At 44.0% G+C, this 112,609-nt stretch carries 126 protein-coding genes and 2 pseudogenes (1 of these 128 cut by a window edge); 48 read left to right on the top strand and 80 right to left on the bottom strand.

What is annotated here, in order from left to right; translation table 11 throughout:
* The 4 genes from dnaG to HFELIS_RS00620 form a co-directional block, all read left to right on the top strand.
* A protein-coding gene (gene dnaG, locus HFELIS_RS00635; protein WP_013468601.1) for a DNA primase crosses the window boundary here: on the top strand, positions 1-560 show its 3' portion. 1,123 nt of this gene lie to the left of the window's left edge; only the last 560 of its 1,683 coding nucleotides appear in the window; the start codon falls outside the window, past its left edge; the stop codon is at positions 558-560.
* Positions 538-1,596: a 7-cyano-7-deazaguanine synthase gene (locus tag HFELIS_RS00630; protein ID WP_013468600.1), complete on the top strand. Its 1,059-nt coding sequence runs from the start codon at positions 538-540 to the stop codon at positions 1,594-1,596. Before dnaG ends, HFELIS_RS00630 begins: the two co-directional genes overlap by 23 nt.
* A gap of 33 nt (positions 1,597-1,629) precedes the next feature.
* Positions 1,630-2,478, top strand: coding sequence for a DUF5718 family protein (locus tag HFELIS_RS00625; protein ID WP_013468599.1), 849 nt, complete (start codon positions 1,630-1,632; stop codon positions 2,476-2,478).
* 118 nt (positions 2,479-2,596) lie between these two features.
* Positions 2,597-2,959 (top strand): hypothetical protein, encoded by a 363-nt coding sequence (locus HFELIS_RS00620; protein WP_013468598.1) that lies wholly within the window; start codon positions 2,597-2,599, stop codon positions 2,957-2,959.
* Here the strand turns inward: HFELIS_RS00620 and selD are convergent.
* From selD to HFELIS_RS00570, 10 genes are all read right to left on the bottom strand, one after another.
* Entirely contained in the window at positions 2,956-3,915 is a 960-nt protein-coding gene (gene selD, locus HFELIS_RS00615; protein ID WP_013468597.1) for a selenide, water dikinase SelD, read from the bottom strand. The two genes, HFELIS_RS00620 and selD, sit on opposite strands and share 4 nt — an antisense overlap.
* Before the next feature lie 54 nt (positions 3,916-3,969).
* Positions 3,970-4,482 (bottom strand): serine O-acetyltransferase EpsC, encoded by a 513-nt coding sequence (epsC, locus tag HFELIS_RS00610; protein WP_013468596.1) that lies wholly within the window; start codon positions 4,480-4,482, stop codon positions 3,970-3,972.
* Positions 4,463-5,386: a cysteine synthase A gene (gene cysK, locus HFELIS_RS00605; RefSeq protein ID WP_013468595.1), complete on the bottom strand. Its 924-nt coding sequence runs from the start codon at positions 5,384-5,386 to the stop codon at positions 4,463-4,465. Before cysK ends, epsC begins: the two co-directional genes overlap by 20 nt.
* Before the next feature lie 45 nt (positions 5,387-5,431).
* Positions 5,432-6,571, bottom strand: coding sequence for a sigma-54-dependent transcriptional regulator (locus HFELIS_RS00600; protein ID WP_013468594.1), 1,140 nt, complete (start codon positions 6,569-6,571; stop codon positions 5,432-5,434).
* Position 6,572: 1 nt separating this feature from the next.
* The gene (locus tag HFELIS_RS00595) at positions 6,573-7,004 is read right to left on the bottom strand and encodes a hypothetical protein (protein ID WP_013468593.1); all 432 of its coding nucleotides are present in this window, start codon (positions 7,002-7,004) and stop codon (positions 6,573-6,575) included.
* Positions 6,970-9,423, bottom strand: coding sequence for a DNA gyrase subunit A (gene gyrA / locus HFELIS_RS00590; RefSeq protein WP_041302672.1), 2,454 nt, complete (start codon positions 9,421-9,423; stop codon positions 6,970-6,972). The genes HFELIS_RS00595 and gyrA overlap by 35 nt, the downstream gene beginning before the upstream one ends.
* A complete protein-coding gene (locus HFELIS_RS00585; protein ID WP_013468591.1) occupies positions 9,399-9,737 on the bottom strand; it encodes a diacylglycerol kinase in 339 nt (112 codons plus the stop codon). Before HFELIS_RS00585 ends, gyrA begins: the two co-directional genes overlap by 25 nt.
* Positions 9,734-10,561, bottom strand: a complete 828-nt coding sequence (locus tag HFELIS_RS00580; RefSeq protein ID WP_013468590.1) for a hypothetical protein — start codon at positions 10,559-10,561, stop codon at positions 9,734-9,736. Before HFELIS_RS00580 ends, HFELIS_RS00585 begins: the two co-directional genes overlap by 4 nt.
* A 14-nt stretch (positions 10,562-10,575) precedes the next feature.
* Positions 10,576-11,559 carry a lipid A deacylase LpxR family protein gene (locus HFELIS_RS00575; protein ID WP_013468589.1) on the bottom strand — a complete coding sequence of 328 codons (984 nt, stop codon included), beginning with the start codon at positions 11,557-11,559 and terminating at the stop codon, positions 10,576-10,578.
* A gap of 157 nt (positions 11,560-11,716) precedes the next feature.
* Positions 11,717-12,724 carry an outer membrane protein gene (locus HFELIS_RS00570; RefSeq protein ID WP_013468588.1) on the bottom strand — a complete coding sequence of 336 codons (1,008 nt, stop codon included), beginning with the start codon at positions 12,722-12,724 and terminating at the stop codon, positions 11,717-11,719.
* 128 nt (positions 12,725-12,852) lie between these two features.
* Between HFELIS_RS00570 and HFELIS_RS00565 the strand changes: the two genes are divergently transcribed.
* Positions 12,853-14,010 (top strand): pyridoxal phosphate-dependent aminotransferase, encoded by a 1,158-nt coding sequence (locus HFELIS_RS00565; protein ID WP_197531886.1) that lies wholly within the window; start codon positions 12,853-12,855, stop codon positions 14,008-14,010.
* Positions 14,011-14,037: 27 nt separating this feature from the next.
* Here HFELIS_RS00565 and HFELIS_RS00560 read toward each other — a convergent pair whose 3' ends face one another.
* From HFELIS_RS00560 to HFELIS_RS00540, 5 genes are all read right to left on the bottom strand, one after another.
* Positions 14,038-14,754: a hypothetical protein gene (locus HFELIS_RS00560; protein ID WP_013468586.1), complete on the bottom strand. Its 717-nt coding sequence runs from the start codon at positions 14,752-14,754 to the stop codon at positions 14,038-14,040.
* Positions 14,755-14,795: 41 nt separating this feature from the next.
* Positions 14,796-15,932, bottom strand: a complete 1,137-nt coding sequence (locus tag HFELIS_RS00555; protein ID WP_013468585.1) for a methyl-accepting chemotaxis protein — start codon at positions 15,930-15,932, stop codon at positions 14,796-14,798.
* Positions 15,933-15,942: 10 nt separating this feature from the next.
* Positions 15,943-16,434 carry a PAS domain-containing protein gene (locus tag HFELIS_RS00550; protein ID WP_013468584.1) on the bottom strand — a complete coding sequence of 164 codons (492 nt, stop codon included), beginning with the start codon at positions 16,432-16,434 and terminating at the stop codon, positions 15,943-15,945.
* Positions 16,435-16,545: 111 nt separating this feature from the next.
* Positions 16,546-18,522 carry an ATP-dependent helicase gene (locus HFELIS_RS00545; RefSeq protein WP_013468583.1) on the bottom strand — a complete coding sequence of 659 codons (1,977 nt, stop codon included), beginning with the start codon at positions 18,520-18,522 and terminating at the stop codon, positions 16,546-16,548.
* A gap of 1 nt (position 18,523) precedes the next feature.
* Positions 18,524-19,087, bottom strand: a complete 564-nt coding sequence (locus tag HFELIS_RS00540; protein WP_013468582.1) for a YceI family protein — start codon at positions 19,085-19,087, stop codon at positions 18,524-18,526.
* A gap of 90 nt (positions 19,088-19,177) precedes the next feature.
* On the opposite strand from HFELIS_RS00540, the gene HFELIS_RS00535 reads away from it, so the two are divergent.
* Entirely contained in the window at positions 19,178-20,515 is a 1,338-nt protein-coding gene (locus HFELIS_RS00535) for an SEL1-like repeat protein (protein ID WP_013468581.1), read from the top strand.
* 5 nt (positions 20,516-20,520) lie between these two features.
* Here the strand turns inward: HFELIS_RS00535 and HFELIS_RS09280 are convergent, their stop codons facing one another.
* The 3 genes from HFELIS_RS09280 to HFELIS_RS00520 form a co-directional block, all read right to left on the bottom strand.
* Positions 20,521-21,285 (bottom strand): hypothetical protein, encoded by a 765-nt coding sequence (locus HFELIS_RS09280; RefSeq protein ID WP_013468580.1) that lies wholly within the window; start codon positions 21,283-21,285, stop codon positions 20,521-20,523.
* Between the two features lie 106 nt (positions 21,286-21,391).
* Positions 21,392-22,555, bottom strand: a complete 1,164-nt coding sequence (locus HFELIS_RS00525) for a cation:proton antiporter (RefSeq protein WP_013468579.1) — start codon at positions 22,553-22,555, stop codon at positions 21,392-21,394.
* Positions 22,552-23,163 carry a formyltransferase family protein gene (locus HFELIS_RS00520; protein WP_013468578.1) on the bottom strand — a complete coding sequence of 204 codons (612 nt, stop codon included), beginning with the start codon at positions 23,161-23,163 and terminating at the stop codon, positions 22,552-22,554. Before HFELIS_RS00520 ends, HFELIS_RS00525 begins: the two co-directional genes overlap by 4 nt.
* A 102-nt stretch (positions 23,164-23,265) precedes the next feature.
* On the opposite strand from HFELIS_RS00520, the gene htpG reads away from it, so the two are divergent.
* From htpG to HFELIS_RS00495, 5 genes are read left to right on the top strand one after another with little or no spacing between them, the layout of a single operon-like run.
* Positions 23,266-25,128, top strand: coding sequence for a molecular chaperone HtpG (gene htpG, locus HFELIS_RS00515; protein WP_013468577.1), 1,863 nt, complete (start codon positions 23,266-23,268; stop codon positions 25,126-25,128).
* Positions 25,128-25,733, top strand: coding sequence for a hypothetical protein (locus HFELIS_RS00510; RefSeq protein WP_013468576.1), 606 nt, complete (start codon positions 25,128-25,130; stop codon positions 25,731-25,733). Before htpG ends, HFELIS_RS00510 begins: the two co-directional genes overlap by 1 nt.
* Positions 25,734-25,741: 8 nt before the next feature.
* Positions 25,742-26,722: an SAM-dependent methyltransferase gene (locus HFELIS_RS00505; protein WP_013468575.1), complete on the top strand. Its 981-nt coding sequence runs from the start codon at positions 25,742-25,744 to the stop codon at positions 26,720-26,722.
* Positions 26,723-26,731: 9 nt separating this feature from the next.
* Positions 26,732-27,427 (top strand): 3-deoxy-manno-octulosonate cytidylyltransferase, encoded by a 696-nt coding sequence (kdsB, locus tag HFELIS_RS00500; RefSeq protein WP_013468574.1) that lies wholly within the window; start codon positions 26,732-26,734, stop codon positions 27,425-27,427.
* The gene (locus tag HFELIS_RS00495) at positions 27,421-28,320 is read left to right on the top strand and encodes a CpaF/VirB11 family protein (protein ID WP_013468573.1); all 900 of its coding nucleotides are present in this window, start codon (positions 27,421-27,423) and stop codon (positions 28,318-28,320) included. Before kdsB ends, HFELIS_RS00495 begins: the two co-directional genes overlap by 7 nt.
* Here HFELIS_RS00495 and HFELIS_RS00490 read toward each other — a convergent pair.
* Genes HFELIS_RS00490 through HFELIS_RS00450 form a run of 9 tightly spaced genes read right to left on the bottom strand, consistent with a single transcriptional unit; the run spans position 28,310 to position 36,883 of the window.
* A complete protein-coding gene (locus tag HFELIS_RS00490) occupies positions 28,310-28,840 on the bottom strand; it encodes a hypothetical protein (RefSeq protein WP_013468572.1) in 531 nt (176 codons plus the stop codon). The genes HFELIS_RS00495 and HFELIS_RS00490 overlap by 11 nt on opposite strands.
* Complete coding sequence (locus HFELIS_RS00485; protein WP_013468571.1) at positions 28,840-29,916, bottom strand: exo-alpha-sialidase; 1,077 nt, start codon at positions 29,914-29,916, stop codon at positions 28,840-28,842. The genes HFELIS_RS00490 and HFELIS_RS00485 overlap by 1 nt, the downstream gene beginning before the upstream one ends.
* Entirely contained in the window at positions 29,909-30,907 is a 999-nt protein-coding gene (gene pyrC, locus HFELIS_RS00480; RefSeq protein ID WP_013468570.1) for a dihydroorotase, read from the bottom strand. Before pyrC ends, HFELIS_RS00485 begins: the two co-directional genes overlap by 8 nt.
* Positions 30,904-31,980, bottom strand: a complete 1,077-nt coding sequence (locus HFELIS_RS00475; RefSeq protein ID WP_013468569.1) for a TonB family protein — start codon at positions 31,978-31,980, stop codon at positions 30,904-30,906. The genes pyrC and HFELIS_RS00475 overlap by 4 nt, the downstream gene beginning before the upstream one ends.
* A complete protein-coding gene (locus HFELIS_RS00470) occupies positions 31,973-32,761 on the bottom strand; it encodes a hypothetical protein (RefSeq protein WP_041302668.1) in 789 nt (262 codons plus the stop codon). Before HFELIS_RS00470 ends, HFELIS_RS00475 begins: the two co-directional genes overlap by 8 nt.
* Before the next feature lie 10 nt (positions 32,762-32,771).
* Positions 32,772-33,191 carry a flagellar motor switch protein FliN gene (gene fliN, locus HFELIS_RS00465; RefSeq protein WP_013468567.1) on the bottom strand — a complete coding sequence of 140 codons (420 nt, stop codon included), beginning with the start codon at positions 33,189-33,191 and terminating at the stop codon, positions 32,772-32,774.
* Between the two features lie 8 nt (positions 33,192-33,199).
* Positions 33,200-33,844 (bottom strand): endonuclease III, encoded by a 645-nt coding sequence (gene nth, locus HFELIS_RS00460; protein ID WP_013468566.1) that lies wholly within the window; start codon positions 33,842-33,844, stop codon positions 33,200-33,202.
* The gene (locus tag HFELIS_RS00455; RefSeq protein WP_013468565.1) at positions 33,841-34,068 is read right to left on the bottom strand and encodes a FeoA family protein; all 228 of its coding nucleotides are present in this window, start codon (positions 34,066-34,068) and stop codon (positions 33,841-33,843) included. The genes nth and HFELIS_RS00455 overlap by 4 nt, the downstream gene beginning before the upstream one ends.
* A complete protein-coding gene (locus tag HFELIS_RS00450) occupies positions 34,022-36,883 on the bottom strand; it encodes a YhdP family protein (RefSeq protein WP_013468564.1) in 2,862 nt (953 codons plus the stop codon). The genes HFELIS_RS00455 and HFELIS_RS00450 overlap by 47 nt, the downstream gene beginning before the upstream one ends.
* A gap of 13 nt (positions 36,884-36,896) precedes the next feature.
* Between HFELIS_RS00450 and mltG the strand changes: the two genes are divergently transcribed.
* The 5 genes from mltG (at position 36,897) to HFELIS_RS00425 (ending at position 42,469) form a co-directional block, all read left to right on the top strand.
* Positions 36,897-37,895, top strand: coding sequence for an endolytic transglycosylase MltG (mltG, locus tag HFELIS_RS00445; RefSeq protein WP_013468563.1), 999 nt, complete (start codon positions 36,897-36,899; stop codon positions 37,893-37,895).
* A gap of 227 nt (positions 37,896-38,122) precedes the next feature.
* Positions 38,123-39,814, top strand: coding sequence for a methyl-accepting chemotaxis protein (locus HFELIS_RS00440; RefSeq protein ID WP_331429262.1), 1,692 nt, complete (start codon positions 38,123-38,125; stop codon positions 39,812-39,814).
* A 176-nt stretch (positions 39,815-39,990) separates the two neighbouring features.
* Positions 39,991-40,140, top strand: coding sequence for a hypothetical protein (locus HFELIS_RS09010; RefSeq protein WP_013468561.1), 150 nt, complete (start codon positions 39,991-39,993; stop codon positions 40,138-40,140).
* Positions 40,141-40,152: 12 nt separating this feature from the next.
* Positions 40,153-41,304 (top strand): amidohydrolase, encoded by a 1,152-nt coding sequence (locus HFELIS_RS00435; protein WP_013468560.1) that lies wholly within the window; start codon positions 40,153-40,155, stop codon positions 41,302-41,304.
* Between the two features lie 346 nt (positions 41,305-41,650).
* Positions 41,651-42,469, top strand: a complete 819-nt coding sequence (locus tag HFELIS_RS00425; protein ID WP_013468559.1) for an outer membrane protein — start codon at positions 41,651-41,653, stop codon at positions 42,467-42,469.
* On the opposite strand, the gene HFELIS_RS00420 is transcribed toward HFELIS_RS00425, so the two are convergent.
* From HFELIS_RS00420 to rpmE, 9 genes are all read right to left on the bottom strand, one after another.
* Complete coding sequence (locus HFELIS_RS00420; RefSeq protein WP_013468558.1) at positions 42,447-42,827, bottom strand: hypothetical protein; 381 nt, start codon at positions 42,825-42,827, stop codon at positions 42,447-42,449. The genes HFELIS_RS00425 and HFELIS_RS00420 overlap by 23 nt on opposite strands.
* Complete coding sequence (locus HFELIS_RS00415; RefSeq protein WP_013468557.1) at positions 42,820-43,083, bottom strand: AtpZ/AtpI family protein; 264 nt, start codon at positions 43,081-43,083, stop codon at positions 42,820-42,822. The genes HFELIS_RS00420 and HFELIS_RS00415 overlap by 8 nt, the downstream gene beginning before the upstream one ends.
* The gene (gene hemL / locus HFELIS_RS00410) at positions 43,073-44,386 is read right to left on the bottom strand and encodes a glutamate-1-semialdehyde 2,1-aminomutase (RefSeq protein ID WP_013468556.1); all 1,314 of its coding nucleotides are present in this window, start codon (positions 44,384-44,386) and stop codon (positions 43,073-43,075) included. Before hemL ends, HFELIS_RS00415 begins: the two co-directional genes overlap by 11 nt.
* Position 44,387: 1 nt before the next feature.
* Positions 44,388-44,942 carry a YceI family protein gene (locus HFELIS_RS00405; RefSeq protein ID WP_013468555.1) on the bottom strand — a complete coding sequence of 185 codons (555 nt, stop codon included), beginning with the start codon at positions 44,940-44,942 and terminating at the stop codon, positions 44,388-44,390.
* Positions 44,943-45,003: 61 nt separating this feature from the next.
* On the bottom strand, positions 45,004-45,834 hold the full coding sequence (locus HFELIS_RS00400; RefSeq protein WP_013468554.1) for a hypothetical protein: 831 nt from the start codon (positions 45,832-45,834) through the stop codon (positions 45,004-45,006).
* A complete protein-coding gene (locus HFELIS_RS00395; RefSeq protein ID WP_013468553.1) occupies positions 45,834-46,793 on the bottom strand; it encodes a hypothetical protein in 960 nt (319 codons plus the stop codon). Before HFELIS_RS00395 ends, HFELIS_RS00400 begins: the two co-directional genes overlap by 1 nt.
* A complete protein-coding gene (locus HFELIS_RS00390; protein WP_013468552.1) occupies positions 46,793-47,476 on the bottom strand; it encodes a TrmH family RNA methyltransferase in 684 nt (227 codons plus the stop codon). The genes HFELIS_RS00395 and HFELIS_RS00390 overlap by 1 nt, the downstream gene beginning before the upstream one ends.
* Entirely contained in the window at positions 47,473-48,321 is an 849-nt protein-coding gene (gene rsmI / locus HFELIS_RS00385) for a 16S rRNA (cytidine(1402)-2'-O)-methyltransferase (RefSeq protein WP_013468551.1), read from the bottom strand. The genes HFELIS_RS00390 and rsmI overlap by 4 nt, the downstream gene beginning before the upstream one ends.
* Before the next feature lie 4 nt (positions 48,322-48,325).
* Positions 48,326-48,529 (bottom strand): 50S ribosomal protein L31, encoded by a 204-nt coding sequence (rpmE, locus tag HFELIS_RS00380; protein WP_013468550.1) that lies wholly within the window; start codon positions 48,527-48,529, stop codon positions 48,326-48,328.
* A 346-nt stretch (positions 48,530-48,875) separates the two neighbouring features.
* On the opposite strand from rpmE, the gene HFELIS_RS09005 reads away from it, so the two are divergent.
* Positions 48,876-49,040, top strand: a complete 165-nt coding sequence (locus HFELIS_RS09005) for a hypothetical protein (protein ID WP_158305092.1) — start codon at positions 48,876-48,878, stop codon at positions 49,038-49,040.
* Between the two features lie 373 nt (positions 49,041-49,413).
* Here HFELIS_RS09005 and HFELIS_RS00370 read toward each other — a convergent pair whose 3' ends face one another.
* Complete coding sequence (locus HFELIS_RS00370) at positions 49,414-50,529, bottom strand: YbfB/YjiJ family MFS transporter (protein ID WP_041302659.1); 1,116 nt, start codon at positions 50,527-50,529, stop codon at positions 49,414-49,416.
* 219 nt (positions 50,530-50,748) lie between these two features.
* Between HFELIS_RS00370 and HFELIS_RS00365 the strand changes: the two genes are divergently transcribed.
* From HFELIS_RS00365 to HFELIS_RS00340, 5 genes are all read left to right on the top strand, one after another.
* Entirely contained in the window at positions 50,749-51,021 is a 273-nt protein-coding gene (locus HFELIS_RS00365; protein WP_041302658.1) for a hypothetical protein, read from the top strand.
* Between the two features lie 525 nt (positions 51,022-51,546).
* Positions 51,547-52,113: a hypothetical protein gene (locus tag HFELIS_RS00355; protein WP_013468547.1), complete on the top strand. Its 567-nt coding sequence runs from the start codon at positions 51,547-51,549 to the stop codon at positions 52,111-52,113.
* A 6-nt stretch (positions 52,114-52,119) separates the two neighbouring features.
* A complete protein-coding gene (locus tag HFELIS_RS09275) occupies positions 52,120-52,794 on the top strand; it encodes a hypothetical protein (protein ID WP_231844178.1) in 675 nt (224 codons plus the stop codon).
* Entirely contained in the window at positions 52,791-54,017 is a 1,227-nt protein-coding gene (locus HFELIS_RS09150; RefSeq protein WP_013468545.1) for a PAS domain-containing protein, read from the top strand. The genes HFELIS_RS09275 and HFELIS_RS09150 overlap by 4 nt, the downstream gene beginning before the upstream one ends.
* A gap of 235 nt (positions 54,018-54,252) precedes the next feature.
* Positions 54,253-55,032, top strand: a complete 780-nt coding sequence (locus HFELIS_RS00340; protein ID WP_013468544.1) for a tetratricopeptide repeat protein — start codon at positions 54,253-54,255, stop codon at positions 55,030-55,032.
* A gap of 30 nt (positions 55,033-55,062) precedes the next feature.
* Here HFELIS_RS00340 and HFELIS_RS09270 read toward each other — a convergent pair whose 3' ends face one another.
* The 14 genes from HFELIS_RS09270 to HFELIS_RS09265 all read right to left on the bottom strand — a co-directional run bounded on the left by HFELIS_RS09270 (position 55,063) and on the right by HFELIS_RS09265 (position 63,286).
* Positions 55,063-55,443: a hypothetical protein gene (locus HFELIS_RS09270; RefSeq protein ID WP_013468543.1), complete on the bottom strand. Its 381-nt coding sequence runs from the start codon at positions 55,441-55,443 to the stop codon at positions 55,063-55,065.
* Between the two features lie 181 nt (positions 55,444-55,624).
* The gene (locus HFELIS_RS09140) at positions 55,625-56,191 is read right to left on the bottom strand and encodes a hypothetical protein (RefSeq protein ID WP_013468542.1); all 567 of its coding nucleotides are present in this window, start codon (positions 56,189-56,191) and stop codon (positions 55,625-55,627) included.
* Between the two features lie 127 nt (positions 56,192-56,318).
* On the bottom strand, positions 56,319-56,630 hold the full coding sequence (locus tag HFELIS_RS00325) for a hypothetical protein (RefSeq protein WP_013468541.1): 312 nt from the start codon (positions 56,628-56,630) through the stop codon (positions 56,319-56,321).
* 369 nt (positions 56,631-56,999) lie between these two features.
* Positions 57,000-57,314, bottom strand: a complete 315-nt coding sequence (locus HFELIS_RS00320) for a hypothetical protein (RefSeq protein WP_013468539.1) — start codon at positions 57,312-57,314, stop codon at positions 57,000-57,002.
* 55 nt (positions 57,315-57,369) lie between these two features.
* Positions 57,370-58,185 (bottom strand): hypothetical protein, encoded by an 816-nt coding sequence (locus HFELIS_RS00315; protein ID WP_013468538.1) that lies wholly within the window; start codon positions 58,183-58,185, stop codon positions 57,370-57,372.
* A 118-nt stretch (positions 58,186-58,303) separates the two neighbouring features.
* A complete protein-coding gene (locus tag HFELIS_RS00310; RefSeq protein ID WP_148229921.1) occupies positions 58,304-58,645 on the bottom strand; it encodes a hypothetical protein in 342 nt (113 codons plus the stop codon).
* Between the two features lie 108 nt (positions 58,646-58,753).
* On the bottom strand, positions 58,754-59,026 hold the full coding sequence (locus HFELIS_RS00305) for a hypothetical protein (RefSeq protein ID WP_013468536.1): 273 nt from the start codon (positions 59,024-59,026) through the stop codon (positions 58,754-58,756).
* A gap of 173 nt (positions 59,027-59,199) precedes the next feature.
* On the bottom strand, positions 59,200-59,334 hold the full coding sequence (locus tag HFELIS_RS09455; protein ID WP_267891029.1) for a hypothetical protein: 135 nt from the start codon (positions 59,332-59,334) through the stop codon (positions 59,200-59,202).
* 28 nt (positions 59,335-59,362) lie between these two features.
* Entirely contained in the window at positions 59,363-59,794 is a 432-nt protein-coding gene (locus tag HFELIS_RS00300; protein WP_013468535.1) for a hypothetical protein, read from the bottom strand.
* Between the two features lie 11 nt (positions 59,795-59,805).
* Positions 59,806-60,087, bottom strand: a complete 282-nt coding sequence (locus HFELIS_RS00295; protein WP_231844177.1) for an iron transporter — start codon at positions 60,085-60,087, stop codon at positions 59,806-59,808.
* A gap of 8 nt (positions 60,088-60,095) precedes the next feature.
* Complete coding sequence (locus HFELIS_RS00290) at positions 60,096-60,371, bottom strand: hypothetical protein (RefSeq protein ID WP_013468533.1); 276 nt, start codon at positions 60,369-60,371, stop codon at positions 60,096-60,098.
* Positions 60,372-60,392: 21 nt separating this feature from the next.
* Positions 60,393-60,698, bottom strand: coding sequence for a hypothetical protein (locus tag HFELIS_RS00285; protein WP_013468532.1), 306 nt, complete (start codon positions 60,696-60,698; stop codon positions 60,393-60,395).
* 27 nt (positions 60,699-60,725) lie between these two features.
* Positions 60,726-60,983: a hypothetical protein gene (locus HFELIS_RS00280; RefSeq protein ID WP_013468531.1), complete on the bottom strand. Its 258-nt coding sequence runs from the start codon at positions 60,981-60,983 to the stop codon at positions 60,726-60,728.
* A gap of 134 nt (positions 60,984-61,117) precedes the next feature.
* Entirely contained in the window at positions 61,118-63,286 is a 2,169-nt protein-coding gene (locus tag HFELIS_RS09265) for a hypothetical protein (protein ID WP_013468530.1), read from the bottom strand.
* Between the two features lie 159 nt (positions 63,287-63,445).
* On the opposite strand from HFELIS_RS09265, the gene HFELIS_RS00270 reads away from it, so the two are divergent.
* From HFELIS_RS00270 to HFELIS_RS00215, 11 genes are all read left to right on the top strand, one after another.
* Positions 63,446-65,386: a hypothetical protein gene (locus tag HFELIS_RS00270; RefSeq protein ID WP_013468529.1), complete on the top strand. Its 1,941-nt coding sequence runs from the start codon at positions 63,446-63,448 to the stop codon at positions 65,384-65,386.
* A gap of 39 nt (positions 65,387-65,425) precedes the next feature.
* Entirely contained in the window at positions 65,426-66,667 is a 1,242-nt protein-coding gene (locus tag HFELIS_RS00265) for a hypothetical protein (protein WP_013468528.1), read from the top strand.
* Positions 66,664-67,815: a hypothetical protein gene (locus tag HFELIS_RS09260; protein ID WP_013468527.1), complete on the top strand. Its 1,152-nt coding sequence runs from the start codon at positions 66,664-66,666 to the stop codon at positions 67,813-67,815. Before HFELIS_RS00265 ends, HFELIS_RS09260 begins: the two co-directional genes overlap by 4 nt.
* An 8-nt stretch (positions 67,816-67,823) precedes the next feature.
* Complete coding sequence (locus HFELIS_RS00255; protein ID WP_013468526.1) at positions 67,824-68,876, top strand: hypothetical protein; 1,053 nt, start codon at positions 67,824-67,826, stop codon at positions 68,874-68,876.
* Between the two features lie 192 nt (positions 68,877-69,068).
* On the top strand, positions 69,069-70,145 hold the full coding sequence (locus HFELIS_RS00250) for a hypothetical protein (RefSeq protein ID WP_148229920.1): 1,077 nt from the start codon (positions 69,069-69,071) through the stop codon (positions 70,143-70,145).
* Between the two features lie 65 nt (positions 70,146-70,210).
* Positions 70,211-71,269 carry a hypothetical protein gene (locus tag HFELIS_RS00245; protein WP_231844176.1) on the top strand — a complete coding sequence of 353 codons (1,059 nt, stop codon included), beginning with the start codon at positions 70,211-70,213 and terminating at the stop codon, positions 71,267-71,269.
* A gap of 82 nt (positions 71,270-71,351) precedes the next feature.
* Complete coding sequence (locus HFELIS_RS00240; RefSeq protein ID WP_013468523.1) at positions 71,352-73,229, top strand: hypothetical protein; 1,878 nt, start codon at positions 71,352-71,354, stop codon at positions 73,227-73,229.
* Positions 73,230-73,454: 225 nt separating this feature from the next.
* On the top strand, positions 73,455-74,489 hold the full coding sequence (locus HFELIS_RS00235; RefSeq protein ID WP_013468522.1) for an SEL1-like repeat protein: 1,035 nt from the start codon (positions 73,455-73,457) through the stop codon (positions 74,487-74,489).
* Positions 74,490-74,499: 10 nt separating this feature from the next.
* Positions 74,500-75,486, top strand: a complete 987-nt coding sequence (locus tag HFELIS_RS00230; RefSeq protein WP_231844175.1) for a tetratricopeptide repeat protein — start codon at positions 74,500-74,502, stop codon at positions 75,484-75,486.
* A 616-nt stretch (positions 75,487-76,102) separates the two neighbouring features.
* Positions 76,103-76,444 (top strand): hypothetical protein, encoded by a 342-nt coding sequence (locus HFELIS_RS00220; protein ID WP_148229919.1) that lies wholly within the window; start codon positions 76,103-76,105, stop codon positions 76,442-76,444.
* A gap of 714 nt (positions 76,445-77,158) precedes the next feature.
* The gene (locus HFELIS_RS00215; protein ID WP_041302652.1) at positions 77,159-77,767 is read left to right on the top strand and encodes a hypothetical protein; all 609 of its coding nucleotides are present in this window, start codon (positions 77,159-77,161) and stop codon (positions 77,765-77,767) included.
* A gap of 2 nt (positions 77,768-77,769) precedes the next feature.
* On the opposite strand, the gene HFELIS_RS00210 is transcribed toward HFELIS_RS00215, so the two are convergent.
* Both HFELIS_RS00210 and HFELIS_RS08855 read right to left on the bottom strand, forming a co-directional pair.
* Positions 77,770-78,477: an outer membrane beta-barrel protein gene (locus HFELIS_RS00210; RefSeq protein WP_041302651.1), complete on the bottom strand. Its 708-nt coding sequence runs from the start codon at positions 78,475-78,477 to the stop codon at positions 77,770-77,772.
* Between the two features lie 114 nt (positions 78,478-78,591).
* Entirely contained in the window at positions 78,592-78,789 is a 198-nt protein-coding gene (locus HFELIS_RS08855; protein ID WP_148229918.1) for a hypothetical protein, read from the bottom strand.
* Between the two features lie 63 nt (positions 78,790-78,852).
* On the opposite strand from HFELIS_RS08855, the gene HFELIS_RS00205 reads away from it, so the two are divergent.
* Positions 78,853-80,118, top strand: coding sequence for an RNA-guided endonuclease InsQ/TnpB family protein (locus HFELIS_RS00205; RefSeq protein WP_013468519.1), 1,266 nt, complete (start codon positions 78,853-78,855; stop codon positions 80,116-80,118).
* Between the two features lie 307 nt (positions 80,119-80,425).
* On the opposite strand, the gene HFELIS_RS00200 is transcribed toward HFELIS_RS00205, so the two are convergent.
* Entirely contained in the window at positions 80,426-81,301 is an 876-nt protein-coding gene (locus tag HFELIS_RS00200; RefSeq protein ID WP_013468518.1) for a Mu-like prophage major head subunit gpT family protein, read from the bottom strand.
* Between the two features lie 51 nt (positions 81,302-81,352).
* Positions 81,353-85,315, bottom strand: a complete 3,963-nt coding sequence (locus HFELIS_RS00195) for a phage tail tape measure protein (protein ID WP_013468517.1) — start codon at positions 85,313-85,315, stop codon at positions 81,353-81,355.
* A 72-nt stretch (positions 85,316-85,387) separates the two neighbouring features.
* On the opposite strand from HFELIS_RS00195, the gene HFELIS_RS08435 reads away from it, so the two are divergent.
* From HFELIS_RS08435 to HFELIS_RS00155, 8 genes are read left to right on the top strand one after another with little or no spacing between them, the layout of a single operon-like run.
* The gene (locus HFELIS_RS08435; protein ID WP_013468516.1) at positions 85,388-86,221 is read left to right on the top strand and encodes a phage protease; all 834 of its coding nucleotides are present in this window, start codon (positions 85,388-85,390) and stop codon (positions 86,219-86,221) included.
* Positions 86,221-87,003, top strand: coding sequence for a hypothetical protein (locus HFELIS_RS00185; RefSeq protein WP_013468515.1), 783 nt, complete (start codon positions 86,221-86,223; stop codon positions 87,001-87,003). Before HFELIS_RS08435 ends, HFELIS_RS00185 begins: the two co-directional genes overlap by 1 nt.
* Positions 87,004-87,025: 22 nt before the next feature.
* Positions 87,026-87,349, top strand: coding sequence for a hypothetical protein (locus HFELIS_RS00180; protein WP_049776917.1), 324 nt, complete (start codon positions 87,026-87,028; stop codon positions 87,347-87,349).
* Entirely contained in the window at positions 87,346-87,690 is a 345-nt protein-coding gene (locus tag HFELIS_RS00175) for a hypothetical protein (protein ID WP_013468513.1), read from the top strand. The genes HFELIS_RS00180 and HFELIS_RS00175 overlap by 4 nt, the downstream gene beginning before the upstream one ends.
* Before the next feature lies 1 nt (position 87,691).
* Positions 87,692-88,123, top strand: a complete 432-nt coding sequence (locus tag HFELIS_RS00170; protein WP_013468512.1) for an N-acetylmuramoyl-L-alanine amidase — start codon at positions 87,692-87,694, stop codon at positions 88,121-88,123.
* On the top strand, positions 88,123-88,356 hold the full coding sequence (locus HFELIS_RS00165) for a hypothetical protein (RefSeq protein ID WP_013468511.1): 234 nt from the start codon (positions 88,123-88,125) through the stop codon (positions 88,354-88,356). Before HFELIS_RS00170 ends, HFELIS_RS00165 begins: the two co-directional genes overlap by 1 nt.
* Entirely contained in the window at positions 88,349-88,717 is a 369-nt protein-coding gene (locus tag HFELIS_RS00160; protein WP_013468510.1) for a holin, read from the top strand. The genes HFELIS_RS00165 and HFELIS_RS00160 overlap by 8 nt, the downstream gene beginning before the upstream one ends.
* Complete coding sequence (locus tag HFELIS_RS00155) at positions 88,704-89,018, top strand: hypothetical protein (protein WP_013468509.1); 315 nt, start codon at positions 88,704-88,706, stop codon at positions 89,016-89,018. The genes HFELIS_RS00160 and HFELIS_RS00155 overlap by 14 nt, the downstream gene beginning before the upstream one ends.
* Positions 89,019-89,039: 21 nt before the next feature.
* Here HFELIS_RS00155 and HFELIS_RS09000 read toward each other — a convergent pair whose 3' ends face one another.
* The gene (locus HFELIS_RS09000) at positions 89,040-89,192 is read right to left on the bottom strand and encodes a hypothetical protein (RefSeq protein WP_158305091.1); all 153 of its coding nucleotides are present in this window, start codon (positions 89,190-89,192) and stop codon (positions 89,040-89,042) included.
* Here HFELIS_RS09000 and HFELIS_RS00150 point away from each other — a divergent pair.
* Positions 89,191-89,424 (top strand): hypothetical protein, encoded by a 234-nt coding sequence (locus HFELIS_RS00150; RefSeq protein WP_041302649.1) that lies wholly within the window; start codon positions 89,191-89,193, stop codon positions 89,422-89,424. The two genes, HFELIS_RS09000 and HFELIS_RS00150, sit on opposite strands and share 2 nt — an antisense overlap.
* On the opposite strand, the gene HFELIS_RS00145 is transcribed toward HFELIS_RS00150, so the two are convergent.
* The 4 genes from HFELIS_RS00145 to HFELIS_RS00130 form a co-directional block, all read right to left on the bottom strand.
* A complete protein-coding gene (locus HFELIS_RS00145) occupies positions 89,421-89,786 on the bottom strand; it encodes a hypothetical protein (protein ID WP_013468507.1) in 366 nt (121 codons plus the stop codon). The genes HFELIS_RS00150 and HFELIS_RS00145 overlap by 4 nt on opposite strands.
* Positions 89,779-90,462, bottom strand: a complete 684-nt coding sequence (locus HFELIS_RS00140; RefSeq protein WP_013468506.1) for a hypothetical protein — start codon at positions 90,460-90,462, stop codon at positions 89,779-89,781. The genes HFELIS_RS00145 and HFELIS_RS00140 overlap by 8 nt, the downstream gene beginning before the upstream one ends.
* A gap of 1 nt (position 90,463) precedes the next feature.
* Positions 90,464-91,243 (bottom strand): hypothetical protein, encoded by a 780-nt coding sequence (locus tag HFELIS_RS00135; RefSeq protein ID WP_013468505.1) that lies wholly within the window; start codon positions 91,241-91,243, stop codon positions 90,464-90,466.
* A gap of 62 nt (positions 91,244-91,305) precedes the next feature.
* Complete coding sequence (locus HFELIS_RS00130) at positions 91,306-91,818, bottom strand: DUF1804 family protein (protein ID WP_013468504.1); 513 nt, start codon at positions 91,816-91,818, stop codon at positions 91,306-91,308.
* A gap of 120 nt (positions 91,819-91,938) precedes the next feature.
* Between HFELIS_RS00130 and HFELIS_RS00125 the strand changes: the two genes are divergently transcribed.
* Positions 91,939-92,589, top strand: coding sequence for an IS607 family transposase (locus HFELIS_RS00125; RefSeq protein ID WP_013468786.1), 651 nt, complete (start codon positions 91,939-91,941; stop codon positions 92,587-92,589).
* Positions 92,564-93,848: pseudogene (locus HFELIS_RS00115) on the top strand (RNA-guided endonuclease InsQ/TnpB family protein). Before HFELIS_RS00125 ends, HFELIS_RS00115 begins: the two are co-directional and overlap by 26 nt.
* Here the strand turns inward: HFELIS_RS00115 and HFELIS_RS00110 are convergent.
* The gene (locus HFELIS_RS00110; protein WP_041302645.1) at positions 93,843-94,223 is read right to left on the bottom strand and encodes a hypothetical protein; all 381 of its coding nucleotides are present in this window, start codon (positions 94,221-94,223) and stop codon (positions 93,843-93,845) included. The pseudogene HFELIS_RS00115 and the gene HFELIS_RS00110 overlap by 6 nt on opposite strands.
* A gap of 142 nt (positions 94,224-94,365) precedes the next feature.
* Entirely contained in the window at positions 94,366-95,505 is a 1,140-nt protein-coding gene (locus HFELIS_RS00105) for a phage head morphogenesis protein (protein WP_013468502.1), read from the bottom strand.
* A gap of 50 nt (positions 95,506-95,555) precedes the next feature.
* Between HFELIS_RS00105 and HFELIS_RS00100 the strand changes: the two genes are divergently transcribed.
* The gene (locus HFELIS_RS00100) at positions 95,556-95,987 is read left to right on the top strand and encodes a phage virion morphogenesis protein (protein ID WP_013468501.1); all 432 of its coding nucleotides are present in this window, start codon (positions 95,556-95,558) and stop codon (positions 95,985-95,987) included.
* A 139-nt stretch (positions 95,988-96,126) separates the two neighbouring features.
* On the opposite strand, the gene HFELIS_RS00095 is transcribed toward HFELIS_RS00100, so the two are convergent.
* From HFELIS_RS00095 to HFELIS_RS00075, 5 genes are all read right to left on the bottom strand, one after another.
* A complete protein-coding gene (locus HFELIS_RS00095; RefSeq protein WP_013468519.1) occupies positions 96,127-97,392 on the bottom strand; it encodes an RNA-guided endonuclease InsQ/TnpB family protein in 1,266 nt (421 codons plus the stop codon).
* A 21-nt stretch (positions 97,393-97,413) separates the two neighbouring features.
* Positions 97,414-98,943 carry a phage terminase large subunit gene (terL, locus tag HFELIS_RS00090; RefSeq protein ID WP_013468500.1) on the bottom strand — a complete coding sequence of 510 codons (1,530 nt, stop codon included), beginning with the start codon at positions 98,941-98,943 and terminating at the stop codon, positions 97,414-97,416.
* Positions 98,936-99,166 (bottom strand): hypothetical protein, encoded by a 231-nt coding sequence (locus tag HFELIS_RS00085; RefSeq protein ID WP_013468499.1) that lies wholly within the window; start codon positions 99,164-99,166, stop codon positions 98,936-98,938. Before HFELIS_RS00085 ends, terL begins: the two co-directional genes overlap by 8 nt.
* A 32-nt stretch (positions 99,167-99,198) precedes the next feature.
* Positions 99,199-99,555, bottom strand: coding sequence for a hypothetical protein (locus HFELIS_RS00080; protein ID WP_013468498.1), 357 nt, complete (start codon positions 99,553-99,555; stop codon positions 99,199-99,201).
* A 378-nt stretch (positions 99,556-99,933) separates the two neighbouring features.
* The gene (locus HFELIS_RS00075) at positions 99,934-101,151 is read right to left on the bottom strand and encodes a phage portal protein family protein (RefSeq protein WP_013468496.1); all 1,218 of its coding nucleotides are present in this window, start codon (positions 101,149-101,151) and stop codon (positions 99,934-99,936) included.
* Between the two features lie 76 nt (positions 101,152-101,227).
* Between HFELIS_RS00075 and HFELIS_RS08430 the strand changes: the two genes are divergently transcribed.
* Positions 101,228-101,692, top strand: coding sequence for a hypothetical protein (locus HFELIS_RS08430; RefSeq protein ID WP_013468495.1), 465 nt, complete (start codon positions 101,228-101,230; stop codon positions 101,690-101,692).
* A gap of 75 nt (positions 101,693-101,767) precedes the next feature.
* On the opposite strand, the gene HFELIS_RS00065 is transcribed toward HFELIS_RS08430, so the two are convergent.
* The 11 genes and pseudogenes from HFELIS_RS00065 to HFELIS_RS00025 form a co-directional block, all read right to left on the bottom strand.
* Complete coding sequence (locus HFELIS_RS00065; RefSeq protein ID WP_013468494.1) at positions 101,768-102,208, bottom strand: hypothetical protein; 441 nt, start codon at positions 102,206-102,208, stop codon at positions 101,768-101,770.
* A 72-nt stretch (positions 102,209-102,280) separates the two neighbouring features.
* A complete protein-coding gene (locus HFELIS_RS00060; protein ID WP_013468493.1) occupies positions 102,281-103,408 on the bottom strand; it encodes a zinc ribbon domain-containing protein in 1,128 nt (375 codons plus the stop codon).
* Positions 103,408-103,500 (bottom strand): annotated as a pseudogene (locus HFELIS_RS09620) (IS607 family transposase); the annotation flags it as partial. The pseudogene HFELIS_RS09620 and the gene HFELIS_RS00060, both read right to left, overlap by 1 nt.
* 117 nt (positions 103,501-103,617) lie before the next feature.
* Complete coding sequence (locus HFELIS_RS00055) at positions 103,618-104,544, bottom strand: hypothetical protein (RefSeq protein WP_013468491.1); 927 nt, start codon at positions 104,542-104,544, stop codon at positions 103,618-103,620.
* Between the two features lie 96 nt (positions 104,545-104,640).
* Positions 104,641-104,913, bottom strand: a complete 273-nt coding sequence (locus HFELIS_RS00050) for a hypothetical protein (RefSeq protein ID WP_013468490.1) — start codon at positions 104,911-104,913, stop codon at positions 104,641-104,643.
* Positions 104,910-105,332 carry a host-nuclease inhibitor Gam family protein gene (locus HFELIS_RS00045; protein WP_013468489.1) on the bottom strand — a complete coding sequence of 141 codons (423 nt, stop codon included), beginning with the start codon at positions 105,330-105,332 and terminating at the stop codon, positions 104,910-104,912. The genes HFELIS_RS00050 and HFELIS_RS00045 overlap by 4 nt, the downstream gene beginning before the upstream one ends.
* Positions 105,325-105,576, bottom strand: coding sequence for a hypothetical protein (locus HFELIS_RS00040; protein ID WP_013468488.1), 252 nt, complete (start codon positions 105,574-105,576; stop codon positions 105,325-105,327). The genes HFELIS_RS00045 and HFELIS_RS00040 overlap by 8 nt, the downstream gene beginning before the upstream one ends.
* A 65-nt stretch (positions 105,577-105,641) precedes the next feature.
* Complete coding sequence (locus HFELIS_RS08995; RefSeq protein WP_013468487.1) at positions 105,642-105,818, bottom strand: hypothetical protein; 177 nt, start codon at positions 105,816-105,818, stop codon at positions 105,642-105,644.
* On the bottom strand, positions 105,815-106,135 hold the full coding sequence (locus HFELIS_RS00035) for a hypothetical protein (RefSeq protein WP_013468486.1): 321 nt from the start codon (positions 106,133-106,135) through the stop codon (positions 105,815-105,817). Before HFELIS_RS00035 ends, HFELIS_RS08995 begins: the two co-directional genes overlap by 4 nt.
* Positions 106,136-106,144: 9 nt before the next feature.
* Positions 106,145-107,014 carry an AAA family ATPase gene (locus HFELIS_RS00030; RefSeq protein WP_013468485.1) on the bottom strand — a complete coding sequence of 290 codons (870 nt, stop codon included), beginning with the start codon at positions 107,012-107,014 and terminating at the stop codon, positions 106,145-106,147.
* A 193-nt stretch (positions 107,015-107,207) separates the two neighbouring features.
* Positions 107,208-108,794, bottom strand: a complete 1,587-nt coding sequence (locus HFELIS_RS00025) for a DDE-type integrase/transposase/recombinase (RefSeq protein ID WP_041302643.1) — start codon at positions 108,792-108,794, stop codon at positions 107,208-107,210.
* A 359-nt stretch (positions 108,795-109,153) separates the two neighbouring features.
* Here HFELIS_RS00025 and HFELIS_RS00020 point away from each other — a divergent pair, with 359 nt between their 5' ends.
* Positions 109,154-109,984 (top strand): hypothetical protein, encoded by an 831-nt coding sequence (locus HFELIS_RS00020; protein WP_041302641.1) that lies wholly within the window; start codon positions 109,154-109,156, stop codon positions 109,982-109,984.
* On the opposite strand, the gene HFELIS_RS00015 is transcribed toward HFELIS_RS00020, so the two are convergent.
* Both HFELIS_RS00015 and HFELIS_RS00005 read right to left on the bottom strand, forming a co-directional pair.
* Positions 109,972-111,285, bottom strand: a complete 1,314-nt coding sequence (locus HFELIS_RS00015) for a tetratricopeptide repeat protein (RefSeq protein ID WP_041302639.1) — start codon at positions 111,283-111,285, stop codon at positions 109,972-109,974. The genes HFELIS_RS00020 and HFELIS_RS00015 overlap by 13 nt on opposite strands.
* An 817-nt stretch (positions 111,286-112,102) precedes the next feature.
* Positions 112,103-112,372, bottom strand: a complete 270-nt coding sequence (locus tag HFELIS_RS00005) for a hypothetical protein (RefSeq protein ID WP_041302637.1) — start codon at positions 112,370-112,372, stop codon at positions 112,103-112,105.
* Positions 112,373-112,609 lie beyond the last annotated feature (237 nt).

Here is a 112,609-nt window from a genome sequence, read left to right as displayed (position 1 = left end):
AAGCTTTGCAGGAAATGTTGGATTTTATCCAAACTCTCTCTCCACTACTGCAAGCAGATTATCGCGACACCATCGCACATCTTTTAGGCATCCCACCCACTCTTGTATCTGTGGCACGCCATAAAGAAGCCCAGCCTTCCAAATGGACAAATGCGCCAAAACTCCAACAAAACGAATCCAGATACGTTACAGAAGCTTTGATTCTCAAGTATTTAATAAGTGATCCAGCTTTATTGGAGCGCGTGCGCCCGTTCTTAGAAATGGCGTTCTTTAAGGTTTTAAACAATGAATTGCTGGCCTTATTAGCGGGCAAACACCAAGACCCTAGATTACTCCATATTCTTCTAGATTCAAGACTACCTATGCACGAACATGGATTTAAGGAGGAGTTTATCAAATTTTTACTCGTAAGTTATAAAGAGCAACGCCAACAGATCAATACGCTCTATTCGAATTTAGACGCTAAGGAGCGCATGCAAATGTTTATAGATTTGGGTATTAAAATAAAACAACTAAGGGATAGAAAAGGAGACTATTATGAAAGCCTTAGCCTTATTTAGTGGGGGATTAGATAGTTTATTATCCATGCACTTGGTGGCTTCTCAAGGGATTGAGGTGATCGCCCTGCATTTTAATATCGGGTTTGGGGGCAATAAGGACAAAAGAGAATACCTAGAAAAAGCTAGCGCGCAAGTGGGTGCGCAGTTGCTTTTGTGCGACATTCAAGAACAGTTTTTTGATGAGGTGCTTTTTAAGCCCAAATACGGCTATGGTAAATACTTTAACCCCTGCATTGACTGCCATGCCAACATGTTTAGGCAAGCCTTTTACAAACTCTTAGAATTACAAGCGGATTTTGTGATCAGTGGGGAGGTTTTAGGGCAAAGACCTAAGAGTCAGCGCAAGGAGGCGTTAGGGCAAGTCCAACAACTCGTGCGCAATTTTGGGGCTGAAGAGTGCTTTGATGGGATTTTGGATCGAGAGGGTAACAACCCTAATAAGCCCCAATTTTTAGATCAACTTTTACTCAGACCCATGAGCGCGCAACTACTAGAGCCTAGCTTTATGGAAAAACAAGGCTGGCTAGATCGTTCTAAACTTTGGGATGTGCAGGGGCGTAGTCGTGTGCGGCAACTAGCCAAGATCAAAGAACTTGGGCTAGAGCATTATGAAAACCCTAGCGGGGGGTGTCTGCTTACAGATTTGAGTGTGAGTCAAAAACTTAAAGACCTCCAAGCCCACCGCCAAAACACCCAACAAAAAATGGTCGTCCAAGATAATTTGCTTGTCAAAGTGGGGCGTTACATGGTGGTGGGGGGGGCGCGCTGCGTGGTGGCACGCAATGAGCTAGAAAATACCAAACTAGATATTCAACACCCCTTGATGGATCGCATCGAATTGCTAGATTGCAAGGGACCATTAGGACTGGTAGAAAAACACGCCAGCATAGAGGAAAAGAATTTGGCTGCGCGCATTGTGCTAGGGTATGGTAAAAGCCAAGCTGATACACTCTATCGTGTGCAAGTAGGGGATACAGTGTTACATTTAAATCCTCTGCATAGAGAAGAGGCACAAAAATATCTTTTCATGGGTTGAGAGTGGATATAATGGCGCGATGAGGAGCTAGAGATGGAAAAATTTATCGGTTTAGGGGTTGTGGGAAATTTTGCAAGGCATTTAGAACAAGCGGGTGAAATCCATACTTTCATCAATATGAAGCACATTGAAAAAGACGCACCTAAGGGGCTTTTTCCTTTTTATCTTCCTTATGATCAGGGGTATTTGGGGCGTTATTGCATGGATAATCACCGCATTATTTTGACTCCAGAAATGGCGCATTTGCATGTGCAAGCCGAGCCAGAAATCGCCCTAGAATGTGAAATCCTTTATGACAAAGAAGGGTTTGTAAAAAGCGTGGTGCCCAGCCATTTTATGGCTTTTAATGATACTTCGATTCGCAACTTGCAGGCAGACAAACTTTCTCAAAAGAAAAACTTTTCTAAAGGGTCTAAGGGTATGGGTGAGAAGTTGCTCATCGATCGCTTTGTTTATGGGGGAGTGTGCAATGATTATTCCATCGCTTCGTTCTTAACTAGAGAGGGCCAAACTCATGTCTATGGGGAAAATTCTAAATTGGTCAAATACGAGTATTTCTACGACAAACTTTTAAGCTGGATTGTGGAAATGTGCAACACTCAAAAAGAAGAGGGAAGTTTAGAAGATTTGCAAGAGGTGTTGCGATCCCAGCACTTAACCTCTAAATGCATCATCACTATTGGAGCAACCCCCTACATGCCCTTTGCGCAAGAAAACTTTTTACAACAGGGCGATGTAGTAACCATCATCGCTTATAACCACCGCCGTTATAGCTTTGAGCACATTTTTGAAGTGGTGTCTAACCAACAGCTGGGCGTGGCCCGTCTTAAAGCTGTGTCCTATATCCAACAGGAGGTCGTATTAGAAGACAATTCACTCTAACATCTTGCGACTTAAAGTCCTCGTAGCACCAAAAAGCTACTTGTGAACATTTTTTAAGGGTGTATAGACTAACGATAGGTTATTATTACATTCTCATCTTTATAAACAGGTAGTAAACATGAAAGTGAAAGAAGGCATAAATCCTCAACAAGAATTCAATAAACTCAAACAAGAATATTGGCAACAGGAAAGTGTTTATTCCCTCTACCTTAAAGAGAGTAAACGCAATCTCTATGGTTGTAGAGACATCGCCACTCGCCACCAATTCTTTATCGATCGCATGCGCGCTTATAAGCCATTGAGCGATATTTATTTGCGATTGCGGGAGTTTTCCAAACGCCACAAGATCGCTATGCACCAAATTAGAGAGTCTTTTGAAAAATTCCGCCGCACCCACAATAACACCTTAACTTCTGTCAGGCGTTATGAAGTCAAAATTCAAAAAATCAAAGAAGGCAGATCCCCCTCTGATTGGGATTAATACAAACCAATCTCAAAAGTGCTTTTGGGGACACACACCCCGATTAAACGCGCTTGGATGCTTCGATCGTGCAAAGCGTGTAGGCACTCTTGCGCCTCTTTAGCCCCTATGGCTACTAGCAACCCTCCAGAAGTCTGCGCATCATAAAAAAGTATATTAGGGAGTTTACTTTGGCTCTGCACACGCGCCTGCAGGGCTTTTTTGTTGGCAACACTTCCTCCCGGATACACACCTTGTTTAGCTAATTCCAAAGCCCCTTCTAAAAGGGGGATCGTGCCCGTGTTGATCTCTATGGAAATTGCGGGATTAAGCATTTCGCACAAATGTCCCACTAGCCCAAAACCGGTTACATCCGTGCAGGCATGCACGCCAAAATTTAACAAACACTCCATAGCACTAAGGTTCAATGCCGCCATGCTAGCGATCGCTTGGGGTGCTTCTTTTAAGATTTTGCGTTTTAGCGCGGTGGTGATGATCCCACTGCCCAAAGGTTTAGTCAAAATGATCGCATCTCCCACCTGCGCGCCATCATTGCGCCATAAAGATTTTTGCACAGCCCCGGTAATACTGAGCCCGTATTTCTGCTCCACATCAGCTAGACTATGCCCACCCAAGAGCGGGCAAGCGCACTCATTAAGTTTGTCTAAAGAGCCTTGCATGATCGCTTGCACACTCTCCAAGCTCACATGTTCTTGATCCCAAGCCAAAATACTTAGCGCGCTGATCGCACGCGCGCCCTTAGCAAAAACATCACTGAGCGCATTCGCCGTAGCGATCTGCCCATAAGTATAGGGATCATCGACTACAGGGGGGATCACATCCACGCTTTGCACGAGCAAGGAGCTTCCCACTTGTATCGCTCCACAATCATCTTTATCGCTGAAGTCTAATACAACGCCTTTTAAACGAGGTTGTGTGAGCTGGGCGGTAATTTGTTTGAGGTCTTCCAGACCCACCTTAGCCGCTCAACCCGCACAGCGTACAAATTGGGTTAATGCTTTTGCCAATATCTATTCCTTTGTGATGGTCTTAGCCTTTGTGCCCACTGCTGTCGCTCCGTTGGGCAAATCTGAAACTACCACCGCATTCGCGCCGATTTTGACATCATCCCCGATCGTGATAGCCCCTAAAACCTTTGCGCCCGCTCCCACCACCACGCGATCGCCCAAAGTGGGGTGGCGTTTGCCCTTGAGCTTGCCCGTGCCTCCCAAAGTTACCCCGTGATAAATGGTTACATCATCGCCTATTTGGGTGGTTTCCCCAATCACCACACCCATACCGTGATCGATGAATAAGCCCCGTCCAATCTGTGCGCCCGGGTGGATTTCTATCCCGGTGATAAAGCGCACCAACTGCGAGAGGGCACGGGCGATAAAAAAGAATCTACGCTTGTGCAAAGCGTGGGCTAGGCGGTGAGCCAACAGGGCATGGATTCCCGGATAGAGCAACAACACCTCCCATTTATTGCGCGCAGCGGGGTCTTGTTGCAAAGCGCGCTCTAGGCTATAATCCAAGTCCAGCATCATAAAGTCCAGTGGAGATGTATTTTTCTCCTCCATCAGGGGCAATGGCTAAGACGGATTTCCCCTTGCCTAATCTGCGTGCTACCTGCAACCCGGCAAAAATGGCTGCCCCTGAAGAAATACCCACTAAAATCCCCTCCTTTTCTCCAAAGAGTTTAGCGGTGTGCATCGCATCGCGCTCATCTACGGCAATCACCTCATCGACTACGCTTTTATCGTAATTACCCGGCACAAAGCCCACGCCGATCCCTTGAATCTTATGCGGGCTGTGCGTGCCTCCGCTTAAGATGGGCGATTGGGCGGGTTCTACCGCAATGATCTTAGCGTGGTGATTCTGCTCTTTAAATTTGCGCCCCACGCCTGCGATCGTGCCCCCCGTGCCCACACCCAACACCACCGCGTCTACATTGGGTAAATCTTTTAAAATTTCCTGTGCCGTGGTGTCGTAGTGTTTTTGGGGGTTAGCGGGGTTTTCAAATTGTTGAGGGATAAAATAGCCCTCTTGTTGTCCTAGCTCTAGGGCTTTATCAATCGCCCCCTTAGTGCCCTTTGCCCCCTCTGTTAAAATGAGTTCCGCCCCATAAGCCCTAATGAGTTCGCGCCTCTCAATGCTCATCGTCTCAGGCATCACAATCACCACTCTATAACCCTTGAGCAGTCCCATCAAAGCTAAAGCGATTCCCGTATTCCCACTGGTGGGCTCAATAATGGTCATTCCCTTAGTGAGTCGCCCGTCCTTTTCTGCTTGCTCAATCATTCCCAAAGCGGCACGATCCTTGACACTCCCACCCGGATTAAACTTTTCTAACTTGACAAAGAAATCCGCCGAGCCCTCTTCTAAAAGGTGGCTCGTTTTCAAAACGGGGGTGTGCCCGATGAGTTCCAAAGCATTCGTATAAACCATTTTCAATCCTTCCTATACAAGATGCCCATGAGTAACACAAAGAAGTTAACTTCTCTCTAAAAAGAGATCCTTTTCGCTAATTTGTACCCCTTCGCTCAAAATCGCCGCCCTCTCCACCACAGAGAGTAGTTCACGGATATTGCCATGCCATGTGTAATTGAGCATACATTCCTGCGCCCCCTCACTAAAACTTTTCTCTCCCAAATCATAGGCGCACAGCACTTCTTGTAGTTTCCATTCCGCTAAGGGTAAAATCTCTTCCTTGCGCTCCCTTAAAGGGGGGATTTTAAGCGGGATAGTGTGCAGGCGAAAAAACAAATCCTCCCTAAATTCTTTGGCATTGATCTTTTCTTGAATGTTAGTATTGGTCGCAGCGATGAAACGCACATCAATTTTAATGGGCTTATGACTGCCTAACCTCGTGATCTCCTTTTCTTGGATCGCCCTTAAAAGCTTGCTTTGCAATTTCAAAGGCATCTCGCTGATCTCATCTAAAAACACGCTCCCCTTATGCGCACTCTCAAAGAGCCCTGCTTTGGCAGTGGTGGCGTCCGTGAATGCCCCCTTTTCATAGCCAAAGAGTTCAGATTCCAAAAGATGTTCCGGGATTGCTGCCATGTTGATCGCCACAAAGGGCGCGCCCTTGCGCTTAGAGTTCTCGTGGATAAAGTGGGCAAACACTTCTTTGCCCACCCCACTAGGTCCTTGTAAAAACACGCTCGCATCTGTGGCTGCTGCCTTGAGGGCTTGTTTTTGCACCGCCTCTAAAGCCTGCGAAGTGGCGATAAAAAATTCCTTTTTACAAGCTTTGTTGACGGGGTGGACTTTGTGAAACTCTAGCACCTTTTTACTGCGATAAATAGACTCTAAAAGCAATTCGGGCTTAAAGGGCTTTTGAAAAAAGTCTTTCACCCCTAAGCGAATCGATTCAATGGCTTTGTTGAGTGTGGCATTTCCCGTGATCACAATGGCTTCATAACGCCCCTCTAGCTTGCGTAAAAATTCTAACCCATCCATTTGGGGCATGTTGATGTCTGTAATGATGAGCTCAAAACTCTCATCTAGGGCTTTGAGCGCGTCCTTAGGGCTTTTAAAGGCGACCACCTCTAAATCCTCCTGATCGCTAAAAAAAAGCTCTAAACTCTTGCGCATGTTGATGTCATCTTCCACAATGGCAATTTTCATGCTATCTCCTTGTATAAATTTCAAGCACCAATAACCCCCCCTCTAAGCGCACATTAGCAGGGGCGACCATGCGCAAGGTGGCGCGGTTTTGGTTTTGAGAATGTGTATTAAAGCCACTGCTTTCAATGCGCACTTCGCCTTGATACAGACAATCTACTACCTCATCTTGGTAACTTTTTAACAAAATATCTAGCAAAAAAGGCTCTTGTTTGGGGGGGAGTTTGGGCTCATTGACCGGGATTTCGCATGTATAAGACGCCTTGCTGGTGTGATCTCTTAGCGCGCGCGCGATCCCAAAAGCTTGACGCTGGGCGATTCCATTGTGCACCTGCATGGCATAGGAGATCACAAAATCCTGTGCGCGCAAAAGCCCCATCAGGCACACCAATAAAAAGACTTTACTCGACTTCTTCTTTAGGGCAGGTGCTCGCATAGACCACCTCATCGCTTTCCATCTGCACCAGCTTAACCCCACTAGCATTGCGCCCGGTTTCGCGGATGGTTTCCATAGGCATGCGAATCATCTTCCCGCTTTTGGTAAGCAACATCAAATCCTGCCCCTCATCCACGCTCACAATCCCCACAAGATGACCCGTTTTGGGCGTGATTTTGACCCCAATCACACCCAAACCGCCCCGCCCCTGTGCGCGGTAAGCCCCCGCTAGAGTCTGTTTGCCTATGCCCTTGGAACTCACACTGAGTAACTTTTGCTCATCTGAGCTAACCCCCCCCGCTCCGATCACAAAATCCCCCTCTCTTAGGCGCATGCCTCTAACCCCCCTAGCCACACGCCCCATCTCGCGCACACTCTCCACACTAAAGCGGATACACATCCCCTTAGAGCTGGCCATAAAGAGTTCCTGCACACTAGAGTCGATGATCTTAGCCGTAACTAGCGCGTCATCCTCTTCTAACACAATGGCGCGCACGCCCCCTCTAATGCGCCCAAAAGCGCTGAGTTCTGTGCGCTTGACGATGCCATTTTTGGTAAAAAACACAAGGGATTTATCCGCGTCAAAATCCTTAGTAGGAATGGTCGCCTTGATACTCTCCCCGGGTTGTAAGTCGATCAAATTGACCAAGGCGCGCCCAATCGCATTACGCCCCATCTCAGGGATTTTATACACCTTGAGCCAATGGAGTTGCCCGGTGTTGGTGATGAATAGAATCGTGTCATGCGTATTGGCGATGAAAAAAGACTCGATAAAATCGTCCTCGTGGGTGTTGCCAGAGTTTTTGCCCTTGCCTCCGCGCCTTTGCTGTTCATACACTTTTAAAGGCACACGCTTCACATAGCCCTTATGACTGATGGTTACCACCATGTCCTCATGGGCGATCAAATCCTCAATGCCAATCCCCTCATAATCCTCTTCAATCTGGGTTTTTCTTGGAGTGCTAAATTTCTCTTTGACCTCTAAAAGCTCCTCTTTGATCAAGGCGTTGAGCTTGTCTGCATTTTGTAAAATCTCTTCTAAGAGCGCGATTTTTTCTTGTAACTGGGTGTGCTCTTGCTGGATTTTTTCTTGTTCTAACCCGGTAAGGCGTTGCAAGCGCATATCTAAAATGGCTTTGCTTTGCTCCTCGCTCAAATGGTGGGTTTGCATCAATAAGTCCTTAGCCCCCTGCGCGTCCGCGCTTCCCTTAATCAGAGCAATCACCGCCTCGCTGTGTTGCATGGCAACTTTTAGCCCCTCTAGGATGTGCGCGCGTGCTTTGGCTTTTTCTAGTTCGTGGATGGTGCGCCGAATCACCACACTTTTGCGATGGACTAAGAAGAGTTTCAGCAACTCTAAGAGATTGAATACACGCGGTTCTTTATTATAAATAGCTAGCAAGATAATACTAAAGGTGATCTCCATATTGCTAGACTTGTAAAGATGGTTGAGCACAATTTCAGAATACGCGTCTTTTTTCAGCTCAATGACCACACGCACCCCTTCGCGATCGGATTCATCGCGCACCTCTGCAATGCCCTCTACAATCTTGTCTTTGGCTAGGGTGCTGATCTGCTCGACCAACTTGGCTTTATTGACCTGATAGGGGATTTCCTCAATAATAATTGTCTCGCGGTTATTGTGTTTTTCTACCCGACTCTTGGCGCGCACTTTAATGCGCCCTCGCCCCGTAGTATAAGCCTCTAAAATCCCTGCCTTGCCATAGACCACGCCCCCGGTGGGGAAATCTGGCCCCTGCACGATCTCTACAAGGTCGATCAATTCAGCTTGGGGGTTTTCTAGCACATAAATCAACGCATCGATGATTTCATCGGGGCGATGGGGTGGGATGGAGGTCGCCATCCCCACAGCGATCCCACTGGAGCCATTGATGAGCAAGTTAGGCAGACGGCTGGGCAGAATGTCGGGTTCTTTGAGAGTGCTGTCGTAGTTGGACACAAAGTCGATGGTGTCTTTGTCTAAGTCTCTTAGAAGCTCCTCGCTAGGAGCTGCCATGCGCGCTTCAGTGTAGCGCATCGCTGCAGCATTATCTCCATCGATCGAGCCAAAATTGCCCTGCCCGTCCACTAGGGGCAAGCGCATAGAAAAGTCTTGTGCCATGCGCACTAAGGCCTCATAAACCGCACTATCCCCATGGGGGTGGTATTTACCGATCACATCCCCCACAATGCGCGCGCTTTTTTTATAGGGCACTTTAGAACCCAAACCTAACTCGTGCATGGCGTATAAAATGCGGCGGTGCACGGGTTTTAGCCCATCTCTAGCGTCAGGCAGAGCGCGCCCCACAATCACGCTCATAGAGTAGTCTAAATAACTCTCTTTTAGGGATTCTTCAATGCGGATATCTTCAATCTTGGGTTGCAAAACTTCTCCTAGAATACAAAATAAGCCCCCCATACGAGCGCGAAAAACACCAGAGCGATCAGTTGGGCAGCACTGCCCATATCCTTAGCCTTCTTGGCTAGGGGGTGTTGGTGGGTACCGGTGAAATCTACGGCGTTTTCAATGGCGCTATTGAGCAATTCCACCACCACGCACAACACCCCGGGCAGAACTAAAAGGGCAAATTGGCTAAAGGTATGCGCTACAAAACACGCCCCCACAAAGCCCAAAAGTGCGAGCAACACCACTTGTTTAAACGCCGGCTCGTCATGAAAGGCTGCTTTTAAACCTGCCTTTGAATAAAGCCATGCCTGTAAAATGCGCTTCATGGGTGCACTTTTAGGCTCAAGTGGGGCAAAAACTCCCATGGGTTATCTAGAGAATCTAAAGATTTAAAATGGGGGTCTTTATTGTGCAAAGTAAAACCGAAATGATCTTTTTCATTTTTGGCAAAGGCGTTAAAGGCTTTAATCAAGTCTTGGGCGTGCGTAACCTCTTCTTGCAAGCCGGCTACCATCAAACCCACGATCACGATGCCCTGAAAGGATTTTTGAATATCTGCTAGGGCTTTTTGGTAGTCCTTAGGGTCTTTGAGATCGCCGGATTCTTGCAAGAGGGGCAATAAAATCGCTTTAAAATCCTTGCTTTTCAAGTCCACATCTAGGGTTTCTACATGCGCTTGCAATGCTTTAAGGTCGTTGGTCTGTAAGAGAGATTTAAGATTGAGGGGCTTTTGAGGGTCTTTAAGACGGGCTTTTAGTCCCAGCGCATAGCCTAACTCCCCGGGGGCTTGGCATTGGCTTTGTGTGTGGAGTGTCTGATCTTTGAGCTGGAGAGTGAGAGTGCAATGCGCGCTCTTGGGTGTCCATTTTTTGGCGCTTTGGATCTGTTTGATATCTAGCTCAAACTCCAAGCCATCGTTTTTGACTTGTGCTAATTGCACCACAATAGGGCCTAGATCAGGGTTTTTAACCCCTGCGCTCACGCACTCAATGTGCTTAAAGCCCGAGCACTCAAAGGGGGCAGCGTGGATATGCGCGCCCAAGTGATTCAAGCTATCCTGCAGGGTTTTTTTAATGTCATGGCTGAGTTTAAGCCCCACCCCCAACAATCCCACAACCAATAACGCGCCTGCGATGACAAGAATCCGCAAAAATTTCCTTTTTTTCAAAATGCAATGTCCAATTCTATACTCCCAATATTGTGGTTTCGGGGTTGGTCTTTAAAAGTCTTGCTCAAATCGATCGCGCTAAAGGAAAGCCTAGTGCCCTTGTAGGCAATCGCGATCCCAATCTCAGCATTATAGAGAAAATAGGGCAAAGCGGTGATCCCCCTTGTGGTGGGGCTATTGCCCTGCACAAAAACATCGATGGGTTGGAATTTGCCTGTGGCCCCGGCAAAGATATATAGTGAAAACTTATCGCTCACGGGCATCCCTCCGCTAAAACCCGTGTTGATTTTATTAGGTCCAAAATCTACACTCAGATTATACCCCAAGCGCAACATAGAACCTAACTTAAAATCTGTAATAGCGTTACCCAGATCCATCCCCGCGCCAGCCAGCATATCCACATCAAAAAAACGGCTTTTAAGAAGAGGGACTTTTTGTAGCCAAGAATAGTGAATCTCAAAAATAAATTCATTCTTAATTTGACTTCCCCAACCTAAAAACTTAGGATCGTGCCCCCAAGTGTGAATCAAATCTTGGGTTTTACCTGCTAAAGCCCCCGGCCCTGTCGTGCCCATAGAGATCGCCAAAGTCTCTAAGGTATGCTCACTTCTTTGCAAGATTCCTAATTGTGCGCGCAACCAACCCCCATAGAGATGATCGCCTCTTACTGGGGTGGTGAGTGTGCGGTGGGCTAAAGTTGGAGTGAACATGGTTTGGGTCAAATAGAGAGTAAAACGGCTGACTTTAGGCTTTTGAATCTGTAAACTCAAATAGTCTAGCCATGCCATTTTAGAGTGGCTAAAATCGTATTCCTTGCTCGCCCAGCCGATGCGTGTCCCAGCCGTGTAGTAGCGATCGATGTAGGGATCGATATAGGCATCGTTCTCACTAAGCAAATCGATATATTGCCTTTTATAGGGCACAAGAGAAACCGCGCTCAAGCCGGACAACAAAAAGAGCAAGGGGAGCAAGCAACGCATAGATTTTATTATAGCAAAAATTTATACTTTGACACTTTGATCTTTTTTGTCTAAAAATCAAAAACTAACCCAACCTCCCCCCAGAAATAAATTAAAAACATCTGCTTTTGTAGGCTTTGTCTGTATAGAAACTTTTAGGGGTTAACCCCCCAATATTTTAGAAATTATAGGCGTAGTTCCAATAGAGGGCAACATTGCGTCTAAAAATAACTTTTTCGCTTGAATCAATCCCTCCATCCAAGTATCCATTGCCCTCGCCTTTTGTGTTTTTGATGGTGAAGTAGGGATCGTCGATAGTGGGAATACGCACACCAAATTCAAAGCCCTGATGTTTGGTGAAGTTGGTGCGTAAACCCACATTAAAGATAAATTGGAAGGCGGTGGGGGAGAAAGTGGCTTTGCCTGTTTTTTCCTTAGGAGTGGCACCGGGTGGCGTGTAGGGGTTGTTAATACGATCAGCTTCATTTTTGAAACTTTCGTTCATAGTTGCACAGGCTGTTTTAACCTCTGTCGCTGTTTCTGTCGTTGTTGTCCATTGGCAGTTATCCGGAGAGGTGCTTTTACCCATCAGCCATGTGCTCCCTCCAATCATAAACCCTACAAACATCCCAAAGGTACGGTGATTGCGTTCATAGAAGTTAAAGAGGGCATCCATCCCCACACCATAAAAGAGGTTAGCAGAGGGTTGGTTTAAGATATTAGTACTCCTGAATATACTGGTGACAACCGAGCTAGCGCGCCCACCCTGTCCGCTAAACATACCATAATAGCGCAATCCAAAGTGCTTGCTCTTGCCAAAAAATTGCTTGTATCCAAGCTGGATATCTGCGCCGTATAAATTACCATTGTAGGGGTTTACGCCCACACGACCACCCCATCGGCATGTAGTTGTTGAGCCGGGTAAATAATCCGCACCATGATACTCATCACAAGAAGCACCACTTTCAGGGGCAAAGGTATAAGAGGTGAGATCTTGGGTGCGTTGCCCTGAAAAGTTAGAATACTGGAAACCACCCTGCACATACATGCCATTATCTTCTGCACTCAGAGGGCATAAAGAGAGAAGTGTGGCAACACTAAGGCTTAGAAGTGTGTGTTTGTTGTTTGTTGTTTGTTGTTTGTTGTTTGTTGTTTGTTGTTTGTTGTTTGTTGTGTTAAAAGACACAAGAACCCTTTCACAGCAAAATTAGATTAGAGAGCCTAGCAAACCAATTCTCTAAACTTGTAATTATAGCGAATTTTCATGTTTGCACTGCTAGTATGTAGGATTGTTTTATACTAAGCACAAGGATTATCATGTACTCTAAACAAATCACACAGATTCAAGAATCTAGCACCATAGCCATCACTACCTTAGCCCAAGAGCTCAAGGCACAGGGCAGAGATATTTTGAGTTTTAGCGCAGGTGAGCCGGACTTTGATACTCCAGAGAGTGTCAAACAAGCTGCTATCAAGGCAATTCAAGCAGGACATAGCAAATACACTCCCGTAAAAGGGATACCCGATCTGCTTAAAAGCGTGAGCGCAAAATTCCAGCAAGAAAACCAGCTTGATTATGCCCCCGATGAGGTGATGCTTTGCAATGGGGCCAAGCAATGCCTGTTTAATGTGTTTCAGGCCTTGCTCAATCCTGAAGATGAGGTGATTATCCCTACCCCTTGTTGGGTAACTTATCCAGAGCTTGTGCGCTATAGTGGAGCTAAAGCAGTCTTTGTGCCCACCAACGCAGAGAGCGGTTTTAAGATCACCCCCGCACAGCTCAAAAGCGCGCTCAATGCCCAAACCAAAATCATCGTGCTCACCACCCCCTCTAATCCCACAGGCATGGTTTATTCCAGAGAGGAATTAGAAGCCCTAGCCCAAGTAATCGCCACTTCTAACGCCTTTGTGTTGAGCGATGAAATTTATGAAAAATTAGTTTATGATGGGGCATTTTACGCCTTTGGAGCCTTGTCTGGCATGCTAGAGCGCACCATCACTATTAATGGACTCTCTAAAGCTTTCAGTATGACGGGTTGGCGTGTGGGCTTTTTGGGCACTAAGGATAAGACTTTACTCAAACACATGGTCGCTCTGCAAAGCCATAGCACTTCTAATATTAATTCCATCGCCCAATACGCCGCTGTGTACGCCCTCAGTGGAGCAGTGAATGCAGATGTGGAGCGCATGCGCTTGGCTTTTAAGGAGCGCCGCGATGTGGCTTATGCAGGGATCAATACCGTTGAAGGTCTGAGTTGCCTCAAGCCACAGGGGGCTTTTTATGTGTGGATTAAAATCCCTCATTCTAGTGTAGAGTTTTGCCAAGATTTGTTACAGAGTCAAGGCGTGGCGTTGGTGCCCGGCTCTGCCTTTGAGATGGAGGGTTTTGTGCGCATGTCCTATGCCTGTTCGCTCGAACAGATCAAAAAAGGACTAGCAAGATTAAAGGAATTTATGGAGCAAAGGGCATAAAATTTTTATGCCCGCAAAAAGGAGGGGTTACTGACAATGCACGCCCAATTTAGCCATCAACTTAAAAGTTTGAGGAGCAGGCTTTTCTAGTTCTTGCGCACTAAAACGCACGGGCCCGCGATCGGGGAAAAAGTTCAAGTGTTGCATGCGGCATTGTTTTTTGAGCTCTCGACTCAGTGTTGCAACCTTGTCTTGAGCTTTCTTCAATAACGCATTTTGTAGAGGAGTCCAATCCATATCTTGCATGCTAGGGTAAAGAGCAGGCGTGTTGAGGACAAAAAACCCATTTTGAGTCGCAATCTGCACGATTTTGTTCTTGAATTTCTCATAGCTATCAAGTTTAGAGGTGGATAGATTGCAGATCATCACGGCGTTTAAGCCATGCCCGCTCAATTCTTGTTTGCCATTGAGAAAACTATAGTTTGGGTGCAAATTATAGGAGGTCTGCTGGCAAAAACCACTATCTTTAGCCAACTTATTGATTTGATTAAAGCTCTCCTTGATCGCTTGTTTCTGAGTGGCTTCTAAACTTTTGGCCTCCAAAAGTGCATTGGTGCTGCTAAAAACCAAGTGTGCGCTATAGGCTTTTGGAGTGATTTGTTGGGCAACTTGGAGGGGCATGGTGATTTTGCTAACCTCTCTAAAAGAGGAGTGTTTGCCCAAAACAAAGCGTTCAAAGGCCAAGCCACCCATAAAAAGACCTAAGGTGAAAATCACCGCTATTGCAAGCTTTACATATTTCATTGCGACCCTTTTTATTGGAATTTTAACATGGATTGTCTAAATCAAGGCACTTCAACTGCATCTAAAGTGCGCAGGCGTTCGACCATCTCCTCTACTTCATTATGCCTATAATGCGCCTTGAGATGGTCCAAAACTTCATGCACCATCGTTAAGCTCTCCGTATTCACGGCCTTCTCTAGATCGATATTCTTTTTCTCATTAGTAATCACGCTTCTATGAAGATTCATTTTTAAGATAATCCACTCAATATGGCGCATGACATGTTTTAAACCTGTCTCTAACTCGCGGTTATTTTCTAAGCTCTCGTGACTGCTTTGCACATATTTTTTTAAAAGTTCGTGGAACGCTTCAAAATGTTGTTGGATGCTTGCACTAAGAGAACCCACTTCATCAAACTCCTTGCCTAATTTGACGATGTCCTCTTGAAAATGATTAAAACTCTCCTTGATGCTATTGACCTCTTTGGCCACCCTTTCGGCCAATTTGCGGATTTCATCAGCTACCACTGCAAAGCCTCGTCCATGTTCCCCACTTCTAGCTGCTTCAATGGCCGCATTTAAAGAGAGCAAATTTGTTTGATCGGCAATATCACTGATCACATTGGTTACCTGCATCACAAAATCCATCTTATTGCCCAAATCATCCATCACTGCGCCAATATGGGTACAATTTTCATTAAAAGAAGACAGATCCTTTTGAATACCTCGAACCTGCTCCTGACTGGCCACTGAATTGGCCTCAATGTATTCCATCAACTTTTTATTGGTAACGCATTGCTTGATTTTATCATCCAATTTGGCAATCACATCCCTAATCCCCTTTGCCCCTCCATCCATTGCGGCAAGCCGTAACACAATCTCACTATTGTTAATGGCGGTGATCCCAGCAACTTGTACCTCTCCATTTTGGGCATATTGTTTAAACACCCCCCGATAACCCTCTAAAAAGACGGTGCGGTAATCTTTGCCTTCATGAGCAGCTTGCACGCAGGCGTTGATCTCTCTAAACACAGACTCTATTTGATCTAGCAAGTCGTTAAGTCCATAGGCAATAGCGCTATAAAGGCTTTTTTCATTAATATTGGTGATGCGGTGTTCTAAATGACCATCCCGAACGGCGTTCACAAGGTCCTGAATCTTTTGTAGAGTGTCATCTCTACCTTTAAAAAAGCCTAACATTACTTATCCTTTATAATCTTTGGAGTCTATTGATCCACTCGTGATAGTCGCACCCCTCTTTATCAAGACTTTCTTGCAAGAGATTTGCGCTTGCTTGCACGCCTCCGCGTTTTTCTGCAGCCAATAGATTTTTATAAAGAGTGTTCACAATTCCTACCGCTTTTTTATTAGGCGCACGGCGCACAGAATAATAGCCCACGACCTCCCCCTTCGCATCAATAGACGCCGTTACATTGGCAAAAACCCAATAAAAATTTCCATCAAAAGTCTTGTTTTTCACATAAGCAAAAATTTCTTGCTTGTGCTTGATCGCATCCCACATCATTTTAAAGATCAGTTTTGGCATATCAGGATGACGCACCACATTGTGTGGTTTGCCCAATAAAGCCCTTTCCCCATCGCCCCCCACAATATCTATAAAAGGCTTATTAGCATAGGTGATCACACCCTTAATATTTGTCTTGGTAACCAAGAAATAATTGCGATCCACAAACTTTTCCAAACGCGCTCCTTGCTTTTTGGTATGTTTTTATAGCACGCCTTGGCTTACAGAGAACATGGCACACATTAACTAACTTAGCATATCTGCATTTGGGGGTTTTGAGGTAACATCTTAGGGAATGAGGCCCGCTTCTTTGAGAAAACATGAAGGCCGATATTCAATATCTTTAATCTTATCTTTCTTGGCATAGGACAAATAGAGGTGATCTTTAGCCCGTGTGGTGGCCACATAGAATAAGCGGCGTTCTTCTTCTAAACTTCCGCTCTGCTTGGCGAGTTTAGTGTTAGGAAAACGCCCCTCCATTAAGTCGATCACATACACTTCTTTAAATTCTAACCCCTTACTGGCATGGATACTTAGTAAATGCACCCCCTCTCCATTTAAATTTTCCTTCGCATCTAATGCCATCGCGCTTAAAAATTCTTTTAAACTCTTATAAGGTTTTGCCAAATCGCTTAAAAGTGTGATCTTGCGCAAGATTTTCTGTGCGGCGATTTCCTGCCTCCTGCTGTCTATACTTCCATCTTTATTTTTGGCGCGCTCTTTAGTCAAATTCTCCATTATGGCCCTAAACCACGCAGAGTTATAGATATGAGAAATATTTTCTTGGGGGCTTAAAGGGTGGGTTTGACAAAGAGTGAAAAAATCTCCTAAAAAGCTTGCTGTGGTGGCGGTGAGTTTGGGGTGCTTTAAAAGGGGGTGGGTGTTGAAAGTAGAGGGGACATGGTTTTTAAAACGCATGGCTGTTTCTGTAGAAAAAAATTCTTCAAATAACCCCCCTGTTTGCTTGTTTTGTGGGTAGGGGTCTTTATTATTGGGGTGCAATAAACCTTTTTTGCTATCTCCATCGCCTAAAATTTGCAACGCCATATACAGTTCTCTAGCTACAGCATTGCCAATCCCATGCCCATAACTCAAAATTTGCAAGCTCGCCATCATGTCCTTAGGATGGCTCAAAAACGCACACACATCAAGAATTAAGCGCACTTCTTTAGCATCAAAAAAGCTATATCCCCCGCCCCGCCGCTTAGAGGGCACGCCAAGTTCCCTCAAAGAAGCCTCGCAACCATCCGCGCTGCTATTATTTCTAAATAGCACCGCCACTTCTTCAAAATTCCCACGACTAGCGATATGTCTAGCAATCCCCCTATACTGCAAAAATAACTCCTCAAATTCTAAGAGTTGTGGAGTAGATAAACTGGTGGTTTTGGCAACTTCCAAGCTTTTTGGGTAGAGTCTAGGATTATGATTAATGACTTTATTGGCTAAGGCTAGGATTGCTGGTGAACTGCGGTAATTTTTTTTAAGCGTGAAGACGCGCGCGTTAGGGTGCTTAGTTGTGAAATTCCCAATGATGGAAATATCCGCTCCATTAAAGGCGTAGATACTTTGATCGTAATCCCCCACACAAAACAAACTAGGTGGGTTGATGGTATCTAAAATGCTATCTTGCAGAGGGTTGGTGTCTTGGTATTCATCACAGAGCACCTCCACAAAACCAACCCTTTCCTCTTGCATTCTTTGTCTAAAAAGCAATAACAAGTCGTTGTAATCCACATAGTGGTGTTCTTGCTTGAGTTCTTCAAACAAGCCTAAAGCGATCTCGTAATATTCAGCGTGTTCTTCTTGATCGGGATTACGCGCAATAATCCAATCACTAAAACTCTCTGGTCTTTGTGCGTTTAAATACAAAGAGTGCAGATCGTAGAGAAAATTCGCGCTATAAAAATCCTCTCCTGCGGGCATACCCTCTAGCACACTTTTTAACAAGACGCATAATTCTTTAGGTTGTTTGAGGCTCAAATGAGGGTAGAGTTCTTTGAGGTGGCGGTAAGCTGTGGCATGGAAAGTTCCCGCTTGGATGAATTGGGCATGCGGGGTGTGGATGGCTAGGCGTTCCTTCATCTCTAAGCTCGCCTTATTGGTGAAGGTGAGTAAGAGAATTTCATGGGGGCTAATCCCTTGCTTTAACAAGTGTATGATTCGCCCAACAATGGTAGAAGTTTTGCCCGTGCCCGCTGAGGCGATGATGAGATTGCGCCCCAAACGCGCTTGGGTCGCTTGGATTTGTTCGCTATTGAGTTGCACGCTATTTTTGAGTGGCTTCGATTTCGATGTCTAACATCACAACATCGCCAATAAGATGTGTGGATTTTTCTGGAGCTAATTTAAAGTCTAGGCGTTTGATTTTCCCACTTAAAGAAAAACCTAATTTATTCTGCCCTTGATGTTGGGTTGTCCCCACTTCCGTTTGCAACACCACCTTATGATCCACTCCTGCAATGTTGAGAGTGCCTACCATGCGCCCATGACTTGCGTTCACTTTTTCGTATTTTTGCATCACAAAGTGCAAATCGGGGTATTTTTCCACCTTAAAAAACTCATTTGAGCGCAAATGTGCGTCTCTCTTGGCATTATTTGTATCAATAGATACCACTTTAATGGTTGCGTCCAACTTTTTAAAGACATGGCTTTTTGGATCAAAGTCAATCACCGCGCTGTAGTTTTTAAAATCCCCATGCACAGAACTAAGCTTGAGATGCTTGACTTTAAAACCCACCCGGCTATGGGCGTTGTCAATCGCGTATTCTTCTGCTTTTAAACCCACACCCAAGGCACATAACGCCACCAAACATCGTAAAAAACGCTTCACAACCACCCTTTTCTAAACAAAGTGGGGCAATTATAGCATATGGTTTTTGTGCTAGAATACCCATGACCTTACTTTGTAAAGGATGGAATGATGAGATCGAGAATGTGTCAAGTAACGCTAGGTGTTTTTTTGGGCTTTTCTGTAGCATATGCTAACCCTAAGGTAGATGAATATTTATCTGTAGCCAAAGAAGCTTACAAATACAAAGACTACGCCAAAGCCTTAGAGAATTATCAAAAAGCCGCAGAGTTGGGGAGTGCGGACGCGTATCGGGCTTTGGCCAACATGTATATGATCGGGGCGGGTGTACCCAAAGATCACAAACAGGCTAGGATTTATTTCCAAAAAGCGATGGATGCGCGCCATACCCAACATAAACCTCAGCCTAGCACAGAGGCAAAACCTGCTCAAACACAGCCCACAGAAACACAGCAAACTCAAAAACCCCAAGCCACAGAGGCAAAAAGCGCGCCTAAAGCTGTGCTAGCAGGGGCGCAAGGCTATATGCGCCTAGGAAAAGATTATGCGAATGGGCAGGGTGGCATGTCCTTAGACTTTAAAAAGGCGATCGAAGCCTTTGAAAAGGCGGGGCAAATGGGAGAGGGGCAAGGATACAACGCCATTGGGGATTTGTATTATAACGATGGTAAGGGGGTAGAACAGGATTACAAAAAAGCCTTTGAGTATTACCAAAAAGCCGCCCAAATGGGACAGCCTAAGGATTATAGATTGGGTGTGATGTATTACTATGGTCGGGGCGTGGAACAGGATTATGTCAAAGCTATAGAACACTTTGAAGCGGGGGCTAAAAAGGGAGATGGGTGGTCTTGTAATTTTTTAGGGTGGATGTATCACAATGGCAAGGGCGTGTCTTTAAATTACCAAAAAGCGCGCGAATACTACCGCCAAGCAGTCCAAAACTTTTTAAAAGCGGGTAGTGAGGGTAGTGCAAAGGCTTATGTGTTCTTGGGCAATATGTATCGCGATGGCGATGGCGTGCCTCAGGATTACCAAAAGGCGATGGATTATTATCAAAGTGCGATGAGATTAAAAAGCGGTGATGGGACTTACAATTGGGCCAACATGCTAGCAAACAATTCGGCAGATCACGAGCAAATCAAGGTAGCCTACCAGCAGGCTATCAAGCTTTACCAAGAAGGGGGCAAAAACGGGGATGCCAATGCTTATGCTAGTTTGGGCAATATCTACTACAATGGGATTTATAAGCATGGGTCGAGTGTTGTCCAAAAAAGCTATAAGCAGGCTTTAGAGTATTACCAAAAAGCTGCAGAAATGGGGAATGGGTGGAGTTACTACAAAATTGGTACAATGTACGCGGGTGGGCAAGGAGTTGAAGAAGATTGGAATAAAGCACGCGAACATTGGCAGATTGCTTGCTCTATGGGCTATGAAAAGGCGTGCAAATAAGCGCGCTACCCTCTGAGATTGACAATCGCATCGACGACCTTATTACAAGCGTCTTCGTTGCGCCGACACCATTTATATTCCATATTAGCAAAGTCGCTCTCTAGCACAAACCCCTCTGTTTTGAGGCGGTAGTTGTTGATCACAGCTTGGTTGTCCCCGATGACAAAAAGCTTGTAGCTAGGGTCTAGTTTATGGGTTTTGAGCATGGCGTGTAGGTGTTTCATGCTAGTAACAATGGCTTGTTTCTCAGCCTTAAAACTCTCATTCAAGCTCGAATGCAAGGGGCATTTATAGCGGTTGATCTCTTCAAAACGCCCCTCTTTAAAGCCATAAAGACAAAACCCACACATCACCTCATCCTCTTTAATACCCGCGTCAGTGTAGAGGAAATAAGATTCTTCTAAGTCTTTGGGATCATGATCTTTAAAAATGGTCTCTGAGAGCGCGATACTCTTTTCTCCGATGTGATCGTAAGTGCTTTTGGGGGGAATGTAAGCTGTCTTAGGCTTTGTAATACTTTTGGTCGCTGTGGAGCAACTTCCCCAATCATTTAATTCGCTGATTTTAAAAGTCTTGATTTCAAGTTTAGAGTTTTCAATGCTAGATTTAATCTCTTGGACACATGTGCAAATTTGGACCAATGGGTTTGTATAAAGAGGGTGCAGAACATACACGCCTCCGACTAATTTAGAAAACCCATAACGGCACAAAATACCCTCCAATACATCCAAAGACCCGCTGTCTTTATTTTCAATCCCTAAACACCACATGAAAACTCCTTTATTTTTCTCTACAATAGGCATGATAATCCTCAAAAACAACCAAATCGCTTAAGGCATAGATTTTGAGATTTGACTTCCTTTGGATTTTATGCACTTAAGCTGACATTTTAGCCACTTTAGAGCGGTTAAAAAATTTAATGGCACTGGTAAAAAGTATGCCCTCAAAAATGGCGGCCATCACAAGAGAATAGTAAGTGTTCTGATCAATCGCCCCTACGCTTAAGCCCACACTAGCCGCTGTGATCAGAAAAGTTAGAGGCATAGACGCGCTCAGGGCAAAAAGCGCGGTGTTTTTGGGATTAAAATAATCTCTAAAAAGCGTGAAACTTGCGCTCATATGCAAGACAAGCATGGCGCACATGATAGCGCAGGCATGAGAGATGAGCGTAGGATTGGCAATAATGATTTTAAGATTGAGAGTCGAGCCCACATGCACAAAAAAAAGCGGCACAAAGAATCCAAAACCCACATCATTAAGCTTGTTAAAAAGCTCATGTTTATGGGGGAAAAAGGTAGAGACAATGGTGCCGGCTAAAAAAGCCCCTAGCACTAATTCTAGTTTGAGCCAGCCTACAATAACTACCAAACCAAAGAACATCATAATAGTGAAGCGAATGTCTTGATTGGCTTGGTTATTAGGGGGCATGATAAAAAGTTTTAAGCGGGGAAACCACCAAAAAAGAATTTTAAAGATTTGCACCAAAGCGCTAATGGCAACCATGAAAGCCAAAAGAATGCCTAAAGTCTTGCTCAGCTCTAGGCTCAGTCCATGTAAATAAATCCCATCCACAATGACTAATAAAATAATACTGGTGAGTTCCCCAAACACCCCCACTTTGAGCACTAAATCTAGCCAAGGGACCTCTTTTCCATAATCGCGCACCAAAGTCATGATCATCCCCAAGCTCACAATGGGTAAGATGATGATATAGAGAGCGGGGAGTTTGAAACCAAGAGTGATCGCAGATGAGAGGGTGTAGAGAACGCCAAAATAGATCAAAATGCGCTTTAGTAAAACCTTATTGAGCTGTTTGAGCATGTATAAGTCCACTTCCATGCCGCATAAAAACATCAAAAACAAAAACCCCACTTCAGCCATCAAATCAAAACTATGGTTGGGGGCAAATAAGCCCACATACGCCCCCAACACACCAAAGAGAATTTCTAGCACCGCCACGGGCATTTTAATCAAATTACTCACATAGGGGGCAAGTACCACGAGCGGGGCAATGGTCGCTAGAATTAAAAAATCGCTCAAGCTTCAAGCCCTAACGCCTGCAAAAGCGCTTGAGGATAGAGGCGTTGCTCTAGGGCGTGCACTCTTTGAGTAAAATCTTCTAAAGAATCCTCAGGCAGTCTTTGCAGGGTTTCTTGGAGAATAAGAGGTCCGTGATCAACTTGTGCGTCCACCCAGTGCACACTCACTCCCATGCCCTCTTGGCTCTCAAAGCTCTTTAAAATCGCATCCTTGCCCTTGTGGTGGGGTAAAAAAGAGGGGTGGATATTGATAGTGGGGAAACTCTGCACAAAGCGCGCGCTCAAAATTTTCATATAACCTGCTAGCAAGATGAGATCGCAACCTCGCAGGGCTTGGATTAAGCTCTCTTCCTCTTGGCACACCACACAGGGCATTTTTAATTGAGCGCAACGAGTGATACCATAAGCCTTAGGGCGACTACTCACGCATATTTTAACTTTTAAAACGATATGTTGCTGGCTCGCAGGATGCCAAAAGCTTTGCCCATTAAAAACCTCAATAAGGTTTTGCATGTTAGAGCCATTGCCACTAAATAAAACGCCTAAATGCAGGCAGGCTGATTTTTCCAACAAAGCAGACAATTTTTTTTGCCACTCCACTTGAAACACAAAAAACCTTTGTTTCTAGCTATTTTAGCATATTCTATTGAGTGTCTTAAAATGGCTTTTTGTGTTATAATCTTGGGCTTATATCTTAATTTTGGAGTTTTTATGGGCCAAAAACACGCCTTTCAGACAGAAATTAATCAACTTTTAGATCTGATGATTCACTCTCTTTATTCCAATAAAGAAATTTTTTTACGCGAGTTGATCTCTAATGCTTCAGACGCGCTAGACAAACTGAATTTTCTTGTCTTGAGTGATGAGCAATATAAACATTTGGATTTTGTGCCTCAAATTAATTTGAGTTTTGATGAAAAGGCCAAGAGTATTACCATTCGCGATAATGGCATTGGTATGTCAGAAGAAGAATTGATCTCAAATTTGGGCACGATTGCTAAATCTGGCACAAAGAGTTTTCTCTCTAGCTTAAGCGGGGATCAGAAAAAAGATAGCAGCTTGATTGGACAATTTGGGGTGGGGTTTTATTCTAGTTTTATGGTTGCGCATCAGGTGGTGGTGCAGAGCAAGAAAGCCTTGAGCGATCAGGCTTTTGCGTGGGTGAGCGATGGCAAGGGCTCTTATGAAATTAGTCCCTGTGTTAAGGAAAACTTTGGCACAGAGATCACTGTGTATCTCAAAGAGGAGGAGAGCCGTTTTGCTAGCCGCTGGGAGATTGAGAATATTGTAAAAAAATACTCTGAGCATATCCCTTTTCCCATCTTTTTAAATTACACAGAGAGCAAAACAGAGGGCGAGGGCGAGGCGCAAAAAGAAGTTACAGAAGAAAAACACAGCCAAATTAACAGCGCGAAAGCCATTTGGCGCGTCAATAAAAAAGAGCTCAAAGATGAGGATTATGAAGAGTTTTATAAGAGCTTTGCCCATGATAATAGCGCGCCCTTGAAGTGGATTCACACCAAAGTTGAGGGCAGTTTAGAATACTCCACTCTCTTTTACATTCCCGCCACAGCCCCCTTTGATTTATTCCGCGTAGATTACCAGTCTGGGGTGAAGCTCTATGTCAAGCGGGTTTTTATTACCGACAATGATAAAGAATTATTACCCCAATACTTGCGCTTTGTGCGTGGGATCATCGATAGCGAGGATTTGCCCTTGAATGTGAGCCGTGAGATTTTGCAACAAACAAAAATCCTAGCCACTATCAAGAGCGCGTCCACCAAAAAGATTTTAGGCGAAATCGCCACTCTGGCTCAAGACACACCAACCTACAAAAAATTCTATGAACAATTTGGCAAAGTGCTCAAAGAGGGCTTGCATAGCGATTTTGAGAATAAGGATAAAATCTTAGACCTCTTGCGTTTTGCTACCTCTAAGGGCGAGGATTTTTCTTCTCTCAAAGAATATAAAGAGCGCATGCCCGAAACACAAAAGAGTATCTATTACATGATTGGAGAAAATTTAGATTTACTCAAAGCCGCCCCTCTTTTGGAAAAATACGCTCAAAAAGGCTTAGAAGTGCTTTTAATGGGCGATGAGGTCGACTCTTTTGTCATTCCGGGTGTGAACGAATATGATAAAACCCCTCTTAAAGACGCGCGCGCCGCTGAGACACTTAAAGAGTTAGAATTAGAGGAAGTGAGCGAGGCGGAAAAACAAGAGTTTAACCCTGTTGTGGTGGCTTTTAAAGAAGCCCTTAAAGATGAGATCAAGGATGTCGCCCTCTCTAAGGATTTAAACTCTGTGGTCGCTTTGGTGGGCGATGCGCAAAATGCGATGATGGAAAATTTAATGCGCCAAATGGGTCAAGAGGTCGCTCCAAAACCCAAAACCCTAGAGCTCAATATCAACCACACCATTGTGCAAAAACTCAAAAACATCGAGGATAAATCTATACTCTCAGATGTGGCGCATCTACTCTTTGAGAGCGCGTGCTTGCTGGAGAGTGGTGCACTCAAGAACGCTAAAGACTTCAACCAAAGACTCCATAACACCATCGCGCGCGCCCTTTGATGCGCTTTTTTACCCTCTTTTTGTGCGCCCTTGTGTCTATGGGGGCACAAACTCTTCAAATTGGGAGCGATCTAGGCAATCACGAGGGTTTTTTAGACTTATTAAAAAGTGGCTTTGCTCAAGATAGACCCCATGACACGCTCAAGTGGCAACCCCCCCCTTTTAAGCGTCTTTGTCATTTGGATGGGCTTTTGCTCTCTAAGTCTGCCTTGCAAACTGCCAAACTCACCGGCAGGCGGGTTTTTAAAGAATTGTGGTTTGTGCTAGGACTGAGTGCATGGAAAACCCGTCTCCATGCCTCTAGTCCTCAAGCCCTCGCGCGCGCTTTGTATAATCCTGCTCTAGCCCCCTATCTTAAACCCATGCGCGCTTTAGAACCCTATAAATCTACGGACCTTCTACTCATTCCTGCACGCTTATACCTCAAAGAGCGTTCTAAACATCCCTTCCCACCCTTGCTTTATAAAATCTATGTGGGTTATTTTTGGACTCAACCTTGCAAAAATACGCGCGGGGAGGTTTTCTATCATTGGCTCAAAAGCCATCAGGCTAAAGATTTATTACGAGGCTTCCGTGTGGATTACCAGCGTATTTTTGCCCCCTAAGAGGCTTGATGTCCCGCCCTTTTAGCGATTTGATGCATGCATGGCTTTATGGAGATGGAGGTTACTACAAAAAAGCGCGCATTGGCACTCAAGGAGATTTTTACACCTCTGTGAGCGCGAGTAAGTTTTTTGGGGGCACTCTAGCTTTTTATCTGTTAGGTTTGCTAGAAAAAGGGTTGCTAACTTTACCTTTAAGCGTGGTAGAGATGGGCGCGCATGGGGGGGAATTGCTAGGCGATGTGCTTTCTTTCTTGCGGGCTTTGAGTCAAGGTGTTTTAGAACAAGTGGAGTTTGTGAGTGTAGAGCCTTTAGAGGAATTAAGGACACTGCAACAAAAACGGCTCGCACAAATGGGAAGCAACTTACGCTGTGTGGCTAGCCCCCTAGATTTGAACATCCCCCCCACACAGAGCGTGTTTATTTACAATAACGAACTTTGGGATAGTTTTCCATGCGAGCTGGTGCGCCCGGGCGCACAACTCTTTGTAGATGCCCACTTTAAACCCTTTTGGCATGAAGCTTCTTACACCCAAGAGGGTTGCATGCCACATTGGGAGGCCTGTATCTCTGCTTTGCTAAATGCCCTAGAAAAAACTAAGGCATGGGTGTTAGTCAGCTTTGATTATGGGCAGTATGGAGCTCGTGATGCGATTGATTTGCGCGGGTATTTTCAACACCGCGTTTTTGATTTTGAGGAGATTTTAAGCAATCTCAACGAGCTTTATCAAAAAATTGATCTCACTTACGATGTGGATTTTCAGCGATTAGAATCCTTAATCAACCAGCAGGGCGCACACACTCTATTTTATGGCACACAGAGTCTTGCCCTAGTGCGCATGGGATTGCCCCAATTATTAGAACTCTTTGGGGCGCACATGCCTTTTTCTACTTACCAAAAAGAGGCCTTTAAAGCGCGCGCGCTTTTAGACCCTAGCGCGCTCGGGGAACGCTTTAAAGCTCTCATTAGCGCGAGTTTTACAACAACCTAAAGGCTTGATATGATTTTAATTCCAGCAAGATTGGCTTCTACGCGTTTTCCAAGAAAATTATTAGCAGATACTGGGGGTTTGCCTATGGTGGTGCGCACGGCGCGCAACGCCCAAGCTGTCGATGAAGTCGTGGTAGCGTGCGCTGAACAAGAGCTTGTAAATTTATGCACAGATTTTGGTCTAAAAGCCGTGCTCACAGACCCTAACCACCCCAGTGGCACAGATCGTTGTGCCCAAGCCTGCCAAATCCTTAAACTACCTCTACACACTCCCGTGCTTAATCTCCAAGCCGATGAGCCTTTTTTAGAACCTGAAATCATCGCCCTCTTGCTTGATGAGGCGCAAAGCACGGAATTTATACACACCTGTATTAAAGTGATCTCTGAGGAAGAAGCGCGCTCTAATGCGGTGGTAAAGGTGGTGCTTGGGAAAAAACACGCGCTCTATTTTTCTCGCTCTATTATCCCTTGTGATCGCGATCAAATAGGGCGGACTCTTTATGGACATATTGGTATTTATGGTTTTCAGGCCGCTACCTTGCTAGAGTTTTGCGCCCTGCCTAAAAGCCCCCTAGAGGAGATCGAAAAACTAGAACAATTACGCGCACTCTACCACCATAAGCCCATTGGGACAAGTTTAGTAGAGACCTCTAGCATCGGCATAGACACCCCAGAGGATTTAGCCCTAGCTTTAAAGCGATGTTAGCCACGCATAGGGTTTTACAAGCCCAAATAGAGGTTTTTAAGCCCTATTTAGAGAGGGGGATTAGCGAATTACTCAGCAATCAAGAAAAAGAAATTTGGCTTTATTATTTAGATGGTAGGCGCGCTTGTGTGCACGATGAGGTCTTAGACAAGGCGTTTTTACTGCGTTTTTGTGAGCAACTTGCCACTTACTACCGCCTGCATTTTGATGACGCGCACCCCACCTTGCACGCCTCCCTGCCCGCTACGCGTTGTCGTGTGAGTGTAAGTCATTTTAGTATCACAACTAACAACCAAATCGCCTTGAATATCCGCGTGCCCAGCGCGCAGATTTTTCCTTTAGAGGCTTTTAAAATGCCTTGTGGATACACCCACCAAGATTTAAAAGAAATGGTGCAAAGCGGGCAGAATATTTTAATTAGCGGGGGGACGGCTAGTGGTAAAACAAGTCTTCTTAACGCGCTTTTGGCGTGTATCCCTGAGCAAACGCGGGTGGTGAGTGTGGAGGATAGTCAAGAGCTCCATTTGGATCGCTTTAAAAATGCAGTGGGTTTGCTAGTGAGCAAGAATGAAGAGAATCTTAGCTACACGGACGCGCTCAATATGGCGGTGCGCATGCGCCCCGATCGCCTCATGGTAGGAGAAATAGACACCCGCAACACGCTTTTATTTTTGCGTTTTGGCAACACAGGGCATAGAGGAATGCTCACAACCTTGCATGCTAATAGTGTTGAGGATGTGCTAGAGGCTATCGCGCTTAACCTTGAGATGGGCGCGCGCTCCTCTCTGCCCTTCGAGGTGGTGGAGAGGTTTTTCAAAAGCGCGATCAATATTCTTATCCATGTGCACAGAGAAAATAACACCCATGCAATCCAAACTATTATCAAATCTTAGGGCGGCTACACCACAGAGCAACGAGCCAAAGATAAGCGTCCATATAGAGATTATAGGGCAGAGCGCTAGGGTGTATAAAGTTAAAGATTAGAATTAGGACAAAGAGCGTGCCTAGGATTTTATGGACATAAAAGGCTAGCAGGGCCCAAAAGCCAAGAGTTAAGGGGGAAGTGTAAATAAAATCTAGGGGCAAGATACCCAAAGTGTTTAAAAAGACAAGCAATCCAAAGAGGGCTAAAAAACGCGCGCTTGAGGGGGGCAGGGGGTCTAGGTGAAGTTGTTTTGCCAAACATGCCCAAAGTGTGAGCAATAGAGTTAGCAGACTCAAAGGTCCAAAAAACCCTATAAGCAACATCGCTAAATTAAGATCGCTTCCATTCAAAAGGCGCAAAAACGGGATTTTCCAAAGCAAGAGCCCACCCACTAGCAAGGCTTGAAAGAGGGCGTATCGGCGCGCTTTCACCCACACGCAAGCCCCAAAGACAAAGGTCAATACCAAATAAGGGGGCAGTAAATCCACTAGAGCGCTTTGAGCAAGGCTTGATTGAGGGTAAGGTGCATGATTGTGCGCCTGTGCCTGGTGTAGACAAGATGAATTGTATCTTGCAGGACAAGCACGCTAGGATAACTCACCTCGCCCTCTAAACTTTGATCCAAGATAGCAAGGGGATCAAAATAGCTTGATCTCTTAGAAGTGGGAGCAAAGCGTGCAAGACGCAAAGAGCTACGGCTAGAGGAGGCATTAGGGAGTGGGGCATTATAAACAAGGTAAGTCTCATGATTGGCGTTGAAGAGGGCGAGCGCATCGTCATAATTGTGCAGATTGCTAGGAATGGGAGGATTCCAATGCAATAGGTCTTTGCAAGTTTGGGTGTAGAGATGAGTGTCTTTAGAGCTTCTAAAAGCCATCAGTGCGCATTGTTGGTAGGGGACTAGAGTAGGTTGGAGTTGGGAGGTTAGATGATTGGGCTTGATCACTCTTTGTAAACGCGCCTTAGAGTCAAATTTGAGCAAGAGGGGAAATTTTGTGGCTAATTCGTGATAGATGGGCAGAATAAACCCCCCGTCCTCTGTAGGCAGTGGAGCATTGCGCACAAGATGGCTAATATTGAGCAGGGGGCTTAAAGAGAGGGTGGAGATAAAATGCAGATGGGGTTTTTGGGTTAAAAGAGAAGGGAGATCGGCTTGCAGGGTGTAAATCCTAGAAGTCGCCCACCCTCCTAGACTTACCCCTACCACAAAAAGATAGACTTTATGATCGAGGATAGCCAAAACTGGGTTTCCTAGTGTTTCGATATAAGATTTTGAAAGCGTGCTCAACTGCGTGGGCGAAAGAAGTTTAAAGGCTGGACTCCAAACTTTGGTTTTTGGGTCGTAAAGATTGCCATAAATACACACATCAGGTAGACCCTCTTCGCTTCCTCCAAAATACACCACCAATAAATGCCCACTGGGGAGCGCGCCCAAATTTGCAGAATGCACGCTTTGCACAGGGGGGGGTGGGATGGGCTGTTTTTTAAAAAGATCAAGTGGGTGGGCAAAACCGGGCAAAGCAAACAGACAGATTAAAAAAAGGGCAAGAAAGGCACTACGCATCAACGCGCCATTTGAGGGGAAAATGAGGCACGAGGAGTTCGGGGATTTGTGGGGCGGAAGTGGGAATTTTGCTAAGAGTGATGGATTTTTGAGGCAAAGTTACACGCTTGGGTAAGTTATAGATACGCAAGGCGTTATCGCTAATAAAAGCTTGGAGTTTATCTAGGGCATGGTGCGCATCAAAGAGGGTTGTGAGGGCTTCAAGCAAAATGGGGGCGCTAAAAACCCCTGCCGCACAAGCGCATGCATGTTTATTCTCTATAGAATGGGGCGCGCTATCCGATCCAAAACACACTTTAGGGTGCGCCTTTAAAGCGAGGTCTAAAAGTGTGGCTTGGTCATGGGGAGTTTTTAAAAGAGGTTTGCAAAAGAGATGAGGATTGAGCGCGCCCCCTACAAGATCATCAAGGCTGTAGCTGATATGTTGCAAAGTTAAGGTTGCATAAAGATTGGGATATGTGTCTAAAAGTGCTCTACTGCGCGCATCGCTCATGTGTTCTAAAATGATGGTGAGTCTGGGAAAACGCTTGGCTAAGGTGTGCAAAATGGGATGAAACTCCACTTCGCGCTCTAGCACAAACCCGCCACTCTCGGCGTGCACGCAGAGAATAAAACCCAATTCCTCAGCGATGCTAAGAATTTTTAACATCGAGGGGCTTAGGATATTTGCTACACCGCTAGAGGAATTTGTGGTGGCGTTTTTGGGGTAAAGTTTTAGCAAAAATAAACCATGCGCATGCGCTTTTTTTAATTCGTTTTCGCTCAAACTCTCTTGTAAATAGAGGGCAACAAAGGGGGTAAAATTGTGGCTTAGACCTTGAATTTCTTGGGCATATTCTAGGGCTAAGGTAGTATTTGTGATAGGAGTTGTGAGGTTGGGCATCACCACAGCACCGCTAAAGCATTTGGCACTAAAGGGCAATACCTGTTTGAGCAAATCCCCCTCTCTAAGGTGCAAATGCATGTCTAGGGGGTTGTGTAGCGTGATCATCTGTAGATAAAGTAGCGCACGCGGATACGAATTAGGGTGGTGGTGGTGGGGCGCGGGTAATCTTTATAGGCAATGGTGATGGTCTTAATGGTGTTGTCATCCAAAAGTTTATACCCGGAGGGCATGATGATCTTTAAACCGGTGATGTCGCCATTGGGGTGGAGGTAAAACTCCACCGCATCGATACCATCTTGTCCTAGATACCCGGCCGCACTGGGATACTCAAGGTATTTTTGGGTAATGCGCCCAATTTCGCTCAAATTGCTTTTAATGAAATCTTTTTCCGCTGTGCCTAAATCTCCAAATTCCTCCCCGTAGAGATCATCAATATCTTTACGCGTTTGGCTATCTAAACCTTTATCATGTTCATAGCTACGCGTAGCGCGGGCATTTTGTTGTGGCACTGGGGGCGGAGTTTGCTCAGAGGGCAAGAAAGAAAGATTGTTGGGGTTAAAATCATCTTGGGCGGGTTTGGCAGTGGAGAGGGGTCTATGTTTTGGTTTAGAGGCTACAGGTGCTGGAGTGTGGGGAGCGGGTTTGGGTTCGGGTTTAGGAACTTGGGGGGCTGGAGCAGGAGGGTTTGGTTTATGAGGAGCTTGTTCGACTTTTTTAAGGGCTTTATGACCATCTTGTGCGACTTCTTGGTGGTGTGGGGTTGGTATTGGTTTGGGTTCAGGGCGTGGGCGTTCCACATGCCTTTCCACAGGTTCAGGGCGAGGCCGCTCAATCTGATGCCTCTCTCTATGGTGATGTGGTCTTGATCTATGCCGTTCCCTGCGCACAACGCGCCTTTCTGGACTAGAGTTGGGGTTTGTAAGGGGGGCTGCTCTTGAGGGTTTGAGCGCGCCTTGTGTGTGTTTGGTGGGGTCTAGCGATCGCCCTCTTTTGAGCACTAAGAGATTGCTCGGATTGAGCTTCACAAGTTTGGGTTTTTGAAAAAGCTTGTGCCCATAATCAACCAACAACCAAATTAAAAGGTGTAAGAGACAAGAAATAAGTAGGGAAATATAAAAATTACGCGTGGAACGCCGGTTGATTAACTCCCTATCCAAGGCTAAAGCACGATTAGACACGCGTGCCCTTGAGTTTGGAATGGCGCAAGCGTTCTTTTGTTTCTTCCACTAAATCTTCCTTAAGGCGATTGGAGTCTTTTTTAAGCGAAAAGTCCAGATCGATTTTATCTAAGACCACGCTTTGATTAGCATTGAGCAAGATCAAGTAAAGTTGGTTGCGCACTTCGATAGTTACAAGCTTATGGGTGGCATCTAAGGGTTTGACAAAAGTTACGCTGGGCTCTAAACCTACTTTGGGGAAAAGGAATTGGTGCGCACTTTTTCTTCTGATTAAAAAAAGAATCAATAACAAAACTCCAATCACAGCCCCCACTTTCCACACATAATCCCATGGAAGAAGGTTTTTAAGAAAATCTTCTTTCTTTGCAGGAGATGCTTTGGAAACCTGCTTGTTTTCAGGAGTGAGTAAAGGGGTAAACTCTAAGCGCAGAAAAGTTTTATCTTGTGAAAGTTTAGCCTGGACACCAAAAAGTAGCGGACTTTTGGGCACGATAAAAAGGGTGTTGTTTTTATGAAAAATATCCAAAGATTGTAAGACGCTTGTATTAAAGCGTTCAGATTTTGGGACAAAAGGGGCGATGTCATGCAAAGTGATGACTTGATCGGGAGCGATTTTAGGGGTTTGTCGTAAGGGGTTCTTAAAGAGAAGATCTAGAGCAACTCCGGGAGGTTCTTGGTTGGAGAGTGGAGTGGCTTGCACACGCTCAAGAGAATTTTGGGCATAACAAAAAGCGCACAAAGCAAAGAATATTACAAGATAGCTAGGGATGGATCGCCACATTCTGAGGTAACTACATGTCCTTAGCAATGTAATAGACAATGGCATTGGAATCCAAAACCTCGTTGAGGCGGATCGCAAGATTTTTTTCATAGACCATCACCTCGCCCTTACCAATCACGCGCCCATTGACAAAAGTATCCACACTCTCCCCGGCAGGCTTTTGTAAATCGATCACCGATCCGCGCTCAAAACGCAAAACCTCACCTAGCGGGATAGAAGTTGAGCCCAACTCAGCCATGAAAGTTACTTCCATATCTAACAGACCCTTATAGTCTTCAATCAATTCTTCTAGGTAAGTTGTAAGCTCGATCTCTCTAGGATTTAGAGTCGGTTGCTTTTTGATTTTAGGATTAACGGGCGTAAGAATATTTAGGGTTGGGTTAGATTGGATATTCACACCCTGTGTTTCTTTATTGCCTTGTTGATCCATGTTTGCCCTTAAGTCTTTGAGATTATTATACTAGATTTTGTCTTATGCGTGCAGAGATCCCCTAAAAAGCAATTTTCACACAGAGGCTTGAGCGCTTTACAGGTATAACGCCCAAAGAGAATCAATGCGTGGTGGAGTTGTGCGAGATCGCTCTCAAAAAGCGCGCTCAAGTCTTTTTCTGTTTGCAGAGGGGTTTTGGCTTGGCTTAGCCCCAAGCGGTGGGCGACCCTAAAGACATGGGTATCTACCGCCAAATAATTTTGGCCAAAGCACACGGAGAGCACGACATTAGCGCTTTTTTGCCCCACGCCCGGGAGGCTTTTAAGTTCTGCTTGTGTGCTAGGGATCACGCCTTTAAAACGCGAGCAGACCTCTTGGGCCATTTTGATAAGGTGTTTGGCCTTATTGTTGGGGTAGGAAATGCTTTTGATACACTCTTTAAGTGTGGTTAAATCAGCCCGCGCCAAGCTGTCAACATTTGGATAGAGTGCAAAGAGGGCGGGGGTAGTGGCGTTCACACGCGCGTCTGTGCATTGGGCCGAGAGAATGACGGCGACTAAAAGTTGGTAGGTGTTGTCATAGTGCAACTCTGTGCTAGGGTTGCCAAAATGCTCCACAAGGCGGGCTTTGATGTGTTGGGCTTTAGTTTTCATAGCGGAGACACATGGAGTAAAGCGGCTTCATGGGAGCGCAGAGCGATTTGGGCGTTATCAATACAGATACTAAAGGTGGCGCGGCGCAAAGAATGTTGTAAAAGCGTAAATTCCACACCCGGGCGAATCCCAAAGGATAAGAAGCGATCTTTTAGCGCAGTGTCTGCGCCTTGAATTTCAAGGATTGTGTAGCGATGGTCTTTCTGGCAATCTAGCAGAGTCATGGTCGGCGAGTCCTTTTTTAATTTCATCGACAATAATATCAATGGGAGTAAAAATACGGCGTAAAATCTTAAAAGGAGCTTGAGCGATGTCTTTGGCTAGAGTAACTTTAATGGCGGGGTTGTCTAGCGTCTTGCTCACATGAACATGGGTAGAAATCTTGCCACTTCCACCCAAAATAAGATAATTGAGAATGGGGATTTTGTTGATCACATTGCTAAATCCCTTGATGGTAGAAATATCTAAGGAGAGATCTGTTTTTTTATTGGACAGTTCTATGATTCCATTGCCATCCACATCTAAAGTGGTGCCTGAGAGTTGGATATGTTCTAGTCCTAGATAGTCCGAACTCACGCCAAAGAGCACACGGCCTTTAGAAATCTCATAACCATGCGCGCCCAAGCGGGGGTTTCTAAAAACAATGAGGGAAGGGATTGTATTGATCACATTGACAATGTTTTGCAAAACTTTGAAGTTCTTAATCACGGTATTTTGCATGCGTAATTCTCCATTAAACACCTGATTGCGATAAACCCCTGTTAGACCATAAAGTCCGCCTCCAATAAGATTTTGAGAGGTAACCCTTTGGAGAGCAAAATTGAGATAATCCCCGCTAAAATTGCGCGCACGCACAATCACATCTCCATGCACAATGTCCGCGCTCAACATCGCATGGTGGTAGTTTCCATCAATCATGGTGCGATCATCACGCACAACAAGACGAATATTGTTCAAAACTAAAGGGAAGGATTTGAGCGTGAGGGTGGTGTTATTCGCGCTGATAATGGTAGATATGGGTTGGATATTGTGCAACTTCTCATAATGTTGTTTGGCACGGATAAATGCGCTCTCGTTGCGGATTTGGGCTTTGGTGGGGCGTGTGGCACTTGGAGTGAGCATGTCTTTAATGAAGGGAATCTTGGCGTTTAAAAATTCATCGACATTAAAGTTTAGATCGCTGAAGAAGAAGATCTGTTGTTTGCCTTGAATGCGCCCCATAATCGCCCCATCATCGCTAAAAATCTCTAACCCCTCAGGTTTGAAAGTGCCTAAAAAAGAGATGTTGTTCAGCCGTCTACCATCGTGGTGGTAGAGGGGGAAGGGTTGTTGCACAATGCCTGTAAATTTCACATTTTTTAAATCCGGACTGCTCAAGTGCAGAGTGCCCTTTTTAATACCATAGTAACGCAGGATGGGAGAGATGCCAAAGAGTTTGCGAAAATCCTTAAGCTCCAAAGTGTAAAGCCCGTTTTTTAGTTTTCCGGCTACGCCTAGATTTCTTAAATCAAATCCCAACTCTTGGGGTTTAGAAAAATCTAGCTTAAATTCTAGGGTGGGTAGATTGCTAGCATGGGCATAGATCACATCCTTACTAAAAACCTCTTGGTTTTGCGCCTTAATGCTGGCTAGAATGTGTTTTTCTAGGACTTGTTTTCCTTGCGCGACAATATTAGGAAGGTGTGCGGCATTGATGGGATCGGGCAGAGTTTTAGGTAGAGTTCTTGAGGGGCTAAAAGATTGCATATTGATCGCGTTATTGGTGTTGATTTGGATTTTATGCACGCCAAAATTCCCTTTAAGTTGTTTGGCTACAAAATCTAGCATGAGATTAGCGTCCATATCAGCCATATTATGGTAGCGCGTGTGGGAGGTGGCAATGGAGAGGCGTTTGTGTTCCGGATTAATGTCTAGGACAATATTGGCCTGTTTGGTGTAAAGGGGGGTGTCATAGAGGAGAAAAGAGCCCTCGCCAACCTCTATACTGCCCTGTATGGAAAATAAAGAACGCTTATTGGGGAGAAATTGCACGCCCAAGAGAAGATCAGCGCTCAAAGGCGCGTTCATTTTTGCTACAGGTAGAGGGATATTATAGGCTTGCAGAATTTTTTTAACGCTTTGGAAAGAACGGCTAGGGGTGGCTTTGATGTCTGCGCTCAAAGAAGACCCCTTGCCAAGATGATCGATGCGCACACTAGAGTTATCCAAAGGCATGGTTTCATAAATAGCGTTTTTAGGCTCAATGATGAGGGAACGATTTTTAAGCTCTAAGATAACTTCCTTAGCATTGATGGGGGAGAGTTTTTCTTGGAAACGCACATGGGCATTTTTTACGATGGCTTGTGCGCTGATTTTATCTAAGAGTGTCTTGGCCATATTTTTATCTTTGAGGTTTAAGGTGGCTTTGGCAACGCTGACTTTAACACTGGAGAAATCGATATTATCAAAAAGCCAAGCCTGCACCACTGGGTGGCTACCTTCAGGGAAATAAGGTTTAAGAAAATCCAAATGGTGGATTTCATTGGTGCTCAATTTGAGAATCAAAGTATTAAAATCCGTCAAACCCTGCGCATGCGCGATTAAGTTGGATTTTCTTAGATTGGCAACATCATTAAGAGGGGAGAGATCTAGGTCAAAGCTAAGTTGTTTGGTGTGAAGATTATAATGCGCCTGCCCTTGAGCGCGCGCATGAAAAAGAGTTGAGGTGGCTTGAAGGAGTTTGAGAGAAAGATTTTTGCGATCTTGGAGTAAAAATTTAGCTTGAATGCCCGGAAAGTTTAACTCATAAGTTTTACCATCAAAGAGAATATGGGCCTTAGTTTTGGCATTAAAAACAATCTCTTGGATACTGAGTTTTTGAAAATAAGAGAGAATCCACAAACTATAGCGCACGCCCTGAATGATGGTATTGAGACTTGGAGGGGTTTTTTTAGGATCTTTTTTTAACACCTCTCTTAAATCAAGCTGTCCTATTTCTAGCACGAGTTTATTATCAAGTTTTAGATAGAATTTTTCAATGTGCAATTTTCCTAATTGCAAGGAAGAGATGAGGATGCCATTTTTGAAAATCGCAAATATGCCCCATAATAAAGCACCTAACACGGCGCATAAAATCACCGGAAAGCGCATTCTTTTAGAGATAGCTTTGATCATTTGGCTTTCGTTTTTGTTTTATTTGAGTATACCCATAAAAACACATGACACGCTTTACATTCCAAGCGGTTCGTTGCGCCATGTGGCCCAAAGTTTGGAGGGTGAACTCAATGGCTTAGATTTGTGGATTTTGCGCACAATGGGGACTTTAGGGCTATGGAAAACCCCTAAGAGTGGCTATATTGCCATTCCTATTAATGCCAATCAAGAGATTAGCAAGGGGGACTTTTTATATGCCCTAACCCTCTCTAAGAAAATTTACAAAAACACCACCCTTATTCCGGGTGAAACGCTTTATTTTTTTATGAAGAATCTTGCAACTACTTTTAAATTAGCAGAAGCAGACCTCTATAAAGCCTACGAATCTAAAGCGTCTTACAAAGAGGCTGCAATCATTCCAGACACTTACCGCTTTGCTTTAGGTATCTCGGCAAATGCGTTGGTAGATTATTTACTCAAGCACACAGCCAAGCAGTATGAAAAATGGAGTTTGGAGTTTTTAGGGCACTACAACAAAAAAGAATGGGAGAAAAATCTCATTGTAGCTTCTATTGTGCAAAAAGAGGCAGCTAATACCCAAGAAATGCCTATTATCGCCGGCGTGATTTATAACCGCTTGGAAAAAGACATGCCCTTGCAAATGGACGGAAGCTTAAATTATGGAAAATTTTCCCACACAAAGGTTACCCGTGCGCGCATCCTTGAGGATAATAGTTCTTATAATACCTATAAGCATAAGGGTTTGCCCGATGCGCCTGTGGGCAGTGTAAGCTTACAAGCCATTAAGGCGGCGATTTTTCCGGCCAAGACTTCTTTTTTATACTTTGTGAAAAATAAAGATGGGGTGCATGTATTTAGCCAACACTACAGCGAGCATGTTCGACACATCCATGAATAAAATTTCTTGAAAATATGGAGGCTTATGAAGTTTTTTATATAAACTACATTATTATTACGCGCATCAAAATGAGATAAGGACAGCCAATATGTTGGGCCTCAGAAATCATGAGTTTCCTTCCACCCCCCCCCCCCCCAACGGAGTTAGCCTTGAACAAGTTAAGCAGACCCTCTTTTTCTCTAGGTAAACAAGTTATCGTCCTGTGGATGTTAACTATTGTTGTAACAGTGGTGACCCTTTTTATGTTTGTGCACAATAATCAAACTTCTATTAAGCAAATCAATGAAATTGTCAGTACGGATTTTAGAGAGATGCTAAGAGAGAGGCTCAAACTTGCAGTAAATTCTTTGAATCATAGTCTCTCATATGCCATTGAACATATCCCCCACGAAGAAGATAAAAAACGCGTGATTAATGCGATGCTGCGCAAATTTCGTTTTGAAAAAGACAACTCCGGTTACTTCTTTGCTTATGATAAATATCATGTCATTTACACAAGCCAAGCCACACACTACCCTATGGGCACGAATTTAAAAGATCTGCAAAGTAAAAATGGTGTTCTTTTTATCCAAGAACTTTACAAGGTCGCTATGAGTGGCGGAGGTTTTGTCCGCTATATTTTTCCAAAGCCTTCAGCCAGTGGAGAAATGCGCGATGCTGAAAAAGTTTCTTATGCAGAGGAGATTAAGGGCATGCCCGGTTGGTGGATTGGTGCGGGAGTGTATACCGATAATATTACTGCGCGCACGCAAATCATTGTAGACAATATTAATCAAAAACTCACCAACACATTTCATATCTATATCATCATTGTTTTGCTTTTCTTGCTTTTTGTTGTGATTCCTGCATACTATTTCTTTTATCGCACCCTTACTGGCAATATTAAAGCACTTGATGGGGGATTAAAAGATTTTTTCTCTTTCGTGAGCTACAAAAAACAAGGTGTTCCCAATCCTATTCAATCTCACTCAAAATGCGAATTAGGGCAAATGGCGCGCGCCTTGAATAGTAGCATTCAAGAAACTGTAGCGCATTTGCAATCCGATCAAAAGCTTTCACAAGAAGTGCTGAATGCGCTTGATGGAGCGCGTACAGGAGATTTTACACAAAATATCCACACCCAAACCACCAATCCTCAACTTCAATATTTAGGAAACAATTTCAATGCCTTTTTGGTAGCGCTCAAATCTATTTTTTATAATATTTCAAGCACCATGCAAACTTACTCTAAAAATGATTTTAGAATTGGTATGGATACAGCGAACCTGCGAGGGGGATTTTTAGAATTAGCCAACAATATCAACACTCTAAGAACAAGTATTGTGAGCTCATTGCGGAACTCTTTGAATTTTGCCAACGCGCTTACCCAAGAAACCCACGCTCTAAATGAGACAACACATGCCATGGACAATGCTTCTAAACAGCAGACACACTCTTTGGAACAGACTACTCAGGCTCTTGAACAGATTACAAGGGTAACCCAAAGTGTTCATGCCAAAAATCGAGAGGTTATTGAGCAATCTGAAGGGATTCAAAGAATTGTGCTTACCATCACTGAAATCGCCGATCAAATTAGTTTGCTAGCCCTCAATGCAACCATTGAAGCAGCTAGAGCGGGAGAACATGGGCGTGGGTTCGCGGTAGTGGCCGATGAAGTGCGCCAACTGGCCGAGCGCACACAAAAATCTCTAGGAGAAATTGAAACAAACACGCAGGCCCTCACCCAATCTATTAATGATGCAACCAGTGCAATAGAAGAACAAACACAGAGTATTGCACAAATCAATGTGGCTATGGAAGAGCTAGAACAAACAGTGGCACACAACGCCCAGATTGCAGCCACTTCTTCAACCATTAGTGAGAATGTGCAACGCATCGCTAAAAATATTTTAGAAGAGGCCAACAACAAGAAGTTTTAAAATGAGTTTATGATCTCTACATTATCCTAAGATTAGTAGATAAAAAGAGAGATTTTAGTTTTACAGGAGGAGAGCATGAAAGAGGCACCGGAATCTAAAAAACCTGTAGATTCGCCTGAGAATCCAGTAGAACAACGGGCTACGATGGAGAAACTTCCAGAACCCCCCCGGATAATGTGATCCGCATTGAAACTCAGGATGGAAGCGGAGATTATATAGAGATTGTCTTTGATCGACCCGTAGAGGAGATTAGGAAAGAAATAGAGGAAGAAAAACGCCAAAAAAGCTTGTGGTATAAAATCAAGCGCATTTTTAAGAAAGATTAACAAGGAAGCTCTATGAATTTAATCCCAGAAATTGTTGCGATGCAAGAGGAATTTATAGCCATCCGCCACCAAATCCACCGACACCCCGAATTGGGTTTTAAAGAAGTCCAAACTTCTCAGTTAGTGGCTGACAAATTGAGAGAATTTGGCTATGAAGTGCATACGGGGGTGGGTAAAACCGGCGTAGTAGGGGTGCTCAAGAAGGGCGATTCTGCTAAGAAAATTGGTTTACGCGCGGATATGGACGCTCTGCCTATCCAAGAGGATAGTGGGCTAGATTATCAAAGCCAAACCCCACAGCGCATGCACGCCTGCGGGCATGATGGGCATAGCGCGTCTTTGCTACTGGCAGCCAAATACCTAGCCACTCAAGATTTTAAGGGCACTTTGCATTTGTATTTTCAACCCGCTGAGGAAAATTTAGGCGGTGCAAAAGCCATGATTGAAGAGGGTTTGCTAGAAAAGTTTGATAGCGATTTGATCTTTGGATGGCATAACATGCCCTTAGGGAGTGATAAAAAGTTTTATCTTAAATCGGGCGCGATGATGGCCAGCTCAGACGCTTACACCCTAGAGATTAAGGCTCAGGGTGGGCACGCTAGCGCGCCGGAGAAAACCAAAGATCCGATTTTAGTGGCCTCTTTGTTAGTGTTGGCATTGCAAGGCATTATATCTAGGAATGTGGACCCGCAAAATAGCGCGGTGGTGAGTGTAGGGGCTTTGAATGCGGGGAGTGCGCATAATATTATCCCCGATCGCGCTGTGTTGCTAGTGAGCGTGCGGGCGTTAGATTCTTTGACACGGGAGCTAGTCGCCAAGCGTATTCAAGAAATTTGTCAGGGTGTGGCTTTGGCACAAGGAGTGGAAATTAACATCACGCACGAGTTTGCTACCCCTATCACAAATAATCACTCTGAAGCCACCGCCCTAGCCCAAGAAGTCGCCCTAGATATTTTTGGGGCGCAAGATTGTTGTTTTGATCATAAACCTGCAATGGGAAGTGAGGACTTTGGCTATTTTTGCGAGCGCAGGAAGTGCGCCTACGCTTTTTTTGAGAACGAAACCACTCACTACATCCACACTTCTAACTATGTCTTTAATGATGCCCTTTTAGCCCGTGCGGCAAGTTATTATGCGGGTTTGGTGCTCAAGTATTTGGGTTAGCTTTTAGGGCTTGCAATACTTAAGGAAATTCTTAAAGCAGATTAGGGCTAAATAAGGGATTATTATAAAAATATGGCAATTAATATATGGTGTTTTTTTGGCATTTTTGTAGGTAAAAAATAGGGGGATAATCTTTGTAGGTATTGACGCATAATAGGGCTATCTGGGCTGTTTTTTGGGGGTTTTGGAGACTAGAAAAACACACCTGTATCGAGCGGTGTTTTGGCTAAATTTTATTTTTTCTTTTTTGAATTTTTTTAAGAAATTTAAGAAAAAAATTAATGTATTTATCTTAAAATCTTGCCTCAGAGATTCATCTCCATTTTCACTAAATAAAGGTTTTTCGATGGCTTTTTTATCTAAGAGCTTGGCTTCTGTAGCTACCATGAGCCTTTTTAGCACGCTTGCTTTATCTACCTTATCGGCTGAAAGGAATGCCGCTTATCTTGGAGCAGGCTTCCAATGGTCGCGTATGGAAACTAAGGAATATCTCAAACAAAATAATGTGGTTGATTACAACACACATTATTCTAGCGACATGTGGGGCTTTAATATTAGAGCGGGCTACAAGCAATTTTTTGGCCAATCTAAACGCATCGGCTTGCGCTACTATGCCAATTTTGCCTATAACGCTGTGGGGCGTATGTCTGGCACGGGCACGCTTGCTAGCGTTAATTACGGGGCTGGCATGGATTTTCTTTGGGACTTTTTTGTCCCCAAAGACAATAGCTATGCGTTGGGGTTTTTTGTAGGCTTCCAGTTAATTGGCAATAGCTGGGTAGGTTCTGTGATGAACGGAGGAGATGGAGCAAACGGTCATATTGTTGGGAAAAATGATCTTGTTTCAGGAGGTTGTTCAATCGTGGAAGGCAATCCAAGTGATAGTGGTAGTGGTTCTTCGGGGCAAGCTCGTACAAAAACTACAATGGCAACGGGTTGTTTACCAAAACAACTTCAAGGCAAAGACTACCACCAAAGCTATTTCCAGCTTCCCATTAATTTTGGCTTTAGGGCAAACTTTTCTGATAAACAAAGTCTTGAGTTTGGCGCGCTTGTTCCGGTTATCCCCATGTATTATTACCAAAAGACTTCAGGCAATGATAAAGTTTCTCTCTACTACCACCGCAACGCCTCTCTTTATATTAACTATGTCTTTGATTTCTAAGCATATAAACTCCTAGCACACTCCCCAAACACACGCCCAACCCCACTAAGTAGGGGATGGGCTCAAAGACCCTAAAGTGGGTCAAACTTAGCAGGCCTGCCAAAAAGAGAGCATAAGCTCCTATCTTGCTCCAACTAAAGTTAACTTCTAGCCCTAACATAAATTTAGAGGTTGCTTTTTCTTTAGCTTGTTTCAAAGTATTTTTGAGTTTTTGATAGCCTGCTAGCAAAATTAACAAGAAGCCTATAAAGCCGACTTCAAAGTTGAGCGCGCCCAACAATCCCCAAAAATAGCCCACTGCTCCCACATCCACTACATTGCATAATATCACGAGCAGAGCGCACTTAAAGCTACACATCTTGTTGGTGATACTTGGGGTCTTGAGCTAGAGTGTCTAAATCTTTTTTAGCCTTTTTGTAGGCTTTGTACACATTTAAAATAGCCCCCCCCACTCCCCAAAACACGCCTAACCAAAACAACCAAGCGACTCCGGTGAGTTTTTTGAGCCCATAGCCGATCCCAATTCCAATCAAAACGGCCACTACAATAGAAATCCCCAAGCTTAAAACACTCGCTCCCTCCACAAGGCGTTTAAAACGGGGTTCAGATTCCATGCGCGATTTCAGAAAAACTCTCTTGGGCTTTCTGCAAACAGGCATCGATAATATCCACATGCATGGGCGCACAAATAAAGCCCGTTTCAAAGGCTGAGGGAGCTAAATACACGCCTCTTTGGAGCATTTTTTGGTGCAAGCGCGCATAAAGATCTGTTTTGGAATTTTTAGCCCCTTGAAAGTCCTGCACTTCTTGTTCGCTAAAAAAGAAACCAAACATGCTCCCTCTCACACAGCCTTGCAGAGCAATCCCATGAGAAGCTGCAATCTTTACAAGTCCCTTGACAAAGCGTTGGGCCAACTCTTCAAGGCGAGAGAAAAGCTTGGGTTCTTGAGCGATCTTTTCAAGCGCAACAATGCCTGCAGCCACTGCTACAGGGTTACCGCTCAAAGTCCCGGCCTGATACACCCCCCCCACAGGGGCGAGCATTTCCATAATTTCCGCCCGACCTCCAAAACACGCTAAGGGCAATCCGCCCCCAATAACTTTACCAAAGGTAACTAGATCGGGCACTAAGCGGTGGTGAGTTTGTGAGCCATTAACCCCAGCTCTAAACCCGCTCATCACCTCATCAAAGATGAGCACAGCTTCATATTTGTTACAAAGATGCTGGAGTTCTTGCAAAAACTCAAGTTTAGCAGGCACTAGCCCCATGTTTCCGGCGATGGGTTCGATGATAACACAACCCACGCCCCCCGCCTCAAAACAGGCTTTTACGGAGTCAATGTCATTGTATTGGGCGATAAGAGTTTGATCGCTGATGGCTTTTGGCACGCCCAAAGAACTAGGCACGCCAAAGGTAGCGCACCCACTCCCTGCGTCTACAAGCAGGCTATCGCTATGCCCATGGTAGCACCCCTCAAATTTGATAATTCTATCCTTGCCACTGAAAGCGCGCGCAAGACGGATCGCGCTCATGGTTGCCTCTGTTCCACTACTCACCAAGCGCACTTTTTCTACACCCTCGTAACTCAAAACGAGTTTTTTAGCCAAAGTAGTTTCTAGTTCTGTAGGTGCGCCAAAACTCATGCCTCTTTTTAGAACTTCAATCACTCTTTCTTGAATCTGTGCATCGGCATGGCCAAAGAGCAAGGGTCCCCAACTTTGCACAAAATCGACATAGGAATTGCCGTCCACATCATAGAGAGAATACCCATCACCCTTAAAAATAAAGGGTGGTGTGCCTCCCACGCTTTTAAAAGCGCGCACAGGGGAGTTAACCCCCCCGGCGATCACTTGTTTAGCTTCGTTAAAATCATTGATACTATGCAGTAGGGCGTGGCCAAGTTGTTTTTTAGCCATATTAGTCTTTGAGACCTGCTTTAAAGGTGATGCGCACCTGAGACCAAGTAAGTTTTTCATGCTGGACTTCGCAAGCTTTGGCAAGTTTAGCAAATGCGTCTTTGAGGCCAAATTCAAGCACATCTAAAAGACCTGTCGCTGTGAGCTCGTTATTTTCGATGGTGTAAGTCATAGGCACTTTGACACTCCTGCCATTCATGCGCACTGTGGCTAAGATACTCCCCTGATTTTCGCCTTCTACAACATTTCTAAAAAAGACTTTGAGATTCTTGTCTTTAAACAAATCAAAGAAAGCTTCTTTGACATTTTTACTTTTGAGTTCATCATGCAGATTGACATGGGTTACATCAATGCTAGCACTAGCCTTGTCTAGCATGCGCACTACACTAGAGGTGTCCTTATTGAAATGGTATTGCACACCATCAAAAGTGCCTTCTACAGCCGCCTTTTTGGGGGTTTTAAAGGCAGTAAAACTCATGCTGACCTTGCTAGTATCAATAGAGGTGGCGTAAACTAAACCAGTAGCCAACAAAGCACCTAAGACAAATTTTTTCATTCAGAACTCCTTTTGAAATTAAAACACGCCATGATACTACAAAAACCCTAATATAGGGCGATTAATGTTGCAAGGGTTCTAAGAGAACTTTAATGCCCCCCTTGAGCACAAGGGGGTTTTTTACATCACTCACTTTAACAAAACGCACATTATCGGGGACATTAATACTAATTTTTGAGGTTGCGTCTGCACTGCGTGTGAAATCAAGCATATGTAAAGACGCGTCAAAAAAGCTAATTTGAGGATGCCATACGGGGGTGTTGGCAACAATATTGAGTCGCCCCCCATAAGTCATGTCCAACCAATACTCCCCGCTAATTTCTTTGAGATCGAGATAGTTCCCTGAGGGTATGATTGTGGTCGTATTGGCAAGTTTTGGAATGCGCACCCCAAAATAATAGCTCCAATTCTGCAAACTATCCCGCTTGAGATCGGCAAAGATAAAACCCCTTTTGTGAAAGAGAGTGGCAATCAAGGTTGGATCAAGGGCGTATTCTGTTTTGAGGGCAAAAACTGCCTTGCTCCAAGAATCTTTATAGTTCACTTCTAAAATCATGAAATACGCATAACCCATAGAAGCGAGCACGGTTTGTGTAGTTTTGAGCAATAACAAAGGCGAGGTTTTGGCCTGAAAACTCACATAAAGCATACCCGGCTTCCCAAATTTTAGGGGCAATAAACCATTTTCCTTAAGAGTGTCTACGACTTTTTTAACCTGTAGCCTGTCTTGGATATAAAAAGCACGCCGGTTTTGAAACACCCTAGCAATAAAGTTTTTGTTGGTTTGATAAAAACGATTGCCCACAAGATTTTTGATTTTTTCATCTAAAAGATCCCCACTTAAAAGCGCAATAAAACTTCCAAGCAAGAGATAAAATCTGAGCAAAGGCATTAGCGACTCCACTCTTGGTAATGCGTATAACTCACACGCCGTAGCCCTTTTTTAGGCGTGTATAAAAAACGCAAGGGGCGTTCTTGATCAAAATCCAAAGTTTGGCCATTGGCTTCTAAAGATAAACTCCCATGCCCAAAAGCCAAAAGCCAACGATGTTTTTTGGTCTCTAAGCTAAAAGGTTCTTTGAGAGTCACTTGAGTTTTGCGTTTGGTGGTTAAGTCTATGGTTTCCATCCACATCTCTTCTTTGGGTATGATGAGGATGGTGTCAGGTTTTGCACTAGGAGTTTGCTGTGTTGAATCCTCTTTTTCTTGTGTGGAGGGCTGTTGTGCATTGTCTTGAGAAGGTGTTGTAGGAGTTTGCGTTGGCATGTCTACAAAATTAGTAGAGGGAGGAGGTGAAGGAGAGGAGGGGTTTTGTGGTGTAGGATTGTTCTGTAAAGTTGAAGCCTCAGATTGGCTTTGAGGGGGAGGGGTTTCTAAGACCTGTGGGGTTTGCTGATCGCTCTTAGAAGCCATAAAAGGCATCTTGTCGCGGTAGGTATAAACCCCTGCGCCCACAAGCAAGATCGCAAGCGCAACCCAAGCCCACTTAGAACTTTTTTTAGGTTGGAAAGTTTTGAGGATTTCAGGATCGGAGCGCTTGGTATCTACAAAGGGAAGTTCCTCTGAGGGAGGAGTAGTTTCGTTCTCTAAAGAGGGAGAAGCGGGGGGTTTTACAAAAAGCACTTTATCGTACTCGACAAGCCAATGACTCAAATCTAACTCATATTCTTTCTCTAGAATCTGCAAAAAACCCACTGCATGCACGCGTTGCAAGTCCTCAAAACGCTTGTCTAAAATCGCCTCTAGTTTGGGATTGGCAATTTTAGTGATCTTGTGAATCTCTTTGAGACCCTTTTCTTTTAGGAAAGCTAGGTTTTTATCCAGCTCATTGAGTTTGTCTTGTGTGTCCATTATCTTGCCCTATCCATTAAAATTGCTCCTGCTACACTCACATTTAGCGAGTCGATTTTACCTTCCATGCCAATGTTTACTAAAGTATCCATACGCCGCACCAACTTGGGAGCTAGACCTGCCCCCTCACTCCCTAAAAAAATCGCCAAAGGAGGTTTAAAGACCACTTGGCGCACATTCTGCCCCTCAATGTGTGCCCCATAACAATGCACGCGGACATCTTTGAGCCCCTGCAAAATGTCCAAAGGATTAGGGCAAACACAAAAAGGCACATCATAGAGCGCGCCCATACTTGCACGCGCCAATCCCTCAAAGGGCAGGGCTTTATCCATGATCACCCCATCAAAACCCAAACAGGCCACACTTCTAAAGAGCGCGCCCACATTCCCTACATCGCTCAAGCCACAGAGCACAAGGAGCTTATCCAAACTTTTAAGCACACCTAGAGCGCTAGATTTGGGCGGGAGAACCTTAGCCAACCATCCTTGATGATTGCCTCCCTTAGCCATCGCTTGGGCTTTTTTAGCATCCACACGCAAGAGCGCGCTCTGATACTTTTGTTGGTGTGCTTGTAGCAAGCTAAAGGTTTTTTTATCGATCTCTTTGAGTAAATAAAATTCCAAAATCTGACTAGGATGGTGTTTGAGTAAGTGCAAAATCACCTGCTTGCCAAAGACAATCATGCCAAACCCTGAGCATAAAGAGTTTTAGGGGGTATTCCCTTGAGTTTGCCTAATAACTTTGCCTTGATCTTGGGGGGCAAGTCCATCTCCTCAATATCTCTAAGAGAGAGGCTAGGCATCTCTTGTTGTGGCAAGAGACACACTAACACCCATTCCCCTTGCAAAGTTTTAGAGGGGACACTTTGGAGCTGTGTAGACACCTCCAAAATCGTGCCTTTAAAATGGCAGGCATGGAGCTTGCTCATCTCCTTAGTCGCAAAGACAATCCCTTCAGGACACATCAAAGCCAAATCGCCAAGAGTGTCTAAAAGTCGTTTGGGACTTTCATAAATTACCAACGCGCCCAGAGAGTTCATAAGGCTAGCGATTTTAGCGCGCCTAGCTGCACTCTTTGGAGGCAAAAACCCCACAAAATGGAACTCTGTAACCTCAAACCCACTCGCGCCATAAGCACTCACACAAGCACTAGGTCCGGGCAAAACCTCATAAGAAACCCCACGTTCTTGAGCAAAGCGCACTAGGCTAGCCCCCGGATCGCTCACACAAGGCATCCCCGCATCGCTCACAAAACCCACATGTTGGTTAGTGAAAAAACAAGGTTCTACACTTTTCAAAAACTCTTCTTGATTGTGAGAGTGAAAAGATAAAAAGCGTTTTTGGCGCAAAGACTTTTGCTTTTCTTTTAGCACTGACTGAACCCAATCCTCTTGTTCAAGCAAAAAAAGCAATCTTTTAGTTACACGCACATCCTCGCATAAAAGCACAGCGCAACTAGATAAAACCTCTAGACTACGCAGGGTAACATCTTTTAAATTCCCAATGGGGGTGGGTATTAAACTGAGCAACGGCTTATTGCATTTTGTATTTTTGGCGGAATCTCTCTACGCGTCCGGTAGTGTCAGCAATCTTATCACTGCCAGTATAAAAAGGATGGCAAAAGCTAGAAATATCAATGCGTAGCTCGCTTTTGGTGCTAAGAACTTCAATCTCCTTACCGCTTGTAACACAAGTAACCTTGCAAGGGACATATTCAGGGTGAATACCTTTTTTCATGCATTTTCTCCAAAAAAGTTTTCCGTATTCTAGCTAAATTTTGCTTAGTAATGGCCAGGCTTAAAGTGTTTTATAATAGCGCGTAAAAGGATTGCCTATGTTAGCCTAGTCAGGCAAAACAAATAATATTAGTGGTCAAAAGGTAATTTTTAGTCTATCTGTACCTAGAAAAAACTTTAAAAATTCTTGCAAAAATAAGAACAAAATACCTATTCTATGGGCTTTTTATGCCACAAATTAAATTGTTTTTAATTTTATGCAATTAATCTTGCCATCTTTCCACAGAGGACATCACAAGCTATGTCTTGCACTTGCAAGAGATAATGACGAAATGCAAAGGGCGGGCTTGCTAGAGTTGTTTGAAGAAGCCACAGAGATTCAAGAGGACTTTAAGCACATCTTAGAGTTATCTAACAAGAATAAAAGAATACTTACAGCAAAGTTTGCGGAAAAGATAGCAAAGACAGCACCAATAGCAAACCAAGCAACAAACCAAACTCAAGAAAGCTAATGGTGAAAAAAAGTTAAATAGGAGTTAGCAAGATGTTAGACATAGAAACTCTGCTATTCAAGAGGCGTTTAGGCTTAAAAACTCACCAACCTCCGTGTGATCCAAATGCGGACAGAAACGCTTAAGGCGTGCAATGCAACTGCCCTAAGCTACGATAGCTATCTATCTAAAATGAGTTTAGACATGGTGATTTACATTACTCGGTAAGAAAATCTGTTGGCACATGTGTTTGACACAATATGGTGTAGATTTTCAAAAGTATGATGCTAGCAACAAAAAAACATTTTACCAACGGTAGGAAAAGCCACTTAAACAATTATTACAAAACTGAAGCTACTTTAAGTTTATCATAAAAACTTGACTCAAAAAAACTTTAAGTTATTTTAACCGGCAACAACATAATAAAGCTTAAGATCAAGGCGATCCCACAAAAGATAAACAGACTAAAAAAGCTCATATGATGTAGACACACGCTAAAGCTAAAAGAAAAGAGTGCTTGAAATAGAGCAAAACTAAAAGTGAGCCAAGAAGAGGCACGCGCAAAGTGCTCTTTGCCCACCAAATGCAGAGCCATCGCATTAGTGAGCGCAACATTGCCCGTCGTGGTGCAACCCATTAAAAAAATGGAGAGATTAAGCCACACCAACTGGGAGGAAAAGGCAGGAATCAAGCAGGCAAAAGCCTTGGTCGTAAGCACTACAATAGAAGCTTGTTTGAGCCCGATGATCCTAGCTAGTAGCCCACTTAAAAGCGCACCACATGCAGAGCCAAAGCCAAAAAATGCCCAAGAAGCCCCCGCAGTATGGCTACTAAAATGCAGGTCGCGCACCAAATAATCCACCCAAAAAAGCGTGTGAGGCAGATAGCCAATGGCATTAAGCACATAGGAGATCATAAGCAAGAGGAAAAAGAACGAAGGCTTGAAGTTAGAGGTTTGGGAGGGGGATTTGGGAGGATGGAGGGGTTTTAAAGAGAAGAGAGCAAAGAAAAAAGCTAGCAGGCTCAAGCCCTCTAGTAAAATCCATGCCCAATGGATGAAGGGCGCAAAAAAGGGCAGCACAAAGCCGCTAAAGATCGCACCAATGCCAATCCCACTAAAAATAAATCCACTAACACTAGAGCGTTGCTTTTCTTTAACAAGGCTTAAAACCAGCGGACCAGCCAGCACCATCAAGCTTGCAGAAGCCACCCCAGCCACAAAACGCCACGCCCACGCCCACGCAAAAGGCAGAGAGTCAAAAAAGCAGGCAAAGAAACTTAGCGCGATGAGTAGCAGACTTAACTTAGCGATGAACTCTAGGCTTACATACCTTTGCAGAACGCCAATACTAAAGCTTCCAAAGATATAGCCCACTAAAATGGCGATGCCCAGCTGTAGGCTTTGATTAGGCGTAAGATTACCCGCCACAATGAGCATAGGAATGAGCACGACATAACCAAAACGCGCCAAGCCATTAGCCACAAAGGTCGCCAAAAAACAAGCAAAAATGCTCCAATTGTATGCTCCCGTTTTTGAATTTGACTCCTAATTGATTTTTAATCAAAGAATGTAAAAAGGAGTCTGATCAATACTTAGCCAACTACGCCCACACAAACAACCCAAACCCAAGCCATCTCACAATCGCTCATACCGATACAGGTTCCCAAAAAGACCAAACCATAACACAACAACAACCCCCTAAAAATTAAAGACAAGGAGGACGATCTCTTGGCGTTTGAAGTTGAGGATATTAAGGAGATGATAGGGACTAAGACTAAAGTCAGCCTTAAAAACCTCTCTAAAGTCGTTGAAAAGTTTTGGAAAAACATCAAAGTCGCTAGTTTTAGGGCACTCTGCCCCTATGCTAAAGAAAATGTCATGCTCTTTAGGAAGTTTCCTATCAACTATCACGACATGCAAAGAACCCAAGTTAAAAGCATGGAAATCCAAGTGAGTGAATACACCTTACTTTGGCCACCTAATCAACTATCTAAATGGTAACTTCACTCTTTTGAACTCTTGAAGTTCCAAAGCATCAGTGGGAAGTATACCAAGACCCTTTACCGCCTTCTTAAGTAATAGAAAAGTACAAATAGATGTACCTCCTAAAATGGAGGAGGATAAATAGGGAGTTGATGGGAGTATCATCAAACCTTTTAGTCATTAATGTTGAGCATGTCGTGCTCAATCCAGCTGTCCAAGAATTCCACTACTTTGAGCATCCTTACTATAAAAAGCTAAAACTAATGGTATGGACAATCGCATCACCTATATTCAATTCTATGTCCAACCACTCAGCAAGATCAGTCAATATCAAGAACAAACAAAAAGTTCTAACAAGGGAATGCGGTGCATGTGATTTTAGTGGGATCATTGAACCGATTGCCCGTTTATAATTGTGGTAAATATTATTAACACTAGGGTTGCTGAGACTTGTTTTAATATAGTCGGCAAAGCACGCAACATTGCTGAAAAACTCAATGTGATAAAAATTGGCTTGCTAAGCACTTAAATAAAGGGGGTTCAGTGATCTGTTTAATTTGCGCCCTTTTATTCATCAGTCCCCTATGGGCTGTCAGCGTTGATTTGGTCCAAGAAATGCAACAAGCCCACGCATCGGTGGTTAAAATCTATGAGCAAGATTTTAAAGAGCGTTACACGCGTATCAATCAAGACAAGGTCTTTTCGCATGCTATGCAAAAAGAAGCACCAGCCCTTGTCAAGCACCTGCAAGCCTTTGTCGATCACATCCCGCTTTTACAAGCCTTCCAGCCCAAAACCCCCAAGCAAGCCCAAATGATCCGAGCGCTCAAAGCCCTTGAGATGTATAACATTTTTAATTTGTTGCGCGACTCGACCCCCGAATTTTATTGCAACAACCATATGTCAAAGTGCAAGAAAATGAAGTTTCCCAAGCGTGTGAAACCCTTTGACGCTAAAAAACACACTCTAAAATTTTTAAGGGGCACAGAATTGACCTATGCCCCCTTGATTGAAGCCTATCATCAGGGTTTGGACTTCACTGATTATCTCTACTATTTGCAGGCATTGCAAGACAAGGATGATGACTCACCGTCCCTTTTTACACTTTGAATGACTATGGACGCTCGCGCAGATAGTTTGGACATGATCAAAGGTCCTAAGACCCCGGCCTTGCGCCACTATTTTGAGGATTTTAAATCCATCGGGACGCACGACAATGGCATGACTGACGACTTTACTTCCAATGTAAAGGATGCTGGCAAAAATGCAGAGGATGGTTACAGAGATTTTTTGGCCATCCAGATTGTCCGTGTTGTTGGGGGGGTCAAGGTCCAAGATTTAAACGCATGGATGGCTTATTACCAGGCGCACGATTTTGCCTTCTTGGGAAATGCTGCAAATTACTATGAAAGCAATATGGATTTGTATTGGGAAACTCTGACCCATGTGCGTATGGTCCTTGCCGAGGATGATTTTTATACAATTCCTTCTGTCTTCAAGCCAAAAGTCCCTTTGGCTAAAGCGATGCAACGCACTCTCACCCAAAACCCCACCATTTGTTTGCAACCCCAGTATTTAAACCAAGAAGCTAAAGCCGTTTGCTTGCAAATTTTTAAGCAACACACCTATAACCCTAAACCCTTACAAAAATACCTAAACTCCTTGCGCCTGATCTCCATTGATAACGCCCCCTGTGTGTATCTTAATTCTAAGGACAAGCTCCAAAGCTTTAAGTCTGACAACGCGATCTGTTTGGCGTTGCAAAAGAACTTAGAAAAGGGGCTTAAATGATCCGCTTGCTTCTCTTAGCTCTCTTACTCTTAAATCTGCAAGGCAAAGAGCCCCCAAGCCATAAAGACACCCCATTTCTCAAGGCATTTGAGGCACTTCATGACTACATGCGAAAATCCTTTATTGCGATATATGATGATCTAAAAAACCCGCCTGACAATCCAGTTCTCTTAACCGATCTGACTCAGACTATAGGAGATTACACAGATGCCTCCATCCCTCTAGCCAAAGCTGTAGCCAAGCAAGTCCCCTTATTTCAAGAGTTTAAGCCTAAAAACAAAAGAGAAGAGCTTTTCTTAGCCCATGTTAAGGATATGGCAATGCTCCATGTCCTAGACATTCTAGACATATTCTCTGCAAATATTGTTCTTGAGGCAAAACTCGATGATGTCATGTATATCCCAGACGCATCACCTACAGAAGATGCCCGCACATTTTTAAACGCCACCGCATGGATCTATGCCCCGCTTTTCAACGCCCACAAGGCTGGGCTAGATGTGATTGCCTATCTCCAACAACTCCATCGTATCTTTTCTAAAAAGCAGGTTAGTTTTGGAAATATCATTGACTTTAATCGAGCAAGACTTCAAGACTTAATGAAAAGACTTCAAGACTTGATGAAAAAAAATTTCAAAAACATTGTTCCCTATAAACCTTTTAGAGAACGCTTAGCTGAAGATATGCGTAACGCATGTTGCAGTACTAACAACATCTTTGATGAACTCTTTCAGGGAACATCTGGAGACTACAGGTATTGGGTCTCTATAGTTTTAAACACCATCTTTGATTTAGGGCAAACTCCATCTATCATGGCTAGTGTTTTTGGTCAAGGGGCAATACATGACAACATCCAACACCTAGACCCCGAACACCTTTCTGATCTCTTCATATCACGGGTGATCCCCTTAAATCGTAACGCCCCTTTTTACAACCGCTTAAAAAATGACAACCCCAAGATTTTAAAAGACACGCTCAAAGACCACCCCACCATGTGTTTAAACCCCAAATACTTAAGCCCCAAATCCCAGCAAACCTGCCAACAACTCTTTCAAGAGCAAACCTACAACGCTAAAGACATTCAAGAACAATTACACCTTGTGCGTTTGATTTCCATTGACAACGCGCCCTGTGTGTATCTTAACTCTAAGGACAAGCTCCAAAGCTTTAAGTCTGACAACGCGATTTGTATGGCGTTGCAAAAACATTTAGAAAAAGGAGCTTAAATGATTCGCCTACTTCTCTTAGTTCTCTTGGCTTTATTAAATTGCGAGCGTATAGAGCTGAATTTAAGCGTGTCGTAGAGTGGGGTAAGAGAGCTTTGGAAAAAGATTGTATAAAGTATGAATAAACGCTTCCATATCTCCAAAAGGCTACGGATGTGGGTGATGGGCTAGGGTTTTTGGAGTATGGAAAAAGGTGCACAAGCTATAGACTTAGATTGCGCAATTAAGGAATAAAATGACAAATATAATCAAAAGCCTATTTAAGTTAGTCTTAATTAGCATATGTTGCTTGGGGAGTGTGCATGCGAGCAAAGAGGCAGATCAATACTATTTAATCGCAGAAAAAGCCCTTAATCACGACTTTGACGATCAAAAGGCTTTTAAATACTATCAAAAGCTAGCTGATATGGGAGATTCTAGGGGTTATGTGGGTCTAGGGTATTTATATAGCAAGTCTATCAGGGTTGGTATAGATTATTCCAAAGCCATAGCATACCTTAAAAAAGCGGGGGATATGGGGAATGCTGATGGTTATTTGTTTTTGGGGGAGATATATAACGCTCATAGCACTTGGTACGATGCCTCTAAAGATGACTCTAAAGCCGCACAATACTATAAAAGAGCGGGGGATATGGGGAGTGGGGAGGCTTATTTTCTTTTAGGAGAGATGTACTATGAAGGGGAGATTTCTAAAGGTGCTTCTAAAGCCGTAGAATACTTTCAAAAAGCAGGCGATCTAGGATACACTAAGGGTTATTTGGCTTTGGGAGGGATGTATGGCAACGGAATAGATGTCCCTAAAAACTACACTAAAGCCGTTGCCTATTACCAAAAAGCAATTGACTTAGGCGATGCTGGTGGTTATTCGGGTTTGGGGGATTTATACCTCTATTTTAAAAACGATCCAAACAAGGCTTTAGAATACTACCAAAAGGCTTGCAAAAAAAGTGATGACCAAGTAGATTGTGAAGAAGCTGAAGCATTAGAACACCAACTCTCTTTGGAAAAGAAATAACTCTTTTAAGCCCCAAAAAGGTTGCGATCACTATAAAAATTTCATTCTTTGTAACGCCAAACAGATCTCATTGTCAGACTTAAAAGTTTGCAACTTGTCCTTAGGGTCTAAATACACACAAGGGCTATCATCAATAGAAATCAAACGCACAAGGTGTAATTGCTCTTGAATGTCTTTAGCGTTGTAGGTTTGGGATTGAAAGAGTTGTAGGCAGGTTTGCTGGGATTTGGGGCTTAAATATTTAGGGCTTAGGCACATGGTGGGGTGGTCTTTTAAGGTGTCTTTTAAAATCTTGGGGTTATCATTTTTTAAGCGGTTGTAAAAAGGGGCGTTACGATTTAAGGGGATTACCCGTGCTGTGTAGAGATCGGATAGATGTTCGGGGTCTATGCGTTGGGCGTTTTTATCCATGAAATCCCAAAATATGCGCCTAAATACACATGTGTCAGATACCCGCTCCCAAGCTATCCTCCCATCAAAGATGGTGTTCAGAACTATCGAAACCCAATAACTATAGTCTGCATGGTGGGCGAAGATTTGCATGGGTATATGCGCTTCATGCATATCTTGGGCTAAACGTTTTCTAAAAGGCTTATGGGGGACAATGCAAATCAGTATTTTTAGAAAAGATACGATGGAGTTGTTTAAGATAGGCAATCACATCTAGCCCTAGCTTGTGGGCATTGAAAAGTGGGACATAGAGCCATGCGTTGATATGTAAAAATTCGCGGGCAATAAATGTCTCCTTTTTTTCAAGCAAATCTACTACTATGAGGTCTAGGGCGTTAAACATGGCCATATCCTTCACATGGGCTAAAAAAAGCTCTTCTCTTGTGTTTTTGGGCTTAAACTCTTGAAATAAGGGGACTTGTTGCCCCACAGCTTTAGCTAGAGGGATAGAGGCATCGGTGTAATGCCGCATAGCCCAAGTCAAAGCGGGTAGGTATGCTGTATCTGGGTCATTTGGGCTATTAGGATCGTTTATGTCATTGTCTATCTTGGCGGAGGATTTTTGCATATAATTATAGAGTGCCTCAAATGCCTTGAAAAATTGGGCTTTTTGGGATTTGCCTATTGGAACAAAGATAGTCAATACATGTTCTTTTTCTTTGCCCTGCAGATTTAAGACCAAGAGAACTAAGAGAAGTAGGCGAATCATTTAAGCTCCTTTTCTAAATGTTCTTGCAACGCCAAGCATAGCGCATGATTGGATTTAAAAGTTTGGAATAAGGTAGCTTAGAACTTATGTAAAACTTCCATGAGAAAAAGCCATGTTGTAAAGAGTTCTAACAAGACGGGCTTAAAATCCCCAGCCCCATGTAAAACCCACCTACCACTACTAACCCATTAAAAAACCCACTCAGTGCGACTAGCAAAGTGAAAGTCGCGCTCATTTTACAGCCAAAAGCCCAACCTGTATGTTTGTAAATTTTGACAATGGGCAGAAAGGACAGCGCGCCCAAGAGCACTTCACTCAAAAGCGCTAGATAAGAGTGGCAAGCCATAATCAGCCCTGCCCCCACCAATGCGCACACTAAAAAAGTCAAAATAGGCATGAGCACCAACACCAGCCCTAAGAAAAATGTTTTAACATTCATGCACACCAAAGCTTTTTAACTGCATCTGCAATTTCACCCTAAAAATGTCTGCATCGCTAACATCAATATCTACAAAACTAAGGTTTATAAGAGAACCCCTCTAGGCAAACTTAAGTCCCAATATATGGCTTTAAATACTTTAAAGGTTCAAAAACAATTAATATGTACCACAAAACACATGTAGCAACCAAAACGCCCAAGAACCTCAAATCCCAATGAGCGTTCCTAATGGGGTATGTGCAGAGCATGGGAAAAAGCAGGAGGACATACATTACCAGTATCCCTGATACCGACATATCCCACTTAAGTCACCCGTATAAGGAAAAAACAGTGCTGATTAAAAGCGGTATAGGGAAAAGCCACCATTTTTTATCTCCAAAACACGCCCAAAAAAACAAGAGCCCCTACACTCAATAGGATATGTCCCATATACCTTATGGGAGGCGTAAATACACAGCAACACAGCACAAACCCCAGAGCGATGATTCTTAGAGAAATGCGTTTGTTAGGGCATAACACTAGAATGATAGCACCTATGTAGCCAAGCAAGCCAAATAGCATGATTGCCATTCCAGCTCCTACCCCATGATGATGGTGGTTAGGGATCATCATTGTATTGACGATAGCAAAGAACCAAATTGTATTAGCAAAATGCAAAGCTTTTTTAATAAATGCTTTGTCCATGAGAATCCTTGGCAACTTTTCTACCCCACTCTACAGCTCTTAAAGATCGGAGAACCTATAAAACCTTAACCCCACCATCATACCACCCCAAAATATTCCCCTGATTGTCTATTTCTACTTCTAAATTTTTGTATTTTTCGTAGAATTTAGGGGCTAGGATGTGGTTAAAGTAATCATCGCCCTTAGGGGTTCTAACCACAAGGATATTATAAGGAGACCAATACTTAGGAGTGTCCCAAGAGGTGTCGCTAAACATCGTGCTATATCCATACATAATTGTTGTTCCATTTTCTTGACGCTTGGGGCAATCTTCTTTAGAATATTCCTTGCCCTCATAGATATAAATATCCTCATCCCAATCTTTGTCAAAAGCGTTGGCATAGAAAAAGTTGTCCCTAAAATACACCCACGCTTGGTATTTGTCCTCTTTATAGTAGGATAGGTTGGTGGGGTAATCTATCCTGTGGTGATCATTATCCCAGGTGCATAGAAAATCCACATAACCTGCTAAAAATAGTTGCCCAATGGTGTGGATGTATTCGCTGGTATAGGTAGGCTTTGGTGTGTTGGTTAAAAGTGTGGGGTGGAGGTGATCTTGGGTGAATGTTTCCATCACCTCAAAGCTCTCATGCCTTGCATAAAATTCCGCATCAACTCTTCTTAAAAACAAATACTCAAATGCCAGCATAATCTCTGTTTTGTTGCGCTTGGACAAATAGGTTAAAAAAATGTCCATTCCAGAAAGATCGCGTTCGTAATTTGGACCATTCAAGGCTACATCTAACACTTCATCATTCCAGTATCCACTACCACCACGCTTATAAAAAAATATAGGATAACCCACCTCATAAATGACCTTGACTCTTGACACCGTTCTTCTCCTAAATCTTTTATACAGTCTTCTTATGCACAGGCAAAATATAGTGCTCCAGTGTGATAAAAAGGAGTAATAAAAAATTGGCTTTACTACTCTTTTTAATGCAATTCTCTTAGTTATGCGGACCAAAGAAAACCCATGCCGCAAAGCCCATGCCTCCTATTAAAATCACGCCATTAAGCCCGGCGATCGCCAAACAAGCCCACTTCCACACCTTGCTAGGTTTTGTGTCATCATAAACCCCATAAATTGTCCAAAAGGAGAACAAACCACAAAGGAGTACGCTCAAAAGCGCTAAAATCTCATGCCCCGAATGAAGTAATATGCTCCCCACTCTAGCGCATAAAAAAGGCGTTAAAAAGGGTGTGATGCCAAGCAAAACCCCTAAATAAAACCGATATATGCGCTTGATCCACTTCGTTGTATAACGCTCCAAACTCAACCTACGCTCCAAACTCAACCTATCATACACAAACAAAATGATGAGGGATATCAACACTAACCCCAAGAACAAGAAAAAAATTTTCAACATTAATCCTTACTAGGGCACAGAACGCAAGACTTAAATAAATAAGACATACCACAGCACCACAGCTAGAGCATAAAAAACCCCGCTAATGACACAACGCCACGCCCAAACTTCGCTAGGCGCATGGCGCTTGTAAATCTTAAAAATGGGATAAAAGGACAAGCCCCCTAAGATCAATGAAGCGATAAGGGCGAGGTTGAGATCAAGAGTAATAACAAGAACCAGCGCATAAAAGAAAATGCACGATGCAAAAGTAACAAAGAGCATGAGCACCAACTCCAAGCAAAACAATGTTGTCTTTTTCATTTTATGCTCCTAACAACGAAACGATTGCATGTCTAAAAGTAGCCCCCCTATAATCAGCAAGCCCACCACAACCATCATATTAGTGTACATACTGATCTTGCAATTCAAAGCCCAAATCTTATTAGAGGCGCTATATTGATAGATTTTGACAAGGGGCACAAAAGAGAGAGCCACTAAGAGCACATCACCCAGGCTAAACGCACATGGCAAGGACCAAAGTATATCATCGCGTCTGCACACACCCAAAAAGTCAAAAGGGGCATCAACACCAACACTGCCCCCAAGAAAAACGCCTTAGTCTTTTTCATAGCCCCTAAAATATCTTAGTCGGGCAACCTACCTATGTAGGGGTGCCCCAGTAGTAGCGCGCCCCAAACACTCAGGACAATACCTTCCGATACAACTATCTTTATCCTTCACAGGGTCTGTAGGACAAGGACTCTCATAACACATCCCCTCACACACGCACCGCTCTGCATAGCAAGGGCGATCCCAACGCCCCAGCCCCACAAAAACCCCACTCAGCACCACCAATAAGGTGAAAATCCCGCTCATCTTACAGGCAAAAACCCAGCCCGTGCGCTTGTAAATCCCAAAAATTAATAAAAGAAACAGCGCGCCTAAGGGCACTTGGCTTAAATCTGCTAAGTGAGAATGGCATGCCTTCACAAGTTGCCACCCGGCAAACAAACACGCCCCAAAAGCCAAGATAGGCATTAATACTAACGCTAGCCACAAAAACTCTAGAAACCCTTGTTTATTCTTCATCACCAACCTTTTTAATATGTGTGGGATGCTATCATATAGCAAAATCCCACGATCCCAACATTAACAATCCCACTCACCACACAGCCAAAAGACCGACCCGTGTGTTTATAAATCTCCCTAATGGGTAAAAAAGACAGCACGCCTAACACTGCCACGCTCGCACTCCCCAAAATATGCGCATGGCAACCACACTCATGCAATGTTTCTATCACCCCAAAACACATACACAAAGTGAAAAAGGGCATTAATACCAACACTAGCCCTGAGAGAGACGCTTCTTTAGTTTTTATCACTCACCTTTTCAATACACATAGGATGCGATCATATGGCAGAACACCGCCACTGATCCATTAAAACCCCCACTCACCACACAGCCAGAATGCCAACCTGTGTATTTGTAAATCTCTCTAATGGGCAAAAAAGACAACACGCCTAACACCGCTACGCCCACAAATCCCAAAATATGAGCATGGCAACCATAATCATGCAATGTTCCTATTACCCCCATACACATACACAAAGTAAAGATAGGCATGAGTACTAACACCAGCCCTAAGAGCACTTGTTTAGTTTTCATGGCTAACCTTTTAATGTAATTTTATATATGGAGTTCTATCATTATCATTTTTATATAGAGTAATATCATGGGGACGAGTATTACACTCCCTGCATTAACAATCCCACTCACCACACAGCCATCGAGCCAACCCGTGTATTTGTAGATCTCTCTAATGGGCCAAAAGGATAGCCCATATAACACCACTATACCCATTAAGCTTATATTTCCCAAAACCCCATCAGTGCAACCATCAAGCAATGCTGCAAACATCCCAATGCACATACACGCCGTGAAGAAAGGCATTAATACCAATACCAGCCCTAAGAGCACTTTTTTGATTTTCATCATCAACCTTTTTTTATACATGGAGTGCTATGTCAGCATAAGGCAGAACAGCACCACCCACCCGTTAACACCCGCACTCACCATACAACCATAAGACCAGCCTGTATATTTGTAAATCTCTCTAATGGGTAAAAAAGACAACGCGCCCAGCACTAACACGCTGATAAATTCCAAAACATTGGTATGGCAACCATAATCCTCTAATGTTGCGAACACCCCAAAACACATACACGCCGTGAAGAGTGGCATGAGCACTAAGACTACTCCTAAGAAAAACGCTTTCAATAGAAATCCTTACTAGGGCATATTACACATCGCAACGATAAATGAGATATACCACACTACCACAACCAAAACATTAAAAACACCGCTAACCACGCCACGCCACGCCCAAACTTTACTTGTAACTTTTATCGCCCTCAAAACTTTAAACCGCTTTGTAACGCCAAACAAACAGGGTTTTTAGAGGGGAGCTTTTGGAGCTTGCCCTGCGCGTCATGGGCTAAACACGGGGTTTTATCTATATTCACTAGGGCGAGACCGCCTAGCGCAGTTTGTAAAGCATGGGGGCTGTAGGTGCGATCTTTAAAGATATTTAAACACGCTTCCTGGAATTTTTGGCGCAGATACTTAGGCTTGAAACAGAGTTGGGGGTGTCTTTGCAAAGTCGCTACATCTAGTTCCGGGCTAGAGAGAGGATCGTCAAAGGTGTAGTAATAACTCTCAAACAAGAGTTCAAAGAATCGAGTCCCATATTGGATAAAGAAGGGGGCAAAGGTGCGCATCAAGGCATCCTCATCTAGGATCGGATTGACATCACTATCGCCTAAATGCCATTTCCATATCGCATAGGTCTCTGCATAATCCCCCTCAATGTATTCGCCCAAGAGGGCATAAGAGAGTTCTGGATTGACTAATCTATACGCCAGCTCCGCAATTTTGAAATCCTTAAAGAAAGCTTGCACGGGCAACATGGGTTTGGGGCTTTTTTGTTCGTGTTCTGAAAAGTAGTCGATCACATCTTTAAAGCTGGAGGGGTAAAAGGGGTGGGCTTGCAGGGCGTCTATATAGGTGTTGAGATTCATACCCTGCTGGTGCGCCTCAATCAAGGGAGAGTAGATAAAATCTAGGACCTTGAGATAATCTTGCAACACCTGTTTAAGAGGGATATGTCTTGGATGTTCACTTTTATCATCTAAGAGCGAGCCAAAGAGCAAGGTAAAAAGATGCATGAGCTCAAATTTTTTTAATTCTGTTACAAAGTGCTCCTCTTGCTTATCTCTGGGTTTTAATTTTTGTAAAAGAGGGATTTGATCGATAAATCCGTATCCTAGTTTCTCTAAAGTGGGCAAATCGTCTAGCACAGCATCGCTTGTGATGAGACTACGCCCCGGATCATGCGCCTTATGACCCTTGTACATGAGCCTTTTTATTTGCTCGGCGATTTGGATCAAGCGATCAAAGGGGGTAGGCTTGTAGTTGTGAGCCAAGTCCAGCCAAATACGCGTGTCAAAATCTTTTTGTAAGCGTTGTTGCAGGGCTTGGCAGAGGGCATTTTTGGAGGGAAATAGCTGGAGTTTGTTTTGCGGGTTTAAATACGCGCATGGGTTGTCATGCACAGAAAACAAGCGCAGGTTTTGGAGCTGGGTTTTTAAAATCTGGCTGTCCAAAGAATTAAGTACAAGGATACATTCTTGTTGGAGTTTGGGGGTTAAATACTTGGGGTGTAGGCAAATGGTGGGGCGATCTTGCAAAAGTTGGGGGGTGATGTCTTGCAAATCCAGATAAGCGTCTACATTAGTGCTCATATCTAGCGCGCGCACAAAATGCAGGACTTTGAGATAATCAAACTCTTGTAATGCCTGCGCGCGTGTGCTCACATCAGTAAAAATCCGTTGTCTATCCCAATAACCCAAAGTGATCTCAGACCACACATGATCATAGACAGACACGAGAAAACGATTATAGAGGCGATACACCCCTTGCAAGTCGCTTATAAAGGGGGCTAAAATCCCCTCCTTGTTGAAATCCACAGAATACTCTAGGGCACCGCCGCCTGCGTAGTTGCTCACCTCGCGCTTAATGCACTTTTTATCAAAATTATTTTGGCAGCGTTTGAGCTGATAGGGCATGTCCTCTCCAAAATTTGCAGCAAGACTTTTCAAATACTCCCTAAGGTTTAGCCCTGCTTTGTGGGCGTTGAAAAGCGGGGCATAGAGAAGACTGAAATCGGTTAAAAACATTTGCGCAATGGTTTCGCGCTTCTCCTCCATGTGATTTTGGATCAAAAGCACCAAATAGAAAGCTTCTAGGGTTTTAAGTGTCTGTAAAAAGCGCGCTTCTTGGGCATCTTTGGGTTTGAAGGCTTGGATCAAAGGCACTTGATCTAGGACTTTTTGGGCTAAATTCATCTCAATGTCCCTGACTTTCAAGGGGTCCTCCTCCTGTGGGTTTTTGATGTATTCTTGGAGGGTCTGGAGGGCTGTAGGCAGGGCAGAGGTAGGCTGGGGAGTAGGCTGGGGTGGGGTAGGTTTTTGGACATGCGTGCATGCCACAAACAACAAAACTATCATAAACAAGCGCACCATCAAAATTCCTTATTTAAATGTTTTTGCAATGCCAAACATAGCGCGTTTTTAAATTTAGAGCAAGACCTTGTCTTGAGAGCTTGTAAGATTCTTCAAAATTGATCTAAATTCTTTATAATGCCCGCGCTTGTGCGCATAAGTAATATAAAGGATTAGAAAATGTGCAGACTTGATAAGAAATTCCATATAACACTCAAGCGTCTTTTAATCTTGTGGGGCTTGTGCTTGGCATGCCTTGTGGCTAAGAAGATACAAGGGATCGATGGGCAAGCTATCCTAGAACAAAACCACATTCTAGGCAAGGTGGTTAAATCTGTGGAAACAAGTCTATATCACGATGGTTACTCTTATAGTCCGGGTTATAAAGCGCTGATTGTGGATTACAAGGGCAAATGGGTGGCGTGGTGGATAGATAAACAGACTCTCAGGCTGACTAATAAAAGACCAGATAATTACTATGGTGCTGACCTAGATAATGACATAGCCGCGCATAACCAGGCCATGCCCTTAAAGATGTATAACATCCTGACCAATACGACAGGCACTTCTTTTACTAACTTTATTGACTTTAATGAAACCCTACTTTCTTTAAAACCCTTGCAAGGCACGCGTTGGCAGAGTGCTACCTTTGATGGTCCCAGTGTGTGGCTCATAGATGAAAACACCACCCAAGCTATAGAGGTTGCGCAAGCCTTTGGAGATAATGCCACTCTTTTTAATCAAATCAACACGCGCGTCCAACAATTAGACGCTAAAAACGCCCCCCTTCTCTTTGGCTCTTTTTTTAAGGTGTTGCCTAAATCCTGTTTGGATCACTTCCCCTCTGCTAACCCCCAAGCCCCCGATCTCTATCTTGTTTTAAATTTTGATAATTCTGATCTGCATTACACCAATCTCTACCAACGCACCAAAGAAATCCTTGACAAATTTCCCACCATTGTAAAACGCTACCGCGTCCATGTCTTTGCCCTAGAACGGGACATTAGCTATTGTGATATACCAGACACAGGCGATGATCCCCTTAAAGACTGCGGTATCGTTGGTAAATATAAAACCAATCCCCCCTGTAAAGCCCTTTTTCAATCTTACCAACAGCTTAAAGAACAATTCCACGCCACTTCCATTAAAGGCGCTTGTGGTGTCCCCGATGGCCAGCTCGCAGAAGAACCTAAAGGTTCTAAAAAAGTAGCTGATACGGGCAGGGGTTGGGAAACCTTTCTCTTTGGCATTCAAGAAAAACACAATGAGACACCCGGATATATCGACAACGACAACCCCACCCCCTATATTTACAGCCCTAAAACAGGGCTCATCAAAGCACGCGATTTTTTAAAGAGTTTAGATACTCCTATGGGAGATAAGCCCCCCACAAAAGCGCAGGGTTTAAGTGCCTACAAGGTTGTAAAAAAGGCTAGCTTGAAACATGCCCCTTTTCAAATCGTGCTATTGCAAGACAAACAAAGCCGTGAGCAAAGTGCATGGCTATATAGTCCCCAAGCCAAGTTGTGGTTTAAACCCGGGCGCGTGCGCAAACTGCATGAAAACGATCAAGCTCTCTTGAATGATTTTGCAGAAGAAGCATCCGCCTATAATTATGTGAAAACCTATGCCAAACCCCTAAAAACCTTTTTCCAAAAAGCCCATAGAATCGATCTAGTGCCCAAGAATGCCAAGAAAAATTTTTATGTGATTGTGCAAGCTTCGCCTAGCTATGCCGATGGGATTGCAGATTATAACACTCCCATCAATCTAGTCTCTAAGATCATAACAAAGGTCCAACAAGGGAATGCGGTGCATATCATCTTAGTGGGGTCATTGAGCCAATTGCCCACCGATGATTGTGGCGATCATGCTTGTGATTTGGATGAAACCACTTGGGCTGCTAATACTTGTTTCAACGAAATTAGCAAAGCGCATAATCTTGCTGAAAAGCTTGATATCATTAAAAATTGTGGTGCGGAGGATCCTGATAGTGAAGAACCCGGGGATAATGCCATTGGTGCTAACACCATCAATTTAACAGACGATGACACGGGCATGTTTGAAGCGCAAGGCTGGAAGCATTTCAACGAGTTTTTACCAGACCCCGATCAAGAATAAAATCTTTGCCATGCCAAGCACTCAAATAAGGGAGCTTCAATGACTCGCTTGATTAGCACCCTTCTACTCATCAGCCCCCTATGGGCTGTCAGCGTTGATTTGGTCCAAGAAATGCAACAAGCCCGCGCATTGGTGGTTAAAATTTACTACCAAGCTTTCAAAGAGCGTTGTGATCGCGTAGAGAATGGCATGGTCTATTCAGTTGCCATGCAAAGGGAAGCACCAGCCCTTGTCAAGCACCTAAAAGCCTTTGTCAATCACATCCCGCTTTTACAAGCCCTCACACCCAAAGACCCCAAACAAGCCCAAGCCATCCAAGCACTCAAAGCCCTTGAGATGTTTAACCTCGCTGCTCTTTTGCGCGATTCTACTCCCGGTATTGATGATTGTAATGATTCTCCAGAGCATCCAGAGCGGGTTAAGCCCTTTGACGCCCAACAGAACGCGTCAAAATTTTTAAAGAACATAGAGTTGATCTATGCCCCCTTGCTGGAGGCTTATCATCAGGGTTTAGACATGGCAGATTATTTACAGGCACTGCACGCCAAGTTTGATCCGCTTTTCCTTTATAATTATTGGTCTAACATGCAAACCCAAGAAGATATTTTAAATATGACTAAAGGTGCGAAGACTCTGACTATGCGCCATTTTTTTGAGGATTTTAAGTACATTAATGTGCGCAATGATTTGAGCGGTTACAACACCAATATTTTTGATGTGGAGCCTACCAGTCAAAATTTTTTGCAAGATCAGATCATCAGTGTTATGGGTGTCAAGGTGCAAGATTTGGAATTATGGGTAACTTATTACCAAGCGCGCACCAAGACTTTCTTGGGGAATAGTGCCGATCAATACACCAGCAACATGGGTCATTATTGGGAAATTGTTACCAATGTGCGCGCAATGAAAAACCCTTGTGGCAATGGTTTGATGTTTGGTGGCAGTGGTTTGATTTCTGCAGGCGATCCAAATTTCCATAATTTTGTAGAAGCGATGAAGGACATGACAGCTGCGATGCAATTAACTCTGCCCAAAAACCCCACTCCCTGCCTGCAACCCCAGTATTTAAACCAAGAGGCTAAGGCAGTGTGCCTACAAATCTTCCAACAACACACCTACGATCCTAAACCCTTACAAAAATACCTAAACTCCCTGCGCCTGCTCTCCATTGACAACGCCCCCTGTGTGTATTTGAACTCCCAAGACAAGCTACAAGCGTTTAAGTCTGACAACGCGATCTGTTTGGCGTTGCAAGAACATTTAGAAAAGGGGCTTAAATGATCCGTTTGCTCCTCTTAGCTCTCTTGGTGTTCAATCTGCAGGCTAAAGAAAAGGTAGTAACCATCTTTATCCCAATAAGCACGCTCCAAGAATTCCAATTTTTCAAGGCGTTTAAGACACTCTATGATTACATGCAAAAATCCTCTGCCAAGATAAAAGATGCGTGCGAAAATGTCCCATTAAATAACAACTACGACTATACTCTGGCTCAGATTATGGCAGATTATACAGATGCCTCCATCCCCCTAGCCAAAGCTGTGGTTAAGCAAGTCCCCTTGTTTAAAGAGTTTAAGCCCAAAAACCAAAGAGAAGAGCTTTTTTTAACCCATGTTAAAGATATGGCAATGTTCCATGCCCTAGACCTCATAGACATGTCGCTTGAAGAAAAGGCTACATTTGTTGCCCACGAATTTTTACACATCAACGCATGGCTCTATGCCCCGCTTTTCAACGCCCACAAAGCGGGGCTAGATGTGATCGCCTATCTCCAACAACTCCATCGCATTTTTTCTAAAAATGGTGATCTGCGTCGTATGAGAAATATTTTTGTTTTTCATGAAAAAGGGCTATATGAAGAACAAAGAAAAAACATTATTCCCTATAAGCCTTTTAGAAAACGCCTTATTCAAGATATGCATGAAGTGGATATACCCATGGACATCTTCGCCCTTCGTATAGACTATCCTTCTTGGGTTGCGCTCGTTATGAACACCATCTTTGAGGGGGGGATATCTGCAAACCGGATACCTGACAGACGCACATTTTGGGACTTCATGGATAAAAACGCCCAACGCATAGACCCCGAACATCTCTTTGATCTTTATCTAGCGCGGGTGTTCCCCCTAAATCGCAACGCCCCTTATTACTACGACAGCTTACAAAATCCCAAGATTTTAAAAAACATGCTCAAAGACAACCCTACCATGTGTTTAAGCCCCAAATACTTAAGCCCACAATCCCAACAAATCTGCCAACAACTCTTTAAAGCCCAAACCTACAACGCTAAGAACATTCAAGAGCAATTACACCTTGTGCGCTTGATTTCTATTGATAATAGCCCCTGTGTGTATTTAGACCCTAAGGATAAGCTCCAAGTTTTTAAATCTAGTAACGCGCTATGCTTGGCGTTGCAAAAGATGAAATTCTAAGGAAATCTATGCCCTTTTTACTTTGGATGGGATTACTCTTTCTCCCCCTGCTCGCAAATCCTATTCAAGAGATGCAGATATTGTATGAGCAGGCGCACCCTCCCTCTTTGCACGCCTTTTTGACAAACCTAAGTCCCCAAAGACAACAAATACTTCAGCTAGCCCAAAGTGTTGCTATCCATATTTTAAAGCAGTTCAAGGCAAGCACCCCCAAAGAGCGTGCCATGCTAGAAGCGATGCACCTATTTAGCACGCTTGCCCTCTTAGAGCTTATTAAAGAATCCATGCCAGATAGCCCAGAAGTGCCCTCTTTTAGCAAAACAGCTAAACAAATAGCTTTAGACTTTTCACAAATTAACGCGTTTCTCTATACCCCTCTTTTGCAACTCCAACAACACGGGATTAACCCCTTTACACACATCGAGTTTATCCATCACTACACCAACACACACGCATGTTGGACTCCAGATTGTTTAAACATGGATGAGATATGGCAAGACACAGATAGCCTAGAAGTAGGCGTATATAATGACACCCCCCATAAAAGCCCCGCACTTATCCATCTATTCCAAGACTTAGACACCGGGCTTAGTGTCTATGGGATTTTAAATAGATTGATGGGCTTGGGTGATGACAGTCCTACAACACTTGTTGTCGATTTTTCTCAAGCGCTAGGCGATCCCAATCTAGCCACACTTTTATACCAGCTTTTAGATTATCACTACTTCCAAAGTATCCACTTAGCTAAGATGGGAAGAGCTTACCTAAAGATACTTGCCCAGCTTAAGAGCGCGCCTAGTCAAATTGAGAGCACCCCTGAAATCTGTTTATATCCCTCTTACTTGGATTCTAAATTCCTAGACCTCTGCTTAAAAAGTTTCCAAAACCCTAGCAAAACCCTAATCCAGCGCATGCAAAAAAAGCTCAAAGAAGAACGCTTGATCACCCTAGATTACATTCCTTGTTTATATGACAACCCACACCAACAAATCCAAGCCTTTAAATCTAATAATGTGTTATGCTTGGCGTTGCAAAAGAATTTAGGGAGAGAGTTTCAATGATCCACTTCATTAGAATCCCATTACATGATTCTGCTATGAATTGTAGGTATCAATCTGAACTGGCAAACAACCATGTTAGCGCCTACAGATTACGCGCCCAGACTTAAATCACTCGCGGAGAAAATCTATATGAAGATATTTTTAAGAATATTGCTGTGTTTTTTAATTTGCTCTCTAGTATCGTTACAGGCTATGGACGATCGCAAAGCGATGGAGCAGGTCAAGCAGTGGTTGCGTGATTTTGTGCCCAAAAAGACGAATCAAGATGCCGATAATTACTATATGATCAGTCCCCAAGCAGAATGGAGTGTGGAGAACAAAACCCCCATTGAGTTCAAGGGTGAAAAATACACCTTTCTTTACGCCAAAGCTAAATTTTATGCCAATAATGAAGCCACTAACAATGCGTGGATGTGCTCGGGTGTGTTGTATCAAGGCAAACTTTACAAGGGTTTTTGTTTGGAGGGTTTTAATGGTATTTTATTTACCCAAGTTGTGGAGCATAACCAAGAACCTTATTTGGTTTTAGTGCTTGGAGGGGGTTTTGATTATTATAAGCGACCCACATTGCCCATTTTGGCGTTTAGAATCATCGATCGCACCTTTTACCTAGATTATTATGGCGCACAGAGTGCTTATACGAGAATCGATCGCTATTGTCTTTCCCAAGACGACCCAAAGGGCGCGCATAAAATTGCCATGGGCGCGCTCAACAATAGCCTTTTAGCCCAACTGCAAATGCGCTCTAAAGATCGCCTCTGTGGTGTTGAAAATCCTCCCCAACAATCTCCGGTGGATGTCATGATGGGCGATCGCTCCTACCGCTTGATCCAAATAGTCCCCTATTTTTACTTGGATAACACCCCTCTAGCAGGTTGCGACTATATCCAGATTCCAGGTCTTGGATACAACGCTCTATGCCATGGCGCACAGGTGCAAACTAAATTCACCCATAAGGGGCGGTTTTTGACCCTAGAGGATTATTGGCAGAATAAACCCACCTCCAAACCTTTCGCTAAGGCTTATAAAGGTTTCATCACTTTAAAAGAAATCAATGGAACTTTGTATTTATACCAGTATAGCCAACAAGTTTCCCAAGTGGAGACTAAGAGCGCTTTTAAAGAACTCGTGGGCACAGATATTTTTTACAGACAACCCAGAGACGACCCTAGTGCTAAAAATTTAATCAAATGGGATCAGGTAAGCATTTCTAAACTCTCCAAACTTGAAACCGAGTGCCGTTTCCGTGGACTGTGTGAACGCCGATGAAAAAGATATTGGGACTTTTGATTGGACTGGTTGTTTTGCACGGGGCCAGTAGCCCATTTACCACAATGCAATTTGTTATAACGCAAGAACAAGCCTTAGTGGCGATCAAGCAATGGCTGACAGATTTTATGCAAACAAAGCAGTATCAGCGCTCTGCAAGCGATCTGTCTTATAGCCTAGATGATTATCTAACATACGGCACCTCGTGCCCAAAGGATCAACCCCATTGCCATAAGATCACCACTCTTCTTCTGAGTGCCTATGGTGAGTTTTACAAAGAGGATCAGGTGCAAGCTAAGGGCATGTGTTTGGGCGTCATCAAGCAGAGCGGCGCGCTTGAAAAAGGTTTTTGCTTGAAAAATTTCACAGAACCTGTCTTTGAAAAAACCCCCAAACAAGACATTAGATTGATAAGACTAACCATGACACGCTTTATCCCGCCCACATCCACTTCTCAAGCCCAGCAAAAGCCCGTTGTGTTCGACTTTAGGATCGCTAGCGAGGAGAGGTTTTATCTATACAAATTTAGAGAATTTGAAGATTGGGGGCACACCACCTACCATGATTTTTACGATCAATTAAGGGACGACCCACACGACCCCTACAAATACCCCCTAGAAGCCATTACAAACCAGCTCTTGGAGTATTTTAAAACACAGCCCTATATCTTTGCCTTTAAAGGAGAGGTGTTACAAAACTCCATCAACCATCTTGAGGGCACGCCCTATACCCTTGTGCGCAGCACTCCCAAGCCCCATTCCAAACTTGGCGATTTGGTGTGCCTAAGTATTTTGCGTCAAGGACAAATGATTGGGCGCCGTCTGTGCTTAGAGGATTACCAGCAAGCTAATTTTACACATCAAGGCAATATACTCACTCTGGAGTTTAGCCGCAAATATTCTAACATCTTGCAAAAATTCATCATCGCTCTTAAATTACAAAAAGGTCAATTTTACTTAAACCGACTGAGCGGGCAAACGCTACGCATAAACACCCAAACCGGGGTTTCTGAACTCCTAGAATCCCCTCTTTTTTATGACCAAAGCCAAGAGGCTTCTAAACACAAAGCCCCCATGAGTTTTGAAAAATTCACCCAAATGTGGCAAGAAAAACAGGCAAAATAATGGATTTCAAGGCTTAGTTCTCCAAAATTGATCTAAATTCTCTATAATGCCCGCGCTGACGCGCAATATAAAGGATTAGACAATGTGCAGACTTGATAAGAGATTCCATGCAACACTTAAATATCTCTTCATCTTATGGGGTTTGTTGTTGGCATGCCTTGTGGCTGAGGAGGCAATCAAGATTGATGGGCAAGCCATCTTAGAACAAAACCACATTTTAGGCAAGGTGGTTAAATCTGTGGATACTGATAGTTTTAAGGTGCTTGTTGTGGATTACAAGGGCAAATGGGCGGCATGGTGGGTGGATAAAAGAGACCTTGAGCTAGCCAATAAACCCCTCCCTAGCGACTATGGTTATGGTTCGCATGTTAGCCAAACATACGACGAAATAGCCGCCCACAACCAAGCCATGCCCCTAAAGATGTACCAACTCCTCATCAGTGGGGCAAAAAATCCTCAGGCAGACACGCCTATTTTTAAAGAAACCTTGCTTTCTTTACAACCCTTGCAGGGCACGCCTTGGAAGAGTGTTACCTTTGATGGTCCTAGTGTGTGGCTGATGGATGCAAATACCACCCAAGCTATAGAAGTGCAACAAGCCTTTGGAGAACATGCCACCCTCTTTAATGAAATCAATACGCGCGCCCAAGAATTGCGCGCTAAAAACGCCCCTCTTCTCTTTGGCTCTTTTTTTGAGGTGTTGCCTAAATCCTGCTTGGATACCTTCCCCTCTAATAACCCCCAAGCCCCCGATCTCTATTTCATTTTGAGTTTTGGGCATAACCACAAAAATCTCTACCAACGCACGCAAGAAATCCTTAAAAAATTCCCCACCATTATCAAGCACTACCGCGTGCATGTTTTCCTTATAAACAATGTGGGGGAGTTATCTGCAACTTACCAATACTTCAAAGAAAGATTCCATGCCACCTCTACTAAAGGTGCTTGTAAGATACCACATGGCCCCCTAGAAGAAGTGCCTAAAGGTGCTGAAGAAGTGGGCGATACAAGCAGAGATTGGCAGACCTTTCTCTTTGGCGTTATAGACAACAGCCGCCACGCACTTGCAAGAAACCCCAATAAAACGGGGGCATATTTACACAACAACAACCCCACCCCTCTTATTTATAACCCCAAAATAGGACTTATCAGCGCGCGCGATTTTTTAAAGAGTTTAGACACTCCTAAACCCCCCACAAAAGCGCAGGGTCTAGATGCTTATAAGATTTTAAAACAGACCACTTTGACCCATGCCCCTTTTCAAATCGCATTATTTCAAGACAAACAAAGCCATGATAAAAGCGTGTGGTTGTATAGCCCACAAGCCAAGCTGTGGTTTAAACCCGGGCGTGTGCGCGGGTTGCATAAAAGCGATCAAGCTCTCTTGAATGATTTGAAAGAGGAGGCATCGGGTTATAATTATGTGAAAACCTATGCCAAACCCCTAAAAACCTTTTTCCAAAAAGCTCATAGAATCGATCTCGTGCCTAAAAATGCCAAGAGAGATTTTTATGTGATTGTGCAGGCTTCGCCCGATTTTACTGATAACCTTGCAAAGGATAATAACACCCCCATCAACCTAGTTTCTAAAATCCTCGCAAAGTTCCAACAAGGGAATGCAGTGCATGTCATTTTAGTGGGATCATTGAGCCGATTACCCGTTTATGATTGTGGTAGATATTTTTGTAATGAGAATGACAACACTAGGGTTGCTGAGGCTTGTTTTAATGCAGTTAGCAAAGCACGCAACATGGCTGAAAAATTCAATGTAATAAAAAAAGATTGCGGCATTCATGAAGAGAATGGCTACTATAGCTACTCTTATTTCACAGGCAAAGACCCCGGGAAGAGTGTTATTGCGGATAACACCACCAATTTAATCGATGAGGGCAATGGCATGTTGGAAGTCCAGGGCTGGAATCATTTAAATGAGCTATTGCCAGACCCTGATCAAAAATAAAATCTTTGGCATGCCAAGCACTTATCAAAGAATTTCAACGCTGCAAATCTTCCAACAAGCGTTCAAGTCTAATAACGCGATCTGTTTGGCGTTGCCAAAGCATTGAACGCAAAAGCTTAAATGATTTTGCTTGCTTCTCTTGGCTCTCTTGGCTTGAAATTTGTAGGGAGAAATACAGGCTATATGCCCTCCCACTCTAAAACCAAGTATTAAAGGAGTGCAGATATGGCTAATGTGATTAAAGCGGTGTTAATGAGTGTATTGGTGTTAGCAAGTATGCATGCTCAAAGCGATCGGGATAGAGATTACGCCATCGCAAAGGATAATCTCTATTCTACAACCATGCTAAAGGCTTTGGAGTATTTTAGCAAACTGGCTAAAGAGGGGGATGCTAGAGGGTATAAGGGCTTGGGAGATGTGTATTATTTTGGTGGCACAGGCGTGGAAAGCGATCTTAAAAAAGCTTTCCAGTATTACCAAAAAGCTGCCAAAATGGGGAATGTGGGAGCGTATGTAAAATTGGCAGGTTTTTATGAGTGTGGCTTTAAAAGTGGTGATTTTATGGTCGCTAAGAATCTCCCAAAAGCCCTAGAATACTACCACAAAGCTGGGAAAATGGGCAATTCTAAGGCGTATTTGGAGTTAGGCTCTACGTATGACTTTGGCAACTGTGCGCCAAAGGATATTAAAAAAGCTCTCCAGTATTACAAACAATCTGCACTAATGGGCAATGTTGAGGCGTGTATCATCTTGGGGGGCATGTATAGGTCTGGTAGGGATGTGTCCAAGGATGCACAAAAGGCTATAGAATACTACCAAAAAGCTGGAGAGAGTGGTCATAAACATGAAATTGGGGAGATTTTCGAAGCAAGAGATGGGTATCTTGCCATAGCGGACATGTATGTGATAGGGGAGGGTGTCCCCCAAGATGACCAAAAAGCCCTAGAGTATTACCAAAAAGCTTACCATAGCAAGGCTGATGCTTATGAGGCTTTAGGGAATGCTTACAGAGATCATGGCACTCGAATGACTCGGAATCTGCCTGCTTCTGTAAGAAATATCCCCAAAGCCCTGAAGTATCTTAAAAAGGCAGCAGAATTAGGAAGTATGGACGCTAATACTAGTTTGGGAGATATGTATAAACGGGGCGAGGGTGTCCCAAAAGATTATGACAAGGCCGTGGATTATTACTGGAAGGCTTGTGATTTGGGCGACTCGGGCTCTTGCGATGAAGCGCGGGGAAGAAGCTATAAGGAATAACCAAGTGATGATGACTAGACTTGCAAGCATGTTAAAGGTTATATTGCTTTGGATGTGTTGCTTAGGGGTGATGCATGCCAGTGATGCGGATACTTACTTTGCCTATGCCATAAGGGCTTGGGAATATGAGGACGCACACACAGCCAAGATCTATTTTTCTAAACTAGCAAAAATGGGAGATAGACGGGGGTTTAGCGGTTTGGGCATGCTCGATGTCAATTGGTGGGATTATTCAGGCTTTATAGTTCCGGATAGAAGAGAGATATATCGAAAGGATCGTGTCAAATACAAAGAAGCGCTCCAATACTTCCAAAAGGCTGCAGACATGGGCGATGGGTTAGGGTTTTTTGGGCTAGGGTATATGTATTTTTGGGGACATGGGGTCTTAGAAGATAAAACAAAAGCCCAACAATATCTTCAAAAAGCCTGCCAAATCTGGGAAAAGGAAGGCAAAGAGGGGAATGTGCAAGTCTATGTCTTTTTGGGGAGATTGTATGCAGGACAGCTACAATATAAGGTGCCTGACTTTTACAACGATCCTCAAAAATCCGCTGCTTACTTTAAAAAGGTGATGGAGATGGGGGATCCTAGGGGGTATTTTGAGCTAGGCGAGTTTTATAATCAGAAAAAAGAAGATGCGCGCGAAAGCAAAAAGTTTCAAAGCGCATGGGAGTATGAAAAAAAAGCAGATGAATACTACCAAAAGGCGGCAGAACTAGATTATGCGATCGCTTATTATCGTTTGTTTAAGTCTGCAATCGATCCCTATGAATACCTCCAAAAATCCGCGGATATGGGGTATGGGATGGCTTGTTATGATCTAGGCTATTATGCCTACTATCGGCATCGAGACACACAAAAAGCCTTAAAATATTTCAACAAAGCTTGCACGATGGGCTTCTACGAAGCTTGTTTTGGTGTGCAGGAGATCACGGGGAAAAACCCCGCAATACCCGTAGAAAAGGGCTTTTGGGATTGGTTGCGTGATTTGTTTTAGGGGGTGGCATGGAATTTAAGAATATGTTTAAAGTGTTGTTGATGAGTCTATGGGTGTTTACGTATGCTAAGGGTTGATGGTGTGGGCTCTAGCTTTGGCATTGGAAGATTGGAAATCCTGTTGCAAGTTAATCAATTCTTCACACTCAAAATAAAATAAAATTTTTATATAGGAAAATTTGATTGTGGAAAGAATTTTAAAACCTTTAACTTTGTTATCAAAAGAGATGGAATGCCAGCCAATGACAAAAATCTCTATTGAATCTTTCTGAAGTAAAAAAGTCAAAATTAATAAAAGATCTGTGCTCTAGTTGCAGGGCTATGGCCGTCCAAAGCTTTAGAGAGTAAACAAGTTCTTGGATCAATCCAAAGTGAGCAACCTATCTATTTAGACCTTTTTACCACCAAGTGTACGCGGGGCAAGGGACGACCCCAATTTCTATGCAAGATTTTGTAGTCAATAGGTTAATGCTTTCTTGGGGGCAAAATACAGAGAGTATAATTAGGTATTATGTGGTTGATATTTTTATCCAAATCCACACCATTAGGAAGCATTTATGTTTGTCAGATGTATGCTCGTCATATTAACTTTTATGTGTCTTGAAGCTAAGGATTTTGTGATCCAGTGTCAAAAATGCATCATCACGGCTAATCTTAACGATGCTGAGATCGCCAAAACCAAAAAAGAAATGGGTGAAGAAGCTTTTTATGTGATGGCTGATGATGCCAACTATGAAAACTATGATGTTATGAGCTATGCGGAGGCTAATCATATCCCCTATGTCGTTGTCAGCGAAGATTATAACTATTTAGTTACACCCAAACAAAGAGTCAAAATGGAGAATAAATGGGGTTATTGGCTTTATACGCAAGGCAAGCCTATCAAGTTTTTCCTCAATCTATTTGAGGAAGACATCAACGCCTATTTTGCCATCAAGAATCCCAAAACCCCTCAATAATTTACTCTGAGTTTAAAAATTCAAACTACACCAAAACCTATGAGAGATACACAAAAGATTTTTACGAGTGTGCTAGTCTTTATCTTTAGTCTGTTTGAGTTCCGCTAGACCCGCTGATGGTCTGCACGCATGCGTGGGTATTTTGCACAATGGGCAATATCTAAGGAATTTTGCACGGGTGTAACCATACTGCAAAGACCAGTACGCTTAAAATATTGGGTGGGCGTTTTTACCTAAAAACTTATAGCATGAAGGTTTTTTCTGCCACGATTCCGATCTATAAGAATGCTATATCCTACCTCATTACAAACAATGTTTACCTTTAGGTTTTTGGGTACTGGGGGGTGGAGGGTGAGGGGGTGTGAAATTTAAAACTCTAAAGCAGAAATCCCACTCGTCTTTAGCGGGTGGAATGAATGCCACTAATTTATCTAAGAAACGCGCGTAAAAATCCGTCTTTCAGGGCTTAAGATTAAGCGTTTTCTAAGTTAAATAAGATTAGCCTTGCTCTAGGTAGATGGGTTTAGTCAAAACCCAATGTGGTAAAGTTGCGTTCGCCCATTTTGCCATGTGTTTTTTGCGTAGTCGGCTAAATCCCGCCCTAATGGGTCTAAGAGTCTCTTGGGTTAGGAACTAGCCTTGCAGACTATAGATAGCAAAGCCTTTCAAGTTAGTGTCCATTAGGACGCTTTAAATAAGCCAAAAGGAGCTAGGATGTCTGATTTCTGCGCTTATGTCCCCACTCCTCGCGTTACCCTCAACAGCTTCAAGCGCACGCAAAATCTCCAAGAGGAGCGCGAAGTTAGGGCCTATATCCTCAAAAACATGGGCGATTTTGACATCACTAAAAGAATCCACACCCCCCAAGAGAAACACCGCATCGTGAATTTCATAATGGGCACACAGCAACATTTCGCCGTGGCTTTGGTGGTGCGTGTTCTCTTAGAAGCGCGCGGAGAGTTTGAAAAAAGCAATGTCCAAGTCTCCAACATGGCCAATAAAATCCTCAAATGGATGCGCTTGTATCAAGAAAAGGGCATGGAAGGTCTGCAGAGCAAGGTGGGCAAACAACCCGGACAACATGAAAGCAAACGCAAATTTAATTTAGAACTGATTAAAGAAGCGATTTTAGCTTTGGGCAGCAGCGGGGGGCATCATTGTTATAGCACATACTACCGCTATTATTTAGAATTAGAACGCGCCAAAAACCCCCATTTCAGCGCGCATTACTCCAAGTTCGTAGACCACGCCCGCAGGCTGATTGAGGGGGATAAAACCTTGCAAAGTCTGTTCATTGGCAACACGCTTGGCATTTTCCGCTAACCTCAATCTTTGCTCTGCTTTTTGCGGGGCTTGAAGCTCTCAAAATCCAGCGCGAGCACGATATTAAAAACCAGCGCAAAATCCCTTTTTATGTCCAAAGACCCAGACACGCCGCGGCTGAAGCGTTGGATGTGATTTGGAATGAGCGGAAAGAGCGCGCCTAACTCCAAGCCAAAGACATAAGTCTGATAACGCAGCCCCACACTCAAGGGGAGTTGAAACTCCAGCGCGCCTATGCTAGATTGAAAGCTTTTAGACTCTCCTGGAAGGGGGAGGTCTTTGGGCATCACTCTATCGCGCACCCCAAATCTCAAAGCCTCCACCCCCAGCCAATGCTGAATGGCCAAGCCAAAGCCAGCATACAGCCCAAAATTCAACAGCATTTTAGGCGACTCGTAAAAATTGTACATAAAATCCATCCCGGCTAAACCCATCACCAGCCCGTAAGGCTCTCCAACACTCTTGCTAAAGTCGATATGATAGCGCAAAGCGCAACGCTTCTTGCAAAAAAAGAAATGTTTGAAGCCCAAAGAGAAGTTATAGCCCAAAAAATCAAAGGAGTTGCGCACAAGAGGGGCGCTAAATTCGTGAGAACTTAGGTGAGTTTGGATATTCCCATAGGAATACACCCCCCCACCACTTAAAAACAGCCCATTGCTCTCTGCAAATAGGCGCGCACACAAAAAGGAGGCCAAAAGGGCTTTTTTCATTGCTCAATTTTGCCTCAAATTTTCTTGTTGGAGGCTGAAATGTAGAGCCATTTAATGGCTGTTTAACGCGCTTTTAACACGCTTTAAATCGTGCGCTTGCACGCGCGCGGGGGTTCAAAGGGTTTGTGGGGTGGGGGATTGGTTAGGAGTTTTTAGCTGGCTTTCCAAACCTTGGGCGTTTTTGATAGCGCTCTTAGATTTTGGCTTTTGCTCCTCCTCTTTGTTTTGTAGCATAGTCTCTAAGTTCCCTTGAATGTCATTTAAAACTCTCCGGCAGAAATCCCACTCGTCTTTGTAATGGTTTTCTTTCATAGCTCTAACTCAAAAATATTTTATAAAATTATGTTACAATGATGTAAGTTAAGGCGTAAGAAATTGCTTAAAGCAATAAAGTTTAGAATTTATCCTAGTGTTGAGCAAAAAACCTTGATACACAAGCATTTTGGTTGTGCTAGAGTGATCTATAATTACTTTTTAGCATACCGCCAAAAGCAATACGCACTAGGCATTAAAGAAAATTACTTCAGCATGCAAAAGGTGCTTACTACTCTCAAAAAACAAGAGTCTTATGCTTATCTAAGTGAATGCAATTCGCAAAGCTTGCAAATGGCACTCAGGCAACTAACTACAGCTTTTGATAAATTCTTTTCCAAGTTAGCAGATTATCCTAGATTCAAATCTAAAAAGCATTCTAAGCAGTCTTTCTGTGTCCCGCAACACTTAAGAGTGGATTTAGGAAACAACCAAGTCAAGCTACCCAAATTCAAAGAAGCTATTAAAGCCAAGTTTCATAGGCATTTGCCTACAAACTCTATCGTCAAACAGGGGTTTATCTCTTGTGTAGCAGATAAATACTATCTCTCTGTCAGTTATGAGGACAATAAGCCTGAACCTAAACCCACAACTATCAGAAAAGCTGTGGGTTTAGATATGGGTTTAGAGTCTTTAGTCATCGCCAGTAATGGCGTGTTCTACCCATATAAAAAGTTTTTCCAGAATCTACAAACCAAACTCACTAAAGCGCAAAGGAGATTGTCTAAAAAACTCAAAGGTTCTAGTAATAGAAAAAAACAAGCAAAGAAAGTGGCACAAATCCACGCTTCTATCAGGAACAGCAGAGAGGACTACTTACATAAAATCAGTAGCGAGATAACCAATCAATACGATTTGATCGCAGTAGAAACCTTGAAAGTTAGGAATTTAGTCAAAAACCATAAATTAGCTAAGAGCATTGCCAATGCCAGCTGGTCTAGGCTCATTAGTCTATTAGAATATAAGGCTGGTTGGAAGGGTAAAACCCTTATCAAAATTGACCAATACTTTCCTAGCTCTCAAATCTGCTGCACTTGTGGGAGCAACACAGGTAAGAAGCCACTGCGCATTAGAAATTTTGTCTGCCCTTGTTGTCAAACACACCACCACAGAGACCTAAACGCCAGTATCAATATTAGAAATTATGCTTTGGGTATGCTAGATGAACGACACGCTATCAAGGTAGATAAAACTAGGGTAGGGATAACCCGAAGTTACGCTTGTGGAGATTCCGCTAACGGGGCTGTAACCAAGTATGGCTACATACTAGATACGGCTAGTTATGGATCGTTGAAACAAGAAGCCCACCCGTCTTTAGCGGGTGGGTGATTCACTTTAATCGCTTGGGCTGCGTTGTCTGTTGGCATCTTTTTCCTTTCAAGTGTGTTTGCGCTATAATCTTATTAAGGAATGTTTACTTTCTCTTTTTGGCGACATTTGGCGTATCAGTCTTAGGACTTTGAGGGTCGGGGGTGTAGTGGGGGATACCCCGGAAAGAGAGGTATCCATGAGGCTGGTAATAGTGCTAGTGATCTCAATGGTACTCGCCATGCCGTTGTATTGACCACTCAAGGGCGGGGCAACCCGCCCAACACTAGCCCTATTATTCCCCATTTTTGCTTTGGAAATCATGAATCTATTTCCACTTTCCACAAAAGGCCAATTGCCACAAGCCATACCCGGCATTATCCTCGCTATCAATCCCGTACAATAACTCTCTGCGCAGAAAGTTTTGCGCGCTATCGCTCTTATCTAGGGCGTTAAACTCTACGGGTTTATTTTTTTGCAAGATGAGGGGCTTGATCGTCTTGGTGGTGTCTAGCAAAATCCAGCGGTTAGCATTATTTAAATACGGACAGACCAAATAATCCATCAAATTATAACAGATATTGCTAGACCCATTGGCGCTTGTAGGGGCTTTGAGCAGGCGCATCGCGCTCGCCTCTAGGTTGGGGTGGATGAGCAGCAAATTAGGCACGATATTTAAAGGTTGCCCACTCTCATTAGTCAAACTCATCATGTTCTTGCGCGCATTGAGCAGATTGTTCTCATCTAAATCCCAATTTTCCAAATTAGAGTATTGCGCCTGCCCTACCGCGTGTTGTTTGTGGAAAAAGGCTTGCCCATCATAGCAGTTCCCATTGCTATTAAACAGCCCAAAGATGAGGCTGTTGTAATGATCAATGATGAGATCGGCCATGCTCGCTACTTGCGCACCCACAATGCCCAAGGAGTCGTAAGTGATCAAGTCTCTATCTACTTTAATCGTGCTCTCCCAGTTCTTTTTGGTGATGGTGTAGCTATAGCCTTCTAATTCTTTAAGTTGGCGCTCGCCCACCCACTCGCGCATACTGGGCAATGAGGCTAACCAGCGGTAATCGATGGTCATGGTGTTAGCGTTCACCTCTAGGGCGACTTTTTGATAAGTTTTTTCCTTATTGGCCAAGTTTTTAGCAAAAACCGCGCTTAAGGACTTGCTAATGGCCGCCTGTGTTTCTGGTGTGAGTTTCATAAATTCTCCTTTTTTGCTTATCTTAACAAGAGCTAAAGGGGATTTTTGCGCTTAAAGCGCTGCGCTCTCTCTTTGCAAAGAGAGCATGCTCTGCAGAGTGTTTAAGATTTTTGTATTGGTAGGATCTGCGCTTGGGGCTTGGTTGGGGTTTTGTGCGCGCTTGGTGCGCTCTAGTAGCAAATCTCTAAAGCGCAGTTTCTCCTTTTCTCTCTCTAAATCAATGGCCGTTTTGGTGGTCTTGTTTTGGGCTTTGAGGGCTTGCTCATAGGCTTTGTGCGCGTCAGCTGCGCGCATAATGCTATCTCCTAGTCCGTTTAAAAGCTCAATAGTGCGCGGGTCCATGCTCTTTTTTAAGACGCTTTGGCGGATATCTAAGAAATTGTCCATGTCCACAGCCACACCCTTTAAATCCAGCAGATCTAAGAGTCTTTGTTTTTGCTGCTCGGCCAATTCTTCTAAATATTTTTGCTCGCCTATATTGTCCTCTTTAAAGCGAAACTTCCACTGCTTGAACTCTTGGCCCTTTTTAACAAAGTTGCCCAAAGTCTCTTGCACCACTTGGTTGATGTCTCTTTTGAGCCCATTGGCGTAATCTTGCCAATATTTGCGCACCTTTTCGACAATGGGGTTGGTGTAATACCCCTCAATTTCAAAGGCGCGATTGATTTTATAAATCTGCTTTTTCTTATCCTCCAGCCAAGAGTCTTGATGCCATGTGTCTAGGAGTCTGCCCCCGCGCTTTTTGGCCAAATCCGCCCCGTAGTTTTGGTACATGTAAGCATAGCTTCCATATTCGCGCTCGCCCCATTCATCCTTAATCATCGTACCAAATTCTACGCGTCTTTGCAAAGTCTTTTCGACCACGCCCAAGCCTGCAGCAATCACCGCATCAATGCTAGTAGCTAGCGCGCTGGAAGTGTCTTTATACTTGCCCGCTTGAATGCTCAAACTCTTGCGCACGCCTAGCAAATCCTCCACCAAATCCTCATAAGTGGCCAAAGACTTCTTAATCTGATCGCTAGCATAAGTGCCCACGCGCGCATACTCTGTCCAAAAGCGCGAGGAAGTGTTTTTAACCAGTCCCCACCACTTGGTAGTGGTGGTGGTCTCTTTTTTGAGCTCATAAAAGCTCGCATTCACGCTTTTGCTAGTCGCATCGTTAAAAAACTTGATGCCCTTATCGACTAGAGTGGTTTCTACTTTCTTGGAGCTAAAGCCTCCAATCAGAGTCCCTAGCACCCCCCCAAAAACTCCCCCCAAAACTGGCCCCAAAGGCCCTAAAACTGGGCTTAGAGCCGCGCCCACGCCCGCCCCGCTCAAACTCCCTAAAGTTGTGCCCATTTTCATGCGCTTTTGGGCCTGCTTGTCCCCCTGTGTGTCAATAAAGCCCCCCACCAAGCCCCCAGCGGCCATCCCTGCTCCAAAACCTGCTAAGAGCGTTTGAAAGCCCGCTGAAAAGGTGTTTAACACGCCTTGAAACTTGTCTAAAAAGCTTCCGGCCTTGATTTCAAATTGAGGCCCTAGCACGGATTTTAACGCCCCTTGCAAATCCCCGCTTAGCAGTGGGCCTAAAAAGCCCTGTTTGAAAGAAGAGGCGAACATATCGGCCATTTTGTCATGGGCAGCCTCTGAGCCCTTAGTGAACGCAGTGCTCATCACGCTAGCCAAATCCATTTTAAACAACGCGCCTAGTTCGCGCTTTTGGGGCGGCTCTGCTTTGGCCTGATTTTGGATGTCTAAAAGGCGTTTTTTGTGGGTTTGCAGCTCTAATTCATAGAGTTTATTAGCCTGCGCCTGAGTGATTTTGCCCGCTTTTAAGCGCGCTTCCATCTCTTTATTCAAGTTGGCTATCACCTGATCATGGCGCAATTTCTCTAAGGCTATTTGTTTATTGAGCCCCTCGCTCATCAAATCGATACTTTTTTGGCGGATGTCTAAATCTACTTGAAGCTGGGCGTTGATTTGCTCCATTTTCAAGGCGCGCGCGCGCATTTCAGCCTCCTCTTTGGCCTTAAGCGCGTTTTCTGCTAGGTCCTTTAACTTTTTTTCATGCAAGCGTGTTTCTAGTGCGTAGAGTTGCTCAATTTGTTCCACGCTCCAAAGGTGGTTTTTAAATTTCTCACTAGCCTCCTGATTTAAATGTCTAATGGCCTCCTCATAGCGCGTTTTTTCTGCTTCAAGCTCTGCGCTTTCCTTTGGGGCTAGCGCGCTTTGCAGGGCGCGTTTTTTATCCAAAAAGTCCAGCACGGCTAAGCGTTGATTCTCTTGGTTTTGCTCACTCAGTTGCGCGATTAAGCGCGCTTGTTCCCTGAGCGCTAGGTTCTTGCTCACCCCAGCTTTGATCCACTCTTGGGTCTTTTGCTTGATGTCATCTAGTTTGCGCTCATATTCGCTCATGCTACCCCGGGCAATCTCTCTTAGAGCTCTAGCTAGCGCGTCTGTGTTGGCTTTGGCTTTTTGTGCAGAGGGGGTGGGTTTTTGCAAGTTCCACACTAGGCTAGCTTGCGGGGTTTTTGTGGGGGTGGGGGTTTTGCTAGGGGTGTTTTCAACAGGAGCGCTAGGCGCGCTCAAGGACTGGAAGGAGTTTTTTAAAGCGGCGAGCTCTTGGGTGTAGCGCGCCTTAGTTTGGCTTAAAATATGCGCCGTGCTTTTTAAAAAGGCCGGAGCAAAGCCCCCTAGGGCTTGGGTGAGTTTGGTAAGCATCGCCTCAAGGGTGCTGATATAAAAATGCGCGTAGGATTTGAGAGCAATTTTTAAGCCCGTGAGCACATTATGCCAAAGGGCTTTGATGGCATAAAGGCTTTTCTCCCAAGCCCCCTTCATCCATTTAGTGATCTGATCCCAGTTAAGCCACAATTCTACAGCCAAAGCGATCATCGCAGGGATTCCTAGGCGCAAGATGGCCGTGCGCATCGCTTTGAGCGCAAGAGTGGTTAGCCCCACACTCCCAGCTAAAGCCCCTTGTGCGAGCGTGTAGGCCTTGGTGGCTAGGCTAGCTGCTAGCATTTGCGCCTTGTAAGCCACAAAGCCCGCCCCCAAAGCTAAAAGCACTTTGCCAAATTTCATGCAAGATGCCACAATGTTTTTTAACAAGTCGGCGTTTTTTTCTAAGTATTGTGTCCAGCCTGCAAAAGTCTTTTTAATGCTCTCAAAATAGGGGGCTAGGGCGTTTTCTTTGAGCGTGTTAATTGCGTTGGTGAAATTGCTCCACACTTCTTCCCAAGAGCCCGCGCTCATTTGCGCCGTGTCTTTGAATTTGCCCATTTTCTCTAACATCAGATTGGCCAAATTGCCCTCCTCTTTGGCCTTTTTCATCGCCTCGCTGGTCAGCCCCAAAGAGTTGACAAAACGCCCAAAGTCTGTGGCTGTAGCCGCGCTCCCATCCCCTAAACTATCCAGCGTAGCTTTTAGGCTATCTACCCCCGCTCCGCTCACTTGCGCGCTGTAAGCAATGGCTTCCATCACCTTAAGCGCGTCTTGCAAACCCATAGACTTAGAAGCTGTGGAATAGAAAGATTTGAACATTTCGCCCAAATCATTCAGATTAAACTTAGTTTTGGCTTGGATTTGATCTAGGGCTTTGTACGTGTTGGCCGCCTCTAGGCTGGAGAGCTTCCATTTTTCCATCACGCTCAAATTCTGCCCCAAGCTATCGCGCGTTTGCGCGTTGGTGTAAATTAAAGAGGTCAAGGAGTTTTTTAGCTGCTCTTGGGCCCCAAGAGCTTGCATGGTGGAGCTGACTTGCCCAGCAAATAAGCCCGTAGTGAGCAGACCGGCCAAACTCTTAAAAGAACTGGTGTTTTGCTGGATTGCTGAGTCTAATTCTTTTAATTGCGCGGTGTGCTCGCGCTCTGCTGCTTGAGCTGCGCGGGTCGCCTGAGTTTGGGCTCTTTGCGCGCTAGCTAGGGCGCGCTCCTGCTCGCTGACACCTTGCAGTGCCCTGTGCGCGCGCGTGATGCGCGGCTCTCCATCCACATTGAAAACGATGTTAAATAAAAAATCTACTGCGCTCATAAAAGCATCTTAACCAAAGCGTTTAACACCCCTTGCGCAAAAAAAGCGCGCTAAAATCACTAAGATGCGCGCATGCAAGTGATGATTTCCCCTATTGGACACATTCAAGGTATCGATGGGCGTAACTTCCTCGTGCCTACAGAAATTCTAGCCACGCTCAAGGCTAATCAAATCGATTTGCCCATTGAGCAAGATCACAGCGGCCCTGCCATTGGCTGGATTAAAAACGCCTCTTTGCAAGAGAAAGAGGGGAGCATTTGGGGTGTGGTGGAGTGGAATGAGGCCGGGCGCGCTTTGCTCAAAGATCGCGCCTACCGCTATTTAAGCCCCACTTACTTAGTGGACCCCCAAAATAAAGTCATCACCATCAGCGCATTAGGTCTGGTCAACAAGCCCAATATCTTAAAACAAGCGTTAAATTTTATTCAAGGAGTTTTTATGAGCGAATTAAACCAACCCACCAGTGAGCCAAACGCAACTCAAGCCATTCCAGCACCAGAAAAGAGTGCGGACACGCTGAATAATTTAGAATCTCTGGGCAAGCGTATAGAAGTCCTAGAAAAAGGCTTGCATGAGATTTTAGCCCTGCTCAATAGCAAAACCCAAGCTAAAGAGGCCCCAAACACGCAAGAGAGCACAGCTGATAACTCCGCTTTAAGGCAGATACACCTAGAAGTGCTAAAAACGATGCAAGCCAACAATTCCATCTTACCCAAACGCATAGAAGAGTTGGAAAAAAGCGCAGGGAGTCCAGATTTTGCTAAATTTGCTGAAATTTATCAGATCGAGGCCAATAGCGTCTATTCAAAACCCCTTAAAGTCGAACTAAACGAGGCTTTAAGCCCCCTTGAACAAGAAATACACGCCCAACTAGGCGCGTTTTTAAGCGACCCTGTTAAGAGTTAATGCGTCTTCCCATCATCACACCCCTGCAAATACGCCCGTTAGATTTTCTAGCTGAGCTTAAGCTTTTTTCTGAAGAGTGCGCGCTTCTTCAAGAAGCCCTAGCCTCTTTAAACCTGCCCACCACCCCCACTGCACAAAGAAAAATCGCCCAAGTCAAACCCCTAAAAGCGCGCAACACCCTTAGTTTTAACCAAGACTTAGTCACCCATTCTATGCAGATGCACATCACCACCAAGCAGATGCAAAGCATCTTAGCGCGCCACACCCGCCCTAGCCTAGAAATCCTCAAGGCTAGCTTTAAAAACATCACCCACCAAGCTCCCCTACTCATCCCCACAGACACCTTAGAGTTTTTCAAACAGAGCGTGATAGCCCATGAGGGCGATATTACCTTAGCACTGTTGCAAAAAGGGAGCTTAAAGACGCGCAAAATTGAGGCGCAAAGCAGTCCGGGGTTTAAAATCTTTGAGGGATTAGGCGGGGTGCTTGTGGGGCAACTTTCTATCAGCGCATCTGTGGACTACCTCACAGAAAAACACCAGCATGCCTTTGAGCGCGCGCGCTTGCGCTTATTGGCCAATGAGAAAATTTTAACCCAAGGGAGCGCTAGTGAGTGCTTTAGCACGCCTCTTTTCATCAGCCCCTCTTTGAAATTGCGCTTAGAGTATATCAGTAGCGGGGTGTTAGAAGAGCAAAAGGCTATCCTTTTTTGGGGCGGAGGGCCTACCGATTTCACCCCCCCTGTAGATTTAGAACTTCGCTTTATTCCCATGTTATTTTGAGTGCGCAAAAACGCGCGCGCACTTGCGCTACTCTGATTTTATGCAAGAGTTCAACCTAGAAGATTTGCGCACACGCGCGCTAAGTTTGCTTTTAAATCCTGAACTTATCAGCGATTCTATGCTCAGCTGGGCTTATACTGAGAGCTTAGAATTTTGTGCAGGGCGCAAAGCCCCCATTTATGCGCTGTATGACTTTGCTTTAATGCGTCTTAAACGGCTCTTAAAAATGCCTTTTAGCGATGAAGATGCGCTAATTTATGAAAACGCGCGTAAGGCCATTGAGCGCGCGCCTTTGCTAGAAGGCCCGGCTAAAAGATTTGTGCGCACTAGGGACTTTGGGCTATGAGCATTCTAAGACGCGCGTGCCAAATCCTAGCGCAAGTGTTTCCTGACGCGCATTTTATTCTAGATTCTAACACCATTCAAAACCCCGGGCTTTTTGTCATCATTGAGGGTGTGGAGAGGCTGGACATTCAGAGCGTGCGCCTGCCTTGTAGTTTGTATTGCGCGTTTTTGGGCGTGGGTAACCAACTTTGGGAAAATTTAGACCCGATTTTGGATTTTTTCCACAGCAATCCGAGCTTTTTAGAGGGGCGTTTTGACTTTTATAAGATGTCTTTACAAGAAGTTAAAGAACATCTGAGCCTAGCGCATGTGCAATTTAGCTTAAGATTATTTAAGGAGTAGCATGGCCAAAACACACCAAAACATTGAGCGTATTGTTATTCACTGTAGCGACACCCCAGAGGGGCGTGAACACAATGCTAAAGACATTGAGCGCTGGCATAAAGAGAGAGGCTTTGTGCGCATTGGCTACCACTATGTGATCAAGTTAGATGGTAGTATTGAAAAAGGGCGCGCTGATCATGAGATTGGCGCGCATGCCAAAGGCTATAACACGGGGAGTTTAGGCATTTGCTACATTGGGGGGCGCAGCAAGGAGGGCAAAGCTAAAGACACGCGCACGCCTGAGCAAAAGCAGGCCCTAAAAAAGCTCTGCGCAGAGTTGGCTGGCAAGCACCCTGAGGCGGATTTTTGCGGGCATAGGGATTTAGACAAGGGCAAAGAGTGCCCCTGCTTTGATGTCAAAAGCTTCATTAAAGAGAGCGGGATTGTCTGATGGCACAAGAGACTAAGCAATGCGGGCAAATTCCTCTAAGCAGGTTAGATCGCATGACGCGCATTGGCTTTTTGCTCATCTTGCTCAATGCAATCCAAACGGGTTTTTTGGCCTTTTTGGTGTATGAGATTGAGGACACACAAGACCACCTAAGCAAAAGCCTAGAGAAGGTGCAGAAATTAGAGCAGAGGCTAGATAGTCTGCAGAGCAAGATCAGGCGGCATTTTGAATAAGCAAGACTTTTTGATTTTGGGGGTGGAGTTTCGTGTGATTTTGCCCTATGTCTTAGTGCTCTTTGTAGGCTTTTGTGTGGGCTGGTTGTTTGTGCTCAAGTCTATCAAAGATGAGGCCTTGAGCGGACTAGGAGATAGGCTGCGCTACATCATTTGGGGGGTGGGCTCTTCTATGCTGACCACTTGGGTGAGTTTTGAGGTGATTGGCTACTATTTTCATCTACCTTTGGGCCTAGCTACGGCTATTAGTGGGGGTGTGGGCTATATGGGAGCGGAAGTGGTAGGGGAGATGGGCCTAAAGATGATTCGCAAAAAGCTAGGACTGCACAAAGAAGAGGAGGGAAAAAATGCCAAGCCTTAAGCTAACTCCGCTTGTTGTGTCTGTTTTGGGAGCTATGTTGTGTCTAGCAGGACTTGTTTATGCGGGGATGTGGTTAAGGTCCTTGTTTGTAGAAAGCGAGACATGCAAAATGGGCCTAGAGGCGCAAAATAAGGCTATTTTAGAGCAAAATATCGATGTGAACAACTATGTAACCCGTCTGCAAGAGCAAAAGGACGCGATCACAAAGAGGTATGAACATGTACGCGCCCTAGATAGCACTTGTGAACACGAGTTAAAGGCGATTAAAAGAAGTTTGGATGTGTTTAGGGGGGGCGAGTAGTTTGTGTTTTGTGCGTGATTTCTATAAAATAGCGATGCCCGGGAAACCTATACCAACCCCGGGCAGAAAGGAGCGGTCATGTGCAACCATGATCGTGATCCTATGTGGGCATTCTGCCTTAAAATCTCTGTATTTGGGCTTAAGGTCGTCTTCAAGCTCAAAAAAAGATAGCATGGGATCGCCCCCATTGGGGGGCACCTTTTGGCTACTGATCTGCATCATCTTTTTTAACGGGTGTTACCGCGTCTATAAACCTGTCTACATCCCCACTAAGTGCCAAATTCCCAAATTAGAGCGTCCTGCCTTAGGCAGTTCTTCGCTCGCCCAAAACATTAAGGCTCTGTTGATTTACACCGAGCTTTTAGAAAAAGATTTAGAGTTTTGCCGGGTGGGCAAAAGTCATTAACGCTTCAATTCAAGCTTACTCAAATTGAATTCTTGCAGGTTGAGGGCTTTCAAACGCTCAAAAACACTGCTTAAAAAGGCTTTCACTTGGGCGTTATCTGGCAACTCTGCAGGGCCTCCATATTGCAAGGGAATTTCTTCTAAGATGGGCATCATTTCTAAGCCCTCTAGGGAGAAGGTGCGCAGATAGTGGAGAGTAAAGGCGCTGCACACTAACTTAGATAAGAGAGCGTCAAGATAAACAATGGGCTTTCCACCCTGCTCAACCTCAATGCTAGCGCCTAAGACTTGGTGCAATTTTTGCACAGTGGGGGAGCTTTGAAGCATTTTAGCGCGTAGTTGGATTTTTTGTGTATCAGTCATTGGGAACCTCCTGTTTGACTTGGGCCTCAAGGCTAGGATCATTTAACCAGTTTTGCAGATGCTTAGCAACCTCCTCTGGGCTTAAGCGCCAAGTGTCATTAAAGGCGTGCAACTCTTGGGCATAGCGAGCGCGCAACTCTTCATACCCTCCCATTGAAGCGGCGATTTGCGGAGTGATTTCCCCGTATTCTCCCATAAAGGCCGATAAAATTTGCAAGTGCGCAAGGTCTTGATCCTCTAGGGCCAATAGAGCGATTTGCGGGGCGTAATAAAGTTGCGTTAACAAGCTTGCGGCCTGAAAATCTAGGACCTCTTTGCTAACCTGCAAGCAAAGCCCTTTTAAACTCGCGCTCAGTAAGGCTTGTTGATCTAGGGGAGGCAATTTTTTAAAGTATTGCAAAAAGGGCGCGCTTGTTATGCTCCCATCTGAAAAGTCCCCCTCAAATTCCTCAAAGGGCTCAAACTTCACTCTTAGGGCTTTTAAATCCTCAGGGCTGATGCGATCTGCTTGCATGATCTGCTCAAAAAGGGCTTGTTCCGCCTTAGCTTTTTCTTGCTCAGGAGTTAGGGGGGTAAGCGCGCCAATGAGCTTTTTAACACGCCCCAACATCTTTTCTAGCTTGGCTATGCGCGCCTCTATGCGCTCTTTGAGATTGATAGCTTCCTCTAAGCGCATTTTAATCCTTTTGAGGGCCCACTTGGGCTTCTAAGGCCTGCAGTTCAGCTTCTAAATCCGCGTCTTCGTCCTCCTCTTGGGCTTTATCTTTTGGGGTGGTTTCTTGGGGGGTTTTTGGGGTTTTTGGGGGTTTTGCGGCTGTTTTAACTTCTGCTTTTTTGGGGGGCGGGGTGGTTTCTTGGGGGGTTTGGGGTTCTTCTTGTGTGGGTGTGGCTTCAGCCTCTTCTTGGCGCGCATCGCTGATAAAATGGCTGTAAATGCCCTCAGGACCAGCAGAACACGCCCCGCTCAAGCTCAAAGTGCTAAACTCCTCGCTCATCAAATTCAAATCCCCATCTAAACTCAAATTCACATTATAAAAGATCGCATGCACTTGTTTCCCCATCACGCTCTTACCCACAAACTCTAAGCGGAAACTCTGACTTTCACTTTGAGAGCCCGCTTTGAGATATTGGATCGTGGTTGGGTTTTGGGCCACCCCGCCATAGGGCAAAGCCTCCCCTTTTCCCACTTTTTGGGTGTAGACTTCTGAGCCTAGTACTAAGGCTAGGGCCGGCGCGCTAAAATTATTCCCCTTGATTTTTAAAGTCCAGTTTTCTTCAGTCACCACTTCGGCTAACTTCTGTTTAGCTCCGTGTGCGCGCGTCCACGCGGTGGTTTTCTGGCTTTCTTTAGACAAGGAGAGTTCTAAACAACCAATGTCGATGCGCTCCCCTGTTTGGTCTAGCGGGGTGATGTACAAACTCCCCCCACCAAAATATAAATTGTCTTTTTGTCCCATTTTGACTCCTTACATATTATGTGTAAGGCTTTTTTAGCACGCTGCACACAAAAAACTTGCGCTCAATCCTTTTTAAACACCTCTTTGATGATCGCATCTGCATGCGCGCTTAAAAACTCCACCACTTCCTCTGCTTGCATGTCCATAGCAAGCTTGGCGATGACGCGCAGAACTCTTTGGGTGTTGGCATGGGCTAGCTCTTTGGCGCGCAATTCGTCATTATTTTTTGGGGCTTTGAGTTGGAAATATAACTTGGTGTATTTGGCCAATTCTGGCAGGCTGAGTTGTTCATTGTGCAAAATTTGGGCTTCAAAGCCGGCAATAAGAGCGTTCACAAAGTAGGCTTCGCTCATGCCAATATGTTGTTTGTTGCGCTTGTGGATGAGCAGCAACGCGTCCCAGTCATCCCCCTCTTTAAGGGCTCTTTTGCGGTGCGAATTGATGGTATTCTTGGTGATATTGAGAGTTTGACAAATATATTCATAACTCTTGCCCTGCAAGTAGAGCGTGCGGATATTCTCGGCTAATAAAATATTATTGCGTGTGCCCACTAAATTATGCAATGCTTTTTTCATAGCAGGAGTTTAAGCTAAATTGCAAGGGGGTTAAAAACAGCAATATAAAATCTATAAAATTCTATAATTCTCTATAAGTTTTTTATATGATTTTAAGTTTCTAGGTGCTACTATGTTGGCATGAATAATTTGCTATCCATAGGTCAAGCAAGTAAGGTTTTAGGTGTCAGTATCCAAACTTTGAGAAATTGGGAGAAAAAAGGCTTACTAAAACCCGACAACTATACAAAAGGCGGGGAGCGTAGATACAAGCTAGAGAGCCTTAAAAATATCAACAAAAATATTGTTTTTCATAACGATAACCGCAAGACCATCGCCTATGCCCGTGTTTCTAGTGCCGACCAAAAAGAGGATTTAATCCGCCAAGTGCAGGTTTTAGAGCTTTATTGTTCTAAACTGGGCTTTAATTACGAAGTGATCCAAGACTTAGGCTCAGGTATGAATTATTATAAAAAGGGCTTAACTAAACTTCTTAACCTTATCCTAGAGAGCCAAGTAAAAAGGCTTGTTTTGACCCATAAAGACCGCTTGTTACGCTTTGGCGCGGAGCTAGTGTTTGCTATCTGTGAGGCTAAAGAAGTGGAAGTTATTGTTATTAATCAAGGCGATGAGAATGTCCGCTTCGAGGAGGAGTTAGCTAAAGATGTGCTAGAAATCATTACCGTATTCTCCGCTAGACTTTATGGCGCACGCTCCAAGAAAAACAAACAACTTTTAGAACAAATGCAAGCAGTGGTAGAAAACAATGTTACAACTGACCCACAAGATTGAGCTAAGCCCAAACAACCACGCTAAAACCCACTTTAAAAAGGCGATGGGGTGCGCTAGACTTGCTTATAATTGGGGGCTGGCAAAGTGGAGAGAGAACTACGAAAAGGGCATAAAATCTAACCACTTTGCCCTAAAGAAAGAGTTTAACGCTCTTAAAAAAACGAATTACCCCTTTGTCTATGAAGTTACAAAATACGCCACTGCCCAACCCTTTACACATTTAAACCTTAGCATTTCAAAAATTCTTTAAAGATTTAAAGTTAGGCAAGGTGAGTTACCCTCGCTTTAAACGCAAAAGGGAATATCAAGGGAGCTTTTATATTGGGGGCGACCAAGTAAAAATCATTCAAGGCGACAAAAAGGATTATCTCAAAATCCCCAACTTGCCTAAAATCAAAATGACCGAAAAACTACGCTTTAAAGGCAAAATCAATGGGGCGACCATCACGCAAAGAGGCAATAAATTCTATGTTTCAATCCAAATAGACATTACACAAGAGGAGTTTAACCGCACACATAAACCCATAGCAAACAACCACACTCTAGGCATAGATACAGGAATAAAGGCTTTTGCTAGTCTATCTAATGGCTTACAGATACAAGCACCCAAGCCCTTAAATAGGCTGACAAGACGGCTTAAAAGACTTAGCAGGCAACTTAGCAAAAAACGGCATTCGAAAACCAAGAATGACGGAGTTAAGAAGTCGCGCAATTATCTTAAAGCCAGCTTGCGGCTGAATCGATTACACACCAAAATCGCCAACACCCGTAACGACTTTTTACACAAACTCAGCACCGCCCTAGTCAGGCACGCTAAAACCCTTTGTATGGAGAGTTTAAAAGTAAAGAATATGCTTAAAAACTCTAAACTAGCTAAGGCTTTAAGCGATGTCAGCATCTCTGCTTTTAACACCCTTTTGGAGTATAAGGCGAAGTGCTATGGGCAGGAAATCTTGCGAGCCGATGTCTTTTATCCTAGCTCTAAAACTTGCTCTAGCTGTGGCAGTTTGAAAAAAGACTTAACCCTAAGCGATAGAGTGTATAAGTGTGGTGTTTGCGGTGCTGTGGTGGATAGAGATTTTAACGCAAGTGTCAATCTTGTCAAGCATTTAGTAAGTGGAGTTCCCACTGAATTTACGCCTGCGGACATGACGGCTCTATTAAGCGATTTTGCAAAGAATGGCTTAGTAACCAGCATGGTGGAAACAGGAATACAACAGAAACCGCTTAAATTTTTTTCTATTGATAGGATTTTATAGGATTTTATGCGGTTTTATAGGTTTGTAAGAACGGTGGTAGATGATCCCATGCCCATCCCATGCGCTTTGGTCTTTATTTAGTCTGATCTCTAAACTATCTTTCACCCACCCCCTGATCTGCTCAATGGTGGGAGCTTTATCGTAAAGACTTCTACCCTCTATATAACCTGACCCAACATGGCGCCCTTGTTTGGGGTCTAAGGGTAGGACATCCACCGCGCTTTTTAAGATCGCCAACACCCTTTGAGCAAAGGGGTAGGACTCTTCATGGGCGGGGCGTTTTTTGAGTTGCTCAAAATGGAGTTTTTGCAGTTTCCACCCCTCTTTTAACCCCGGGGCTTGTTTGAAGTGCTCGCCAATTTTAACCTTTTTCAAAGGGCTTAAGGAGCATATAAGTTTAGATAAGTAATGTAGCTTTCCTGTTTGGATGGATAGCTATACGCCGTGATAAGGGCGCGGGTGCACACCGTGAGGAGAAGAGCGGTGCTCCTCTAACTCCATACGGACAGGTGAATTTTTACTCTAGCGTGAAGTCTTTGCTTTTGTAGATTAGTTGTTTTGCCCCCATTAATTTTTTAATCAGTCTGACTTTTGAGCCATGTACTAAACTTCTAAACCGGTTTTCTCCTTGTTCAACTCCAATAGATAGCCGGTACCACCGCCCGAACTTAACACCGATTAGATAATTATTAAGAGCCCCCGGCGCGCTGCTTCCCTGCTTGTCTTTAAAAATCGCCATAGGCTCTTGTAAAATGTCTTGCGCTAGATAGTAGTCAAATAGATCGGTTTCAGGGTGTTTTTCTAGGTGTGTGGTGAGCGTGCGCGCGCTAAGACGCACTAAGGGACTATGCGCCCCCACCACCTGCATAACCTCAGGCTTGAGGGTGGCAAAGTCTATCATCTGTTCGGGGCTCTTAGAGAGCTCCAAGAGCTTTTTAAACCGGAGTTTTTTAGCTTCACATACACGCACTACATTGGCCAAACGCGCTACAGCTTCTTTATTGCCCGCGTATCTTTGCAATTTGGCGTTAAAGAAGTTGTGCAAGAACTTATAGACATCACTCTCAAACGCGTTTTTCTCCTTAGCAGAGCGCACGCTAGGGGGGGGACTTGTAGAAATTTGGTAGCGTGTGTCATTGAGGCGGTTATAACGCTTTAACCCCTCCTTAGAGTGCATAGAAAGGCGGCATCTACAGCCCCAATCAAGCGGGGGGGTGTGGGTTTTCCAAAACTCATGCTTGCGGGGCAAGCACACGCCATGATAAGCCTTATGACGTGCCGCACTATCTAGCTCACTCTCAAAGAGGTAGTACCACCCATCGCCATCTTCACTCTCTGCAATGGGGGGCGTGTTCTCATAGTCTAACATGCGCGCACGCGTGTGGCTATAGACTTTGTTATAACTAAAAATGCGCTCTAGGCGTTTTTTGCTGAACTCTTTGGCAAGATTGGGATTAGCCTTGATGAAGTCATGAAGAGTTTGTTTATGAGCAATGGCCTTTTCTAAGGCGTTTTGAAAATCAATAATGGTATCTATACTCCCTACTCCTGCTAAGGCAAATGCCCTTAAATGGTCCTCAAACTTGAATTTAGCCGGGTCTTTAATTAAAGCAGGTTTGCGCGCCATCAGCGCGGCGATAGATTCTAAATAGGGCATACTTTAATAATAACGCAAAAACGCTTATCCAAACGCCTTATACTTCTGGCATGATTGATTTAAGCACGATTTTAACCGAAGTCAAGCTAGCCATAGAGAACCACACAGAGCACGCCTTTAGAGTGCAAAAAGACCCAGTAAGTGGGGCGTCTTGGTCCCCTCTAAAACCAGCCAGCCTCAAAGTCAAACGCCCTAACATGCGCGCTAAAATCCTGCAAAACACCCGCGCGATGCGCTCAGGGGTGCATGTCCAAATAGAGGGCAACAAGGTTGTAACCCAAATAGATCAAAGCAATGCTGAAAAATACGCCCCCTTCCACCAACTAGGCACTTCTAAAATGCCTCAAAGGCGTTTTTTGCCCTTTGGTGATCAAGGCGTGCCCTCTGAGGCGCTACAAAGGGATATCCAAGAGATTTTAACCACAGGCAGGGGGGGTGAGGATTTAAAACGCCAAATTCAAGAAATGTTAAGAGGCTCTTAAAGATTGCACGCGTGCACAATAGCGTTAAATACCCATTTAAACCCCCTTTAAAATCGTTTGGTTGGGGTGGGGTGGTGTGTTGGGTCTTTTTTGAGGTTCAAAAGCTTTACAGACGATTTTGAGGCCCAGAAGACGTGAATCACCCACCCGCTAAAGACGGGTGGGCTTCTTGTTTCAACGATCCATAACTAGCCGTATCTAGTATGTAGCCATACTTGGTTACAGCCCCGTTAGCGGAATCTCCACAAGCGTAACTTCGGGTTATCCCTACCCTAGTTTTATCTACCTTGATAGCGTGTCGTTCATCTAGCATACCCAAAGCATAATTTCTAATATTGATACTGGCGTTTAGGTCTCTGTGGTGGTGTGTTTGACAACAAGGGCAGACAAAATTTCTAATGCGCAGTGGCTTCTTACCTGTGTTGCTCCCACAAGTGCAGCAGATTTGAGAGCTAGGAAAGTATTGGTCAATTTTGATAAGGGTTTTACCCTTCCAACCAGCCTTATATTCTAATAGACTAATGAGCCTAGACCAGCTGGCATTGGCAATGCTCTTAGCTAATTTATGGTTTTTGACTAAATTCCTAACTTTCAAGGTTTCTACTGCGATCAAATCGTATTGATTGGTTATCTCGCTACTGATTTTATGTAAGTAGTCCTCTCTGCTGTTCCTGATAGAAGCGTGGATTTGTGCCACTTTCTTTGCTTGTTTTTTTCTATTACTAGAACCTTTGAGTTTTTTAGACAATCTCCTTTGCGCTTTAGTGAGTTTGGTTTGTAGATTCTGGAAAAACTTTTTATATGGGTAGAACACGCCATTACTGGCGATGACTAAAGACTCTAAACCCATATCTAAACCCACAGCTTTTCTGATAGTTGTGGGTTTAGGTTCAGGCTTATTGTCCTCATAACTGACAGAGAGATAGTATTTATCTGCTACACAAGAGATAAACCCCTGTTTGACGATAGAGTTTGTAGGCAAATGCCTATGAAACTTGGCTTTAATAGCTTCTTTGAATTTGGGTAGCTTGACTTGGTTGTTTCCTAAATCCACTCTTAAGTGTTGCGGGACACAGAAAGACTGCTTAGAATGCTTTTTAGATTTGAATCTAGGATAATCTGCTAACTTGGAAAAGAATTTATCAAAAGCTGTAGTTAGTTGCCTGAGTGCCATTTGCAAGCTTTGCGAATTGCATTCACTTAGATAAGCATAAGACTCTTGTTTTTTGAGAGTAGTAAGCACCTTTTGCATGCTGAAGTAATTTTCTTTAATGCCTAGTGCGTATTGCTTTTGGCGGTATGCTAAAAAGTAATTATAGATCACTCTAGCACAACCAAAATGCTTGTGTATCAAGGTTTTTTGCTCAACACTAGGATAAATTCTAAACTTTATTGCTTTAAGCAATTTCTTACGCCTTAACTTACATCATTGTAACATAATTTTATGGAGAGTTTTAAAACGCCGTTTGGCTAAAGATTTGCGCACATGGACATAATCTAATATGTTTTTATGGCGCGCAATGCGCATGGCAAACTCTAGGGCATCTAAGCAGTCGTCATGCGCGCTTTTAGGGTAGCTTTGCAATTCAGCGATGAGTTCATGGCTGTAGGCATCGATGAGCAAAACGCGCTCAGAGAGCAGGGGGGCTAAGCTATCGATGCGGATTTCTTTGTGCGTGGTGTTTTTTAACTCTATGGGTCTAAAAAAATGTAGGCCTAATTCTTGGGCGCGTTTTTTAAGCTGGTCTTTAAAAAAGGCTTGAAAGGCCACTACTTCGATGCCAATTTTCACATAGGGGCTCAAACTTAGGGCGTGCGCGTAGGTGTTTAACACAATGTTAATCATCTTGTCGGGCTTTTCTTTGTAGGCGTGCACGCGCGCAAAGTAGCGTCTTTGGGCCTTGCTGTAATGCACCAGCGCGATAGCAAAAAAATCTCCCTTAGCCTTGCCCAAAGCCGGGTCAATGCCCATGTAAATGGCATCAATTTGAGGGGGTAATTGTGTGTAGAGCTCAAAATCGCCCAAAATGGCGTCTTTGGCGTTGGTAGGAGTGTTTTGAAACTCGGCCAAAAAGGCGTTTTTATTGCCTAAAAACTCCATCAAAACTTCTTTTTTATCCAAACTAGGGTCATCTAGGATGACTTTGGAAAGATCGTAATTGTGGATATTTTGCGCGCTGAGCCCATCAATATGAGGGCCAAAGTCTAGCACCAGCGGGAAGCTATAAGATTTGGCATTCCAGCGTTGTTCCAAACGCAATAATAAGCATTCTTCATGTAAAGTCGTGCCCACCACTAAAATATTATAATCCCCCTTGCGTGCGGGGAGTTTTAAAATCGCGCTTTCAAATTGTTTATAGATATCCTCGCGGTACTTCTTAGATTGGATTCTTTGCCCATTTTCCATGTCATCACAGATGATTAGATCGGGGCGTTTGCCCAAGAAGTTGAGCCCGCGGATATTCTCCTCAATAGAATAACTCTTAATTTTCTTGTGCACGCCCTCAAAATCAATAGCCAACTCCCCCTTACGCCACGAATAACCCTTTTGAATCTGAAAGTCTTGCCTTAAAAGCGCGTTTTCTGTCAGCTCGATTTTAAGCCACTCGATGGTCTCCTCGGTGTCCTCTTTTTTATTGCCAATGTAAATCATATAGTGGCGTTCATTGCGCGCAAAAAGCCAAATGGTGAGCATGCGCGCTAAAAGCGTGGTTTTATACGCCCCGCGGTAGGCTTTAAAGATGCAGATTTTGGAATCATCTAGGTAGGTTTTGATATGGTTGTAAATGCTTTCGCGAAAGTGGCTATGATCGCCCTTTTCTAAATGGTGGGAAAAATAGGTTTGAGCAAACACGCCAAAGTGTTTTAAAGCCGCGCTCTTGCGTTTAGGGTCGGCATTAAACGCGCTTTTAAGGCTCTTTAAATACTGCTTTAAATCCTCAAAACTTTCATTCATGATCGAGAAAACAAGAGGAGACTACCAAAGAGGCGCTTTTAAAAAGCTCAAAGATTTCTAAAGTGTCGTAGTGGTGCTTTTGACAAAAGTCCTTGAGCGCCGAGTAATTTAGCTCCACGTCCACAAAAGAGCTCATGCCCTGTATTTTGAAGCTATGCACTAAAAGAAAAGCATTGAAGAGTTCTAGCACTTCTTCATCATCGCTCTCTAGGGGCATCACCACTACAACTCCTCTAACCTCTAGGCCGTATTGCTTTAGGAGCGTTTCAAGTTGGGCTTTTTTTGGGCGCGCAGGGCGGCCAACTCCTCTTGTACAAAGCTGACAAAATCCATGGTCTTGCCGTTTTCTTGCATAATGTTTAAAAACTCTTGTTTGTATTCTTGGGCTTTTTGAGCGTCTTCATTAAGGCAGATTAGATTAGATTCAATGGTCTCATATTCTAATTGCATGCGCGCGCTCGCACCCTGCAAGCCTTGATTTGCCGAGAGCTCAAAGAGGCGTTTGCTCTGAAAATCGCTCAAGTCATAAAAGCGGAAGTTTTGTTGCGTGCCATCTTCTAAGATCGCGCTAAACTCCATATACGAGCGGTCTAATTTAAATACAGGGGGCATGGATATCCTTTTTTTGCAGAGATTTTATATGTATGTATGTCAAATCTTTGCGCAAAAAGAGGGGGTTGGTAAATTTAGGTTTTTTGGTTACAATGGCGTTAGTGGTTACCGTTCTTACAAACCTATAAAACCGCATAAAATCCTATAAAATCCTATCAATAGAAAAAAAACAAGGGCGCCATGTCTTGGGTGATGGCTATTTGACATACTCTCCCATAACTAAAGTTAGGGGATTCTAACTTTAGTGGAGATCGCGGCTCCAAGCAGGACAGCTCCGTTTGGAGTCTTACGTTCCCTATTCCAAAGGTTGATGCCCCAACCCCAAGGGTATTACCCCTTGATTGCACAAATATTAACATAAGCCTCCCGCAATACTTCTTATTGTGCTGGCATTGCGAAAGTGTCGGTTAAAAAGTCTAGGGTTTCAGGGGACTTAAAAGCCTCTTGGATTTGCTTAATTTGCTCTGAAATCCAGCCTTGCGTATGGATTTGCGCATTGGGGGCTAAAGAGGCATTTACAGGGCGTTCAGTGCGCCTTAAAGGCACATTGAAGGCCTTTTGTAGGGCCCCTAAATCCACCTCAAGGCCCATCTCATAAAGGGCTTTATAGACGCGCGCTTGGTACTCTTCATCGATTTCAGTATTGGTGTCTAAAATCAGCTCAAAGGGGGGCACATTTTCAAAATACAGCCCTAAGGCCTCTTTGAGCGCATCATTGATGCCCTCTAGCAAAATCTTAGCGTCAAATTCGAGCATGTAGCGTGTCATGTTCTCATGCACCACGCCTAAAGCCTGCGTGCCCTTAGACACGGCATTAGAACTTAACACCTGCCCGCTCACCACTTTGCTAATGCATTCATCACAATAACGCAAGAAATCCAAGAAGACGCCCCGATCCACATTCCCATTTAAAAGCTCTAAAGTGTCTTCTTTATTGAAGATGCCCACAGAACTTGCGCGCAAGTCCTCTAAATTATCTAAGAGCTTTTCTAATTCTTTATCATCCTCAAAGCCTTCACTTTTGAGCACAAGCGGGGGGATGCTCAAATTCTCCAAATAAGTCATGTATTTTTGCATGGCTAAGAATTTGAGCGCGGCAATGGAGAGCACGCGATAGCACACAGAGTTATAAAGGTCCATGTTACCCACTTTGAGCACATCACTACGCTCCTCTAAGAACACCTGTTGCCCCTCAGAATACACAAAAACGCGCCTCTGCGGCGTTTTAGCATCGTAGTTGAGATATTGCGCGCTGATGGGCTGATAATCTAGCCCCCCTTTAGCATAGCCCTTGATAAAATACGCACAGCCATAAAAAAGCGCTTCGGTGGCGTTGTAAAGAAAGCTATGCCAGCCGTGTTTTTGGATATTTTTAAAGGCCTCTTGTGCGCGCGCATCTTCACACTCTAGCACTAAAGGCAAGCGCGCGAGCAAAATACGCCTTTTGTGCACTTCCGCGCTCACTTGGGGGTCAAAGCGCAGAAAATAACGCCCCACCTTGACAATCTCCTCAAAACGCTCTGAGTTTAGGGCGTTTTTGATCATCTCATAGCTAAGCTGTGGGGGGATAAAATGGGGGGTGGAAAGCTTTAACATGCTTTCAAATTAGCGCATCTTGAGGGCCATTTTTGCGCTTTTGCAAAAATTCATGTTGATATTGCTAAAATGAGACATGACGCGCAAACAAAAGGCTTACCGCTTAAAATTGCTAAAAAAAATCCATGCCCACCCTGTGCACAAGCAAATTAAACGCGATGGAGGATGGCAAGAATGGCTAGCAGAGCGTTTTAATGTGGAGAGTTCTAAGTTTTTGAGCATCGATGCGCTCTTAGATGTGTTGGCCTTGCTAGATGGAGTGTGCCCTGCCTTTTTCACCCCTGTGGATGCGCTAGGTCCTAGCCAAAACCAAATCCAAGCGGTGTTAGATTTAAAAGAATCTTTGCGCTGGAATTTGGCGCGCTTGGAGGGTTTTGCCTTGCACACGTGCAAAAAACCCCTGAAAGACCTGAGCAAAAGCGACACCACCAAGTTAATTTTAGGGCTTAACAAAGTGTTGCGCGCACAACAAGCCCGCTTGGATAAAATGTACCACCCTCTTAATAACCCGCACTATGCCCCATGCCAAGAGCCATTTTAAAATTTGAGCATTTTAAATCTTTGGGCTTTGAGGAGCTATGCGCGCAATATGGCGGGCAGAGAGTGCGCTTAAAACTTAGCCTAGTGCCAAAGCAAACAACGCGCTCTTTGAGGGGAGGGCCAAAAGCGCCCCGCCCCCCACAAAAGCAATCTGAGGATTAAAAACAACCCCCCCCTGCTGCATTTTAAAGCCAAAAGACACAGAATAAGATTTATCTTTGTAGCGCGCAATTTGGCGCTCAGTATGCCCATCACGCACACGCAAAGAATAATAACCCAGCGCATCTAGGCCAAGCACAAGCATGAGGCTCAAAGTGCGCGGGACAAAGGAGCAGGAGAGAAAAAATGGTTGCAAGTCTTGGCGCGTTGTGCTAGCTAGATGCATCACAGGAATGGGATTATCTGCTAATTTTTCCACCTCCACTCTTTTAATTTCTAATAGGGCGTTGAGCTTTTCTAATTGTTGGAGAAATTCCCCCCTTTTGGCCAAAGGGGTGTGCGCGTCTAAAATAATCATGTCAACTACTTCCAAAAACATACACAAACATAGCCGTTTGGTTTTTAGATAATTCGCTCTCTGTTGATAAAGTCATTTAGATTCCTTTGCAACTAGAGTCTTGCTTGACGCAGTAGCCAAGCGGTAGCTATCAGTCCGTCTTAACAAGATAGCTTTGACTTTCTCATAAGACATAAACCTAGAGATTTCTGTATCAAAGTATCTAGCTAAGATGTTTCTAGCAGCATTATAGTCTGCCTGCACCACTTCCCCGTTCTCCCGATAAAAGTAATCGCCCTTGCGTTGACCTAATAACAAGCCACCACTAAAGCTGTCGCTTTGCGAAGTGTATGCGGGATTGACTAAATGCAGTGTAGAACCTCTACACTCAGAAACGCATTTTAAAGCACTAGCAATGATGCCTTTAACCCAAGTATTTAACCTCCTATTAATGGTTTTAGATTGAGATTTTTTAGAAAACTTATAAGTCAAGTCCTCACAAACAATAATCTTAGCCTTATTGACAACCTGATGACAAGCTGTGTAGATTTTAGTTTTTACCATAGACTTCTGTTGAGAATCACGCCGGTTAAGTTTCTTTCTACCTAGATTATTCTTTAGAATTAGGTTTTCTAAAACACCATTTCTAATAATAAGTCTTAGTGTTCCTGTAGGGGCATAGTCCATTGTAGTATTTAGAGGAATTTTAACCCGCTTATTTTTAATCAAGGAAGGAATAGATAACCATGCTTGAGAGTTTAGCCCAAAGACAGAATAATCATCACTGCGGACAATGATTTGGTTATAGACCTTATTCTTACCGTGCTTAAAAGCCTTACGCATTAATCGGTGCAGAAAAGAATCCTCTATCCAAGTATCTTTTTTAAGTTTAATAAAAGCTTCTTTTCTTTCTTTGTCTGTTGGATAATGGTTAAAGATAGCTTTATGGACACTACTTTTAGCCGCTTCTTTATAAAGTTTAATATCGCTAAAACAATCCCGTAAAGTCTCTTTCCAAGCATTAGCAGAAACTTTAAAATCTCGTCTTTGAGAAACCCATAAATTCCTGATTTCTCTATCCGTTTTGCCTAAACCTTTGAGTGCACCGTATTCTTGCCAGATAGCAGAACGCAAAACTCCTAATCTTTTAGCTTGGAGTTTAAGCTGTTCTAGCTTCCCTAAGTTGAGATATTTAGCATAAAGCACTCTAGTTACTAACATTATTCAGTTTCCAAGATAGCCGTTTTAAGTTCTTTACTATATTTTCTCAGACCATAAAGCCTAGAAGAAAAACAATGAACAATAGAAAGTAAATAATCTTTCCATTTGTTCTTTTGTTTAGGTCTTTCAGAGTTTTGCTGATTGGCGATGTCCATTTCTAAAATCTCCACCTCATAGCTTGCATGCGGTGTATTATACTAACTAATACTTTAGGTCAACTCCTGCAGCTCTAAATCAATATGCGCGCGTTTGGTGTCATTAAAGTTCACATCAACACTCTTGATGAGCCCAAAAAGACGCAAACACTCCAGCGCGTCTGAAAGCTCTAAGATAGAAGGGATGCTTTTATGGCGTACCAATATCTCAAGGATGTTATCCAAGTTCTCTAACAAAACCAAGATCGTGAATTTATAAGATTTGCGATAAACCCCGGGCTTGATTTTAGTTAGTCCGGTGTGTTCGTCCACCTCTACTTTGGAGAAATCCTCCACACTCAGCGCGCCCTTGTATAGAGTCGTGCCCAGTTCTACCAACTCCCCGCAGAAAAACACCCCCAAACTCACCGGCACATCTGACTTAAGCACCCTTTCCCCTCCAAAGGCATAAACCCTTATCCCCTCTGCTTCTGCAAGGGTTTTAGTCTCTTGGGCGGTGTTTTTAAGCACCACTTCATAGATCGCAGGGCCTACGTGGGGGAAAAGATAACTGCCCTCTTTGGCTATTGAGCGTTTGAAAAAGTAACTTCTATAGTCTGTTTCTTCCTGCTTGCCTACGATCTCCTCTTTGAGCAAAGAACCCTTAGTATCATATAAGCGCACTTCTAAGGTGTTGCACACAAAATTAGTCAGATACAAGCATCCAGCAGAGCGCACTTTTAAGCGCATATCTTGCCCTAAGGGCATGGTGCTTAAAGAATTGGGCGCGCTATCAAAGGCGCGCATGGTGTTGTCTGCCCCAATTTGCCTAAAATCGCTCTCTAAATTAGGTTTTTCACTCTGCTTGATGCACTCAAACAGGGTGTTGCCCTCTTTGACAATTTGCCCGACTTCATAACGCCACAGAGGGTTAAATTCAGGCGTGTCCTCTTGCAGAGAGCTCTCTAAAATCTCAATATCTGATCGTAAAAGTATGCGCATGCCAGATTTTTAGCACAAAAAAGCGCGTGGCGTTGCGAAAGTTACGCCCACTTAACATAATAAGTGGGCTTGTCTTTATAAAAATAGCCACATCTCCTACGAGCAACTTTTCTCTGTATTTACACGGGCATGTTGTTTTTTGTAGAGTTTGAGCGCGCGGATGTATTGGGGCTGGTTGAGCCCTAAGCGCACGCACAAAGAAAGCCCATTTTGGCCATTGTAGAGCTCAATAAACTTGGCGATTTTGGCGCGGACATTGGGGCGGGGAATGTAGAGCTCTTTGCCCCTTAAGAGGGCTTGAACTTGCTCAAAACTCCCGCTACAAAGGCTTTCATAGAGCTCAGGGGTTAGGGCTAAATGACGGCTCATTGCACGCTGATACTAAAATTACAGGTGGTGAGCTTTTCTACGCCTAAATCCTGCAGGACTTCCTCCTCTAAATTGCCCAGTGCCTTTAAAATTAAGCTCTCTTTGACTTGGATGCAGTGATTTAGCCCCATTTCTTTGAGTGTTTCAATCACAAGCCCCTCCATTTCTTTATCCACAACTACCTTGGTGCTCTTGGTGAATTTGAGCACGCCCTCAGGCAGCACCATTTGTTTTTTGCCGTTGAAATCGGCGATGTGCTCGCGCGCGTGCTCTTCAATCCTCCCTTTAAGTTGCTCAATTTTTTCATTGAGTTCTTCAATTTCTGCGCTCAAATGTAGGCGTGTTTCCACTTTGAACTGCTTTGAAAGCTCCAATTTTTTAAGACTTTTAAGTTGTTCGCTGATAAACTCTTTATCCATTGTCTTTTTCTCCTAGTCTGCGGATTTTGCGGTTTAAAATCATGAGCATGCGGTTGCACAAGTTGTCCCATTTCAAGTATTCGGCCTGTTCCATGCGGGTAGCTTTGGCCCCTTTGGCATCTTCTTGAGAAACACAGAGGCGAATTGCCTTATCTAATTGGCTGATGCGCTTGGCGTTTTTAGCCTGCTCTTCTAAGAAGATAACTTTTATCATCTGCAACTCCATCACTAATCCGTAATTCATTGTTCTCCTTGTGTTAAATTTAAGGCCCTAGCCTTAAGCAAACCCCCAAAGGGGGCTTAATAAAGCTAGTAGCTGATCGTGCGCTCTAGGGTGTTGACCTGCGCGCCATCGCTTTTGCGCACCACAAACTGCCCGCAAGGGCTCAATTTGTAGTTATGCGCGCTGTAAAAAAAGCCATCTGCGCTCTTGTAATAGATTCGTGGGGCTCTTTTGGGCTTTTTAAGCAAGAGTTTGAAGATCATGAAACGCTCCTTTGTGTTTCTTGGTTGTAGATTCGCTTTGCGTATTCCCAAGTGGCTAGTTGCTGTAAGTCTCTGAGTTCTTTGGGCCGGAATTTCTTTTGTAAGTAATTCAGACGCTGCAACACTTTAAATTGGGCATGCGCGGCGTTAATCCCCCCTAAGCTAGATTCTTGCAAGATACGCCACAAGACCAAGTGGGCGAATAAATAGCGTGCTTCCTCTTGCTTGCCTATGCGCGTGATTTGCAGCGCGAAAAAGGCCTCACGGCTTCCAAAATAACGCTTGATAAAGTAATTGAGCATCTTAGCTGTGTTCATGCGCGCGCCCTAATCCAAAATAGACATAGAGGCGACAACTTGGATACTTTGGTCCAAATCTCCCCCATTAATTTGAGCAAAACGAGTCGCCATTTTGTAAATTTTGCACGCACGGCGCAAGTTGTTGGTGATAGCTTGCAAAGGCGCGCCCAAATCTCCAAAGAGGAGATTAAAGTCTGCCTTAGAAGGCGCGCCAAACTCGTATTTGAGAGAAATACGGCTATAAAGTTGCAAAAGCTCCCCATTTTTCCCCTTGAGATTTTTGAGCAACTGGGGCGTGCCACAGAGCACCATAGGGGTGTTGGTAAAATCTTGCAGGCGGCGCAGAGCTTCTAGGCTGGAAGTTTTGAGGTGTTCGGCCTCATCCACGAGCAAAATACTCTCGCGCTCGCCCAATCGTTTAGACAAATTTAAGATGGTTTGGGCTACACTTTTGGCCGGACTTGCTCCCAAAAGTTCACAAAGGCCTTTTAAAAAGTCCTTATTGCTCACCTCTGGGACAACCTCCAACAAAACGCTCTGTGGGGTCTTTTGAGCGTAAGCCTTCAAGCTTTCACTTTTGCCACTTCCTGCTTGTCCATAAAGCAGGCAGGACTCTTGGCACACCACCGCTTGATCAATAATGAAATGCGCGTTTTTAAAGTTTTCTAGGGGTTTAATCCCAAATTGAGCGATCTCATGCCTTTGTGTGGCGTTGGTGCGGTAGCTGAGCATAAAATCCTGCAAACTTTTTTCTAGCTGGCTGACATCTTTGGCCTTGTAAGTGCCCTTGATGTAACTTGAGATGAGCGCGGGGCTTTTGTTGATGCTGCGCGCTACTTGGGCTTGAGAGAGCCCAAACTCAGAAATAAAGGCCTCTAATTCTTTTCCTAAATGCATTTAATGCCCTTTCTTCAATAAAATGTTTAAAACCATTCAATACCCGTTAAATGCGCGTTTAACGCGTTTAATAGGCGGGGTCGCAAGCCCCCTAAAAACCCAAATCTACTTTTTCCTTTCCTTGTTAAAATTTGCCCCGCTCTTGCACGCTAGAGCATAGGCAAGGCTTGTAAAAGCCCTGCATATGGCCTAGTCACTCATAACCTGCCGCCTTTCTGATTTGTTCTAGGGTTTGTTTGATTTTTTCTTGTTTGCTCATCGCCTCTTGGAGGGGTTTTTTCTGCTCGACTCTTTGGGCTAGAATTTCACCCACCTTTTTCTTTCTGTGCGCGCTGGCTTTAATTCTGGCATCTGTGATGGATTTTAAGAACGGATTGACCTGAGTTTTTAAATAATGCGACTTGGTTTTTCTAAATTCCTCTAAATCCATGCACTCTGCGCCCAAATGCGTAGAGTTAGCCACTCCAATAAACTCCTTATTAGGGGTGTAAAGGCTGACTTGAGCGGGGTCATCAGGGTTTTCAACCACAACCACGCTATCGCCTATGGCGCATTTTTCCCAGATTTGCGCGCTGGTGTAGGTTTGGTTGTTAATTTCCACACCAAAGGCGCGCACGGTGCGGGTGTGCGATTTGCCCAAAGTGCTATAAATCTTGGCCAACTCATCAGCGCTAGGAATGAGCGGGGCGTGGGCGGTGTAGTTGTTATATTGCTGGGCTAGAGTGTGCTCGATGATGTATTGGAGCTCGTCCTCAAAAAGTAGCTCATCCTCATTGATTCGTGTGGCTTTCCCGCTTAGGGTGTCTTTTTTGCTCGCGTTTTGGGCTTCGATTTTTTGGCGTTTGCTCACATCATTGCCGATATAGCCGGGGAGCCATTCTAATTTGCTATGCAAGACCCCAAAAAAGCGCTCAATCTTACCTTTTTGGCGGCCTTCATAAGGCGTACACGCCACGCTCTCAATCTTATTGGCTTTCAGAAAGCCTTGATAATGCGCGCTGGCATAATCGCTTCCATTGTCATGGCGGATTTTATCAGGCACGCCCAAGCGTTTAAAGGCGTTGAAAAGCACTTTAAGCTGGGAGGTGCTGGAGTTGGAGTCAATTAATTGGGCAAATGCGCTTCCGCTAAAAGAGTCAATCACCGCGCTTAAGACCTTGCGCGCCACGCGGTAGCCCTTTTTAGCGCTAGGGTCTTTGATTTTCATCATAAAATCGATGCGCGTGCTATCTACTTGCCATTCTGCATTGATGTATTCTTTTTGCTTGACACCCACTGGGTAGCGTTGCAATAACCCGTCTTTGCCCTTTTTTAAAAAGATTTGGATGCGCTTATCCCCCTCAATCAGCCTGCGGGCGTGGTCTACGAACTTGGAGTAATGCGCGCTGAAATGGGGGTTTTTGGCGCGTTCTAATTCTAAATAATAGCGGTAGTATGTGCTATAACAATGATGCCCCCCGCTGCTGCCCAAAGCTAAAATCGCTTCTTTAATCAGTTCTAAATTAAATTTGCGTTTGCTTTCATGTTGTCCGGGTTGTTTGCCCACCTTGCTCTGCAGACCTTCCATGCCCTTTTCTTGATACAAGCGCATCCATTTGAGGATTTTATTGGCCATGTTGGAGACTTGGACATTGCTTTTTTCAAACTCTCCGCGCGCTTCTAAGAGAACACGCACCACCAAAGCCACGGCGAAATGTTGCTGTGTGCCCATTATGAAATTCACGATGCGGTGTTTCTCTTGGGGGGTGTGGATTCTTTTAGTGATGTCAAAATCGCCCATGTTTTTGAGGATATAGGCCCTAACTTCGCGCTCCTCTTGGAGATTTTGCGTGCGCTTGAAGCTGTTGAGGGTAACGCGAGGAGTGGGGACATAAGCGCAGAAATGCCCCTATGGAGATGCTAGCAAGGCAAGGAGGGGCTGGATGATTTCTTAGGAACATATACAGACAACGGATACGGAGATTTTGGTAATGCTACGCTCTTGTATAAGTTAAGGCGTGCATGCTTTGCAAAAGGTAGGCGCAAGTTTCTCAATCTCAATGCACTGCAAGAGGCATGCAAAAAGTATAGCTCAGATTCAGAGCGGGATCACTGCCCTTTTAGTGCCGACTAGAAGAACATGGACAAACAAGGAACAAAATGAAATTTCTCATCTTTTTACTCTTGACATTACTCTTAAATGCCACGGACAATATAGACGAAGAGAGTGTTAATGATGGGTCGTATGAGATTAAAACCATCAAAATCGATTCTTTGTTAATGGATTCTAAGGGCAATGATCTTGTGGATACCAAAGGCCATCCTATTTACTATCCAATCCCCCAACAATTTGTCTTCACCAAAGGCGATATTTCTGACTCTAGGATTTTAAAAGTTAATACAAATCTCACAGATTCTAGGGGGCGTTCCTTTTGGGATAAGGTCTTTGTGGATCATCCTAGGGATTGTCAAAAGCTTTTAGATCTAAACCCAAACGGTACTAAAGAATTGCCCAACTACCCAAACTATAATCTCTATTATAAACCCACTTTGTTAGCAGCTAATCAAGGAGATAGTTTAGATGGTGAGGAGTATATAGAGAGCGCGAGGTTTGGGCGCGTTATAGATGTCAAGGTGAAGGGAGATATTTTTACCATCGTTTATACCAACCTCATAGAAACTCTTAGCGACTTGGGAGGTGATCTGACAAAATCAGAGCGCTTGAGGATTTGGGAGGAAGATGGAGAGATCAATCCTAGTGGTAGCATCACCTATCTTAAATTTTTAGATGACAACACAGCGACCTTTGTTGTGGATGCCAATGGAGCATACACCAATGACTATTATAAAAAGTATCGCCCCATTAAATATTTCACACAAAAAGATGTCCCTAAAGTTTATGTCTGCCCTTACAGCGCAAAAACTCTCTTAGAAGCCATCCAAAAGAGACACCCAGAGTGGAAAAGCGATTCCTCCCCTCACTCACAATAATCATCCAAGTCCTCTCCCACACACAGGATATCCCTCCCATGCCCCTCGTATGCGCGCGCTTTTTTGGTATCTTTTGGCACCCCTAAGCCCTTTTGATACATGCTTGCTAACGATAGATAACAATAGGCATTCCCCATGTCCGCGCATTTTTGGTAGTAATGTGCTGCCTTTTTGTAATCGCGTGGGATATGGGGAGCACTAGGGTCATTTTCATCCTTTTCCCAACCGCCATAAAAATAAATATCGCCAAGCATGCCATAACCATCCTCATCTCCCAAATCTCCCGTCGCTTTTAAATACTCTAAACTCTTGCTAAGCAGTGTCCCTTCCATTTGTGCCAACTTGATATACCCCTGTGCGTCCCCTAACTCCCCTGCCTTTTTGTAATACTCCATCGCCTTATTCTCATCTACATACTTTCCCATGTTGGCGTAGGCGTAGGCATTCCCCATCGCCGCCGCCTTTTGAAAATACGCCACCGCTTTATGCCTATTTTCTAGGATAGTCCCCGTGCTAAGATTGCTGCTCTCATCTTGATAAATCAATCCCAGCTCATTATAGGCTTGGCTATCCCCCTTTACCCCTGCTTTTTCTAGCACCGCTACTGCCTTAAGATAGTATTGCTTGGCTTTTTTAAAGCTACGCTCAAATCTGAAATCGCCCGCAGCATAATAGTAGCCTAGTGTTGTGTAGGCATTAAAGTCGCCCATTTCCCCCGCCTTTTCAAGATAAGACGACCCCTTTTGAAAAATTTTTTGCTTGTATTGGACTTCTTGGGAGTATTGGCTAAAGTCTTTAAGACTGCAAGTATGGTTGTTCCATTGAACTCTAAGATAAAGAAATCCAACTCTTTCATAGATACCTGCCCTCTTTGGGTTCAACTCTAGGGCTTTGTTAGCATATGACAGTGCTTTCTCGCAAGCAAAAGGCTCTCCCTTAGCATTTTTGGCTATTCTGCCATCTGCGACCATGTCTGCTAGCTCAAGATAGGCATCTGCTACCCCCATCTCTCCGGCTTTCTTAAAGTAGTTAAAGGCTTTTTTGCCCTTTATATCCATATTTACATATTGCCCATAGTAATACATCAAGCCCAAATGATAGAACGCCTGCGCCTCTCCTCTTTGTGCCTCCTGTTTGTAAAGTTTAAAAGCTTTGGGGTAGTCTTTCCTCTTATAAGCTACCTCTGCTTGCTCTAAAAGTGTTGCCTGAGCACCCAGCACGCCCACTACTAAAAACACCACGATCATAGACTTCTTTAACATCGCGCCGTTTTTTAGGATTTTAAATTCATCGATATACACAATCCACCCGGTTTCATGGATCTCTCGCCCCTAAGTAACGACTTTGTTACAAATATAATTGACAATGGCGAAAATGCGGGGCAAGGTTACATAATTTTTTTGACAATTCAGATCATCCGTTCTAGTGGGGTGTTAAGACACAAGATTTAGAGGCGTGGATTACCTATTGTAAGGCGCGCGCCCTTGCTTTTTTGGGGGATGCTACCAATGACTATGAAAGCGCCATGGGTTTATATTGGGAAAGTGTTACTCATGTGTGCGTAACCTTGTTGAAGATACTGAGTATTCAGTTTCTATTGTCAAGCCAAAAGTCCCTTTGGCTAAAGCGATGTAATTAAATTTTCCCAAAAACCCCACTCCCTGCCTGTAGTTTCAATATTTAAACAAAGAGGCTAAGGCAGTGTGTCTATAAATCTTCCAACAGCACACCTACAACCCCAAGCCATTGCAACAATACCTAAACTCCTTGCGCCTCATTTCCATCGACAACGCACCCTGTGTGTATCTTAATTCCCAAGATAAACTCCAAGCGTTTAAGTCTAACAACGTGATTTGTTTGGCGTTGCAAAAGAATCTCACAGTGCTTAAAATTGACATCTAGTTCATCTTTTAGAGGTTTGGGAACAAATGAGAGAATGTCTTGATTCACTACTTTAACTTTTTACCTAAGTTTAAAAACTAAATTTGAGGGCTAGCGAGCTGTCATGGTGTAATTTCTCATTAAAACCGCAATTTATGATTAAAAAAGCATCCACACTACTATGCATGTGCGAAACGCTACAAGAATTTTAAACCGTACCATCTGCTTACACATTGTCTATAGAGGAAACCCTCCGCCCTCTTTAGCTTTCGAGATAAGAAAAATTGAGCTTAGAGAATCTTTTAACGCCTCTTGGGCTTTTAACTCCGTGAATTTAGCCTCTATTTGGCTTTGAAGTTGTTTAGTCAAATCCGCGCCCTCAGTTTCTATTAATTTCTCAGCGTGTTTAACAAGAGTATTCCTAGCCAACCCCACAAGGCCCACACTCTCGACCTTAATTTGCTCTGTAGTCTGCATGAGTTCTTGGATTTTGTGATAGAGTTGCATCTTAACTCCTTTTGCGCGCATTCTAAAATTTTCAACACAAAAAGAAAAGGGTTAACTTATAACGATTATCTTACATTCGCACGCGGCGTGGAACTAAAGTAGAGCCCCGCACAACTAAGAAAAGTAAACTAAAATAAGGCAAAAGCTGTCAGCTTTTGCAAACCCAACACATGTTTGTTTTCACGAAAATATAGCGCGCCATAACCCCAAAACCCGCCAAACTAAAGCTTACCCGCG

It is taken from the genome of Helicobacter felis ATCC 49179 (genome assembly GCF_000200595.1).
Classification (GTDB): domain Bacteria; phylum Campylobacterota; class Campylobacteria; order Campylobacterales; family Helicobacteraceae; genus Helicobacter; species Helicobacter felis.
Note: the sequence above shows the minus strand (reverse complement) of the source record. Positions and strands in the feature narration are given on the sequence as shown.

Excerpts from the sequence above, each read along its gene's own strand:
- HFELIS_RS00630 (WP_013468600.1), top strand. The coding sequence starts at position 538 with ATGAAAGCCTTAGCCTTATTTAGTGGGGGATTAGATAGTTTATTATCC.
- HFELIS_RS00625 (WP_013468599.1), top strand. The coding sequence starts at position 1,630 with ATGGAAAAATTTATCGGTTTAGGGGTTGTGGGAAATTTTGCAAGGCAT.
- HFELIS_RS00620 (WP_013468598.1), top strand. The coding sequence starts at position 2,597 with ATGAAAGTGAAAGAAGGCATAAATCCTCAACAAGAATTCAATAAACTC.
- epsC (WP_013468596.1), bottom strand. The coding sequence starts at position 4,482 with ATGCTGGACTTGGATTATAGCCTAGAGCGCGCTTTGCAACAAGACCCC.
- cysK (WP_013468595.1), bottom strand. The coding sequence starts at position 5,386 with ATGGTTTATACGAATGCTTTGGAACTCATCGGGCACACCCCCGTTTTG.
- HFELIS_RS00600 (WP_013468594.1), bottom strand. The coding sequence starts at position 6,571 with ATGAAAATTGCCATTGTGGAAGATGACATCAACATGCGCAAGAGTTTA.
- HFELIS_RS00595 (WP_013468593.1), bottom strand. The coding sequence starts at position 7,004 with ATGCGAGCACCTGCCCTAAAGAAGAAGTCGAGTAAAGTCTTTTTATTG.
- gyrA (WP_041302672.1), bottom strand. The coding sequence starts at position 9,423 with ATGGGGGGCTTATTTTGTATTCTAGGAGAAGTTTTGCAACCCAAGATT.
- HFELIS_RS00585 (WP_013468591.1), bottom strand. The coding sequence starts at position 9,737 with ATGAAGCGCATTTTACAGGCATGGCTTTATTCAAAGGCAGGTTTAAAA.
- HFELIS_RS00575 (WP_013468589.1), bottom strand. The coding sequence starts at position 11,559 with ATGCGTTGCTTGCTCCCCTTGCTCTTTTTGTTGTCCGGCTTGAGCGCG.
- HFELIS_RS00560 (WP_013468586.1), bottom strand. The coding sequence starts at position 14,754 with ATGAAATATGTAAAGCTTGCAATAGCGGTGATTTTCACCTTAGGTCTT.
- HFELIS_RS00555 (WP_013468585.1), bottom strand. The coding sequence starts at position 15,932 with ATGTTAGGCTTTTTTAAAGGTAGAGATGACACTCTACAAAAGATTCAG.
- HFELIS_RS00535 (WP_013468581.1), top strand. The coding sequence starts at position 19,178 with ATGAGATCGAGAATGTGTCAAGTAACGCTAGGTGTTTTTTTGGGCTTT.
- HFELIS_RS09280 (WP_013468580.1), bottom strand. The coding sequence starts at position 21,285 with ATGTGGTGTTTAGGGATTGAAAATAAAGACAGCGGGTCTTTGGATGTA.
- htpG (WP_013468577.1), top strand. The coding sequence starts at position 23,266 with ATGGGCCAAAAACACGCCTTTCAGACAGAAATTAATCAACTTTTAGAT.
- HFELIS_RS00510 (WP_013468576.1), top strand. The coding sequence starts at position 25,128 with ATGCGCTTTTTTACCCTCTTTTTGTGCGCCCTTGTGTCTATGGGGGCA.
- HFELIS_RS00505 (WP_013468575.1), top strand. The coding sequence starts at position 25,742 with ATGTCCCGCCCTTTTAGCGATTTGATGCATGCATGGCTTTATGGAGAT.
- kdsB (WP_013468574.1), top strand. The coding sequence starts at position 26,732 with ATGATTTTAATTCCAGCAAGATTGGCTTCTACGCGTTTTCCAAGAAAA.
- HFELIS_RS00495 (WP_013468573.1), top strand. The coding sequence starts at position 27,421 with ATGTTAGCCACGCATAGGGTTTTACAAGCCCAAATAGAGGTTTTTAAG.
- HFELIS_RS00485 (WP_013468571.1), bottom strand. The coding sequence starts at position 29,916 with ATGCGTAGTGCCTTTCTTGCCCTTTTTTTAATCTGTCTGTTTGCTTTG.
- pyrC (WP_013468570.1), bottom strand. The coding sequence starts at position 30,907 with ATGATCACGCTACACAACCCCCTAGACATGCATTTGCACCTTAGAGAG.
- HFELIS_RS00470 (WP_041302668.1), bottom strand. The coding sequence starts at position 32,761 with ATGTGGCGATCCATCCCTAGCTATCTTGTAATATTCTTTGCTTTGTGC.
- fliN (WP_013468567.1), bottom strand. The coding sequence starts at position 33,191 with ATGGATCAACAAGGCAATAAAGAAACACAGGGTGTGAATATCCAATCT.
- nth (WP_013468566.1), bottom strand. The coding sequence starts at position 33,844 with ATGAAAACTAAAGCCCAACACATCAAAGCCCGCCTTGTGGAGCATTTT.
- HFELIS_RS00455 (WP_013468565.1), bottom strand. The coding sequence starts at position 34,068 with ATGACTCTGCTAGATTGCCAGAAAGACCATCGCTACACAATCCTTGAA.
- mltG (WP_013468563.1), top strand. The coding sequence starts at position 36,897 with ATGCCATTTTTGAAAATCGCAAATATGCCCCATAATAAAGCACCTAAC.
- HFELIS_RS00435 (WP_013468560.1), top strand. The coding sequence starts at position 40,153 with ATGAATTTAATCCCAGAAATTGTTGCGATGCAAGAGGAATTTATAGCC.
- HFELIS_RS00425 (WP_013468559.1), top strand. The coding sequence starts at position 41,651 with ATGGCTTTTTTATCTAAGAGCTTGGCTTCTGTAGCTACCATGAGCCTT.
- HFELIS_RS00420 (WP_013468558.1), bottom strand. The coding sequence starts at position 42,827 with ATGTGTAGCTTTAAGTGCGCTCTGCTCGTGATATTATGCAATGTAGTG.
- HFELIS_RS00415 (WP_013468557.1), bottom strand. The coding sequence starts at position 43,083 with ATGGAATCTGAACCCCGTTTTAAACGCCTTGTGGAGGGAGCGAGTGTT.
- hemL (WP_013468556.1), bottom strand. The coding sequence starts at position 44,386 with ATGGCTAAAAAACAACTTGGCCACGCCCTACTGCATAGTATCAATGAT.
- HFELIS_RS00405 (WP_013468555.1), bottom strand. The coding sequence starts at position 44,942 with ATGAAAAAATTTGTCTTAGGTGCTTTGTTGGCTACTGGTTTAGTTTAC.
- HFELIS_RS00400 (WP_013468554.1), bottom strand. The coding sequence starts at position 45,834 with ATGCCTTTGCTCAGATTTTATCTCTTGCTTGGAAGTTTTATTGCGCTT.
- HFELIS_RS00395 (WP_013468553.1), bottom strand. The coding sequence starts at position 46,793 with ATGGACACACAAGACAAACTCAATGAGCTGGATAAAAACCTAGCTTTC.
- HFELIS_RS00390 (WP_013468552.1), bottom strand. The coding sequence starts at position 47,476 with ATGATTGTCTTTGGCAAGCAGGTGATTTTGCACTTACTCAAACACCAT.
- rpmE (WP_013468550.1), bottom strand. The coding sequence starts at position 48,529 with ATGAAAAAAGGTATTCACCCTGAATATGTCCCTTGCAAGGTTACTTGT.
- HFELIS_RS09275 (WP_231844178.1), top strand. The coding sequence starts at position 52,120 with ATGGACGCTCGCGCAGATAGTTTGGACATGATCAAAGGTCCTAAGACC.
- HFELIS_RS09150 (WP_013468545.1), top strand. The coding sequence starts at position 52,791 with ATGATCCGCTTGCTTCTCTTAGCTCTCTTACTCTTAAATCTGCAAGGC.
- HFELIS_RS00340 (WP_013468544.1), top strand. The coding sequence starts at position 54,253 with ATGACAAATATAATCAAAAGCCTATTTAAGTTAGTCTTAATTAGCATA.
- HFELIS_RS09270 (WP_013468543.1), bottom strand. The coding sequence starts at position 55,443 with ATGGATAAAAACGCCCAACGCATAGACCCCGAACATCTATCCGATCTC.
- HFELIS_RS09140 (WP_013468542.1), bottom strand. The coding sequence starts at position 56,191 with ATGATTCGCCTACTTCTCTTAGTTCTCTTGGTCTTAAATCTGCAGGGC.
- HFELIS_RS00325 (WP_013468541.1), bottom strand. The coding sequence starts at position 56,630 with ATGAATGTTAAAACATTTTTCTTAGGGCTGGTGTTGGTGCTCATGCCT.
- HFELIS_RS00320 (WP_013468539.1), bottom strand. The coding sequence starts at position 57,314 with ATGGACAAAGCATTTATTAAAAAAGCTTTGCATTTTGCTAATACAATT.
- HFELIS_RS00305 (WP_013468536.1), bottom strand. The coding sequence starts at position 59,026 with ATGAAAAAGACAACATTGTTTTGCTTGGAGTTGGTGCTCATGCTCTTT.
- HFELIS_RS09455 (WP_267891029.1), bottom strand. The coding sequence starts at position 59,334 with ATGAAAAAGACTAAGGCGTTTTTCTTGGGGGCAGTGTTGGTGTTGATG.
- HFELIS_RS00300 (WP_013468535.1), bottom strand. The coding sequence starts at position 59,794 with ATGAAGAATAAACAAGGGTTTCTAGAGTTTTTGTGGCTAGCGTTAGTA.
- HFELIS_RS00290 (WP_013468533.1), bottom strand. The coding sequence starts at position 60,371 with ATGAAAACTAAACAAGTGCTCTTAGGGCTGGTGTTAGTACTCATGCCT.
- HFELIS_RS00285 (WP_013468532.1), bottom strand. The coding sequence starts at position 60,698 with ATGAAAATCAAAAAAGTGCTCTTAGGGCTGGTATTGGTATTAATGCCT.
- HFELIS_RS09265 (WP_013468530.1), bottom strand. The coding sequence starts at position 63,286 with ATGGTGCGCTTGTTTATGATAGTTTTGTTGTTTGTGGCATGCACGCAT.
- HFELIS_RS00270 (WP_013468529.1), top strand. The coding sequence starts at position 63,446 with ATGTGCAGACTTGATAAGAAATTCCATATAACACTCAAGCGTCTTTTA.
- HFELIS_RS00265 (WP_013468528.1), top strand. The coding sequence starts at position 65,426 with ATGACTCGCTTGATTAGCACCCTTCTACTCATCAGCCCCCTATGGGCT.
- HFELIS_RS09260 (WP_013468527.1), top strand. The coding sequence starts at position 66,664 with ATGATCCGTTTGCTCCTCTTAGCTCTCTTGGTGTTCAATCTGCAGGCT.
- HFELIS_RS00255 (WP_013468526.1), top strand. The coding sequence starts at position 67,824 with ATGCCCTTTTTACTTTGGATGGGATTACTCTTTCTCCCCCTGCTCGCA.
- HFELIS_RS00250 (WP_148229920.1), top strand. The coding sequence starts at position 69,069 with ATGGACGATCGCAAAGCGATGGAGCAGGTCAAGCAGTGGTTGCGTGAT.
- HFELIS_RS00245 (WP_231844176.1), top strand. The coding sequence starts at position 70,211 with ATGCAATTTGTTATAACGCAAGAACAAGCCTTAGTGGCGATCAAGCAA.
- HFELIS_RS00240 (WP_013468523.1), top strand. The coding sequence starts at position 71,352 with ATGTGCAGACTTGATAAGAGATTCCATGCAACACTTAAATATCTCTTC.
- HFELIS_RS00235 (WP_013468522.1), top strand. The coding sequence starts at position 73,455 with ATGGCTAATGTGATTAAAGCGGTGTTAATGAGTGTATTGGTGTTAGCA.
- HFELIS_RS00230 (WP_231844175.1), top strand. The coding sequence starts at position 74,500 with ATGACTAGACTTGCAAGCATGTTAAAGGTTATATTGCTTTGGATGTGT.
- HFELIS_RS00215 (WP_041302652.1), top strand. The coding sequence starts at position 77,159 with ATGTCTGATTTCTGCGCTTATGTCCCCACTCCTCGCGTTACCCTCAAC.
- HFELIS_RS00210 (WP_041302651.1), bottom strand. The coding sequence starts at position 78,477 with ATGAAAAAAGCCCTTTTGGCCTCCTTTTTGTGTGCGCGCCTATTTGCA.
- HFELIS_RS08855 (WP_148229918.1), bottom strand. The coding sequence starts at position 78,789 with ATGAAAGAAAACCATTACAAAGACGAGTGGGATTTCTGCCGGAGAGTT.
- HFELIS_RS00200 (WP_013468518.1), bottom strand. The coding sequence starts at position 81,301 with ATGAAACTCACACCAGAAACACAGGCGGCCATTAGCAAGTCCTTAAGC.
- HFELIS_RS00195 (WP_013468517.1), bottom strand. The coding sequence starts at position 85,315 with ATGAGCGCAGTAGATTTTTTATTTAACATCGTTTTCAATGTGGATGGA.
- HFELIS_RS08435 (WP_013468516.1), top strand. The coding sequence starts at position 85,388 with ATGCAAGTGATGATTTCCCCTATTGGACACATTCAAGGTATCGATGGG.
- HFELIS_RS00185 (WP_013468515.1), top strand. The coding sequence starts at position 86,221 with ATGCGTCTTCCCATCATCACACCCCTGCAAATACGCCCGTTAGATTTT.
- HFELIS_RS00175 (WP_013468513.1), top strand. The coding sequence starts at position 87,346 with ATGAGCATTCTAAGACGCGCGTGCCAAATCCTAGCGCAAGTGTTTCCT.
- HFELIS_RS00170 (WP_013468512.1), top strand. The coding sequence starts at position 87,692 with ATGGCCAAAACACACCAAAACATTGAGCGTATTGTTATTCACTGTAGC.
- HFELIS_RS00165 (WP_013468511.1), top strand. The coding sequence starts at position 88,123 with ATGGCACAAGAGACTAAGCAATGCGGGCAAATTCCTCTAAGCAGGTTA.
- HFELIS_RS00155 (WP_013468509.1), top strand. The coding sequence starts at position 88,704 with ATGCCAAGCCTTAAGCTAACTCCGCTTGTTGTGTCTGTTTTGGGAGCT.
- HFELIS_RS00150 (WP_041302649.1), top strand. The coding sequence starts at position 89,191 with ATGGGATCGCCCCCATTGGGGGGCACCTTTTGGCTACTGATCTGCATC.
- HFELIS_RS09000 (WP_158305091.1), bottom strand. The coding sequence starts at position 89,192 with ATGCTATCTTTTTTTGAGCTTGAAGACGACCTTAAGCCCAAATACAGA.
- HFELIS_RS00145 (WP_013468507.1), bottom strand. The coding sequence starts at position 89,786 with ATGACTGATACACAAAAAATCCAACTACGCGCTAAAATGCTTCAAAGC.
- HFELIS_RS00140 (WP_013468506.1), bottom strand. The coding sequence starts at position 90,462 with ATGCGCTTAGAGGAAGCTATCAATCTCAAAGAGCGCATAGAGGCGCGC.
- HFELIS_RS00135 (WP_013468505.1), bottom strand. The coding sequence starts at position 91,243 with ATGGGACAAAAAGACAATTTATATTTTGGTGGGGGGAGTTTGTACATC.
- HFELIS_RS00130 (WP_013468504.1), bottom strand. The coding sequence starts at position 91,818 with ATGAAAAAAGCATTGCATAATTTAGTGGGCACACGCAATAATATTTTA.
- HFELIS_RS00125 (WP_013468786.1), top strand. The coding sequence starts at position 91,939 with ATGAATAATTTGCTATCCATAGGTCAAGCAAGTAAGGTTTTAGGTGTC.
- HFELIS_RS00105 (WP_013468502.1), bottom strand. The coding sequence starts at position 95,505 with ATGCCCTATTTAGAATCTATCGCCGCGCTGATGGCGCGCAAACCTGCT.
- HFELIS_RS00100 (WP_013468501.1), top strand. The coding sequence starts at position 95,556 with ATGATTGATTTAAGCACGATTTTAACCGAAGTCAAGCTAGCCATAGAG.
- terL (WP_013468500.1), bottom strand. The coding sequence starts at position 98,943 with ATGAATGAAAGTTTTGAGGATTTAAAGCAGTATTTAAAGAGCCTTAAA.
- HFELIS_RS00080 (WP_013468498.1), bottom strand. The coding sequence starts at position 99,555 with ATGCCCCCTGTATTTAAATTAGACCGCTCGTATATGGAGTTTAGCGCG.
- HFELIS_RS00075 (WP_013468496.1), bottom strand. The coding sequence starts at position 101,151 with ATGTTAAAGCTTTCCACCCCCCATTTTATCCCCCCACAGCTTAGCTAT.
- HFELIS_RS08430 (WP_013468495.1), top strand. The coding sequence starts at position 101,228 with ATGACGCGCAAACAAAAGGCTTACCGCTTAAAATTGCTAAAAAAAATC.
- HFELIS_RS00065 (WP_013468494.1), bottom strand. The coding sequence starts at position 102,208 with ATGATTATTTTAGACGCGCACACCCCTTTGGCCAAAAGGGGGGAATTT.
- HFELIS_RS00060 (WP_013468493.1), bottom strand. The coding sequence starts at position 103,408 with ATGTTAGTAACTAGAGTGCTTTATGCTAAATATCTCAACTTAGGGAAG.
- HFELIS_RS00055 (WP_013468491.1), bottom strand. The coding sequence starts at position 104,544 with ATGCGCATACTTTTACGATCAGATATTGAGATTTTAGAGAGCTCTCTG.
- HFELIS_RS00050 (WP_013468490.1), bottom strand. The coding sequence starts at position 104,913 with ATGAGCCGTCATTTAGCCCTAACCCCTGAGCTCTATGAAAGCCTTTGT.
- HFELIS_RS00045 (WP_013468489.1), bottom strand. The coding sequence starts at position 105,332 with ATGGATAAAGAGTTTATCAGCGAACAACTTAAAAGTCTTAAAAAATTG.
- HFELIS_RS00040 (WP_013468488.1), bottom strand. The coding sequence starts at position 105,576 with ATGAATTACGGATTAGTGATGGAGTTGCAGATGATAAAAGTTATCTTC.
- HFELIS_RS08995 (WP_013468487.1), bottom strand. The coding sequence starts at position 105,818 with ATGATCTTCAAACTCTTGCTTAAAAAGCCCAAAAGAGCCCCACGAATC.
- HFELIS_RS00035 (WP_013468486.1), bottom strand. The coding sequence starts at position 106,135 with ATGAACACAGCTAAGATGCTCAATTACTTTATCAAGCGTTATTTTGGA.
- HFELIS_RS00030 (WP_013468485.1), bottom strand. The coding sequence starts at position 107,014 with ATGCATTTAGGAAAAGAATTAGAGGCCTTTATTTCTGAGTTTGGGCTC.
- HFELIS_RS00025 (WP_041302643.1), bottom strand. The coding sequence starts at position 108,794 with ATGGGCGATTTTGACATCACTAAAAGAATCCACACCCCCCAAGAGAAA.
- HFELIS_RS00020 (WP_041302641.1), top strand. The coding sequence starts at position 109,154 with ATGAAATTTCTCATCTTTTTACTCTTGACATTACTCTTAAATGCCACG.
- HFELIS_RS00005 (WP_041302637.1), bottom strand. The coding sequence starts at position 112,372 with ATGCAACTCTATCACAAAATCCAAGAACTCATGCAGACTACAGAGCAA.